General features: G+C 32.7%; 95 protein-coding genes (2 of these 95 only partly in view). 66 read left to right on the forward strand and 29 right to left on the reverse strand.

From position 1 onward, the window contains the following. The 5 genes from AC2DGP_RS10910 to AC2DGP_RS10930 form a co-directional block, all read left to right on the forward strand. Positions 1–73, forward strand: partial view of a formylglycine-generating enzyme family protein gene (locus AC2DGP_RS10910; RefSeq protein ID WP_484490092.1) — the 3' end only. 833 nt of this gene lie to the left of the window's left edge; the window shows 73 of its 906 coding nt (coding positions 834–906); its start codon lies beyond the left edge, outside the window; it ends in the stop codon at positions 71–73. Between the two features lie 33 nt (positions 74–106). Next, a complete protein-coding gene (locus tag AC2DGP_RS10915) occupies positions 107–2,374 on the forward strand; it encodes a tetratricopeptide repeat protein (RefSeq protein ID WP_484490093.1) in 2,268 nt (755 codons plus the stop codon). 136 nt (positions 2,375–2,510) lie between these two features. Then, the gene (locus tag AC2DGP_RS10920; protein WP_484490094.1) at positions 2,511–3,902 is read left to right on the forward strand and encodes a DUF1800 domain-containing protein; all 1,392 of its coding nucleotides are present in this window, start codon (positions 2,511–2,513) and stop codon (positions 3,900–3,902) included. A gap of 10 nt (positions 3,903–3,912) precedes the next feature. After that, a complete protein-coding gene (locus AC2DGP_RS10925) occupies positions 3,913–5,103 on the forward strand; it encodes a DUF1501 domain-containing protein (RefSeq protein WP_484490095.1) in 1,191 nt (396 codons plus the stop codon). Positions 5,104–5,333: 230 nt separating this feature from the next. After that, entirely contained in the window at positions 5,334–7,922 is a 2,589-nt protein-coding gene (locus AC2DGP_RS10930) for a T9SS type A sorting domain-containing protein (protein ID WP_484490096.1), read from the forward strand. Positions 7,923–8,013: 91 nt separating this feature from the next. On the opposite strand, the gene rpiB is transcribed toward AC2DGP_RS10930, so the two are convergent. Further along, positions 8,014–8,445, reverse strand: coding sequence for a ribose 5-phosphate isomerase B (gene rpiB / locus AC2DGP_RS10935; protein ID WP_484490097.1), 432 nt, complete (start codon positions 8,443–8,445; stop codon positions 8,014–8,016). Positions 8,446–9,381: 936 nt separating this feature from the next. Between rpiB and AC2DGP_RS10940 the strand changes: the two genes are divergently transcribed. The 8 genes from AC2DGP_RS10940 to AC2DGP_RS10975 all read left to right on the forward strand — a co-directional run bounded on the left by AC2DGP_RS10940 (position 9,382) and on the right by AC2DGP_RS10975 (position 19,888). Continuing rightward, a complete protein-coding gene (locus AC2DGP_RS10940) occupies positions 9,382–9,693 on the forward strand; it encodes a hypothetical protein (protein ID WP_484490098.1) in 312 nt (103 codons plus the stop codon). A 123-nt stretch (positions 9,694–9,816) separates the two neighbouring features. Beyond that, positions 9,817–11,004: a leucine-rich repeat domain-containing protein gene (locus tag AC2DGP_RS10945; protein ID WP_484490099.1), complete on the forward strand. Its 1,188-nt coding sequence runs from the start codon at positions 9,817–9,819 to the stop codon at positions 11,002–11,004. Positions 11,005–11,278: 274 nt separating this feature from the next. Beyond that, positions 11,279–13,492 (forward strand): ribonuclease R, encoded by a 2,214-nt coding sequence (rnr, locus tag AC2DGP_RS10950; protein WP_484490100.1) that lies wholly within the window; start codon positions 11,279–11,281, stop codon positions 13,490–13,492. Between the two features lie 50 nt (positions 13,493–13,542). Continuing rightward, the gene (locus AC2DGP_RS10955; RefSeq protein ID WP_484490101.1) at positions 13,543–14,274 is read left to right on the forward strand and encodes a head GIN domain-containing protein; all 732 of its coding nucleotides are present in this window, start codon (positions 13,543–13,545) and stop codon (positions 14,272–14,274) included. Positions 14,275–14,347: 73 nt separating this feature from the next. Continuing rightward, positions 14,348–14,542: a twin-arginine translocase TatA/TatE family subunit gene (tatA, locus tag AC2DGP_RS10960; protein ID WP_484490102.1), complete on the forward strand. Its 195-nt coding sequence runs from the start codon at positions 14,348–14,350 to the stop codon at positions 14,540–14,542. Between the two features lie 111 nt (positions 14,543–14,653). Then, on the forward strand, positions 14,654–15,478 hold the full coding sequence (locus AC2DGP_RS10965) for a helix-turn-helix domain-containing protein (RefSeq protein ID WP_484490103.1): 825 nt from the start codon (positions 14,654–14,656) through the stop codon (positions 15,476–15,478). A 300-nt stretch (positions 15,479–15,778) separates the two neighbouring features. Then, positions 15,779–18,382 (forward strand): TonB-dependent receptor, encoded by a 2,604-nt coding sequence (locus tag AC2DGP_RS10970; protein ID WP_484490104.1) that lies wholly within the window; start codon positions 15,779–15,781, stop codon positions 18,380–18,382. 141 nt (positions 18,383–18,523) lie between these two features. After that, entirely contained in the window at positions 18,524–19,888 is a 1,365-nt protein-coding gene (locus AC2DGP_RS10975) for a hypothetical protein (RefSeq protein WP_484490105.1), read from the forward strand. A gap of 20 nt (positions 19,889–19,908) precedes the next feature. Here AC2DGP_RS10975 and AC2DGP_RS10980 read toward each other — a convergent pair whose 3' ends face one another. Next, positions 19,909–21,021 carry a T9SS type A sorting domain-containing protein gene (locus AC2DGP_RS10980; protein WP_484490106.1) on the reverse strand — a complete coding sequence of 371 codons (1,113 nt, stop codon included), beginning with the start codon at positions 21,019–21,021 and terminating at the stop codon, positions 19,909–19,911. 159 nt (positions 21,022–21,180) lie between these two features. Next, positions 21,181–22,107, reverse strand: a complete 927-nt coding sequence (locus AC2DGP_RS10985; protein WP_484490107.1) for an SPFH domain-containing protein — start codon at positions 22,105–22,107, stop codon at positions 21,181–21,183. A 229-nt stretch (positions 22,108–22,336) separates the two neighbouring features. Between AC2DGP_RS10985 and AC2DGP_RS10990 the strand changes: the two genes are divergently transcribed. Further along, a complete protein-coding gene (locus AC2DGP_RS10990; protein WP_484490108.1) occupies positions 22,337–22,723 on the forward strand; it encodes a 6-phosphogluconate dehydrogenase in 387 nt (128 codons plus the stop codon). 76 nt (positions 22,724–22,799) lie between these two features. On the opposite strand, the gene gltX is transcribed toward AC2DGP_RS10990, so the two are convergent. Further along, positions 22,800–24,326 carry a glutamate--tRNA ligase gene (gene gltX, locus AC2DGP_RS10995; RefSeq protein ID WP_484490109.1) on the reverse strand — a complete coding sequence of 509 codons (1,527 nt, stop codon included), beginning with the start codon at positions 24,324–24,326 and terminating at the stop codon, positions 22,800–22,802. A gap of 188 nt (positions 24,327–24,514) precedes the next feature. Between gltX and ybeY the strand changes: the two genes are divergently transcribed. From ybeY to AC2DGP_RS11020, 5 genes are all read left to right on the forward strand, one after another. After that, positions 24,515–24,925, forward strand: a complete 411-nt coding sequence (gene ybeY / locus AC2DGP_RS11000; RefSeq protein WP_484490110.1) for an rRNA maturation RNase YbeY — start codon at positions 24,515–24,517, stop codon at positions 24,923–24,925. Between the two features lie 49 nt (positions 24,926–24,974). Beyond that, on the forward strand, positions 24,975–26,852 hold the full coding sequence (gene mnmG, locus AC2DGP_RS11005) for a tRNA uridine-5-carboxymethylaminomethyl(34) synthesis enzyme MnmG (protein WP_484490111.1): 1,878 nt from the start codon (positions 24,975–24,977) through the stop codon (positions 26,850–26,852). A gap of 128 nt (positions 26,853–26,980) precedes the next feature. Next, positions 26,981–27,622, forward strand: coding sequence for an HAD family hydrolase (locus tag AC2DGP_RS11010; RefSeq protein ID WP_484490112.1), 642 nt, complete (start codon positions 26,981–26,983; stop codon positions 27,620–27,622). Positions 27,623–27,776: 154 nt separating this feature from the next. Continuing rightward, positions 27,777–28,712, forward strand: coding sequence for a class I SAM-dependent methyltransferase (locus AC2DGP_RS11015; RefSeq protein ID WP_484490113.1), 936 nt, complete (start codon positions 27,777–27,779; stop codon positions 28,710–28,712). A gap of 110 nt (positions 28,713–28,822) precedes the next feature. After that, on the forward strand, positions 28,823–29,203 hold the full coding sequence (locus AC2DGP_RS11020) for a hypothetical protein (RefSeq protein WP_484490114.1): 381 nt from the start codon (positions 28,823–28,825) through the stop codon (positions 29,201–29,203). Positions 29,204–29,555: 352 nt separating this feature from the next. Here AC2DGP_RS11020 and AC2DGP_RS11025 read toward each other — a convergent pair whose 3' ends face one another. Genes AC2DGP_RS11025 through AC2DGP_RS11035 form a run of 3 tightly spaced genes read right to left on the reverse strand, consistent with a single transcriptional unit; the run spans position 29,556 to position 31,860 of the window. After that, positions 29,556–29,951, reverse strand: coding sequence for a DoxX family protein (locus AC2DGP_RS11025; RefSeq protein WP_484490115.1), 396 nt, complete (start codon positions 29,949–29,951; stop codon positions 29,556–29,558). Between the two features lie 11 nt (positions 29,952–29,962). Beyond that, on the reverse strand, positions 29,963–31,267 hold the full coding sequence (locus tag AC2DGP_RS11030; protein WP_484490116.1) for a carboxypeptidase-like regulatory domain-containing protein: 1,305 nt from the start codon (positions 31,265–31,267) through the stop codon (positions 29,963–29,965). An 8-nt stretch (positions 31,268–31,275) separates the two neighbouring features. Further along, positions 31,276–31,860, reverse strand: coding sequence for an RNA polymerase sigma factor (locus tag AC2DGP_RS11035; RefSeq protein ID WP_484490117.1), 585 nt, complete (start codon positions 31,858–31,860; stop codon positions 31,276–31,278). Between the two features lie 87 nt (positions 31,861–31,947). On the opposite strand from AC2DGP_RS11035, the gene AC2DGP_RS11040 reads away from it, so the two are divergent. From AC2DGP_RS11040 to AC2DGP_RS11050, 3 genes are all read left to right on the forward strand, one after another. Beyond that, a complete protein-coding gene (locus AC2DGP_RS11040; protein ID WP_484490118.1) occupies positions 31,948–33,780 on the forward strand; it encodes a vWA domain-containing protein in 1,833 nt (610 codons plus the stop codon). A 20-nt stretch (positions 33,781–33,800) separates the two neighbouring features. Continuing rightward, entirely contained in the window at positions 33,801–34,502 is a 702-nt protein-coding gene (locus AC2DGP_RS11045; RefSeq protein ID WP_484490119.1) for an SIMPL domain-containing protein, read from the forward strand. A gap of 207 nt (positions 34,503–34,709) precedes the next feature. Beyond that, complete coding sequence (locus tag AC2DGP_RS11050) at positions 34,710–35,909, forward strand: LamG domain-containing protein (RefSeq protein ID WP_484490120.1); 1,200 nt, start codon at positions 34,710–34,712, stop codon at positions 35,907–35,909. A gap of 236 nt (positions 35,910–36,145) precedes the next feature. Here AC2DGP_RS11050 and AC2DGP_RS11055 read toward each other — a convergent pair whose 3' ends face one another. Continuing rightward, entirely contained in the window at positions 36,146–37,156 is a 1,011-nt protein-coding gene (locus tag AC2DGP_RS11055; RefSeq protein WP_484490121.1) for a hypothetical protein, read from the reverse strand. 168 nt (positions 37,157–37,324) lie between these two features. Here AC2DGP_RS11055 and fbp point away from each other — a divergent pair, with 168 nt between their 5' ends. Next, the gene (gene fbp, locus AC2DGP_RS11060; RefSeq protein ID WP_484490122.1) at positions 37,325–38,350 is read left to right on the forward strand and encodes a class 1 fructose-bisphosphatase; all 1,026 of its coding nucleotides are present in this window, start codon (positions 37,325–37,327) and stop codon (positions 38,348–38,350) included. Here the strand turns inward: fbp and AC2DGP_RS11065 are convergent. Beyond that, positions 38,347–39,306: a substrate-binding periplasmic protein gene (locus AC2DGP_RS11065; protein ID WP_484490123.1), complete on the reverse strand. Its 960-nt coding sequence runs from the start codon at positions 39,304–39,306 to the stop codon at positions 38,347–38,349. The two genes, fbp and AC2DGP_RS11065, sit on opposite strands and share 4 nt — an antisense overlap. A 143-nt stretch (positions 39,307–39,449) precedes the next feature. Between AC2DGP_RS11065 and AC2DGP_RS11070 the strand changes: the two genes are divergently transcribed. The 3 genes from AC2DGP_RS11070 to AC2DGP_RS11080 all read left to right on the forward strand — a co-directional run bounded on the left by AC2DGP_RS11070 (position 39,450) and on the right by AC2DGP_RS11080 (position 43,607). Next, on the forward strand, positions 39,450–39,962 hold the full coding sequence (locus AC2DGP_RS11070) for an RNA polymerase sigma factor (RefSeq protein WP_484490124.1): 513 nt from the start codon (positions 39,450–39,452) through the stop codon (positions 39,960–39,962). Between the two features lie 125 nt (positions 39,963–40,087). Then, on the forward strand, positions 40,088–41,002 hold the full coding sequence (locus AC2DGP_RS11075; protein ID WP_484490125.1) for a FecR family protein: 915 nt from the start codon (positions 40,088–40,090) through the stop codon (positions 41,000–41,002). Beyond that, positions 40,992–43,607 carry a TonB-dependent receptor gene (locus tag AC2DGP_RS11080; RefSeq protein WP_484490126.1) on the forward strand — a complete coding sequence of 872 codons (2,616 nt, stop codon included), beginning with the start codon at positions 40,992–40,994 and terminating at the stop codon, positions 43,605–43,607. Before AC2DGP_RS11075 ends, AC2DGP_RS11080 begins: the two co-directional genes overlap by 11 nt. On the opposite strand, the gene AC2DGP_RS11085 is transcribed toward AC2DGP_RS11080, so the two are convergent. Further along, positions 43,604–44,746, reverse strand: a complete 1,143-nt coding sequence (locus tag AC2DGP_RS11085) for a DNA polymerase III subunit (protein ID WP_484490127.1) — start codon at positions 44,744–44,746, stop codon at positions 43,604–43,606. The genes AC2DGP_RS11080 and AC2DGP_RS11085 overlap by 4 nt on opposite strands. Before the next feature lie 177 nt (positions 44,747–44,923). On the opposite strand from AC2DGP_RS11085, the gene AC2DGP_RS11090 reads away from it, so the two are divergent. The 6 genes from AC2DGP_RS11090 (at position 44,924) to ccsA (ending at position 51,675) form a co-directional block, all read left to right on the forward strand. Next, positions 44,924–46,108, forward strand: coding sequence for a phosphoglycerate kinase (locus AC2DGP_RS11090; RefSeq protein WP_484490128.1), 1,185 nt, complete (start codon positions 44,924–44,926; stop codon positions 46,106–46,108). A gap of 194 nt (positions 46,109–46,302) precedes the next feature. Then, entirely contained in the window at positions 46,303–47,340 is a 1,038-nt protein-coding gene (locus AC2DGP_RS11095) for an aldo/keto reductase (protein WP_484490129.1), read from the forward strand. 150 nt (positions 47,341–47,490) lie between these two features. Beyond that, complete coding sequence (gene nrfH, locus AC2DGP_RS11100) at positions 47,491–48,099, forward strand: cytochrome c nitrite reductase small subunit (protein WP_484490130.1); 609 nt, start codon at positions 47,491–47,493, stop codon at positions 48,097–48,099. A gap of 2 nt (positions 48,100–48,101) precedes the next feature. Beyond that, positions 48,102–49,592 carry an ammonia-forming cytochrome c nitrite reductase gene (nrfA, locus tag AC2DGP_RS11105; RefSeq protein ID WP_484490131.1) on the forward strand — a complete coding sequence of 497 codons (1,491 nt, stop codon included), beginning with the start codon at positions 48,102–48,104 and terminating at the stop codon, positions 49,590–49,592. Positions 49,593–49,619: 27 nt separating this feature from the next. Next, complete coding sequence (locus tag AC2DGP_RS11110) at positions 49,620–50,870, forward strand: hypothetical protein (protein WP_484490132.1); 1,251 nt, start codon at positions 49,620–49,622, stop codon at positions 50,868–50,870. Between the two features lies 1 nt (position 50,871). After that, on the forward strand, positions 50,872–51,675 hold the full coding sequence (ccsA, locus tag AC2DGP_RS11115) for a cytochrome c biogenesis protein CcsA (RefSeq protein ID WP_484490133.1): 804 nt from the start codon (positions 50,872–50,874) through the stop codon (positions 51,673–51,675). 54 nt (positions 51,676–51,729) lie between these two features. Here the strand turns inward: ccsA and trpS are convergent, their stop codons facing one another. Then, on the reverse strand, positions 51,730–52,698 hold the full coding sequence (gene trpS / locus AC2DGP_RS11120; protein WP_484490134.1) for a tryptophan--tRNA ligase: 969 nt from the start codon (positions 52,696–52,698) through the stop codon (positions 51,730–51,732). Positions 52,699–52,830: 132 nt separating this feature from the next. Between trpS and AC2DGP_RS11125 the strand changes: the two genes are divergently transcribed. The 4 genes from AC2DGP_RS11125 to AC2DGP_RS11140 all read left to right on the forward strand — a co-directional run bounded on the left by AC2DGP_RS11125 (position 52,831) and on the right by AC2DGP_RS11140 (position 56,406). Beyond that, complete coding sequence (locus AC2DGP_RS11125; protein ID WP_484490135.1) at positions 52,831–53,580, forward strand: lysophospholipid acyltransferase family protein; 750 nt, start codon at positions 52,831–52,833, stop codon at positions 53,578–53,580. 48 nt (positions 53,581–53,628) lie between these two features. Beyond that, positions 53,629–54,270, forward strand: a complete 642-nt coding sequence (trhA, locus tag AC2DGP_RS11130) for a PAQR family membrane homeostasis protein TrhA (RefSeq protein WP_484490136.1) — start codon at positions 53,629–53,631, stop codon at positions 54,268–54,270. 77 nt (positions 54,271–54,347) lie between these two features. Next, the gene (locus AC2DGP_RS11135; RefSeq protein WP_484490137.1) at positions 54,348–55,088 is read left to right on the forward strand and encodes a LytR/AlgR family response regulator transcription factor; all 741 of its coding nucleotides are present in this window, start codon (positions 54,348–54,350) and stop codon (positions 55,086–55,088) included. Between the two features lie 127 nt (positions 55,089–55,215). Beyond that, complete coding sequence (locus tag AC2DGP_RS11140) at positions 55,216–56,406, forward strand: sensor histidine kinase (RefSeq protein ID WP_484490138.1); 1,191 nt, start codon at positions 55,216–55,218, stop codon at positions 56,404–56,406. A gap of 265 nt (positions 56,407–56,671) precedes the next feature. Here the strand turns inward: AC2DGP_RS11140 and AC2DGP_RS11145 are convergent, their stop codons facing one another. Next, complete coding sequence (locus AC2DGP_RS11145; RefSeq protein ID WP_484490139.1) at positions 56,672–57,142, reverse strand: CYTH domain-containing protein; 471 nt, start codon at positions 57,140–57,142, stop codon at positions 56,672–56,674. 136 nt (positions 57,143–57,278) lie between these two features. On the opposite strand from AC2DGP_RS11145, the gene porZ reads away from it, so the two are divergent. From porZ to AC2DGP_RS11180, 7 genes are all read left to right on the forward strand, one after another. Then, complete coding sequence (porZ, locus tag AC2DGP_RS11150) at positions 57,279–59,615, forward strand: type IX secretion system anionic LPS delivery protein PorZ (RefSeq protein WP_484490140.1); 2,337 nt, start codon at positions 57,279–57,281, stop codon at positions 59,613–59,615. After that, the gene (gene recO, locus AC2DGP_RS11155; RefSeq protein ID WP_484490141.1) at positions 59,615–60,334 is read left to right on the forward strand and encodes a DNA repair protein RecO; all 720 of its coding nucleotides are present in this window, start codon (positions 59,615–59,617) and stop codon (positions 60,332–60,334) included. The genes porZ and recO overlap by 1 nt, the downstream gene beginning before the upstream one ends. After that, positions 60,334–62,826, forward strand: a complete 2,493-nt coding sequence (locus tag AC2DGP_RS11160) for a TonB-dependent receptor plug domain-containing protein (protein ID WP_484490142.1) — start codon at positions 60,334–60,336, stop codon at positions 62,824–62,826. The genes recO and AC2DGP_RS11160 overlap by 1 nt, the downstream gene beginning before the upstream one ends. A gap of 80 nt (positions 62,827–62,906) precedes the next feature. Beyond that, positions 62,907–63,284 carry a ribonuclease P protein component gene (gene rnpA, locus AC2DGP_RS11165; protein ID WP_484490143.1) on the forward strand — a complete coding sequence of 126 codons (378 nt, stop codon included), beginning with the start codon at positions 62,907–62,909 and terminating at the stop codon, positions 63,282–63,284. A 21-nt stretch (positions 63,285–63,305) separates the two neighbouring features. Then, the gene (locus AC2DGP_RS11170) at positions 63,306–63,881 is read left to right on the forward strand and encodes a sugar transferase (RefSeq protein WP_484490144.1); all 576 of its coding nucleotides are present in this window, start codon (positions 63,306–63,308) and stop codon (positions 63,879–63,881) included. Positions 63,882–63,892: 11 nt separating this feature from the next. Then, positions 63,893–65,173, forward strand: coding sequence for a phosphoribosylamine--glycine ligase (gene purD / locus AC2DGP_RS11175; protein ID WP_484490145.1), 1,281 nt, complete (start codon positions 63,893–63,895; stop codon positions 65,171–65,173). Between the two features lie 42 nt (positions 65,174–65,215). Beyond that, complete coding sequence (locus AC2DGP_RS11180; protein WP_484490146.1) at positions 65,216–66,313, forward strand: glycosyltransferase; 1,098 nt, start codon at positions 65,216–65,218, stop codon at positions 66,311–66,313. Here AC2DGP_RS11180 and AC2DGP_RS11185 read toward each other — a convergent pair. Both AC2DGP_RS11185 and AC2DGP_RS11190 read right to left on the reverse strand, forming a co-directional pair. Then, positions 66,310–67,347, reverse strand: a complete 1,038-nt coding sequence (locus tag AC2DGP_RS11185) for a sensor histidine kinase (RefSeq protein ID WP_484490147.1) — start codon at positions 67,345–67,347, stop codon at positions 66,310–66,312. The two genes, AC2DGP_RS11180 and AC2DGP_RS11185, sit on opposite strands and share 4 nt — an antisense overlap. Then, the gene (locus AC2DGP_RS11190) at positions 67,337–68,029 is read right to left on the reverse strand and encodes a response regulator transcription factor (RefSeq protein WP_484490148.1); all 693 of its coding nucleotides are present in this window, start codon (positions 68,027–68,029) and stop codon (positions 67,337–67,339) included. The genes AC2DGP_RS11185 and AC2DGP_RS11190 overlap by 11 nt, the downstream gene beginning before the upstream one ends. A 180-nt stretch (positions 68,030–68,209) precedes the next feature. On the opposite strand from AC2DGP_RS11190, the gene AC2DGP_RS11195 reads away from it, so the two are divergent. From AC2DGP_RS11195 to pgi, 11 genes are all read left to right on the forward strand, one after another. After that, complete coding sequence (locus tag AC2DGP_RS11195; protein ID WP_484490149.1) at positions 68,210–71,023, forward strand: TonB-dependent receptor; 2,814 nt, start codon at positions 68,210–68,212, stop codon at positions 71,021–71,023. Positions 71,024–71,227: 204 nt separating this feature from the next. Further along, on the forward strand, positions 71,228–72,274 hold the full coding sequence (locus tag AC2DGP_RS11200; protein WP_484490150.1) for a hypothetical protein: 1,047 nt from the start codon (positions 71,228–71,230) through the stop codon (positions 72,272–72,274). A gap of 205 nt (positions 72,275–72,479) precedes the next feature. Beyond that, the gene (locus AC2DGP_RS11205) at positions 72,480–74,768 is read left to right on the forward strand and encodes an anion permease (RefSeq protein ID WP_484490151.1); all 2,289 of its coding nucleotides are present in this window, start codon (positions 72,480–72,482) and stop codon (positions 74,766–74,768) included. A gap of 200 nt (positions 74,769–74,968) precedes the next feature. Further along, positions 74,969–75,307 (forward strand): single-stranded DNA-binding protein, encoded by a 339-nt coding sequence (locus tag AC2DGP_RS11210; RefSeq protein ID WP_484490152.1) that lies wholly within the window; start codon positions 74,969–74,971, stop codon positions 75,305–75,307. Positions 75,308–75,376: 69 nt separating this feature from the next. After that, positions 75,377–76,114 carry a 3'-5' exonuclease gene (locus tag AC2DGP_RS11215; RefSeq protein WP_484490153.1) on the forward strand — a complete coding sequence of 246 codons (738 nt, stop codon included), beginning with the start codon at positions 75,377–75,379 and terminating at the stop codon, positions 76,112–76,114. Next, a complete protein-coding gene (locus AC2DGP_RS11220; RefSeq protein WP_484490154.1) occupies positions 76,115–76,459 on the forward strand; it encodes an MGMT family protein in 345 nt (114 codons plus the stop codon). It begins immediately after the preceding gene. 114 nt (positions 76,460–76,573) lie between these two features. Further along, positions 76,574–77,722, forward strand: a complete 1,149-nt coding sequence (locus tag AC2DGP_RS11225; protein ID WP_484490155.1) for an Mrp/NBP35 family ATP-binding protein — start codon at positions 76,574–76,576, stop codon at positions 77,720–77,722. A gap of 24 nt (positions 77,723–77,746) precedes the next feature. Beyond that, the gene (locus AC2DGP_RS11230) at positions 77,747–77,992 is read left to right on the forward strand and encodes a NifU family protein (protein ID WP_484490156.1); all 246 of its coding nucleotides are present in this window, start codon (positions 77,747–77,749) and stop codon (positions 77,990–77,992) included. A 115-nt stretch (positions 77,993–78,107) separates the two neighbouring features. After that, a complete protein-coding gene (locus tag AC2DGP_RS11235) occupies positions 78,108–78,860 on the forward strand; it encodes a DUF3108 domain-containing protein (protein WP_484490157.1) in 753 nt (250 codons plus the stop codon). A 42-nt stretch (positions 78,861–78,902) separates the two neighbouring features. Next, positions 78,903–80,132: a peptidoglycan DD-metalloendopeptidase family protein gene (locus tag AC2DGP_RS11240; RefSeq protein ID WP_484490158.1), complete on the forward strand. Its 1,230-nt coding sequence runs from the start codon at positions 78,903–78,905 to the stop codon at positions 80,130–80,132. A gap of 30 nt (positions 80,133–80,162) precedes the next feature. Next, on the forward strand, positions 80,163–81,725 hold the full coding sequence (gene pgi / locus AC2DGP_RS11245) for a glucose-6-phosphate isomerase (RefSeq protein WP_484490159.1): 1,563 nt from the start codon (positions 80,163–80,165) through the stop codon (positions 81,723–81,725). Between the two features lie 53 nt (positions 81,726–81,778). On the opposite strand, the gene AC2DGP_RS11250 is transcribed toward pgi, so the two are convergent. Beyond that, positions 81,779–82,504 (reverse strand): DUF4397 domain-containing protein, encoded by a 726-nt coding sequence (locus AC2DGP_RS11250; protein WP_484490160.1) that lies wholly within the window; start codon positions 82,502–82,504, stop codon positions 81,779–81,781. A 95-nt stretch (positions 82,505–82,599) separates the two neighbouring features. On the opposite strand from AC2DGP_RS11250, the gene AC2DGP_RS11255 reads away from it, so the two are divergent. The 4 genes from AC2DGP_RS11255 (at position 82,600) to AC2DGP_RS11270 (ending at position 85,407) form a co-directional block, all read left to right on the forward strand. Then, positions 82,600–83,124 carry a hypothetical protein gene (locus AC2DGP_RS11255; RefSeq protein WP_484490161.1) on the forward strand — a complete coding sequence of 175 codons (525 nt, stop codon included), beginning with the start codon at positions 82,600–82,602 and terminating at the stop codon, positions 83,122–83,124. Between the two features lie 78 nt (positions 83,125–83,202). Further along, complete coding sequence (locus AC2DGP_RS11260) at positions 83,203–83,628, forward strand: hypothetical protein (protein WP_484490162.1); 426 nt, start codon at positions 83,203–83,205, stop codon at positions 83,626–83,628. A gap of 25 nt (positions 83,629–83,653) precedes the next feature. Continuing rightward, complete coding sequence (locus AC2DGP_RS11265) at positions 83,654–84,388, forward strand: lysophospholipid acyltransferase family protein (RefSeq protein WP_484490163.1); 735 nt, start codon at positions 83,654–83,656, stop codon at positions 84,386–84,388. Positions 84,389–84,414: 26 nt separating this feature from the next. Beyond that, a complete protein-coding gene (locus tag AC2DGP_RS11270) occupies positions 84,415–85,407 on the forward strand; it encodes an acyl-ACP desaturase (protein ID WP_484490164.1) in 993 nt (330 codons plus the stop codon). A 43-nt stretch (positions 85,408–85,450) separates the two neighbouring features. On the opposite strand, the gene AC2DGP_RS11275 is transcribed toward AC2DGP_RS11270, so the two are convergent. The 8 genes from AC2DGP_RS11275 to AC2DGP_RS11310 form a co-directional block, all read right to left on the reverse strand. Next, positions 85,451–86,329, reverse strand: a complete 879-nt coding sequence (locus AC2DGP_RS11275) for an aldose 1-epimerase family protein (protein ID WP_484490165.1) — start codon at positions 86,327–86,329, stop codon at positions 85,451–85,453. Positions 86,330–86,332: 3 nt separating this feature from the next. Then, on the reverse strand, positions 86,333–87,115 hold the full coding sequence (locus AC2DGP_RS11280; protein WP_484490166.1) for an amidohydrolase: 783 nt from the start codon (positions 87,113–87,115) through the stop codon (positions 86,333–86,335). Continuing rightward, complete coding sequence (locus AC2DGP_RS11285) at positions 87,100–88,257, reverse strand: methionine aminotransferase (protein WP_484490167.1); 1,158 nt, start codon at positions 88,255–88,257, stop codon at positions 87,100–87,102. The genes AC2DGP_RS11280 and AC2DGP_RS11285 overlap by 16 nt, the downstream gene beginning before the upstream one ends. 71 nt (positions 88,258–88,328) lie before the next feature. Continuing rightward, positions 88,329–89,576 (reverse strand): glutamate-5-semialdehyde dehydrogenase, encoded by a 1,248-nt coding sequence (locus AC2DGP_RS11290; protein ID WP_484490168.1) that lies wholly within the window; start codon positions 89,574–89,576, stop codon positions 88,329–88,331. A 51-nt stretch (positions 89,577–89,627) separates the two neighbouring features. Continuing rightward, positions 89,628–90,698: a glutamate 5-kinase gene (gene proB / locus AC2DGP_RS11295; RefSeq protein ID WP_484490169.1), complete on the reverse strand. Its 1,071-nt coding sequence runs from the start codon at positions 90,696–90,698 to the stop codon at positions 89,628–89,630. Between the two features lie 136 nt (positions 90,699–90,834). After that, the gene (locus tag AC2DGP_RS11300) at positions 90,835–91,650 is read right to left on the reverse strand and encodes a hypothetical protein (protein WP_484490170.1); all 816 of its coding nucleotides are present in this window, start codon (positions 91,648–91,650) and stop codon (positions 90,835–90,837) included. 24 nt (positions 91,651–91,674) lie between these two features. Next, the gene (locus AC2DGP_RS11305) at positions 91,675–92,715 is read right to left on the reverse strand and encodes an endonuclease/exonuclease/phosphatase family protein (RefSeq protein ID WP_484490171.1); all 1,041 of its coding nucleotides are present in this window, start codon (positions 92,713–92,715) and stop codon (positions 91,675–91,677) included. Beyond that, positions 92,618–92,947 (reverse strand): hypothetical protein, encoded by a 330-nt coding sequence (locus AC2DGP_RS11310; RefSeq protein ID WP_484490172.1) that lies wholly within the window; start codon positions 92,945–92,947, stop codon positions 92,618–92,620. Before AC2DGP_RS11310 ends, AC2DGP_RS11305 begins: the two co-directional genes overlap by 98 nt. Between AC2DGP_RS11310 and AC2DGP_RS11315 the strand changes: the two genes are divergently transcribed. Together AC2DGP_RS11315 and AC2DGP_RS11320 are read left to right on the forward strand one after the other, a co-directional pair. Then, on the forward strand, positions 92,938–95,553 hold the full coding sequence (locus AC2DGP_RS11315; protein WP_484490173.1) for a TonB-dependent receptor: 2,616 nt from the start codon (positions 92,938–92,940) through the stop codon (positions 95,551–95,553). The two genes, AC2DGP_RS11310 and AC2DGP_RS11315, sit on opposite strands and share 10 nt — an antisense overlap. Positions 95,554–95,564: 11 nt before the next feature. Next, positions 95,565–97,592 (forward strand): DUF5689 domain-containing protein, encoded by a 2,028-nt coding sequence (locus AC2DGP_RS11320; protein WP_484490174.1) that lies wholly within the window; start codon positions 95,565–95,567, stop codon positions 97,590–97,592. Positions 97,593–97,595: 3 nt separating this feature from the next. On the opposite strand, the gene AC2DGP_RS11325 is transcribed toward AC2DGP_RS11320, so the two are convergent. Next, on the reverse strand, positions 97,596–99,254 hold the full coding sequence (locus tag AC2DGP_RS11325; RefSeq protein WP_484490175.1) for a phosphoethanolamine transferase: 1,659 nt from the start codon (positions 99,252–99,254) through the stop codon (positions 97,596–97,598). A 475-nt stretch (positions 99,255–99,729) separates the two neighbouring features. On the opposite strand from AC2DGP_RS11325, the gene AC2DGP_RS11330 reads away from it, so the two are divergent. Then, entirely contained in the window at positions 99,730–100,068 is a 339-nt protein-coding gene (locus AC2DGP_RS11330) for a hypothetical protein (protein ID WP_484490176.1), read from the forward strand. 51 nt (positions 100,069–100,119) lie between these two features. Here AC2DGP_RS11330 and AC2DGP_RS11335 read toward each other — a convergent pair whose 3' ends face one another. Further along, positions 100,120–101,067 (reverse strand): endonuclease/exonuclease/phosphatase family protein, encoded by a 948-nt coding sequence (locus AC2DGP_RS11335; RefSeq protein ID WP_484490177.1) that lies wholly within the window; start codon positions 101,065–101,067, stop codon positions 100,120–100,122. 134 nt (positions 101,068–101,201) lie between these two features. On the opposite strand from AC2DGP_RS11335, the gene hflX reads away from it, so the two are divergent. Next, complete coding sequence (hflX, locus tag AC2DGP_RS11340; protein WP_484490178.1) at positions 101,202–102,413, forward strand: GTPase HflX; 1,212 nt, start codon at positions 101,202–101,204, stop codon at positions 102,411–102,413. Positions 102,414–102,481: 68 nt separating this feature from the next. Here the strand turns inward: hflX and AC2DGP_RS11345 are convergent, their stop codons facing one another. From AC2DGP_RS11345 to AC2DGP_RS11360, 4 genes are all read right to left on the reverse strand, one after another. Beyond that, positions 102,482–103,375 carry a DUF3078 domain-containing protein gene (locus AC2DGP_RS11345; RefSeq protein ID WP_484490179.1) on the reverse strand — a complete coding sequence of 298 codons (894 nt, stop codon included), beginning with the start codon at positions 103,373–103,375 and terminating at the stop codon, positions 102,482–102,484. A gap of 31 nt (positions 103,376–103,406) precedes the next feature. After that, positions 103,407–103,913: a DUF2480 family protein gene (locus AC2DGP_RS11350; RefSeq protein WP_484490180.1), complete on the reverse strand. Its 507-nt coding sequence runs from the start codon at positions 103,911–103,913 to the stop codon at positions 103,407–103,409. 16 nt (positions 103,914–103,929) lie between these two features. Then, entirely contained in the window at positions 103,930–104,250 is a 321-nt protein-coding gene (locus AC2DGP_RS11355; RefSeq protein ID WP_484490181.1) for a DUF59 domain-containing protein, read from the reverse strand. 78 nt (positions 104,251–104,328) lie between these two features. Next, the gene (locus AC2DGP_RS11360; protein ID WP_484490182.1) at positions 104,329–104,754 is read right to left on the reverse strand and encodes a SufE family protein; all 426 of its coding nucleotides are present in this window, start codon (positions 104,752–104,754) and stop codon (positions 104,329–104,331) included. A 98-nt stretch (positions 104,755–104,852) separates the two neighbouring features. On the opposite strand from AC2DGP_RS11360, the gene AC2DGP_RS11365 reads away from it, so the two are divergent. The 4 genes from AC2DGP_RS11365 to AC2DGP_RS11380 all read left to right on the forward strand — a co-directional run. After that, positions 104,853–105,788 carry a PfkB family carbohydrate kinase gene (locus AC2DGP_RS11365; protein ID WP_484490183.1) on the forward strand — a complete coding sequence of 312 codons (936 nt, stop codon included), beginning with the start codon at positions 104,853–104,855 and terminating at the stop codon, positions 105,786–105,788. 51 nt (positions 105,789–105,839) lie between these two features. After that, positions 105,840–107,735, forward strand: a complete 1,896-nt coding sequence (locus tag AC2DGP_RS11370) for an amidophosphoribosyltransferase (protein ID WP_484490184.1) — start codon at positions 105,840–105,842, stop codon at positions 107,733–107,735. Positions 107,736–107,910: 175 nt separating this feature from the next. Further along, positions 107,911–111,450, forward strand: coding sequence for a DUF8202 domain-containing protein (locus tag AC2DGP_RS11375; RefSeq protein ID WP_484490185.1), 3,540 nt, complete (start codon positions 107,911–107,913; stop codon positions 111,448–111,450). A gap of 114 nt (positions 111,451–111,564) precedes the next feature. Continuing rightward, positions 111,565–115,343, forward strand: partial view of a LamG-like jellyroll fold domain-containing protein gene (locus tag AC2DGP_RS11380; protein ID WP_484490186.1) — the 5' portion only. Its footprint extends 358 nt past the window's final position; only the first 3,779 of its 4,137 coding nucleotides appear in the window; it begins with the start codon at positions 111,565–111,567; its stop codon lies beyond the right edge, outside the window.

The raw sequence follows: 115,343 nt of genomic DNA on the forward strand, positions 1-115,343 counted from the left end.
TACAACAACCTTTAGAGCTAAAAATTCTATCGATACCTCTATCTTTAACATGGGCTTTAGATGTGCTAAGTAATTAAAAATAATACTCTTTTTTAAGATCGTAAAAATGAACAAAATCAATAGCACATACACTTTACAAGTATCTTTATTAATGAGTATTGCGTTCTTCTTATTTTCTTGTGGTAAAGAAAAAAAAGAAGCTTATAAAAAAGTTACTACAGCAAAACATAAAACCATATATGCTTCAACAGATTCTATTCCTGATGCACATTTTTTAGGAGATAAAACCTGTAAAGAATGTCATCAAGATCAATTTGAAAAATGGCAAGGTTCTCATCATGATAAATCCATGGATGTAGCGACTAGAGAAACCATTTTAGCAAATTTTAAAGGAGAAGTATTTAAAAGTCAAGGTGTAACTTCTACATTTTTCAAAAAAAATGGAGAATTTTATGCCAATACAGAAGGACCTGATGGTAAAAACCATGACTATAAAATTGAATATGTTTTTGGTATTACCCCCTTACAACAATACATTGTAAAATTTCCTAATGGTCATTACCAATGTTTGAGACAAGCTTGGGATTCCAAAAAGAACAAATGGTTTGATTTATATCCAGATTTTAAAGTTGTACACTCTGAGTGGTTGCATTGGTCTAGGGGTGGTTTGAATTGGAACAATATGTGTGCGGATTGTCATTCTACAAATGTTCGAAAGCAATACAAACAAGCAGATCATAGTTATGACACCAAATTTGCCTTGATCAATGTAAGTTGTGAAGCATGTCATGGTCCGGGAAAGGAACACGTAGAAGATGTAAAAGAACAAGGTGAGAATTATAGAGATTCTGGAACCATGCAAATGACTTTAGAAACCTCTCCTAAGGAATTAGTAGATCAATGTGCTCGATGTCATATGCGTAGAGAAATGCTAACAAATCGATTCAACTTTGAGGGAACCATGTTAGATCATTACTATCCTCAACTGATTACAGAACCTACTTATCATGCTGATGGTCAAATTCTAGATGAAGATTATGTGTATGGTTCTTTTGTTCAAAGTAAAATGTATCATAACAATGTTACCTGCACAAACTGTCATGATCCGCATACCTTAAAAAGAAAATTTGAGGGGAATAAACTATGTGCTCAATGCCATGAACCTCAAAAATATGACACCGAAGAACATTCATTTCATAAACTAGGAACAGAGGGTGCCTTATGTATCAATTGTCATATGCCCGGTAAATTTTATATGGGTAACGATTTTAGACGAGACCATAGTTTTAGAATTCCAAGACCTGATTTATCTGTAAAACATGGAACACCTAATGCATGTGTAGGATGTCATAAAGACAAAACCGACCAATGGGCAGCAGACGAAATTTTAAAGAGAAAAGGAGCACCTAAAGAAAATCATTTTTCTGATTTATTAGTACCAGGTTTAAAAAGAGTACCTGATGCTCATACCAAATTATTGCAATTAGCAAAAGATACCGTTTATCCAGAAATTGCAAGAGCTTCGGCTATAGTAGAATTGCCAAACTATAGAGATCATGCAATTGTTAGAAAACAATTACTTGCTTTTTTAAATGATGAATCTCCTTTAGTAAGAGCTAGCACGGCAGATGCCTTGAATGAAATATCTGACCCTGCTAATGTAAATTACTTATTGCCTTTATTAAAAGACGAGAAAAGAGCGGTTAGAATAAAAGCTTTTGGTGCCTTAGCTATTATGGATGAAACCAAAGTTCCTACAAAATACAAAGCAGCTTTTGAAATTGTAAAAAAAGAATACTTTACTTATTTAGATGGAATTTCAGATTTTGTCGGAGGTAGAATCAATAGAGCCAATTATATCCTTAAAAAAGGAGACTTACAAGGAGCTATTAAAGGATATGAAAGTGCTTTGGAAATTGATGATATCAATAATTTAGCCAGAACCAACCTCGCCAATTTATATTACCAAAATGGCGAACTAGAAAAGGCAGAAAATGCTTTTAAAACTATTATCAAACAAGAACCAGAATATGGTGCAACCTATTACTCTTATGGCTTACTACTTGCAGAGTTAAAAAGAACGGAAGACGCCATAGAACAGCTTGAGTTAGCAACAATTCATATGTCTGATAATCCAAGGGCATACTACAATTTAAGTCTCTTATATGATGGTATTCAAAATAAAAAGAAAGCTGAATCCACTATCCTTAGAGGTTTAAAAGCCTTGCCGCAAAATGAAAGTTTATTATATTTATTAGCGTACCATTACGCAAATAATAATCAAAAAGAAAAAGCAAAAAATATTGCACTTCAGTTGGTAGAATTATTTCCTAATAATTCTCAATATTTTACTTTTTTACAGCAATTAAACTAGTTTTAGAGAAAGGAAAATTTGTTTTTATTCTAATAAGAAACAAGTATCTTTAGAGAATTCTACTTTTATTTTATTCAAAATTAAACCTTTGAATAAAATAAAAGTCTAAATATAAGAATTCGATAAAGCCCTTTTTATGAAACGATTACAATTACAACATTTATATTGGAGAGCTGGTTTTGGAGTGGGATATGATACAATTGTAGATCATAAAAATAAATCTACCAAAAAAGTTTTAAAAGCCTTATTCAAAGATTCTAAAAACTACACACCTTTAGAAGTTGACCTTAGTGAATTGGATGTTCTAAGGCAAAAAGATTACAGACAGCTTGTAAAAGAAATAGGGCCTGATGAACGCAAGAAATTACAACAAATTTCTAGAAAAAAAACGACTGAATTAAATGCTGCCTGGATCGATCGTCTGGCAATGGATCAAGAAATTTTAAGAGAAAAAATGACCCTCTTCTGGGCGAATGTTTTTGTGTGTAAAGACAATAATATCTACGATATTCAACATTACAACAATGTTTTAAGAAAAAATGCATTGGGTAATTTTGGAGATTTTACCAAGGCAATTGCTCATGAAGCATCCATGATTAAATACCTGAATAACAAACAAAATAAAAAGGGTAAACCCAATGAAAATTTTGCGCGTGAATTGATGGAATTATTCACTTTAGGAGCTGGCAATTATACGGAAAAAGATATCAAAGAATCTGCCAGAGCTTTTACAGGATGGAATACCAATAAAAGAGGAGAATTTATTTTTCAAAAAAAGAATCATGACTTTGGTCAAAAAACTTTTTTTGGAAAAACCGGTAATTTTGATGGGAATGACATCATAGATATCATTTTAGAACAGGAACAATGCGCCCGTTTTATTTGTGATAAAGTGTATCGATATTTTGTAAACCCTACCGTAAATCAAGAGCACCTTGAAGAAATCACAGCTATTTTTTATAAGGACTACAATATTGAAAACTTAATGTTCCATATTTTTTCATCAGATTGGTTTTATTCTGAAGAAAATATTGGGGTCAAAATAAAATCTCCCATTGAATTATTAGTTGGAATTAATAGAGTAGTACCGGTAAGTTTTCAAAAAGTGAGAACACAAATGTATTTCCAAAAAATGATGGGTCAAATATTATTAAATCCCGTAAATGTTGCCGGTTGGAAAGGAAATACCAATTGGATTGATTCTAATACTCTAATGTTTCGCTTAAAATTACCTTCTGTAATTTTAAACAATGCTAAAATTAGTTTGGAAGAAAAAGGAGATATAGAAGCTGACTTTAAAGACTTTTATAAGAAAAAGAAAAGACGACAAAATTATTTTAATACCAAGGTTTCTTGGGATGTTTTTGAAAAACAATATAACAATATCACCCCAGCAGAGCTAAGAGAAATTTTAATTTTAAGTACCATTAACCCCAAAACTAAAAAGATCATTGATGGTTTAAAAATTAATTCAAATAAGGAATATTGTGTGCAATTGATGTCTATTCCAGAATACCAACTTTGTTAAAACTAGAAAGATGAAAAGAAGAGAATTTATAAAAAATAGTGCCCTAGCAAGTAGCTTGTTTATGGTTCCTAGTTTCGTAAAAGCTTTTGAAGATGTTGCCAAAAATTCTTTAGGTTTTAAAAAATTAGTAATTGTTCAATTAGCGGGTGGTAACGATGGTTTGAATACAGTTGTTCCCTATAACAATGATATTTATTATCGAGAACGACCAAGGTTATCTATAAAAAAAGAAGCTGTTTTAAAAATTAATGAAGATTTAGGTTTTCATAAAAACATGGCACCTTTGAAAAATTTATACGATCAAGGATATGTATCGATCATCAATAATGTTGGATACCCAAACCCTAATAGATCTCACTTTAGATCTACAGATATTTGGCATACCGCAAGTGGATCGAATGAATATTTAGATACTGGTTGGTTGGGTCGATATATAGATACTTATGGTAAAAAACCTTATGCCGGAATTGAGGTAGATGATAGTTTATCCTTAATCATGAAAGGAGAAGATATCAATGGTATTGCTACCCAAGATCCTAAAATACTTTTTAACACCACTCAAACTCCCTACTTCAAAAAAATAGTAAAAGAACAGACAGATGCTCATTTGAGTGAACATAATTTAGGGTATTTATACAAAACAATGATTGAAGCAAATTCATCTGCTAAACATATTTATGATACTTCTAAGACGTTTAAAACAAAATTAGAATATCCTGGGAATCCTTTTGGAAAACAATTGAAAACTACAGCCGAATTGATAAATTCTGGTTTGGATTCTAAAGTGTACTATGTTTCTATGGGAGGGTTTGATACACATTTCAACCAAGAGCAAAGACAAAACCAATTACTTGATGTTTACAGTAAATCTATGGAAGTTTTTGTAAAGGATTTAGAGCAAAACAACACCTTTGAAGATACCTTGATTCTAACATTTTCTGAATTTGGTAGACGTGTAAAAGAAAACGGTTCTAAAGGTACTGATCATGGAACCGCAAATAATATTTTCTTAATTGGAAAAAATTTAAAGAAAGCTGGTTTTTATAATGAATTACCGGATTTAGCAGATTTAGACTCCAATGGAGATTTAAAATATTCAGTTGATTTTAGAGAAGTATATGCCACCATTTTAAATAATTGGATGCAAGTAGACGATAAAAAAATTCTGAATAAATCGTTTTCAAAATTAGATTTTATATAACATAATTAATTTTTGTTAGGTTTTAAATTAATTTAAAATCCGATCGAGCTATTTCGATCGGATTTTCCTTTTAGTCTAGTTTCAGTCATATACCTAAGTAATAGATTCACTTTGGTCAAGTTTATTTCTATGTAAAACAAGCAATATGGCCTTCAAAAAAAGCGCTGAGTATTCCTAAATAGGATGCTAATCTTTTATTTTTGAGTAACCTATAATGAGTAACTAAAACTATGACAAAGCTAAACCAACAATTATTTATTTTATTGCTATTACTATGTACCCAAATAGTAAGTGCAAAAGATATTTATGTTTCCACAACTGGGAACGACGCCAATGATGGATCTGAAAATAATCCATACAAAACATTTTCAAAAGCAGTTTCTGTAATGAGCGCAGGTGATGTTTGTATTATCAAAGGAGGTATTTATAAACAATCCTTGGTGATCAACAAAAATGGAAATGCATCCAATTATTTAATATTTAAAGCTGCTGAAGGTGAACATGTTGAAATAAAAGCAACCTCAACAATTACAGGATGGCAAAACCATAGTGGTAACATCTTTAAAGCGAGCGTTGCTATGAATATCAATAGCAGATTTAGAGCCGTGTATCATAATGCTGCTTATATGGACCTAGCAAGATGGCCAAATAACGCAGATCAGAATCGGTGGACGGTAGATTGTACTCCTGTTACTGGTGGAGATGGCTCTCATTTTCTTATCAATGCCATGCCAGATATTGATTGGACCGGCGGAATGGTGTATTATTTAGGAGCACATTCCGGAACAAGTTGGACAAGATCTATTACCTCAAATACGAGCACCAGAATCAATCATACAGGTGTTGATATTAACAAATGGCCATTTTCTAACCACAATCCAACCTGGTTAGAAGGGAGCCCAGATAATCGAAGAGGACAACTTTATTTATTCGGAAAATTAGAAGCTTTAGATTATGCTAATGAATGGTATTATGATGCTAGTTCTCAAACATTATACCTACAAACAGAAGATGGTAACATTCCCTTAGATAACTCTGTAGAGTACGCAACCCATCAATTTGCTGTTGAATTAAAAGGAGATTATATAAAATTAGAAGGCTTACATATTTTTGGAGGTAGTGTTAAAATCCATAATAAAGCAGATAATAACACGCTTGATAATTGTAGTATCATTCATGGTAGTGAAGGGCATGATTCCTTAACAAATACCTCTGCCCAAGTAGGAGAGGCTGCCTTAGAAATATTAGGAGATAATACCGTTATTACTGGATGTACCATCAATCATTCTTCTGTGAGTGGAATTGTTGTTTCTGGTTGGGCTGCAACAAATTGTACCATAGAAAAAAATACCATAAAAAATATTGATTATGTAGGGATTCATGCTTCTCCAATACGTTGCAGCGCAAATAATTCAAAAGTTTTAAAAAATACTATTGAAAATGCCGCTAGAGATGGAATGTACGTTACAGGAGTAAATTTTGAAGTGGCCTATAATGATGTCTCACACTCACAGCTTGTCAATAGCGATTCGGGTATCTACTATACCGTTGGAAATGACAATTTAAGAAATGCTGAAATTCACCACAATTGGTTTCATGATGCTACCGCTCCAGCGTATTCTCATCAACCAGGTAAACCCGGAAAAGCTGCAGGGATTTATTTAGATAATGATAGCAAAGGTTTTACCGTACATCATAATGTTGTTTGGAATGTATCTTGGACTGGATATCAAATAAACTGGAACAATACCGACTTAGATTTTTTTCATAATACTTTATGGAATCCATATGAAGCAATGGGGTCTTGGGTAAACGGTTATCCACAAGAAAATAATAAAGTTTACAATAATTATTCTAGTCACCCTGATTGGTTTGCGGGAACCAATGGGAATGAATTTGACATCAAAAATAATCTGATAGATCCTAATTCGCCTTTTGAGGATGCAGCTAATCAAAATTTTTACCCAACAGTAGGTAGCAAGATTGTTGATAAAGCTCCTGTTATTTCGGGATTTGACAAGCCCTTTAAGGGTGCCTCACCTGATATTGGTGCTTATGAGCTAGGAGGTACTCGATGGACTGCAGGAATCAATGCTATTGAGGATACTGGGGAGGGGGATCCATGGTCTATCTACGATACTACATTTACGATTTTCTCAAATTCAGAATCTTGCCCAGATCAAAACGATGGAAAAATATCAATAACAGCCAACTTTTACGAAAATTATAAAGTTGCCTTTAATGGTACTAACTATACTTTTAATGATGTTGTCAATATAGAAAATATAACACCAGGTTCTTATGATTTATGTATCTCTATTGATGGAAATAACGACCAGCAATGCTTTAGTTTAACCATTAATGAGGCATCTCAAATAGCAAGCAAAACACTATTAAAAAATAACCTAGCCTATTATAAAATAGAACAAGGAACGGCTCCTTATGAAATTTCCATAAATGATAGCTTTTATTTAAAAACAAGTAAATCTGAATTTGAGATTCCTGTAAAAAAAGGGGACAAAATTTCTTTAAAATCTAGCAAAGAATGTGAGGGAGAATTAGTAGATATAATTAACTTTTCAAAGATTATTGCTAGTTATCCCAATCCTACAAACACTCAATTTACAATTGAATTTCAAGGAAATGATGGCTCCATTCCGATTGCTATATACAACAGTAAAATGCAGTTAATTTCTGAAAAAAAATATGAAATTAAATCAGGTAAAATATCTCTTGACCTTAGCCATTTATCTTCTGGAATTTATATTGCTAAAATCCTAACAGATAATCAGAAAGTCATAAAAATTATCAAACAGTAATTTGATCTAATTGTCTTAAATCAGTTAAAAAAAATCACAAAAAAAGCGAAGGGAATTAACCTTCGCTTTTTTTATGAATGTAACTAGTTGTCTAGCTACAAGAAATTTTATCCACTCTATTTTGATGACGACCACCTTCAAATTCAGTATTTAAAAAAGTTTCAACCATTGCTAAAGCTTGCGGAATAGAAGTAAATCTTGCAGGAATACATAATACATTTGCGTTATTATGTTGTTTAATCAACTCAACTATTTCTTTAGTCCAGCATAATCCTGCTCTTACATTAGTATATTTATTTGCCGTCATAGCAACACCATTGGCACTACCACAAATTAAAATTCCTAAATCAACAGCTTTAGTATCCACTGCTCCCGCAACTTTATGTGCAAAATCAGGATAATCAACACTATCAAAACTATCTGTACCATAATTAGTTACAGTAATTCCTTTACTTTCTAATAATTCTACGATTGCTGCTTTGTAATCTGGTCCAGCATGATCATTCCCAATTGCTATTGTCATTTTTATTGTATAATAATTATTTCTGCAAAAATACATTAAATAAGAAAAGGAATCAAAAGCAACCTTAAAATTCTTAAGTATTGAAATTTAGCTTATCAACAAAGTTTATAACTACTGTTCATTAACTTATATATCTAATCTTTCAATACCTTCTTTTATGATTTAATTTTACGGTTTTTATTTCCTTTTTAGGATGTAACTAAAAAAGAATGTTCTTTTAAAATCGTGGGTAAAAAGTAATCTTTTTAAAAAAGGACAGGTTGTTAACAATTAACAAATGTTAACTGTTTTATTTCTAACTACTTAACATTAAAGTAACATTTAAAATGTTCTAAAAACTTTCATTTTTTGCCGCTATTAACAGGGTTTCTAACAACTTTTGTAAAACTATCTAATTTTAAACACTTTAGCTATGTTATTCAAATGTTAACAAATATCGCTTAAAAAAGAACAAGTAAATTTGGATTTTAAACTTAAAAAAACAATACAGTGAAGGGGGTCATATATGCAAATTTATTTTCAGAAAAATAATTTACAGTTATCAACATTAATTTTGGCAGTTATGAGCATCCAAAAACTAAAAACATATCCTCAATTGTACAAAATATTCTATCTGAGACAACTTGTTAATAACTACACTACTTTAACTGATAAACAAAAACTTAACATGTTTATAACGTATTAACAACCTAAAAAAAGAATCCATTTTTAAATAAAACAAGAAAAACTTAAAAAAGTTATTGGGTCTATTAACAGACAATAATAGATCATTATTCTTTTTTTAAAATTTCAAAATAAAATATATTAATATATATATATGTTTATAACAATTGTAAGTACGATTAAGTCTTTGTATCTATAAACTTAGTTTAATATTAAATGTAATAGATACTTTTATAAATGTTTTATTTTTGCGGAACTATTTAATAAAAGATTATGAAGAATAAAATTACTTTTTTGATAGTAGCTTTGGTTACTATTTATGTTGGGTACGGACAAACCGTTGCCGTTGGTGATTCTGCTTTAGAATCGTATTTAGAAACGCATGATGAATCTGGTAATTCAGTTGCAATGGGGCATGCTACTAGTATCGGAAATGGTTCTACAGATAATTTGGTAACGTTATCTAAGCTTGAAGGTATTACAGTATTAAATATTAATAATTTAGGTATAAGCAATCTAGACATCATTCAAGCCATGATTAACTTGGAAACGTTGGATTGTTCTGATAATAATATCCAATATTAAGATCTTTCAGATAATACAAAATTAGTTTCTTTAGATTGTTCTGATAACGACCTTCAAGTTAGTCTTGATGTTAGCAATAAAGATGGACAATTTAGTACGTTTGATGCTTCTGGAAATTCTGATTTGTCTTGTATTCAAGTAGATGCAGCGGATTTAGCTTATATGAATACTAACTTTTCTGCTTTAAAAGGATCTGCTGATTTTAGTGTAAATTGTACTAATATATGGGTAAGTGATGCTAATTTTGAAGCCTACTTAGAAACACATGATGCTGCTGGTTCTGTAGTAACTGTAGGTGATGCATTAAGTTTGGGAAATGGTATTGCAGCGGATCATATGATATTTAAAGAACGGGTAAATACCGTTACTAGTTTAGATATTTCAAATCAGTCTATTGCTAATCTTCAAGGAATTGAGCAATTTGAAGCATCGACCACTTTTGATTGCTCTTCAAATACTTCTATTTCAGAAATTAATTTATGGAATAATAAAAATTTAGAAACCATAGATTTTGCAGATAACGCGCTGTCTTACGTAGGGTTTCATAGTTGTCCAAATTTGACTAGTATTGATGGTTCTTCAAATGCATTGATCAATGCATCAACATTCAGTAATCCTAGTTTGGTAACTGTTGATTTTGCCAATAATTCATTAGTGAATTACAATATAAACTTCAGTCAAAATATCTTGTTAGAAACAATTGATGTTTCAAGCAATACAGGGCTAAGTATTTTAGATTTAAGTACGCAAACTGGGTTGGTTGATTTAAATGTTTCTGGTACCTCTTTTTCTAGTTTAACAGAGCCTGTGTCTAACTTAGGTACTTTAAATTTAGGAACAAATACAGGATTTACAACATTAAATTTTGCGAGTTGCAGTTTTACTAGTTTAGACTTAAGTAGCATGACAGCTTTGATTAATTTGGATGTATCCTCAAATTCATTAACAGAATTGGATATCAAAAACGCCAATAATGAAAACTTAAATTCTTTTGATGCAAAGTCTAATGCTGCATTATCGTGTATTGAAGTAGATTCTAAAACGTTTATGGATACTAATTTTTCAGGTTCTATTGATGGTTCAACTTCCTATAGTGAGGATTGCTCAACAGCTTCATTAGCAAATTATTATTTAGATAGTTTGATAATATCAACAGAAAATAATCAGATTAATGTCAATTCTAATTCTGTTAAAATTGTGGTGTTTAATTTCTTAGGAAATCAAGTAGTCAATCAAAATTTACATGGAATGTTTATTGTAAAAATAACAGATGCAAATAATAACATTAGAGTAGAAAAAGTTTATTTATAGATTTATAATAATTGAATATTTTAAGCGGACTGGTTTTATTACTAGTCCGCTTTTTTACGTTTGTTACAAACTATTATGAATTCCTTAACGTCATCTTATTTTCTTAGTTTAAATTAGCGTAGCTTTGCAGCAAATAATTAAATAACCTTACTACCTTGAAAAAGGACTCTTAGCAAGTAGGGTTGAGTTCCTGTAATATTTTCACTTTATTTAATCTACAGGAATAACAAATACGATAACTTAATTCGTATTTTTAAAAAAACAAAAAGATAGAATGTCAAGAGGAAAGAAAAAAATATATAAAAAAAAGGGAAGAGTTATTAAAGATTTGACCCGAAAAATATTAGGTGTTTTCAATAAAGATTCCAGTAAAATACTGAACTACAAACAAGTATGTGCTAAATTGAAAATTGAAGATGCTAACGGTAGAGACCAAGTAATAAAAAAGATTGCCGATCTAAAGGGGCAAGGAAAATTAGAAGAAGTTGATAGAGGAAAATATATCTTAAATCAGAATAAAAATTATCATATCGGAACCTTAGATTTAACTTCTAATGGAAACGCATATTTTATTTGCGACGATTTTGAAAATGATGTGTTTATTCCGTCCATCAATGTAAATAGAGGATTGGATAAAGACACCGTAAAAGTTTATGTTTATAACAAACGTAGAAGTTCTAAAAAAGAAGGAGATGTTGTTGAGGTTATAGAGCGTGCAAAAACTGAGTTTGTTGGGGTATTGCAGGTGAGTAAGAATTTCGGTTTTGTGGTACCTGATAATAACAAAATGTATGCTGATATTTTTATTCCAAAAGATGAATTGGGAGATGCCGTTAATGGAGAAAAAGTAATTGCTGAGCTAACAGATTGGCCAGATAACTCTAAAAATCCATTCGGAAAAATCACTCAAGTTCTTGGAATGCCTGGGGATCATAATACAGAAATCCATAGTATTTTGGCAGAATATGGTTTGCCATATGAATTTCCGGCGCATGTAGAAAGAGAAGCAGAAGAATTAGATACTACGATTACAGAAGAGGAAATTTCTAAGCGTAGAGATATGCGTAAAGATTTAACTTTTACAATTGACCCTAAAGATGCTAAAGATTTTGATGATGCTTTATCGTTTACAGTTTTAGAAAACGGAAACTTTGAAATCGGAATTCATATTGCAGATGTTTCGCATTATTTAGCGTTGGATTCTGAAATGGAAAAAGAAGCTTATGAGAGAGCAACTTCTGTATATTTAGTAGATAGGGTAGTACCTATGTTGCCAGAAAAATTATCCAATGGGGTTTGTTCTTTGCGTCCACATGAAGAAAAACTTACGTTTTCTGCTGTTTTTGAATTGAATGATAAAGCACAATTGGTAAATGAATGGTATGGTAGAACAGTTACTTATTCTGATGAACGTTTTGCTTATGAAGAAGCACAAGTAATTATTGAAGAAGGTAAAGAAGATACGAAAGCTGTTATACCAGAAGAAATTTCTATTAGAGAAGGTTCATATGAGGTTTCAGAGGATGTTGTGAATGCAGTCCTACAGTTAGATACTTTGGCAAGAATAATGCGTAAGAAACGCTTAAAAGAAGGCGCCATTACTTTTGATAAAGTAGAAGTAAAATTTAATTTGGATGAAAATGCCGTTCCATTAGGGGTATTTTTTAAGGAATCTAAAGATGCCAATAAACTGATTGAAGAATTTATGTTGTTGGCCAATAGAAAAGTATCTGAATTTGTAAGTCGTAAAAAAGGACGACCTACTAAAAATACCTTTGTGTATCGAGTACATGATGAACCAAATGTAGATAAGTTAACGGCATTGCAAGGAATCATTCATAAATTTGGATATAGTATTGATTTAAAATCGAGACAATCTACTTCGGATAGTTTGAATAAATTACTAGAAGATGTCCATGGAAAAGGGGAGTCTAATATGATTGAAACGCTAGCGATTCGTTCTATGAGTAAGGCGGAATATACTACTGATAATATCGGTCATTATGGATTGGCTTTTGAGCATTATTCGCATTTTACTTCACCGATTAGAAGATATCCAGATGTAATGGCACATCGCTTGTTACAAAATTATCTTGATGGAAAACCTTCTCCAAAGCAAGAAGAGTACGAAGAGAAATGCAAGCATTCTTCTGAAATGGAGTATTTAGCAACCAAAGCAGAAAGAGATTCTATAAAATACATGCAAATAAAATACATGCAAGATCATGAAGATCAAGAATTTTTAGGCGTTATTTCTGGGGTTACCGAATGGGGAATTTATGTTGAAATCATTGAAAATAAGTGTGAAGGTATGGTAAGAACTCGTGATATTAGAGACGATTATTACACCTTTGATGAAAAACAATATGCCCTGGTTGGTCAAGCAACCAATAATATGTATCAATTGGGAGATGAGGTAACTGTAAAGGTTAAAAACACTGACTTAGATAGAAAACATTTAGATTTTACTTTAATTCAGGATTCTTAAATCCTGTGGCATTAAATTTGTTTAGACAGAAAAGAATAAATTACAATAGAATGAAAAAAATAATAGTAGCGTTGTTGTTTTTTGTAGTAGCCTCAGTAGCTGCACAAGAAGTAATTGAAATTGATTTAGAAAATTTTGATAAATTAAAAGTGTATAATGGATTGAATGTTAATCTAATCAAATCAGATCAACAAAAAGTAGAAATTAGTGGTGATAGAGCTGATGAAATTATTGTAAAAAATAAAAAAGGTACGCTTAAAATTTCACTTGATTTATTGAATTCTTTCAATCATCAAAAAGTGGTTATTAATTTATTTTACAGTGAGAATATTGCTGAAATGGAAGCAAAACAAGGGGCTGTTATTAGATCTTCGGATGTTTTTAAACAAACACAATTATCAATTAGTTCGCAAGAAGGTGCTTATATCAAGTTAAATATGGATGTAGATTATTTAACTGCAAAAGGAATTACCGGAGGGCATTTTCAACTCAAAGGAATTACTGAAACTCAAAATGTGAGTGTTGTTTCGGGGTCTAGTTATGAAGCATTTTATCTAGAATCTAAGTTAGCAACAATGTATGTTTCTACTGGATCTTTTGCTCAGATACAAGTGAGTAAAGCGTTAGATGCCAAGGCAAAATTAGGAGGTACTATTGAATTTGCAGGTAGACCAGAGTCTGTTAGTACCACTGAATCTATGGGTGGGAAAATAAAAAAAGCGGAAGAAATTAAAGAAATAGATGTTGCAGAGAAGCAACAGGTAACTTCTGAGGAAGCTTAAAATTATCTGATTTGTAGAAAAATAGGCATATGTAATTCAAAGTTATTATATTTGTCACATAAAATTATTAGAAATGAATTTACAGAGTATTTTTTTAGGGATGATAGGTCCACCACAAGTAATATTAATTGTTGTTGTTGTATTATTACTTTTTGGAGGTCGTAAGATTCCAGAACTAATGAAAGGTCTTGGTGGAGGAATCAAAGAATTCAAAAAAGCCTCTAAAGAAGATGAACCAAAAGAAATAGAAAAAGACGAGAAAGCTTAGGCTTTTGAATTTTAAGTTATATAAATCGAAGTTGCACAAACAACTTCGATTTTTTTTTGGCATAACTATTGTTTCCTACAGAAGGAATAACCGTTATTACTACAATTAAATATGCCACCAATTAAAATTCAAAATAAAATTGAAACAGAAAACTTCTTTAAAATAGCAGAGTTTAAAAAAGATATTAGAAGAACAAAACCACACAAACATCATAAATATCTGGAAATAGTTTTTTTTACAGAAGGTAGTGGAACCCATACCATTGATAATAATGAAATTGAAATAACTCCTTTTATTGTAAATATTATAAGAAAAGAACAAGTGCATTTTTGGAATTTGAAATCGGAACCATCTGGTTATGTGATTTTATTGAAAAAAGAATTTATTGAAAATGCATTGGATAAAGAGTTGAAAAGATTGCTTTTTGATTTGAGTAAATACCCCTATTTTTTTCCAAAAGATAAAGAAACTGTATCTACTTTATTTACGATATTACTTAAAGAATTTAGGACGAAAGAAAAAGATAATGAAATAGTTTTAGAAGGATTGTTTAAAGTTTTACTAGCTAAATTATTACAATCGGAAACGAGAAAAGAAACTACAAGAGAAAGTTTATATCATAAATTTGTAGATTTATTAACATCACATCAAATAACTTCTTCCAAAGTTGAGGATTATGCACTTTTATTAAATACTACTCCTCAAAATTTGAATAATATTTGCAAAAAAGAAACCAATTTTTCCGCTTCTAATTTACTGTCGGAGTTTATCGTTAGTGAAGCCAAAAGACTGTTATGGTATTCAAATCTAAGCATTCAGGAGATTGCCTATTCTTTGCCCTTTAAAGATAATTCCCATTTTAGTAAATTTTTCAAACGTAGTGTTGGGGTTACGCCAAAAGTCTTTAGAAAGAATCAGCATGTCATACCACAATAATTTCAAAAAGACCATTTTATCATTTAATAATTATATAATTTTACCCTATTCATAAATAAAATAGTGATGTACATCACTATTTTCTAAGAGCATTGAAAATTCGAATACAATCGTTTCATTTTTTAGTTTCATCTATATATGTGAGTTTATCTATTCTTATAAATGGTACAAACGAGGTAACTATTGACACATTTGAACTAGAGTATTTTGAGTTTACAAAAAATAAAAACTATAATTTTACCAAAAAGAAAATGCAGTAGGTAAAAGTTTCTTACTGCAATTTATTATCAAAACAAAACCATGAAAAACATAGTAAAAACTGCCCTGACGATGCTAGTATTGTTCATTTTTGGAACTACAGCACTAGTTGCACAAGACGCAAATGTTAAAGGAAAGATTATTGACAAAGTATCAAATGAGTCTGTACCTTTTGCAACCGTAATTATCAAATCAGATGTAAAAAGAGATGGTACAAGTACCGATGATAATGGAAAATTTGATTTTGAAAATTTAGTTCCGGGTAAGTATACAGTAACGGTTTCGTATATAGGTTTTGAAGATACGGTGATTGAAAATGTTGAAATAGAAGATAAAAATCAAAACATCAATCTTGGTGAAATTTTCTTATCCGTAAATACGGAAGCTTTAAGTGAGGTAGAGGTTACTGGAGTAAATAAAACGCAAGTAACTAAAATTGATAGAAAAACCTATTCAGCCAAGGATTTTGAAACTGCAAAAGGTGGAAATGCAGCAGATGTTTTAGGAAAACTTCCTTCTGTAACAGTACAGCCTGATGGAAATGTTTCTGTGCGTGGAACTTCTGATTTTATGGTGTATTTAAATGGGAAACCTACAAATATTGATGCTTCAACTTTATTGAATCAAATTTCTAGTAATGATATTGATAAAATAGATATTATTTCAGTTCCAACGGCACGTTACGATGCACAGGGAAAGGGTGGAATTATCAACATTAAAACAAAATCTAGTGGATTGCAAGGTTTTGCAGCAACTGCAACCGGTACTGTAGGAGGTGCACCATGGGCAAATGATAGAGATGTGTATAGCAATCATAGCATGAGAGATGATCGTTATGTAGCAGGTGTTAATTTAATGTACAACACCGAAAAAATATCTTTGCATGGTTCTTTTAACTATAATGAAAAGAACGTAAACGGAATGCGTATTGGTCGTGCTAGAGTTTTAGTTGATGATACTACGGATCCATATACTTATTACCATATGAATGCACAGGGAGAGCGTCCAGAATGGTATAAATATTATTCTGCTAATGTTGGGGTAGATTTTCATATAGCAAAGAATAAAGAATTGTCTTTGTCTTATTTCTATGGTAACAGAAATAATGGTAGAGCTGCTTATTATATTTATAATACGTTTGATGCCGATGCCGATGGAAATGAAATTGTTGGAGTACCTTTAGATGAAAATTATATTTACAATCCAAATATTGATAATAGATATGGAGATTATAATACAGCGAGTATTGATTATACAGTAGATTTTGAAGAAGGGTCTAACTTAAAATTATCGGGTACTTATGAAAGTTCAGGATTAAGTAGAGAGTTATCGAATACCAATTATTTCTATGATTCTAAAGAGGCAATAGATAATGATATTGAGAATGGATACGAAAATGCAAATCCAGTAGATACTTATAGTTTATCGGACGATACTCCTTTAAAAGGATATAGAGGTTCTGTAGATTATGCCAAACCATTAGACAATGGTTCAGAAATAGGAGTTGGAGCACAAGTGCAATATGTAGGAATCAAAGGTGATTTCAAATTTGAAAACTCTTTAATAGATTCTGATGTACATAATTTAAATAATTCAATAGATTTTGACAGAACTGTGACTGCTGCCTATATCGATTATTCAGGTTCTGGTGATAAAATCAGCTATAATTTTGGGTTGCGTACGGAATACGGACAACAAAATACATTCATCTCAAATACATCTTATTTAGGAGATTTTGGTTTGTCTGAAGAGAATGATTACGAACAAAATAAATTAGATTTTTTCCCATCAGCTCATATTAGCTACCAAAAAAGCGATAATACTAAATATTTATTAGCAGCTAGTAGACGTATCAATAGACCTTCTTTAACTAAAATGGCTCCTTTTTTATACCGTCGTCATTTTGAAGTATATGTTATAGGAGATCCAACCTTAGAGTCAGAATACCTTAACAATGTAGAATTGTCTTATGAAACAAACATAGGAAAGCAAAATATCAATGTTACAGGATTTTATAGAGGTACTGAAAATGCGGTGTTTAGAGTAAATACAACTACTACAGCATTAGAAAACCCTGAAATGAATGCTATTTTAAAGGAAGATGTATTGATTCGTTCTTATACAAATGCGGGTAATTCTACAGCAATAGGAGGAGAGTTAACAGCTAATTTATTTATCAATTCTTGGGCAAAAATGTTAGTAGGAGGTTCTTTGTATAATTTTAAAATTACAGGAGATGTATTTGGTTATGCCGTGAATCAAGAAAGTACTAACTGGAGTTTGAAAGGAAATATGAATGTAGATTTATCGAAAGAATTGACAACAACCTTAGATTATAGTTTTAAATCTGCTACCGTTACTTCGCAAGGTTCTAATGATTATTTCCAAATGGCGAATATTGCTTTTAATTATGCTCCAGAAAAATTACCAGGATGGGATTTTAGTTTGAGAGGGTTGGATTTATTAAGTACTAACTTACAAGGATTAGATACCAATGCCTTTAACAATAAAAATCAACAAATATTTTACCAAGAAACAGAGTACCACAGAAATGGTCCTATTGTTGAATTAGGAGTTACGTATACTTTTAATAAATTAAAATCTAAGAAAGCTAAAAAAGCTTCTGCGGAAGAACATTTTAAATAACAGACGCCGTCTGGTCTGATTAAAACCTCTGTTGCTTTAGCAACAGAGGTTTTTTCGGTTAATAGAATCAAATTATTGGGATAAAATGACTTAGCCTTTCTTAGTAGTTTTTTAGAAATTTGATTTCTAAAGATATTTTACATGAAGAATATATGTTTGTCCTTGTTGATTTTTTCTTTTTTTGCTTGTGCAGCTTCCGAAAAATTTAATGAAATAGAAAAGGATTCTGAAACCGATAGTATAGAAGAAACTTTTGTAGATCCCATGATTCCAGTTGGTGATGTATCTGATATTTCTTTATATCCTTCGAAACCTTATTTACAAGACGGAGCTGGCTATCAAGGAAAAGAGTTTAATGCAGCTCAAGAGAGTACATGGATAACCTATCAAAAAGTTGGTGGGATAACAGATAGTGCGGTTTTAGAATCAATAATTGATCAGGTGAGTGCTAGTGGTGGTGGACATATACGTATTCCATCAGGGGAATATTTTTTTAAGAATATTGAATTAAAATCTAATGTCTTTATCACTTTTGAATCGGGTATTATCATTCATATGGATGTAAATCTAGGAGGGAAGGGGTTTTTGTTTAATGTAGGCGTTACTCCAAACCAACCTATGGTAGAAAACGTACAACTTATAGGTTTGGGGACTCCTGAAAACCGACCTAAATTATATTTGGAAAGGCAAGGAAATGCTTTTAGAAGAGCTGTAGCTTTTGGTTATGCAAAAAATGTAATTGTTGAAAATTTTTCTATTTATGATGAGTTTACAAAAGGAACTGCTATTGCCTTTAATCCTGTTCAAATAGATGAAGAAAATGCGCATATTCCAGAAAATGTTACCATTGCTAATATTAGTATGACGGGAGCTTCTATAGGATATGGATTGGCGCAAACAAATACAGGTAGAAATATACTCTTAAAAAATTTAGTTTGTGAGGGGGGAATGACCTGTAGAATAGAAGCGCATACTGGGAGGCATTTAGATATCGGAGTTTATAATATTATTATTAAAAATGTAGTGAGTAAAAATGGAAAGGCAGCAGTTTTGTTACAGCCACATTCTGTTATAAATGGCAGAGTAATGGTTGATGTAGCAAATTCAATTGGTAGTTCTTGGACTCTATTTTTGAAAGAAGGTTTTGTTGCGAAAGATTCTAAAAGAAGAGCCAAAGGTTCTTTTGATGCAAGTTCTACTTTTAAAAATATTAGTATGACATCAACAGATGATACTGCTTCTATGTCTTTTAAAAATTTTAAATATGTACCAGAAAGTATGAAATATTTATACCATCCACCTAATTTTGTTCGGAACGAGGCAGATGTAAATCATACTTTGGGAGCCGATGGTAAATTTTCTAATGAAAGTCCAATTCAAGGCCCGTCAGTAGCAGTAATATTTATAGATGCAAGTTATCCTTTAAATATTCCAAAAACGCTGGAAATAGCCTTAAATGGAGTTGTTTTGGATAGAAAAAAAATATACAGAATTGAAAAAATATAGTTTTTTGTTATTATCGATAATTATTGAATAATCACCTTTTTTGTTTCTGTTTTTCCTGAGGTTGTTGTTTTAAGAATATAAATTCCAACAGCTAATTCTGAAACATTTATTTTGTGTTTTAATTTTTCTTTCAAACTTGTGGCAACAGGAATTCCAGAAATGGTGTATAAGATGTAACTTGTATTTTTTTCAGATTCAATAAATAAATATTCTTTGGTTGGATTCGGATAAATTTTATTTCTGGTTAAGATGGTAGTATCTATTGATAATTCATCTTTTAACGAAAAATGAATGGCATCGATGTAAAATTTACCGGTTCCACCGCCATAATCAGGATCATTTAAAACTTGAATATTTAAATCTGCATTGACAACATTTGCTTTCAATTCAATTTCTTGAGTAATAGCAACCCAGCTATTTTTTTCAATAGTTGAAATATCCCATTTTGTTGAAAGCCAAGGATTGGAAATTTGGGTGTAAAAAGCTTCTATATCTGTTTCTTCTTCTACAAATACTTCTGCTGTGATGGTGTACAAACCTTGGTCTAAATTTAAGAGTCCTTCTTCATTTGTACAGATAGTACTGGTTCTTTTAGTTTCTGGTGCGGAGATTTGAAAGTCATCAATATATAAAAAACCATTTCCTATAGAATTTAATGGGATTGAAAAGAACATGTTTGAATTTATTACATCTGCATCAATAATTACCTCTTGGCTTAATAAAACCCAAGTATCGGTTTCAATAGATGCTATGTCCCAGTTGATAACTTGCCATGGCGATTTGATGGTGGTTTTTAAACTAGTACTCTCACAATTCGCATCCTTCCAGATATACATTGTGATTGTTTTAGTACCACTATTAAAATTAAGTTGCACATCACTTGTATGTATCTTTGGTTCTGCGGTTACCAAGGTTTTATCATCACAATTGAAGTGAAGTGAGTTATTACCTGTATTGGCTTTTGTGTCCGTTATACTCCAGAAAGATTCATCTGCAGGTTTCCACCAACCATCAAGTTCAAAACCAAAATATTCTGTATCTAAATGTGGTGTTAGTTGTGCATTAATATTGGACGCATTAAAAATTAATAAGGCAAAAAAGCAAGAATATAATATGGAGGAGAGGTGTTTCATTGTATAGTGAAATTAATCGAACTACAATGATAATTAAATAATTGATGAAAGCTTGCTAGTTGGTTTTATTCTCTCTTTTGTTTATTTGATATGGGTAAAATTGAGTTATAAAAAAACCTCTTTCAACTAAGAAAGAGGTTTTAAGTTGGTTGTATAGCATTATTCCTTTTTCAATTCGTCTTTTGATTTATTGGAACTTTCGTTTATTTTATTTGCTGCTACTAAACTGGTAACCATATCATTTAACATAGAACTTGCCGCATTTGGATTGTTAGGTAATAGGATCAAATTACTATTTGTGTCAGATCCAATAGATTGCAGTGTATCATAATGTTGCGTAATTACAATTAGGGCAGAGGCTTCTTGAGAATTAATTCCTGCTTTATTTAGCACATCAACAGACTCCTCTAAACCACGCGCAATTTCTCTACGTTGATCAGCAATACCCATTCCTTGTAAACGTTTGCTTTCTGCTTCTGCTTTGGCACGTTCAACGATTAAGATTCTTTGTGCATCACCCTCAAATTGAGCCGCTAATTTTTCACGTTCGGCTGCATTAATTCTGTTCATTGCTTCCTTAACCTGTGCATCTGGGTCGATATCAGTTACTAAAGCTTTTACAATATCATATCCATAATCTAACATGGCTTGTTTTAATTCTCTTTGAATGGCTAGTGCGATGTCATCCTTTTTTTCAAAAACGTCATCTAGTTTCATTTTCGGAACTTCGGCTCTAACTGTATCAAAAATATAGGCTGTAATTTGATCGTGCGGATTTTGTAATTTATAAAAAGCATCATAAACTTTTTCACGTAAAATTTGGAACTGAACGGAAATTTTTAATTGTACAAAAACATCATCTTTAGTTTTTGTTTCTACAATAACATCTAGTTGTTGGATTTTTAAACTTACTCTTCCTGCAATTTTATCTACTACGGGTATTTTAAATTGAAGTCCAGATTGTCTGATACCTACAAATTTTCCAAACCTTTCTACAATGGCTGTTGTTTGTTGTTTTACAACAAAAAATCCAAGAAATAAGATAATGACAATAGGTACAATATAAATTGATAAAGAGAGCTGCATAGTATTTTTTTTAAAGTTGCCTAAAGGTAGGAAAATTCAATTTAGGTTTAATCGTGTGAATAAAAATATATTTAGTTTAATTTTGATGTTTTACTTGGGGTTGTGCTATGTGCATTATAAAGAAGCTTGGTTTTTATCTGAAGTAGTTTTGGTATGTTGCTTGTAGAAAAAATACAGTAAGTCAATCCTATGGGATAATTAGTATATTTGTATTTAAAATTTTTAAAAAATGAAAAAGTTTCTTTTTGGATTCATAGGAATTCTTGTTGCTGCCATCGCATTATATTTTACGGTTGTGTATTATTTAACCTATAGTGAAGGTTATAGATCAGGGCAGTTGGTTAAAGTAAGTTATAAAGGTTTGGTTTTTAAAACTTGGGAAGGACAGTTAAGTCAGGGAGTTTCCGATGGCCAAGTTTTTAGATTCTCTATAGAGGATAAAGAGGAAAGAGTAATCAAACTATTGCAAGACTATCAAGGAAGCAATGTAAGACTTCGTTTTAAAGAGCGTTATAGTACTTTTGCTTGGTGGGGAGATACCAAGTATTTTGTGATAGATGTTGAAAAAGTGGATGAAATAAAACAGAATAAAAAAAGTCTCCACGACGATTTATAAAAAGCTAATTAAAAATAGAAAAGCACCTTTGAATGTTCAAAGGTGCTTTTTTTATGTGATATGAATAATAGAAATCCTATCCTAGTGTTTCAATAGCATATTCAATTCTCTCTAAGGTTGCTTCTTTTCCGATCATAGCAGCAATATCAAATAGGTGAGGTCCTTTTAAAGCACCTACCAAACTTAAACGTAAAGGTTGCATCACTTTTCCAAAACCGATTTCTTGAGAAGTAATCCATTCTTTTAAAATAGTTTCTACATTTTCAGAAGAGAAATTTTCAATTGAAGCTAAAACATTTTGTACTTCTTTCATTAATGGAGACGTTGTCTCCTTCCATTGTTTTTTAGAAGCTTTGGCATCAAATTCTGATGGGTTTGTAAAGAAATAGTCACTTAAATCCCATAGATCTTTTACAAAAACAGCACGTTCTTTTACCAATTCTATTACGGTTTCTACATATGAATTTTCATAAGAAATTCCTTTTTCTTCTAAAATTGGTGTAAAAAGAACAGCTACCTCTGCTGATGATTTTTGTTGTAAGTATTGTTGATTGAACCAATTAGTTTTTTCTGGACTGAATTTTGCTCCTGATTTACTTACACGATCCAAAGAAAATTCTTTCGCTAATTCTTCTAAAGAAAAAAGTTCTTGTTCCGTTCCTGGGTTCCATCCCAACATAGCTAACATGTTTACAAAAGCATCTGGTAAATAACCATCCTCTCTGTAACCTCTAGAAACCTCACCATCTTTTTCGTTGGTGTATTCTAATGGAAATACTGGGAATCCTAATTTATCGCCATCACGTTTGCTTAATTTTCCTTTTCCTACAGGTTTAAGAATTAAGGGTAGGTGTGCAAATTCAGGGGCGTCCCAACCTAAAGCATTGTAAAGTGCAATATGCAATGGTAAAGAAGGCAACCATTCTTCACCTCTAATAACATGAGAAATTTCCATCAAATGATCATCAACAATGTTTGCTAAATGATACGTTGGCATACCATCACTTTTATAAAGTACTTTATCATCTAATAAAAATAGTTTAAAAGATACGTCTTTACGAATAAGATCGGTTGCGGTTAAAATTTCATTTTCAAAATTTGGGTCATACATTTTAAAACGTACAACATATTTGTCTCCAGCTTCAATTTTTGCGGCAACTTCTTCTTTAGTTAAAGTGAAAGAGTTGTTTAAATTTTGACGGGAGGTATGGTTATAAATAAAAGGTTCTTTATTTGCTTCCGCTTTTTTTCTTTCTTCATCTAATGCTTCTGCCGTATCAAAAGCATAATATGCATGTCCACTTTCTATTAATTGATCTGCATACTGCTTGTATATATCTTTTCGTTCAGATTGACGGTAGGGACCAAATTTTTCATTCTTACCTGGGGCTTCATCAAAAGGTATTCCACACCATTCCATGGCATCCACGATATATTGTTCTGCATTAGCAACGTATCGAGTTTGATCTGTATCTTCTATTCTTAGAACAAAAGTTCCATTGTGTTTTTTTGCAAATAGATAATTGTACAATGCGGTTCTAACTCCTCCTATATGTAAAGGTCCGGTTGGACTTGGTGCGAATCTTACTCTTACGTTGTTCATTTTTTTTGAATTTTAAAGTGCAAAAATACAAAAAGTAGTGAGGAGTTATCTATTCTTGAGATTTAGTTTGTTGGATATTTTTTTCGGTTTAGAGCTGGGTCAGCGGTTTGTGTTAGTGTTTAGTTTTCCACTTTTTATGGAAAAGCTAGAACTCAAAAGTAATTGGTATCTTTGCAGAAATTTTCAAGATGATAGAATTTAATTACGAAATAGATTTTAAGCTTAGTGATGAACTTTTATATTCGAAATGGATAGAAGAAGTGATTCTAGGTTATGAATTTACTTTAGGAGAATTAAATTATATTTTTTGTGATGATGCATACCTCTTAAAATTGAACGTGGAGTTTTTAGAACATGATACCTTAACGGATATTATAAGTTTTGATTATACCATGGGGAAGTTGGTTGGAGGTGATATTTTTATTTCCTTAGAACGTGTTAAGGAAAACGCACTTGAATTTTCACATAATTTTGAAGAGGAATTGAAAAGAGTGATGATTCATGGGGTTTTACACTATATGGGTTATAAAGATAAGTCCGAACAGGAGAAGAAGGAGATGAGAAATGAAGAGGATAAATCAATATCTTTATTTAAATAATTGATAATCAGTATAATAAATATTTTATTCCACGTGGAACTTTGAAATTATGAGTTTATTTACAGAAACATACGATGTAATTGTTGTTGGTGGAGGTCATGCTGGATCTGAGGCTGCTGCGGCTGCTGCGAATATGGGAGCGAAAACCTTGTTGGTTACAATGAGTTTACAGAATATCGCTCAAATGAGTTGTAATCCGGCGATGGGTGGTATTGCAAAAGGACAAATTGTACGCGAAATAGATGCTTTAGGTGGTTATTCAGGTATTGTTACTGATGAAACCGCGATTCAATTTAAAATGTTGAATAAATCAAAAGGGCCTGCGATGTGGAGTCCTCGTGCTCAAAGTGATCGTATGCGATTTGCTGAGAAGTGGAGAAATATGCTTGAGAATACTGAAAACTTAGATTGTTATCAGGATATGATTTCTGGTTTGGTTATTGAGAACAAAAAGATAACAGGTGTTAAAACCGGGTTAGGTTTTGTGATCAAAGCTAAAACGGTAGTGATAACTGCTGGTACTTTTCTTAATGGTTTGATTCATATTGGTGAAAAAACTTTTGGTGGCGGTAGAGCAGGAGAAAGTGCTTCAACTGGGATTACTGAGGATTTGGTGAAAGAAGGTTTTGAAGCGGGTCGTATGAAAACAGGTACACCTCCTAGGGTGGATGCTAGATCTTTAGATTTTTCTAAAATGATTGAGCAACCAGGAGATGCGAAACCTGAAAAGTTTTCATATTCTAAAACTACATCTAAACTTACGGAGCAACGTTCTTGTTATATGTCTTATACTTCGCAAGAAGTGCATGATTTGTTGCGTGAGGGGTTTGATAGGTCTCCTATGTTTAATGGTAGAATTCAAAGTACAGGACCGAGATATTGTCCGTCTATTGAGGATAAAATTGATCGTTTTGCAACTAAAGATAAGCATCAAATTTTTGTGGAACCGGAGGGGTGGAATACCAATGAAATTTATGTAAATGGATTTTCTACGTCGTTACCTGAAGATGTTCAGGATAAAGCATTGCGTAAAGTGGCTGGATTTGAGAATGTAAAATTTTTGCGTTTTGGATATGCTATTGAATATGATTTTTTTCCACCTACTCAATTAAAGCATACTTTAGAAACAAAGTTGGTTGAAAATTTATTTTTTGCGGGTCAGATAAACGGAACTACAGGTTATGAAGAAGCAGCATCTCAAGGATTGATGGCTGGGATAAATGCGGCCTTAAAAATTCAAGAAAAAGAACCTTTTATTTTGAAACGTCATGAAGCTTATATTGGAGTTTTGATTGATGATTTGATAACTAAAGGTACGGAAGAACCTTATCGTATGTTTACGTCAAGGGCGGAATATAGAACTTTGTTGCGTCAAGATAATGCGGATTTGAGATTGACCCCTAAGGCATTTGAATTAGGAATGGTTTCTCAAGAACGTTTAGATCGTGTTAGAGAGAAACAAGAAAAAACGGATTTATTTGTAGCTTTTTTAAGAGACACGAGTGTGAGTCATAAAGATGTAAATCCTATTTTAGAAACTAATAATTCTGCGCCAGTGAATCAATCTATGAAGATGTTTAAGTTGGCAGCACGTCCACAATTGAATTTTGAGGATGTAAAAAAGTTTCCGAAAGTTCAAGACTTTATTGATGCGAATGGAATCGATGATGAGATCATTGAACAGACTGAAGTTCATGTTAAATATGCAGGTTATATAGATAAAGAAAAACGCAATGCGGATAAATTATCTCGTTTGGAAAATGTTTCTATTCCTGATAGTTTTGATTATCATAAGGTAAAATCCTTGTCTACTGAAGCGAGACAAAAATTATCAAAAATTAAACCAGTAACAATATCACAAGCGAGTCGAATAAGTGGTGTTTCACCAAGTGATATTTCGGTACTCTTGGTGTATATGGGAAGATAAAAAAAGAAAAGTTCCACGTGGAACTTTTTCTTTTTTAAGGGTGGTTTTAGTTTTGAGGTGTTGGAATTAGTTGCTGCTTTAAAAATGGTGAACTTATTTTTTTAATAGAGTATTATAAATAAAATGGTATGAAATACAAGTGTGTGATTTTTGATTGTGATGGTGTTTTGGTAGATACTGAGCATATATCAATAGGTACCTTTGTGGAGATGGGAAATAAATTGGGGGCTAATATCGACTTTGAATTTGCCATGGTTAATTTCCTTGGGAAGTCTTTGGAGTATTGTTTTGAATATATTGAAAAGCGATGTACAGAACCTTTTCCAGAAGATTTTGAAAAGCAATATAGAGCAATTAGTTTTGAGAAATTTCAAAAAGAATTGCAAGCAATTGAAGGAGTAAAAGCATTGATAAATAAACTTGAGGTTCCTTTTTGTGTTGCATCCAATGGTCCATTAAATAAGATGCAATTGAATTTAAAAACGGTTGGCTTAGATAGATTGTTTGGAAAGCATATGTTTAGTGCTTATCAAATAAATAAATTCAAACCAGATCCCACTTTGTTTATTCATGCTGCAACAACTTTAGGTTTTAAACCAGAAGAGTGTGTCGTTATTGAAGATAGTACGGTAGGAGTGCAGGCAGCTATTGCAGGTGGGTTTGATGTCTTTGGTTTTGCGAATAAAAGAAGTGAAGCTTTGTTGAAAGAAACAGGAGCAAAATTATTTTATAGCATGCATGAGTTGTATGATTTGTTAGAAAAGCAATAATCAGCTAAGTTTGGCTGAATATCTCAATAGAAATAGTTAAAAGTTATTTTTAAATAATTAGAAATGTCAGTTCTAATAATTTTCGAGGGAAAATTGTATCGAGAATTGTATTTCATTTTTAGAAATAAGTAATAAAAAAATATATAGAAACAATATGTCTGCAAGTGCTGTAAATACGCCTCCTAAAATTAATAGTTTTGAAACCTATGTTTCTTGTAAAGATCATTTGGTTTCGGGAGAAAAATTTGATCTATTATTAGATGATAGTTTAGATCTGTTAATGACGAATCCTAAACCTGAAGAAGATCAATTAGGAAAGTATTACGAAAGTGAAGAATATATTTCTCATACGGATGGGAAAAAATCTATGGTAGATGTAGTGTATCAGTTGGTGCGTAATTATACCCTGAAAAAGAAATTGAATTTGATCAATTCTTTTCAAACAGAAGGAAAAAAAATTTTAGATATTGGTGCTGGTACAGGAGATTTTTTAAAAATATGTTCAGATAATAATTGGAAGGTTACCGGAGTTGAGCCGAATGAAGGAGCAAGAGAAATTGCATATAAAAAATCAGAAAGTAACAACGGTGTTTTTTTTGATTCTGTAGATACTCTTAAAAAGGAGGAAGGTGTTTTTCTAGGATATGATGTGATTACGATGTGGCATGTTTTAGAACATGTACCTAATTTAGATGAAACCATTTTTAATCTTAAAAAATTACTAAAACCAGAAGGTGTTTTGATAATAGCAGTTCCAAATTTTAAAAGTTACGATGCTGATTATTATAAAGAGTTTTGGGCGGCCTATGATGTGCCACGACATTTGTGGCATTTTTCGCAAACAGCTATTAGACGGTTGTTCTTTTTTCAAGGAATGGAAGTTGTAAAAACCTTACCTATGAAATTTGATTCTTTTTATGTTTCGTTGTTAAGTGAAAAAAATAAAACAAAACAAATGAATTTCTTGAATGCTTTTAGAATTGGATTGAAATCTAATTTAAAGGCAAAAAAAACAAATGAGTATTCATCATTAATTTATGTGATTAAAAACACGAAAAACTGGCTTAAAGATGGTTTTAACGGTGTTTAATAGTGGTTTGATATAGAGTGTTGTTTTTTTTAAGAAAAGGGCTTAAACCGTGTTTATTTGAGACCTTTTTTTATGGGTTAATTTTTATAATATTGTAGATCGTTTGTAGTATGGAATTAGACTTTGTAGAAAATGTAAATGGCTTGGACGAACATATTGTGCGTCTTTTTAATTTCGATATGGCAGAGGCTATTTTGTTTCGAGATTTATTGCAGAAAACGATTGTAGAGAAAAGAGAAAAATTAGACTTGTCACAAGTAGATTTTATAACGAGGCATAGTTGTAATTTGATTTTTGGTTTGTTTAAATCCGATGAAGGAATTTTAACTAAAGACAAAGAAACTTTCTTTTGTATTTTAACAAGCGAAGGTTTTAAAGAAATGATTACTCTTCTAGAACCTTTTTGTAAAAAGGAATCGAAAAGTTTTACTTATTTGTATGATGTAGATACTCCCATTGATTTATTATTTGCTCCTTTTGCGAGTAGGTAATTTAAGAAGATGTATGTTTCTTAAAATTTAGAGAAATTTAATAGAGAGTATAAATCTTTCGTTTTTTATTAAATAATGCATTTTTAGAAAAAAAATCGTTCTTTTTATGCAAGACTGAATTTTTTTTATGCCAATCTATCTCTTAGGCTGAAAATTAGCGCCGAAATTCAAAAATAAGTTTGCTAAACCTCTCAAAACGCATTTAAAACCTTTTTAAGAGAGTTAATTGGTTTTAATTATATTTGGGTTAAGAATTTTTAAAAAGCGGTTTAAACCTATTTTAAGAGATTTGTTTTTAATAAATCTTGTTTATGAGGTTTATTTGTGTTGATAGATTTTAATTATAAGTAATTTAGTTCAATAGATAAACGCCAAACACACTTAAAATAAAATATACGGTTAAGGAAGTAGCACCAGGGTAATCTTTTGCAATTCGTTGTCCTATCAACATGTATAAAATTGAAATACACGAAAATGTTGAGCCCAATAAGGCAGTTTCTTTTTCTTGGTCTATAAATAGTTGGTATATCCCGATACTAATAAAATAGACCGTTAAAACTTCAAGTAAAACCAAAAATGCAATCAATGGTTTTATAAAGCTTTTAATAAAAGTGTTTTTAAAAGTTTCAGAGATATAGGAAATGGTCCCTTGCCAATCACTGAATTTTTCAATTACAGAAATGACGAATGTGATCAGTAAAAATAAAAGTATTAACAGTTGTGGTAAATAAGGATGATGCAAATTCATAAAGTAACAGTTTAGTAGACCTCAAATTTAATTAGAATTTTTTCGTCTATAGGTAAATTATCAAACTTAGAGGGTTCCCAATTTTTTGATGTTTTTAGGATGCGGGTAATTTCCTTTCTAATTTTTCTTCTGACTTTATTTCTAAATTTTATGTTAGAAATTTTTCCGTTTTCCTGAATTTTGAATTCCAAATAAACTCTGACGGTTTCATCATCAGAAACAAGACTTTCATCAAAAGAATCAATAATCCAATCCGTAAAGTCTTCTAAATCTCCTTGTGGAGGCAGAGATAAAATAGATCCAATAGAGTCTTTATGTATAGATACTCCCGCCACAATTCCAGAGAGGGCTGTTGCTAAATCTGGATGTATATTTTTTTCTAGGTCGTTAGATTTAATACTAGAAACAGAACCGGTTACTTCCTTTTTTTTCTGAGTACCATAACCTATTACCACAACCTCTTCAAGACTTTCTTGATCTTCTTGCATCACTACAAGCATAGAATCTGTGGCAGGTTTTACTGCTTGCTCAAAACCTAAATAATCAAAAACCAGGGTTGCGGTGCTATCTCCTTCTATTTTAAAGTTTCCATCAAAATCTGTAATACTTCCAGTATTACTTCCTTCAACGAGTACATTAACACCAGGTAAGGGGTTCCCATCTTCTCCTAAAACAGTACCGATGATACTGTTTGGAATTTCAGTTTCTTCTTCTTCTTCGGCGATGGATATGATGATAGTTTCATTCAAGTTGGGGTCCGGGACAACGTTTTTTTTAAGTCTTAAATTTTGATTCGATTGCCCTTTTTTTTGTGCTTTGTTTGTGACAAATTCTTCCATAATAATTTCCTCTTCTACAGATATCTCAGGAATATTTTTGACAGATTCTTCAGGTGTTATAGTGATTTCTCGCTCAAGGATAATTGGTTCTTTTTCTTCTAATTGAAGTTTATTTTCTTGCAGTTTTAATTCTTGAAATGGAGGTGGTTGAAAGATATTTTCTTTCGGTAGATCTGGTCTATTGGTAAGATAAAAATAACTCGCCATTCCGATAATTAAAACTAAGGAGGCTGCAGCGTTGTATTTTCTTAAAAGCACCACAATATTTTTCTTATTTTTTTTGTTAGAAATTTGTGTCTTTAATTTTTCAACATCTGCAAAATATTCATGTTCCTCTAGTATGTCTAATCCTTCTAAAGCCTCAGTTTCGAAATTACTTTTCGTAGCATTTTTTTCAAAGACATGCCTTTCCTTATTTGTTAATTTATCTAACAGATAATTTTTAAAAATTGAATATGTGTTTGTAGATTTTTTCATAATTCAATTTAATTTTCAATACAGATTTTTAAATTTCTTTTTCCGTTTTGAATATAACTTTTCACTTTTTTTTCTTCTAAGTTTAATGCTATGGCAATTTCTTTATAACATTTATCATGATAATAGAATAAAGAGATGCATTGTTTTTGTTCTTCCTTCAACTTTTGCAAGCATTTTTCTAAAGCACCATTTACCATAGAATTGTCTTCTCTATCTATAGGGTGCATTTCTTGAACAGTTTCCATAAAAAAATCGGAACTATATTTTTCTATATGTTTTTTCTGAGAAGATTTTTTGCGCAATTCCATCAAACAATAATTGCGAGTTACACCATGTAACCAACTTTTAAACTCTCGGATTTCATGTTTGGGAATTTCATGAACAAGTATTTCAAAAATTTGAATAACGGCATCTTGACTATCCTCTCGTTGCTTTAAATATTTCAAACAAACGCCATAAACAAGATGTGTATATCTATTAAATAACACACCTAAAATTTCTAAATCATGATTTTTTTGAAATTTTTTTACTAAGTCGGAATCGCCTAGTTTATCAGGCTTTTGAGAGGAAAATATCACAAGTCTAAAGTACATATTTTAAAAAAAACAAAAAACTTTTATGGAATATTAGTGACATCTGCATCTTATTAGAAAACAATGTTTCATTTAAATAAAAAAATCATGAAAAAATTAAACCTAATTACACTTTGTATTTTATTAGTATCAATGTTTGCATCAGCCAATACTATAACCGGAAAAGTAATTGATGAAAATGGTGATCCCTTGCCAGGCGCTTCAATCTTAGTGAAAGGAAGCCAAATAGGTTGTATTACCGATTTTGACGGAGCTTTTAATATTCAAGCAAAGTCTGGAGATATCTTGGTCACTACTTATATTGGTTATCTCACTTCTGAAAATAAAATTGGAAAATCCAATAGGATCACAATTCAATTAATTGCAAGTCAAGATTGTTTAGAAGAGGTTGTGGTAATAGGTTATGGTACCCAGAAAAAGAAAAATCTAACGGGTGCTATCCATTCTGTTACTGTAGAAGAAGCATTCTTGGGAAGAGTTTCAGGAATAGCTGTACAAGGCCAATATGAACTTATAAATGATGAAAGTTACGCCTCTGTACAAGAAAATGGTTTTAAAAACCCAACTCAGAATCCGTTATCTACTTTTTCAATTGATGTAGATGCTGCTTCATACAGTAATGTAAGAAGGTTTATCAACAATGGAACTTTGCCACCTGCAGATGCCGTTAGAGTAGAAGAGATGATCAATTATTTTGATTATGATTACCAACAACCAAAATCAAAAGATCCTTTTGCAATCAACTATGAACTTTCTGACTGTCCATGGAATTCTGAAAACCAATTATTGCATTTAGGCTTGCAAGGAAAACAGTTAGATATTAAAAATGCACCGTCTAGCAACCTAGTTTTTTTAATTGATGTTTCTGGTTCTATGTCGAGTTCAAATAAATTACCCCTTCTAAAAAAAGCCTATGCCTTGTTGGTAGAACAATTAAGAGAAACAGATAAAGTAGCAATTGTGGTGTATGCGGGAAGTTCAGGTGTGGTGTTACCTTCAACAACTGGAGATAGAAAAAAGGAAATAATAAATGCGATAGAAAAATTAAATTCAGGAGGAAGCACTGCGGGTGCACAAGGTTTAAAATTGGCTTATCAAATAGCTGAAGAAAATTTTATTAACGGAGGAAATAATAGAATAATTATGGCCACAGATGGAGATTTTAATGTAGGTCAATCTAGTGACAGTGATTTAGAAAAAATGATTATTCAAAATAGAGACAAAGGAATATTTATTTCAGTTACTGGTTTTGGAATGGGGAATTATAAAGACAAAAAAATGGAAATAATAGCCGATAAAGGGAATGGGAATTATAGTTACATAGATAATATTCTAGAAGCTAAAAAAGTATTTGTAAACGAGTTTGGAGGAACGCTATTTACCATTGCTAAGGATGTAAAGATTCAAGTAGAATTCAATCCAGCTCTTGTAAAAAGATATCGATTGGTTGGTTATGAAAATAGATTATTAAATGATGAGGATTTTCAAAATGATAAAAAAGATGCTGGTGAGTTAGGAGCAGGTCATACCGTAACAGCTTTGTATGAAATCATCCCAACATCAAGTACTAAAAAATTAGATACAGATTTAAAATATCAGAAGGTTTCAAAAGTTTCTAAAACAGCTTTTGATTTAGAAGTAGCGACAGTAAAGTTTAGGTATAAAAACCCAATGGGAATAAAAAGTAAGTTGATTGAAATGCCTATAAAAAATGAAGTTACGAGTTTTGGAAAAACTTCCGAAAATTTTCAGTTTTCTAGTGCTGTGGCTGGTTTTGGAATGTTGTTAAAAAATTCAGATTATTCTGAGGAGATAACATTTAAAGAAATTGAAAAAATAGCAAAAAAATCAAAAGGAATTGATGCCAATGGATACCGAGCAGAGTTTATCAGATTGGTAGAAATGGCATCATTATTATAATTAGAAATTAAAATTAGAACATGATGAAAAAACTTGGAATTATTATGATGATGCTTAGTGTATGGTTAGGAAATGCACAGACTAAAAATTTTATTGATCAACCTTATATTGATACTTCGGCAAAAGTGGATACGTTGGTGGTGCCAGATCGAATTTATCTAACGATTATTTTACAAGAAGAAGATTCAAAAGGGAAAATATCTTTAGAGAATTTGGAGCAAAAAATGCAAAAAGTACTAGAAAATTCTAATGTTAATTTAAAGGAATATTTAGAGTTAAGAGATATGTCTAGTAATTTTAAAAAATACTTTTTAAAGGATAAAGATATTCACAAAAGTAAATCTTATTCGTTATTGTTACATGATGCTTCAACTGCTCAAAATGTATTATTAGCATTAGAAAAGGTTGGCATTTCAAATGTTTATTTAGAGAAAACTGAATATTCAAAAATGGATGAATTAGAACTTGTTTTAAAAACAAAAGCTATTCAAAAAGCAAAAACACAAGCAAAATATTTAACACTACCATTGGGGCAAGAAATAGGAAAGGCTATTTATATAATGGATAGAAATCAACAGCATAATAGGTATAGAGCAAATAATCTAGATGAAGTTGTGCTGATAGGATATGGCGTAGCAAATAAGGAATCTAGTCCTGTAACTTTTGAATTTGAAAAGATTCTAATTGAAACTAACCTTACGGTAAAATTTTTACTCAATTAAAAAATATTACATAAAGCTCTAAAAAAGAATAATTTTTAGAGCTTTATTAAAATAGATTAAAACTTGATTTTTTGATGTTTTTATCAGTTTCTATAGGGGTTTATAGAGTGTTTTTATCCGTTTTTTTTTGTACAGTTTAAGTATAGTGCAAAAAATTTAACCGCTCTTTTCTATGTTTTATTTTTGTTAGAAATAAAATATAGATCGATGAAACAAGCAAAATATGTAGGTGTTATAGTGGCGGGAATTTTAGTTTCTTGTGGTACTGGTAATTTAAAAGAGAAACCACAAGAATCTGCAAAAGAAGAAAAAATTTCGGCATTAAAGTTGCCTGTAGAAAAAAGTGAAATCAATCATGATTTACCGTTAGCAATTAAGAATGTAAACGACTGGAAATTGCAAGAAAGTGTTTCTGATGAGTTTAATTATAACTTCGAAGCTCAAAATAAAAAAGCAAATTTTGGAAAAAGTGGGAAGTGGGTAAATTTTTATCATAGCAATTGGGACGGACCCGGTACCACCTATTGGAAATACAATCATGTAGCTGTAGATGGTTCTGATTTGGTAATTAAATCTTCAAGGTGGCAAGCAAAAGGAGAGTTCAATCCTGTTTCTTCCAAACCCAATAAAATGAATAAACCTAATGGAGGAATCAACGCTGGGTGTATTTCTTCAATAGATAAGGTTGTGTATCCCGTTTTTATTGAGTCTAAGTCGAATGTTGCAAATATAGTTTTGGCTTCTGATGTTTGGCTTTTAAGTCCAGATGCAACACAAGAAATTGATATCATGGAATGTTATGGAGGTAAAGAACCAGGAAATTCTTATTTCGCAAAATCTATTCATGTAAGTCATCATTCATTTATAAGAAAACCTTTTACCGATTATCAGCCAAGAGATAAAGGAGCATGGTACCAAAGAGAAGGGGTTACCGGATGGGGAGAATATTGCTATAATAACGGAGAAAGAAGAGATGTAAGAACTGGCGTTTATTGGAAAAGCCCATTTCATTTTGAGCATTATATTGATGGAGAGTTGATTCGTGTGTTACATGATAAAGCACTTGCCACAAAGGTGAAAGGTGTTTGGGAGTATGGTTATCCAACGATGACAAATGGAAAATTGGATGTTACCAAGGGAAAACAAAAAATTACAATAACAAATACCAGTACTGAATATTCGTTTGAAGAATTAGAAAAGGCAAATGCCATTTCTAAAGTAAGTATTATTGATCCGTATGAATATCAACATGGTAAGGGGTATACCAAACCGTTGAATATTATTATCAATTTAGAATCCCAAGACTGGCATGTAAAAGCAGGTAGAACTCCTTCTGATGAGGATCTAAAAAACCCAAATAAAAATAAAATGAAAGTAGATTGGATTCGTGTGTATAAGCCAATGTAGTTTTAAAGAATATATGATTAAAATTTTAGCAAACCCCACAATGAGAACATTGTGGGGTTTGTGTTTTAAATGAAACCTAAAAATTTATGTTATAAAATATAAAACCCCTGTCAGCACGATGCCTTCAGAGGTTTTAACCCTATTACTACTACTACTAATTTTAACCTTCGTAAAGTAAGGTATGTGTTACTAGCTCTATTTTAAAGATGCTATAGAGCTAGGTACTTAGGGGTAATTTATTTTTTTCTACCTTTTTTAGGCATTAAAGCTTTAAGTTCATCTTCATTATTTACTACAATTGTTTCTTCTTCAACAATTACAGAAACAGGGAATACCAATTCCGGACGAGTTCCTTCTTCTAAAGTTTCTTTATATGCTTTCATGGCATCAGCATCTGCAATTTCTAAATCACCATCCGCAGTTACTACAGAAACTGGAAATATCAATTGTGGTTTGCTTGGTCTTTCTGGTTTTAAGGCTTGTAACTCATCAGCATTGTTTACAACGATTGTTTCTTCGTCAATAATTACAGAAATTGGATATACAAATTCTGGACGAGTTCCTTCTTCTAAAGTTTCTTTATATGCTTTCATGGCATCAGCATCTGCAATTTCCAAATCACCATCTGCAGTTACCACAGAAACAGGGAATACCAATTCAGGTCTTGCAGGTCTTTCACCTCTTTCTGGTTTCAAAGCCTCTAATTCTTCTTCGCTATTCACAACAATTGTTTCCTCATCCATAATTACAGATATAGGATATACAAAAGCTGGTTTCACACCTTCTTCTAATGATTCTCTATAAGCTTTAAAAGCTTCTTTATCGTCTATAGCAAGTTCACCTTCCGAAGTGGCAACATTTACAGGAAATACTAATTCAAAAGGAGGTCTTCTGTGTTTTCCTTTCTTTTTACCAATCAAGGCTTTCATTTCTTCTTTGTTATTTACAGTAATGGTTTCTCCATCAACTGTAATATCTATTGGATAAACAATTTTAGCTCTTGCATTTTTGTTTCCATATTCAGTTAATTCTTCATCATTAGAAATAACTACTTCCGTATCGTCGTCGTTTACTGCAGTAATTGAATACTTAAATGAAAGTGTTTCAACGGCAGATTTGATGTCTTCATTTGATAATTCAGTTGAATTTTCAGATGCAATGATCTCTTCAGTTAGGCTTTGGTCACAGGAAGTAAATACTCCCATTGCGATAAATAATGCTGCAACCGTGTTGGTGAATTTTTTCATGATATAGAATTTTTAAGTTTAATATTTATGGTCTCTATATATAAAACAAGCACCTTTTAAATAACCCTACCTAAAAATTTAATTTTTTTCAAAAAAAAATATTTGCCTGTGTTTACATAGGTTTTTAGAAGAAATAAATATGTAATTTAGGCTTAAAAATTCTATATCATGGAAAATTTACAACATACTACCCTAGGAGAGTTTATTATTGAAAATCAAAAACAGTTTAAATATTCTTCTGGAGAGTTATCTAGGTTGATCAATTCCATTCGATTGGCTGCTAAAATTGTGAACCACGAAGTTAATAAAGCAGGCTTGGTGGATATCCTTGGCGAGGCTGGAGAAAGAAATATTCAAGGCGAAGATCAGCAAAAGTTAGATGTATATGCAAATGATGTTTTTAAATCGGCCTTGATTAACAGAGAAATTGTTTGTGGTATTGCCAGTGAAGAGGAAGATGATTTTGTGACTATTGAAGGAAAAGAAAATAGTCATTCAAATAAATATGTTGTTTTGATTGACCCCTTGGATGGGTCTTCTAATATAGATGTTAATGTATCTGTAGGAACCATTTTTTCAATTTATAGAAGGGTTACCCCAGAGGGAACACCAGTTCAGATTGAAGATTTTTTGCAAAAAGGAAATGAACAAGTTGCTGCAGGATATATTGTGTACGGTACTTCAACAATGTTAGTGTATACAACAGGACATGGGGTTAATGGTTTTACTTTAAATCCTGCTTTAGGAACATTTTATTTGTCACATCCCGATTTGAAATTTCCTGATTCAGGTAAAATATATTCTATAAACGAAGGAAATTATGTTCATTTCCCACAAGGAGTTAAAGATTATTTAAAATATTGTCAAGAAGAAAAAGAAGACAGACCATATACTTCTAGGTATATAGGTTCTTTGGTTTCTGATTTTCATAGAAATATGATTAAAGGAGGAATTTATCTATATCCTACAAGTTCAAAATCGCCACAAGGAAAATTAAGATTGCTGTATGAATGTAACCCCATTGCTTTTTTAGCAGAACAAGCCAATGGGAAAGCTACAGATGGGTATGTGAGAATCATGGATTTAAAGCCTACAGAGTTACATCAAAGAGTTCCTATTTTTTGTGGAACCACTAAAATGGTGGAGAAAGCAGAAGAGTTTATGGCTAAATATCCTGAAGATAAAAATTATTAAATTTTTATTTGTAATCCAATTGGTTTTGGCAGTTCATTTTTTTGAGCAGGAATATTATTTTTATAAACTTCTGGTACGCTTTCCCAATCTGGATAATGTTTGTTGTTGAAATAAAAACCTTCTGTTTTTGTTTCATCGTAAAAAAGTGAATAAGCCCGATTTGAGTTTTTTTCTACAACTAGATTTGAACTTAAAATAATTTCAGAAACTCCATCGTTATCAACATCAATTTTTATTCGATCTAATTGCATAATGTCATTATAACTACCATCCTTCATCATTTTTTTTATTTGCACATTGAAATCGGCCATTATTTTTTTAGCATTGGGAACATTTTTATGAATAGCAAAATGCAATGATTTTTTTGAATATGGCTTTTGAGAAATTTCTAAATATTTATTGACATCATTTACTTGGTATTCCAGCAGGTATTGAATTAATAAATTATCTACTAAAAAATAATCTATTTCTCCTGAAAGTAATTTTTCTAAATTTTCTTGATTGTTTTTACTGAAAACAAATTCAATTTTTTTGTTCTCCGTAATTTCATCTCCGTAAGCGTAGCCCTCTATCAATCCTAACTTTTTGCCATTTAAATTAGGGTTGTTTACGTTTTGGTTTTTATTTGAAACCAATACAAGTTGGTTTTGCAGATAGGGGTCCGAAAATAACATGGTCTCTTCTCTTTTTTTAGTTTTCCACAATGCAGCACTACCATCATAAGTATGTGTTTTTATTCCATCGATAACCTCTTTAAAATTTAAAATAGAGGTATTACTTTTTATATTGGATTGAGAAAGTGCTTGTTGTACAATTTCTAAAGCAATAGATTTTTCCTTTGCAGCGTTTGTAAAAGGAGGCCAAATATCAGAAGCCAATTTTAACTCCTGAGAAGAGGCATTAAAACTTGAGATAAAAAGAAAACTTAGTAAGGCTAGGAAGTAATAATTTTTCATAGTTTTATTGATGTTAGGTAAAATCAAAGATACATGATAATTTGTTGAAAATTAATTCTGTTTCATACTATTAATACATGTTTTTTTTGATGTGAGATACATAAAAAAAATGGTTATTTTTGAATTTAAAATGAGCACAAAATATGTCTGAAGAAAAATCGGTATGTGAGTCTAAGGTGTTTGAAAGCCTTTACTCTAGCCATTCCAAATCTCTATATAACTTTATTTATTATAAATGCGGTAACCAAGATCAAGCTGAAGATTTGGTGCAAGAAGCTTTTATAAAAATGTGGAACAATTGTGCTAAGGTTATTTTTGAAAAAGCAAAATCTTTTTTATACACGGTAGCAAACAATATGTTTCTAAACGAAGTAGCGCATAAAAAAGTAGTTCTAAAGTATAATCAGATTCCAACAACAGATGCTACTAATGAAGACCCTGAGTTTATTTTGGAAGAAAAAGAATTTATGGTGAAGCTTCAAAACGCGATTTCTGATTTAACTGACGGTCAAAGAGAGGTTTTTTTAATGAGTAGAATTGATAAAAAAAGTTACAAAGAAATAGCTGAATTGTTAAATATATCTGTCAAAGCAGTAGAAAAAAGAATGCACGGAGCACTTTTAAAAATGCGTGAAAAAATCAGCGGAAAATTTTAAGTCTGTGATATAGGTAATAAATTAAGAATCATGTTTATAACATTTTTTGTTATCAAATGTTAATAAAATAAAAAAGAGGTAGGGTAGTTTAAAATAAAACTGTTTTACTAATAAAGGATATAATTATGGAGCAAAAATACACAGACGATACTTTTTTAGCAAGATGGCTAAATAAAGACCTCAATGAAGAGGAACGCATTGCTTTTGAAAAAACCGAAGATTTTAAAGAGTACTCAAAAATTGTAAAAAAGATGGAGCTTTTTAAAGCCCCAGAGTTTAATCAAGAAACGACTTTAAAAGCAATACAGAATAAAATACAACATCCGAAGCAAAAAGTTAGAAAAATGGTGCCTAGTTGGTTTTATGCAGTAGCTGCATCCATAACTTTGTTGTTTGGTATCTTTTATTTTGTAGATAAAGAAACAGTTTACCAAACCTCTTATGGAGAACAACTTGCGATTGTATTACCTGATGGATCTGAAGTTCAATTAAATGCAAAGTCAAAGCTTACTTTGAATGAGAAAGATTGGGAAGAAGGAAAAAGAAACCTAAATTTAAATGGTGAAGGATATTTTAAAGTACAAAAGGGTTCAAAATTTACTGTAGCTACAGATTTAGGATCTGTGAGCGTTTTAGGGACGCAATTCAATGTAAAAAGAACACAGGATTTCTTTGATGTAAAATGTTTTGAAGGAAAAGTAAAAGTAGTAAGTAATGCTGATGAAGTTATTTTAACTCCCGGAAAAGGTTTTACAAAAATACAGGGACAAGCAGCACAGAATACCACTTTTGAGTTACAACAACCGGCTTGGGTTTCAGGAGAAAGTTCTTTTGTGAGTACTCCCTTAAAATACGTTTTAAAGGAATTAGAAAAACAGTATCATATTACGATCGATTCTGAAAAAGTGAATCAGAATCAGTTATACTCTGGAAGTTTTACAAATAAAAATAAAGAAATTGCTTTACAAACAGTTTTTATACCTTTACAAATCGCATATACGATTGGTGAATCAGGTAAAATAACGCTTAGTGAAAAGTAAAACATATTATTTTTTAATACTTTTTTTTGTACTCATAACTATTGGAAAAGCACAACAGCAAATTCCAGATAATAAGAATGAAACCAAAGCGCTAAAAGAAATTTTAGTTTCCTTGGAAACGGAATATAAAGTTCGTTTTTCTTATGATGCTAGTTTGATTGAGGAATTTACCATATTCCTAGAAAAAGGGAATCAAAACCTAAAAGAGGTACTATTATATCTCGAAGAAGAAACCAATTTAATTTTTGAAAACCTAGACGATAGGTATATCATTATAAAACAAAAAGAAATTACCACAGACAATGTTGTTTGTGGTTTTCTTGTTGATGAAAACTCTGGGATGCCTATTGCCAATGCCACAATTTGGGTGGAAGACAAAAATATAGGGGTTTCCTCAAATTCCGAAGGGTATTTCGAATTGAAAAAATTACAATCAGATTGGATTGTAAGAGTAGATTATTTGGGGTATTACAGTGTAGAAAGTCCCGTTTTTAAAATGCAGCATGATAACTGTAAAAAAATAAAGCTTTCTGAAACAAATGAAGAACTACAAGAGGTATTGATAAGTGATTACCTTACACAAGGAATGTCTAAAAAAAGAGACGGAGCGATTCGTGTTTCTCCAAATAATCTAGGAATCTTACCAGGATTAACAGAGCCAGATGTACTGCAAAGTTTACAAATGCTTCCAGGAGTACAAAGTCCAGGAGAAACAGCTTCTGATTTACATGTAAGAGGAGGTACACCAGATCAAAACTTGATATTATTTGATGGAATAAAAATGTATGAGAGCGGTCATTTTTTTGGGTTGATTTCTTCCTTTAATCCCTACATTACTAAAAAAATTGAGTTTTATAGAAGTGGAACGAGTGCTAGGTATGGAGAAAGAATAGGAGGAGTGTTGGATATTAGCTCAGGTGAGGCTGTACCGGAATTTAAGGCTGGTTTTGGATTGAATTTATTACATGCCGATGCTTATATAAAAGCTCCTTTGTTTAATAATAAAGTAGGTGTTATTTTGTCAGGAAGACGTTCTTTAACGGATTTTTGGAATACCATAACTTATCAAAAATTTTCAGAAAGTGTGTTCCAAAATACACGTATCGTTCAGGACGAAACAGATGGTGCAAACGATATAACTAACGTAAATAATAGTTTCTTTTTCCATGATTATAATTTAAAAGTTATAGCAGATATTTCTAAAAAAGATAAGTTAGTATTTAGTAATTTATATAATAAAAATAATTTAGAGTACTATTCAGAAAATGAACGTTTTAGTGAGACTAATACTGATAATCTACAAATTAAAAATAGAGGGTCAAATTTAAAATGGTCGCGGTATTGGAGTGATAAATTTTCTGGGAATATAGAATTCAACCAATCTGAGTATTTATTAGATTACCAAGGAATTCGTACCATTACAAGAAGAAACCCTGAGAATAATGTTACTGAAACCTTTGAAAAGCACAACAATGTTGATGATCTTGGATTAAAAGTAGAGATTAAAAATGATATAAATGATTTTGTTTCATGGTCGCATGGTTATCAACTATCCAAAAAAAATGTGAGTTATATTTTTGACAATAGCAATGACAATAGTGTAGATCAGGTTTTTGAATCAGATAATTCAGAAAATATGACCCACTCTTTTTTTTCTGAATATGCGGTACATACGGATGAGAAATGGAATATGAATTTTGGATTACGTGTAAATTATTTTACCGTGGTAGAGGAGTTTTATTTGGAACCTAGATTATTTTTGTCAAATCAAATAACGGAGGCTTTTCAGTTGAAGTTTTCTGCAGAAATAAAAAATCAAGTCATCAGTCAGTTAATTGAATTTAGAAATAATGGTTTCGGTTTAGAAAATGATATTTGGGCCTTGTCTGATGGTCAAAGAATTCCTGTTTTAAAAAATTATCAAATTTCCGCAGGGTTTTTAGTACAGCATAAGGGATGGAATTTAGATGTGGATTTTTATAACAGAAAAATAAATGGAATTACTTTACTTACAGAAGATGTAGCAAATCAAGTTCCGCAATATTTAGCAGGAATTAGCACAACAAATGGGGTTGATTTTTTATTAAAAAAACGTTTTGGAAATTATAGAACTTGGGTTAGCTATACCTTATCTAAAACAAAATTTCAGTACGATGAGTTAAATGAAGGTGAGAAATTTGATGGAGAATACGATATTCCACATTCTTTAGTTTGGTCACATACTTACGGCGTTAAAAGATTTGAATTTTCACTTGGTTTTAAATTGAGATCTGGTACACCTTATACCAAAGGATTGTCTATCGAGCAAACACCAAGAGGTAACTATAGAATTGTTTATGAAGATGAAGTAAATGCAAATAGATTACCGATTTATAAAAAAGTAGATCTGTCGGCAACCTATAAATTTAAATTCTCTAAGAAAGGAAAAGCACAGGGTAAATTTGGATTGTCATTCATGAATATTTTCAACACCAAAAATATTTTGGATAGAGGATATGAAATTAAATTAGATGGGCGTGGCCCAGCGGCAGAACGTACCTTGGTAGAAACAGATCAAATATCAATAGGATTTACTCCAAATTTGGTTTTTAGAGTAGATTTTTAAGCATTTTCTTTAGCATGCAGAAGTCGTGTTAATTTAATAGATAAATCTAAAAGAATAATTTTTGCATTACCGTTTCTTTCAATGTGGTATAATGCATCTCCTACTTCTTTTTCAATTTCCATAATATTGCCTCCGTGAATAAAAGGTGCAAACTTCGCCAGAGAAAACCCTTGAGTTTCTGTCTCTAAAAACACTAATTCTTGGGCACTATAGTTTTGTAGAAGTGCTTGTCTAAAAAACTGCAAACAATAGTGAAGAAAACTTTTTTGGGTTTCTCTACCAGATTTGGCAATGGTTTCACTCCATTCAATTAAATTCTGAATCACAGCTGCATTTCCTTTGGCTTTAAATGCAGTTCTTACCCAAGTAACAAACCATTGTTCAAAAATGATGTCATTGGAATCGTGTTTTAAAATATGAACTGCCTTGTTAAAATTACCTTCAGATTGGTGAGCTATTTTAGAAGCTTCCGCAGGAAAAGAATTGTTTCTACTAATTAAAGCGTCTGCAATATCAGCTTCGCTTAAAATTGGGAATGTTAATACTTGACATCGAGATAGAATAGTATTAATAATTTGTTCTTGATCCTCGGCGATTAAAATAAAAATGGTGTTTTCAGGCGGCTCTTCTATAAGTTTCAAAAGTTTATTTGCTGCAGAAATGTTCATTTTTTCAGCCATCCATATGATCATGATTTTGTAACCACCTTCGTAAGATTTTAATTGAAGGGATTTTACAACTTGCTCCGCTTCATCAACACCAATTTGCCCTTGTTTATTTTCAATACCAATTTGCTGAAACCAATTGAACAAACTACCATAAGGTTGTTCTTTGATAAAAGTTCTCCAATCATCTAAAAACAGATTGCTTACAGGATGTTTTTTCACCTTGTCATTTGTTGCTACAGGAAAAGCAAAATGAAGATCAGGGTGTGCTAAATTTTCACATTTTATATTACAAGAAGAGGCATCTTCATTTTTGCTACATAGCAAATATTGTGCATAGGCTATTGCTGTTGGTAAAGTACCAGAACCTTCTTTTCCAATAAACAACTGCGCATGCGGAATGCGTCCATTGTCGGCAGAGGTTTTTAAATGATTGATGATGTGTTCTTGACCTATTATATCTGAAAAAAGCATGGACAAATATAGGGATATCAAAAAAGAGAAACACAGGAAAATTTCTTAAAATTGAGAAATAGATGAAAAGGAACTTTTGTTGGCGCTTACAAAAACGTTGTAGTAGCTTTTTTTAGATTTTTAAAAACGAGTATTTAAATTAAGTATATTTGCTTACAAATTTTAATTAAACAAACAATGAAAACAATTAAAGACATCAATTTTGAAGGTAAAAAAGCCTTAGTTCGTGTTGATTTTAATGTGCCTTTAGATGCAGATTTTAATGTAACTGATATTACCAGAATTAAAGCAGCAAAACCAACGATTATCAAAATCTTAGAAGATGGTGGAGCAGCAGTTTTAATGTCGCATTTAGGTCGTCCAAAAGGAGTAGAGTCTAAGTTTTCATTAGGTCATATTGTTGAAAAAGTAAGTGAAGTATTAGGAGTACAAGCTAAATTTGTAGATTCTTGTGTTGGAGCAGATGCTGAAGCAGCAGTTGCAGATTTGAAACCAGGAGAAGTTTTGATTTTAGAAAATTTACGTTTTCATAAAGAAGAAACTGCAGGTGATCTTGAGTTCTCTAAGCAGTTGTCTAAATTAGGTGATGTTTATGTAAATGATGCATTTGGTACTGCGCATAGAGCACATGCTTCTACTACAATTGTAGCTCAATTTTTTGAAGAAAAAGTTGCTGGTTATGTGATTGAAGCAGAATTAGTAAATGCTGATAAAGTTTTAAAAGGTGGAGACAAGCCAGTTACTGCTATTATGGGTGGTGCAAAGGTTTCTGATAAAATTTTAATCATTGAGAAATTATTAGATGTTGCTGATAATATTATTATTGGTGGTGGTATGTCTTATACTTTTGCAAAAGCAGAAGGTGGAAATATCGGAAAATCTTTATGTCAAAATGATTTATTAGAGTACGTTCTTGAGTTAGAAGAAAAAGCAAAAGCGAAAGGAGTTAAGTTGATTTTCCCAATTGATAATTTATTAGGTGATGACTTTTCTAATACAGCAAATACACAAGTTGTTTTAAGAGGACAAATTCCTGACGAGTGGGAAGGATTTGATATTGGACCACAAACTATTGATTTATTTTCAGGAATCATTAAAGATTCTAAGACTGTAATTTGGAATGGACCAATGGGAGTTTCTGAAATTCCTTTGTATGCAACAGGAACTATTGAAGTTGCCAAAGCAGTAAAAGCAGCAACAGAAAATGGTGCTTTCTCTTTAATTGGAGGAGGAGATTCTGCCGCAGCAATCAACAATTTAGGTTTTGGTGATGATGTATCATATGTTTCAACAGGTGGAGGTGCTTTATTAGAATATATGGAAGGTAAAGAATTACCTGGTATTGCAGCTTTGAAAGCTTAATACTTATAAATAATATTTAAAAAGCCTTACTAATTTTAGTAAGGCTTTTTTGTTTTTCATGATAAATTTGAGCTGCCAAAATTGATATTCACACTAGATGATTCAATATTTGAATAAATCCTTTTTTTGACTGATTATTGAAATTATCGGAAAGCTTTTTTTTGTACTTTTATTTTCCAAAAAATTATAGAATAATGAAGTACACGAAGATACCTAATACAGACATTAAAGTTTCAAAACTTTGTCTAGGGAGCATGACATGGGGAGAGCAAAATACGGAAGCAGAAGGGCATGAACAACTCGATTATGCTGCTGAAAAAGGTGTTAATTTTATTGATACTGCAGAGATGTATTCTATTCCAGGAAGAAAAGAAACACAAGGTAATTCAGAGAGAATTATTGGTTCTTGGTTGCAAAATAAAAAGAGAGAAGATTTTGTAATTGCAAGTAAAATTGCAGGACCAAATCCTGGTTTATCTTATATTCGAGAGCCTCAACAATTCACTAAAAAATTGGTGTTAGAAACCGTTGAGAAAAACTTACAAAGGTTAAATACGGATTATATTGATGTGTATCAATTGCATTGGCCGGATAGGAATGTTAATTTTTTCGGTAAGTTAAATTATAAGCATAATAGCGAAGAAAAATGGGAGGATAAAATAGCTGAATTAGTGGAGGCTATGGATGAACTTGTAAAAGCTGGTAAAATTCGTCATTATGGATTGTCGAATGAAGTACCTTGGGGAACGATGAGGCATCTTAATGAAGCTGATAAAAATAATTTAACTCGCTGTAAAACTATTCAGAATCCTTATTCTTTATTGAACAGGTCATATGAGATTGGAATGGCTGAGGTTTCTATGAGAGAAAATGTAGGTTTATTAGCGTATTCACCGTTAGGTTTTGGGGTGTTAAGCGGAAAATATTTTGATGATAACTTACCTGAGAAATCAAGACTAAAGCTATTTCCAAATTACTCTAGATACAGTAATAAACAAGCGATGTTTTTAGCTGAGAAATATAATGAACTTGCAAAGAATAATAATTTAAGTCTGGTTGAGTTGTCTTTAGCTTTTATCGAAGCACAACCTTTTCTGACATCAACTATTATTGGCGCAACTACTATGGAGCAGTTAAAACAAAATATTGCAACAATTGACGTAAACTTAACAGAAGAATTGCTTTTAGAGATAGATCAAATACATAATTTGCAGCCCAACCCTGCGCCATAAAAGGACTTAGAACGACTTGGAGCCGTGTTTTTTAGCACGGCTTTTTTTATTAAATCTTAAAAAAATGACAACGGTCATATTTTTATTTGTGGAGAACCATAAATTTGTGTTAAATTTAACGAATAGGACAGAACTTAAAAATTGCGAATCATGAGTAAGTTGCTTAGATTAATTATTCCACCTAAAGAATGGCGCACGCCAGTAGTTATTTTGTTAGGTGCAATTTTTGGACTTACATTGTATGCAATGATTGAGTCCAAAGCGGTTTCTTACTTGTCTGATGATCCTAAAACCTGCGTGAATTGTCATGTGATGACTCCACAATATACAACTTGGTTGAATAGTTCCCATAGAGAGTGGGCTACTTGTAATGATTGTCATGTTCCGCAGGACAATGTTTTCAATAAATATTTTTTTAAGGCCAAAGACGGAATGTATCATGGATACGTATTTACTACCCGTGGTGAACCTGAAGTAATTAGAATGAAGGAAGCTGGAGTAGAAGTGGTTCATAATAATTGTATTCGTTGCCATCAAGATCAAGTAGTAGATGCTAAATTAGCTAGTACTGTTGATAATCATAAAGCAAATATGACCGATAGAAAATGTTGGGAATGCCATAAAGAAGTACCCCATGGTAAAATACACAGTTTATCATCTGTAAAATATTACGGGAAAGTCCCTCAGGAACATCAAGAAACCGTTCCGGGTTGGCTTAAAAAATATATGAAAGATTTAGATACAAAACCAAAAGAATAATTATGAGCACAAAAAGAGAACCTTGGAAAAATTGGGTGTTATTTTTAGCATCTATGGTACTTGTTTTTTTACTAGGACTTCTAGTTTCAACAATTACAGAAAGAAAAACAGAAGCTAAATACGCATACACACCTGTAAATAAAATAAAACCAGGTGAGCCTAGAAATGAAGTTTGGGGTGAAAATTTTCCGAGAGAATTTGAATCGTATTATAGAACTGCCGATTCTACTTTTAAATCTAAACATAATGGTAATGCCAATATAGATATGTTAGAGGTAGATCCTCGCTTGGTTGTTCTTTGGGCAGGATATGGTTTTTCTAAAGACTACAATCAAGGACGTGGTCATTATTATGCAGTAGAAGATTTAAGAAACTCTTTAAGAACAGGTGGCCCAACGGGTAAAGATGACGGACCGATGCCTTCTACGTGTTGGACTTGTAAATCACCAGATGTTCCAAGAATTATGAATGAACAAGGTGTAGAAGAGTTTTATAAAGGTAAATGGGGGAAATTAGGTGCTGAAATTGTGAATCCTATTGGTTGTGCAGATTGCCACGATTCTGAAACAATGAATTTAAAGGTTACAAGACCCGCTTTGATTGAAGCTTTTGAAAGACAAGGGAAAGACATCAAAAAAGCAACCCATAATGAAATGCGTTCTTTGGTATGCGCACAATGTCACGTTGAATATTATTTCAACAAAAATTTACCAGGCAAAGAAGGAACCCCTTATTTAGTTTTTCCTTGGGATGATGGACAAACTGTAGAAGATATGGAAGTGTATTACGACAGAGTGGGGCATGTTGACTGGGTGCATAAGTTAAGTAGAGCACCTATGTTGAAAGCACAACACCCAGGTTACGAAGTGTACAAAATGGGAATTCATGGTCAAAGAGGTGTTTCTTGTGCGGATTGCCATATGCCTTATAAAACAGAAGGAGGACAGAAATTTACAGATCACCATATTCAATCTCCATTAAATAATGTAGCAAATTCTTGTCAGGTATGTCACCGTGAGGAAAAAGATGTATTGGTAAAGAATGTATATGACAATCAAGATAGAATCCTTGAAAATAGAGATCAATTAGAAAGATTGTTGGTGAGAGCACATGTTGAGGCTAAAAAGTGTTGGGATTTAGGTGCTACTGAGGCGCAAATGAAAGATATTTTACATGGAATTAGATTAGGACAATGGAGATGGGATTATGCTGCGGCTTCTCATGGAGGTTCTTTCCATGCCCCTGTAGAATTAGGAAGAGTAATAGGGAAAGGAATTGATATTACGCAAGAAACACGTATCAAATTAGGAAAGTTGTTGATGAAGTTAGGTTTTGATGGAGAAGTAGCATATCCACCAATTGAAACGAAGGCTGCTGCTCAGAAATATATTGGATTGCCAATGGAAAAACTAGAGCAAGAAAAAGCTGAGTTTAGAAAGAATGTTTTACCTAAATGGGATGAAGAAGCTAAGCAAAGAGAAGCTAAATATTAGTATATTGGCTTTGCTTAGATCTTGTTTATGACACAACAATCTTTAAAGAAAAAAAGAAGAGACTTTTGGGAGCATCCTTGGAGCTATATGGAATCATTTTTCATTGGCATAGGGTTGCTCCTAACTGGTTTTATGATGGAGATTTTCTTTCCATCTAAAGAAGAGTTTCTTATATCTTATCCATATAATGTTATTTTTTTATTAGGATATGTAGGTATCCTGTTTATCGCGTATTTCAAGTTTTCCGATATTCAATTAATCCGTTGGTTGACAAAAGTTCCGGCGTCCATATCTTCTATAGTATTGGTTACTTTTATGGTAATGATAATGGGGATAGTTCCACAAATACCATCGGAGAATGCAACGATTTCTAAACTAGGGTTGAATCATATCACTACGCATTGGGCATTTTTATTGATTCTTTTACAGTTTTTAACTTGTTTGGGTTTGGTTACTGTAAAGCGAATCATGCAGTTTTCTTGGTCTAATTTTGGTTTCGTAGTAAGTCACCTAGGGCTGTTTATTGCAATCGTTGCTGGAGTACTTGGAAGTGGAGATTTAGAGCGTTTGTCTCTAAATGTATATGAAGGTAAGCCAAGTATTATGGCTTATAATGATAATGAGGAGGAGGTTGAGTTGCCTTTTGCTATTTATTTGAACGACTTTATTATTAAAGAATACAACCCTAAGTTGGCTTTGGTAGATAATAAAACTGGAAGCATCGCACATAATAATGGTAAGAATTTATATTTAGTAGAAAAAGAGGAAACCTACTATTTTAAAAATTATCAAGTACAGATTGATGATTATCTTGAAAATGCAGGAAAACATGGTGTTAATTATTTTTTCGTCAATGAAGTTGGCTCACCTCCGGCAGCTAAAGTAACCGTTACAAACAATGAAGATGGGAGCATTGTGAAAGGTTGGATTAGTAGTGGGAGTTTTAGATATCCATATCAGTCTTTAAAGATTAGTGATGATTTTTCAATTGTTATGACTATTCCAGAACCTAAGGAGTTTAGCTCTGATATAGATATTTTAACAAAAGAAGGAGAACGTATCAATACAACCTTACTAGTGAATGAGGCTTATTACTACAAAGGTTGGGATATTTATCAGTTAAGTTATGATGAAAAAATGGGTAAATGGTCTGATTTGAGTGTGGTGGAGTTGGTAAGAGATCCATGGCTACCAGTGATTTATTCAGGGATTTTTATGATGATCATAGGTGCTATGAATATGTTCTGGTTGGGGAATAAAATAAATAAAGAAGATTGAGATGACTTGGATAGATTTTCCTTTATATAGTGGAATTATTGGTTCTATTTGGTTGATAGGACTTGTGTTTCTATTTCTTGCATACACAAAACAATCCTACATTAAAGTTGCTTTGCCGATTTTGTTTTTAGGTTGGGGTGTGCTTTTGTTATTTGTAGCTAAGCTTTGGGTAGAGTTAGATAGACCCCCAATGAGAACCTTGGGAGAAACAAGACTTTGGTATGCTACATTTTTGCCTTTTGTTGGATTTGTAACCTATTTTAGATGGAGGTACAAATGGTTTTTAGCCTATAGTGTGATATTATCTTCGGTTTTTTTGATCATTAATTATTTAAACCCAGAAACTTATTCTAAAACATTAATGCCAGCGTTGCAAAGTCCTTGGTTTGTGCCTCATGTGTTGGTTTACTTATTTTCATATGCGGTATTAGCGGCTTCAAGTATAGTAGCAATGAAAGGAATTTATGATTATTCTAAAGGGGTTTTGTCGTCAGAAACTTTAAAATTAGCAGACAACTTAGTCTATATAGGTTTTGCTTTTTTAACACTTGGTTTGCTTTTTGGAGCCATGTGGGCTAAAGAGGCTTGGGGACATTATTGGACTTGGGATCCTAAGGAGATATGGGCGTTTTTAACCTGGATGGGATATTTGACTTATATTCATTATCGTTATTTCCATACACATAAAACCAAACAGTCTTTGAGTATTTTGGCTTTGGCCTTTGTGGTGTTGTTAGTGTGTTGGTTTGGTGTAAATTATTTACCTGTAGCTCAAACCAGTGTTCACACCTATACACAGCAATAAAAAAACCTCTTTAAATAAAATTTAAAGAGGTTGGATTTATCGTAATTTCTTTTTTTAGTAACCTAGTTTTGCTCGCGTTCTTTGTAAAACGGCTGTGGCCACTTTTTTAGCTTTTTCTGCTCCAATAGCTAGTGCTTTGTCTATTTCATCAAGATTATTGATGTAGTGATTGTAACGCTCTCTTTCAACCGCATACTTTTCTACTAACAATTCGTAGTAGGCTTGCTTGGCATGACCATAACCGTAATTACCACCTTTGTAATTTGCTCTCATTGTAGCAATTTGCTCGTCCGAAGCAATTAATTTGTAAAGTGCGAAAAGATTACATGTATCGGGATCTTTAGGATCTTCCATAGGAGTACTGTCCGTTTGGATTTTCATTACCTGTTTGCGTAGTTTTTTATCTGTTTGGAATAAATCAATAATATTCCCTTGAGACTTACTCATTTTACCACCGTTGGTTCCCGGAACATACATGGTTCCTTCTTGAATTTTTGCATCAGGCAAAATAAAAGTTTCGCCCATTTGATGGTTAAATCTACCTGCTACATCTCTTGTCATTTCAAGGTGCTGTAGTTGGTCTTTTCCAACCGGTACAATTTCGGCATCATATAATAATATATCTGCGGCCATCAACATTGGATAATCAAACAATCCGGCATTTACATCCTCTAAACGGTCTGCTTTGTCTTTAAAGGAATGTGCTAAGGTTAATCTTTGATAAGGATAAAAACAATTTAAATACCAAGTCAATTCAGTTGTTTCTGGGATATCACTTTGTCTATAAAAAACAGTTTTATTTACATCTAGACCAAAGGCCAACCAAGCAGCAGCTGTGCTATATGTGTTTTCTTTTAATGTTTTTCCGTCTTTTATTTGTGTAAGCGAATGCATATCAGCAATAAATAAAAAAGACTCATTTGCTGGGTCGTTTGCCATTTCAATAGCCGGTATTATAGCCCCAAGTAAATTCCCTAAATGTGGCGTTCCCGTACTTTGAACTCCTGTTAATATTCTTGACATTTTGTTTGTTTTGAAAAGCAAAAATAAGGAAAGCATAATGATTTTATTTCGGTTCTTGCTTTAAAAATTAGAAAGTTTTGTTAAGATACTGAATGCAACTGCTTTTGAATTTAATTTGGGTAAATTTGATGCATGATTGACTTTTTGAAAAATGTGCTCCGATTGCTTTGGAGAATTTGGTTTTATATTCTTTTTGCAGGAATGGTATTTTTGTTCGCTCCTATATTGTTGTTGGTTACTTCTAGAGAAGATTGGTATCCTATATTTTTTAAGCTCGCTAGGTTTTGGGCTAAAACAACGCTTTTTTTTACAGGATTTTGGGTGAGAAAAAATGAATTACAAAAAACAAAAAAGGAGGGTAGTTATATGTTTATTGCAAACCATACGTCTATTTTAGATGTTTTGTTGATGCTTTCTATTGTAAAGAACCCTTTTGTATTTGTAGGAAAGAAGGAATTAGCAAAAGTGCCTGTGTTTGGTTTTTTTTATAAGAGAACCTGTATACTTGTAGATAGAGGAGATTCTAAAAGCAAACAAAAGGTTTTTAAAGAAGCGCAAAGAAGAATAAATTTAGGCTTGAGTATTTGTATTTTTCCGGAGGGCTTGGTACCAGAGGACGAGTCTATAGTTTTGTCTGAATTTAAAAAAGGTGCTTTCCGGTTGGCTATTGAACATAAACTTCCCTTGGTGCCTATGAGCTTTTATGATTGTAAAAAAAGATTTTCTTATACTTTTTTTAGCGGATCTCCTGGGGTGTTACGTGTAAAAGTGCATTCCTTTGTTCCTGTTGTTGATTTGGATTTAGGAGCTGTTACACAATTAAAAGATCGTTGCTTTGATCTGATAGAAAAGGATCTAATTAATTATTCAAATCCTTCATAAATTGATGCTTCTTTTGTATTTTATATAGAATCGATAAATAAGATTCTTATGAAATATGAGGTGACATATTATCCAAAACTAGAGGAGCGCTTGAATATAATTTCTCATGGTCTTGGTGCTGCATTAAGCATCATTGCATTTCCTTTTTTAGTAATAAAAGCATCCTATTCACAGAATCCAATTGTTGTTTTAAGTGTTGTGATATATGGTTTGAGTTTGATTCTACTATATTCCGCTTCTACTTTATACCATGCTACAAATGAAAGGAAAATTAGATATTATTTAAATATTTTCGATCATTCCGCAATATATATATTAATAGCAGGAACTTATGCACCCATAGCTTTAGTGGTGCTGCAGGGTAGAATAGGTTGGATTATTTTTGGTTTGTCGTGGGTACTAGCACTTTTAGGGGTTTTATTTAAAGTGTATTTCATTGGTCGTTTTAAATTGATTTCTATCGGAACTTATATTGCTATGGGGTGGATGGTTGTCTTTGCAATTAAACCTTTAGTAGAAAAATTTGATTCACTTGGGTTAATGCTTTTTGTTTATGGAGGCGTGTCTTATTCTATCGGAGCTTTATTTTTCTCGTTTAAAAAAGTGCCCTATAATCATGCTGTTTTTCATGGGTTTGTCCTGTTCGGAAGTCTGTTCCATTTTCTCGGAATTTATTTTTATATTCTGTGAGAATATTAACATGGTTATATAGATGTGTTTTTTGATAGAGATATTTTGAAATATTCCGTATTTAAAAATTGAAAAAAATGTTAAAGATTTTAATTGTTGATGATGAGCCAGATGCGTTGGAAGTTTTAGAATGGAAGCTTAAAACGTATGTGTCTAATATATCAATTACTACTTGTTCCAGTGCAAAAAAAGCCGTTGGATTGATTTCAGAAATTAATCCGCATATTGTTTTTTTAGATATTCAGATGCCAGAAATGAATGGATTTAGTTTTCTTGAAAAATTACCTGCCAGAAATTTTGAGTTGATATTTACAACAGCTTTCGATGAGTTTGCTTTACAGGCAATAAAAGAAAATGCAATAGCATATTTATTGAAACCTATTGATAAAGCGGAGTTAATTGCTGCTGTTGAAAAGGCGAGGAATAATGTATACCGAGATAGTTTAGCAATGAAAGTTGATGCTATGCTGTATTCAATGAAACCCTCAACACCTAAAATTAATATATCTGCAGATGGGAAAATTTATTTTTTAGAAGCGCAAGATGTAGTAATGTTACAATCAGATAAAAGTTATACTACAATTTATCTAGTAACAAATAAAAAAATAGTGGTTTCAAAAACACTAAAAGAGGTAGAGAAAAAGTTTTATATGAATTCCTTTTATCGTGTTCATAATTCTTACTTGGTAAATTTAGATCATGTTAAAGAATATTTGAAAAGAGATGGAGGTGAATTGATTTTGACAAATGAACTTACCGCTAGTGTTAGTAGAAATAAAAAAAGCGAATTGATAGAAAAGCTTCAATTGAATGTTTAATGATTTAAATTCTGAGTTCTTTTCATGGATTAGAGGTGCGATTCTGTTGCTTTTTCTAATTAATTTTGGACTTTATTTTCAGAATAAGAAAAGACTTTTTTTAAATTATAGTCTTTATTTGTTTTGCATGTTCGTCTTTTTTCTCAAGCCAGTTGTGTCTGGAGCTTGGGATTCTTTTTACGAGTATTTTGAGTTTTCAGTATTCTTTATTGGCTTTGTTTTCTATGCCGAGTTCGAAAGAGTATTGTTGTCTAGTAGGTATACGATTCCTGATTGGGATCGTTATTTTATTATTAAAAAATACGCAGTTTTATTTTTTTCCATTAGTTTTCCCATTGTGTATTATTTCTTTGGGAAGGATGTTCTTTCTGTTGAGGTATTTTTCTTCTCAAGTTGCTTGAGTCTTTTTGTTGTTCGAACTTATTTTGTTATTTCCAAAATAAAAGAAAGAAGTGTTCATTTTTTTATTTTTGGGTCTGCCTCATTTTTGTTGTTAGCCAATATTGGATCTTATTTTAATATTGCTTTTAGAAATCGTCTGGATACAATTAATTTTGATCCTCTTTTATTTGTGTATATCGGTGTAATGATTGAAGCACTTGTGTTTACAAATATAATGGGTAAAATATTCAAACAAATCTTAGAAAAAAAGTCCAATTTAAAAGTGCAGTATGCATTGAAACAAAAGGAGGCAGCAGAGTTAAAAATGACGGCGTTGCAAAGTCAAATGAACCCGCATTTTTTATTTAATTCCCTGAACTCAATAAATAATTTTATTCTAAAAAACGAAAAAGAAGAAGCTTCTGATTATATTACTTCTTTTTCAAAGTTGGTTCGAAAAATTTTAAAAAATTCAGAAAGTATAGAGATTTCTTTGGCAGAAGAGTTGGAGGTGTTGGAAATGTATGTTTCCTTGGAGAAAACCAGATTGCAAGGAGGTTTCGAGTATATTAAAGAAATAGATGAAGAATTGAATTTACATGAAATTATGGTGCCTCCTCTTTTTTTACAGCCCTTTATAGAAAATTCAATTTGGCATGGTTTAGCAAGTAAAGTAGGCGAGAAGAAGATTGTTATAAAAATTAGAAAGGAAAGTCTAGATTTAGTAATACTTGTTGAGGATAATGGTATTGGTATTAATAGTGCTGTTAAGGAGCAAAACAGAGTTTCTTCAAAAAGAAAGTTTTTTGGTTCTTATGCAACTGAAAAACGAATAAAATTGATGCACCCGAAGAATTCGGTTCATATTTCAACATGTAATATTTTGTCAAACACAGATTCAGGGACAAGGGTTACGATTGTATTTCCTTTAAACTAATAATTAATCCCGTTTATTGTTAGTATGCTACAATTCGTTTTAATAACCCAAAAAAAAGTAAAATTTAAATGATAAAATGTAAGCTTTGTGTATATTTGCAGTCTAAAAGTTAGATAGTTACGTTTTTACTAGTGTTTTTTGGTGAAAATGTTTTGTCGATAAGAAAATAAAAAGTAAATTACAGTAAAATATTTATAATATAAATCTTAGGGGTAGGATTTATTTATTCCTTAGGCTCACATTAATTTGTGGGCCTAAGCTTTTTTTACCATTTATTGTAAGGGGTTTTGCTTAGCATAGAATTATAATATTTAGTTTCTCCGGTAACTTCTTTTCCTAGCCATTCAGGTTTGTTAAATTTATCTTTTTCAGAGGTTAATTCGATCTCTGCAATGATAAGGCCTTTGTTAGCACCTGAAAACACGTCAACTTCAAAGATGTAATCTTCATTTCTAATTAAATACCTGTGTTTTTCGATAGGGGATTCTTCACATAGCATTAATAATTTATTTGCCTCTTCTTTAGTGATTTGTTTTTCCCATTCAAAGCGGCTCATACCCGTGCTATTTGTGATTCCCTTAATTGTAATATAACCTTTGTCATCACTGATGCGAACTCGGACAGTTCTTTTCTTATCGGTATTTAAAAAACCTTGTTTGATATATTTTTTTTGAAATGAATCTGTTATAAAAGATTTGCTTTTTACCAAGAATTTACGTTCAATTTCAATGGGCATTTCGTCGAATTTTGTTAAGTCTAAGGGTAAATATATATAAAATCATTTAGTTAGTGTTATCTTTGACAAATCTTATGTAAATTAGGAAAAGAAAGAGATTTTAAATTATCATAATTATTTTTAATTATCTAGAAGTATGAGAGTTGTTTGTTGGCTAGTTGCATTGTTTTCTGTCGTTTTATCTAATGCTCAGGTGGATTTTTCTTCTGAGTGGAAAGATTTGTTTTCTTATAACCAGGTGTTGGCTTTGGATAAAAGTGCTACTTCTATTTATGCTTTGACTGAAAACGCTGTTTTTACCTATGAATTTGGTACCGATGAATTAGACAAAATATCCTCAGTAAATGGATTATCAGGTCAGAATACTTCTGCAATTAATTATGATGATGCCAATGATGTACTTGCAATAGGTTACGAGAGCGGACTGTTAGAGTTGATTTCTAGTGCTGGAGGGGTTAAAAAAATTGTTGACATTCAGATTTCCGATATCTCTTTAGAAAAACGAGTAAATGAAATTACTAGTTATAACAACACTTTGTTGTTAGCTTTGGAGTTCGGTATTGTAGTATACGATTTGTTGGGTTTAGAGTTTGGAGACACCTATTTTATTGGTGAAAATTCTAGTTCCGTTAATGTAACCGATGTTTTAGTAGTTGATACTAAGATTTATGCAACTTCACTAGATGGAATCTATATTGCCAATCTTGAGGATAATTTAAATGATTCTAAGAATTGGTTGAAATTTTCGGATGGAGCTTTTTCTAATCTAACTAATTTTAATGACAAGGTATTCGTTACAAAAGGAAAGATACTTTATGAAGTTTTAGTTGATAATTCGTTAGTTGCCAAAAATACTTTAGCTTCTGATATCATTGATGTCGCTCATACAGATGTAAACATAGCTCTTGCTACAAGTAAACAATCTTTTATTTATGATGTTGATTTAAATCTAGTGACATCTTCTGATGCGGCAACTTATAATTTTACCTCCTTGATTTTGCATAACAGTGATATCTATATTGGAAGTCAAGAAAAAGGGGTGCTTTCTAGCTCATTTTCTTTAGTTAATGATTATGAGGAAATTTCTCCTGATGGGCCTATTTCTAACAAGTTATTTTCAATAACGGTTGAGAATAATCAAGTTTGGGCGGTTTATGGTGGAATTGCTGGCTCTTTTGCTCCATTAAATAATAAAAAGGGAATAAGTCATTTTAATGGCAGTAATTGGGTTGAAATTTTATATGGGGACCCAGAAGGTGTTGGCAAAGCGCAAGATTTATTGCATGTGACTGTAGATCTTGAGAACCCTAATAAAGTTTATGTGAGTTCTTGGGCCCAAGTAATTGGAGATGTTGATGATACTGATGGTGGTGGCGTTTTGGTTATTGAGAATGATCAGTTTTATGACTTTTGGAATGCAGTAAACACAAATATAGGGGGCAATCAGGGGTTGATAAATTTTACGTTGCCCAATGTTGCTAATTATACCACAACTAGATTATATGGTTCTAGTTTTGATACTAATGGGGATTTTTGGATTGTAAATTCTCTGGTTTCTAATGGTTCAGGTGCATTAAAAAAACGATCAAAAGATGGAGTTTGGACCAGTCATGCACCAGAGTTCGGTGAAAAGGAGTATTCTGATTTAGAGATTGATTTGATAGGTAATATATGGATTGGATCTAGAAATACTGGGGTATATGTTCATAGTGAAGGTTTGTCAGAGACAATAAATATGGTCGGGGAAGCCCAAGGAATACCGAATAATAATGTCCGTTGTATTGCAGTTGGCCTTGATAATAATGTGTGGATAGGTACAGCTTCCGGTGTTGTTTTGTTTTCTGATGTGGATAATGTATTTGAGAATGAAGTTGTGTATCCGGAGCCCGTTATTATTGATGCGGCAGATGGTGCCTCTAAGTTATTGGATGGGCTTTTGATAAATGATATCAAAGTAGACGGAGCGGGAAATGTATGGTTTGCAACTGGATCCGGTGGAGTTCTACAAACGGATGCTACAGGAAAAAACACGTTAAGAGGTTTCAATACAGATAATTCGCCATTGCCTTCAAATAATGTATTGTCAATTGGAATAGATGATGAAGCTGGTGAGGTTTATTTTGGTACTGAAAATGGAATAGTTTCCTACACGGCTGGAGTTGTAGGGTATGGTTCTGAATTGACAGAGGTGTATGCTTATCCAAATCCTGTATTAAAAAACCATAGTAAAGTGACAATTGTTGGAAAAGGAAAGAATTTACCAGAAGGGACCAATATAAAAATATTAGATGTTGCTGGGAGTTTGGTTTTCGAAACAAACGCAGTATCGGAGCAATCTGAATATGGAGGAAAATTTGTATGGGATAAAAGAAATCTAGCAGGGTCTAAAGTGGCTTCAGGTGTTTATATAGTGTTGCTTTATAATGCAGAAGGACAGCAAACTTCTTCTACAAAAATTGCGATTGTAAATTAATGCAAGTACAAACAAAAGCTATCGTTTTGGCTTCCTTAAAATATGGGGATACAGGTTTGATCGTGCATTGTTTTACGCTTCAATCTGGGATGAAAAGCTATATGCTCAGAGGATTGTTGAAGTCAAAAAAAGGAAAATTAAGACCTGCTTACTTTCTGCCATTGACACAATTAGACCTAGTTGCAAGTCACTCTAACAAGGGGACGTTAAACTCTATCAAAGATGCAACAGTTTACCATAATTATTCAAGCCTTCATTCTGATTTTGTAAAGCAATCTATCGTATTCTTTATTTCTGAAATGCTGTATAATGTAGTAAAAGAAGAGGAACAGAATGCCGATCTATACACGTTTATAGAGACTTCGATAAATTGGTTGGATATTTATGATAAAGTATCTAATTTTCATTTGGTTTTCTTGATGAATCTTACTCGTTATTTAGGCTTTTATCCTGATGAAACATTTATCGATGCTACTTCTTTTAATTTAATGGATGGAGTTTTTACAAATCAGGCCTTTTTAGGACCTTCTTTGGTTGGAGAGGATTTAGACTTGTTCAGGCAAGTTTTAGGCACAAAATTTGATAAGGCACATATGTTATCCTTAAATGTAAGTTCTAGACAAGCCTTATTGGACGTTTTGTTGAAATATTACGAATTGCATTTAGTTAATTTTAGGAGACCTAAATCTATAGAAGTTTTGAAAAACTTGTTTGTGTAATGAATAGAATTTTTCTTCTTGTTCTTTTGTTTTTGAGTTCCGCTCAGTTAACTTCTCAAAGTTTGACTGTTTTGGGTAGTGACTCTGCATTGCCAATCAAAGGGGTTTCGGTTTCAAATAAGGATAAATCCATTGTTTTGTATTCTGATAAAAATGGGCAAGTTGATGTTTCTATTTTTCAAGAAGGGGTAGATTTGTTTTTTTATCATCATTTGTACCTAAAGGAAAAAGTATCAAAATCAAATTTTAAGAAAACCGATGAGATCATTTTAAATCGATTGACGGAGGCTTTAAAAGAGGTTGTTGTTTCTGTAACAAGAAGTAAACAAAAGAAAAATAGAATTGCCGAACAAATAGAAGTGGTTAGTTCTAGGGATATTAAAAATATTGCACCACAGTCTTCTGCAGATTTATTAGCTAAAATACCAAGTATTAAGGTGCAAAAATCCCAATTTGGTGGAGGTAGTCCGGTACTTAGAGGGATGGAAGCCAATCGAGTCTTATTGGTTGTAGATGGGGTTAGGATGAACAATGCTATTTATCGTAAGGGGCATTTACAGAACGGTATCACAGTTTCGCCTTCCATCTTAGACAGGGTTGAGGTATTGTTTGGGCCCTCAGCGGTTATGTATGGTTCTGATGCTTTGGGAGGTGTGATACATTATTATACAAAATCCTTAAAAACCTCTGAGTTTAACGATGTAGAATCTTCGATTTTTTCTAGATATAGTTCTGTGAATAATGAAATAACTACAAGTTTAGGTACTGAATTGAGTTTTCAAAAATGGGCATCTTATACCAGTGTTTCCTATAGCAAATTTGGAGATTTAAAAATGGGGAAGAATAGAAAACATGGCTATGAAGATTGGGGTAAGGTTTTTGAGTATTCAAATAATTCAAATACCATCGCAAATTCAAATTCGGTGATTAATGAGGATCCTACTTTGCAAAAAAACACGGGTTTTTCTCAGTTAGATGTACTTCAGAAAATATTTATTCCTATTTCTAATGATTTAGAATTGTTGTTTAACGTTCAGTATTCTGAGTCATCAAATATTCCAAGGTTTGATAGGCTTACGGAATATACGGATTCTGGGAGTTTAAAATTCGCAGAATGGTCATACGGACCTCAAAAGAGGTTTATGATTTCAAGTCAGGTTCTGTTGTCTGAAATCAATAGTTGGATTGATAGTGGAACTATTACGGCGGCTTATCAGGATATTTCAGAATCAAGAATTCAAAGAAAATTTAGTGAGATTGACCAAAGGTCTTATAGAAACGAAAATGTTGATGTATTCAGTGTTAATGGAGATTTTTCTGTGGGCCTTACGGCAAGAAAAGATAGGATATTTTCATATGGGTTTGAATTAGTGTACAATAAAGTTCATAGTAAATCGCAAGGAGATAATTTGATAATCGATCCAAATACGAGTCTAATTACAGGGGTTGCAAGTAATTATAACGTGCAATCAAGGTATCCAGATGGTGGTTCAGATTATTCTACCCAAGCGGTTTATGCAGAATATCGACAAGATTTAAATAATAAGAATACCTTAAATACAGGTTTGAGATTTACAGGTACACAGTTAAATGCAAAATGGATTGATGATTCATTTATTACGCTGCCAGACTCTGATATTTCTCTGAAAAATGCAGCATTAACCGCTACTTTAGGTCACGTGTATAAGCCGACAAGAAACACGAAGTTTAGTGCTGTTTTGTCTTCTGGGTTTAGGTCTCCAAATGTAGATGATGTAGGGAAGATTAGAGAAAAAGCAGGTAATGTTACTGTGCCAAATGTTGTTCTGAAGCCAGAGTTTGCCTATAATTCTGAAATAGGTGTTTTGCAATTTTTTAATAATAGGCTCTTTAGTGTTGGTGCAAATATTTATTATACTTTGCTGAATAACTATATCATAAGAGCTCCATACGATATCAATACTCAAGAAGAAGGGGATTCTGGAATTGAATACGATGGAGAAATGGCCAAAGTTTTTGCGAATGTAAATAGAGGGAAAGCCTACATTTATGGAGGGGCAGTTAATTTTAGAGGTGAGTTTAATGAGCATTGGCTGATAAGGGGAGGTGTAAATTATACCAAAGGAAAAACATACGACACAAGAGAAAATATGTCGTCAATTCCTCCGTTGTTTGGTAATTTGGGTGTTACTTACAAAATAAAGAAGTTTGATTTTGATGTTGAGTATGAATTCAATGGAGCTAAAAAGCCGGGTGATTATAATATTGATGAAGGGATAGATAACATAGATCAAACTCCTATAGTTGATGAAAATGCGGATTCTGAAATAAATAAATATGCAGGAACGCCAAGTTGGGAGTTGTTTAATTTTTCGGTTTTCTATGAGGTGTCTAGAGATTTAGAATTACAGTTTAGAACAACAAATATTTTTGATCGACATTATAAAGAGTTTGCTTCAGGAATTAGTGCTCCGGGAAGAAATTTTTCGGCATCAGTGCGATATTTATTTTAAAAAATTATTTGAAAAGCTATAAAAATTAGATTTTCAATTCCTTTCTTATCATTCCAACTATTATTTCTATTTTTGTCGGAATGAAATTTACCTACGGAAAACAAGACAAATTGAAAAGCAAAAAAGCAATTGAACAATTGTTTATTGAAGGAGTTTCTGTGTCTTCTTATCCGTTACGTATGGTGTTTTTGAAAAAGGAGCATCAAGGAGAGTTTCCTATTCAATTAGGAATTTCTATCCCTAAAAAACGTATTCATAGTGCGGTGGATAGGAACCGTGTAAAAAGGGTTCTTAGAGAGGTGTATAGGTTTAATAAGTTTGAGTTTTCTGAGGGGGTTGATGACAAATATATTGCGATGTTTTTATATTTAGATGGGAAAGAATGGACTCAAGAAAAGTTAGCTTCTAAAATGAAAAAACTAGCGGAAAAGTTTCATGAAAAAATTGCTGAAAATTAATTTTTTACAAAAAAGAAAAAGATGCTCAAAAGGGGAGGTGATATTATTTTTTCATTCATTGTAATTCTAACTATATTGATATGGATGGTTCCTGTTGTGGCAATAATTATTTTTGTAACCACAGGAGAAAGACCTTTTTATCGACAAGAAAGAGTGGGTATGAACGGAAAACTTTTTCAGATTTTTAAATTTAGAAGTATGAAAGGGGTTCCTCCAGTTAATGACCCTTTGCTATCAGATGAAGAAAGTTTTAGAATAACACATTTTGGACGATTTTTAAGGAAATATAGAATAGATGAGTTTCCTCAGTTTTTTAATGTGTTGATGGGTGAAATGAGTATTGTTGGCCCAAGACCTGAGAGACAATTTTTTTTAGATACTATTATATCACATATTCCTAGGTATAAAGAACTTCAAAAACTGAGACCAGGAATTACCTCGTTAGGTCAAATTAGATACGGCTATGCGGACAGTATTGATCAAATGAAATTAAGAGCAAGATATGATTTAGTTTATATAGATAACGTATCTTTGCTAACTGATATTAAAATTATTCTTTACACGATAATTGTCGTGATCAAAGGGAAAGGAAAATAAATAATTACACCATGAATATTCTTATTTTAGGCTCTGGTGGAAGAGAGCATGCGTTTGCATTGAAACTTTCACAAAGTGAAAAATTATCAAATCTTTTTGTTGCTCCAGGAAATGCTGGTACGGCGAATTGCGCAACAAACCTAGATATTGACCCTGTTGATTTTACCGCAGTAAAGGCAGCCGTGTTAAATAACAATATTGAAATGGTAATTGTTGGCCCAGAAGCTCCATTAGTTGCTGGTGTGCATGATTTTTTCTTGCAGGATGCTGATCTAAAATCTATACCAGTTGTAGGTCCAAAAAAGGATGGAGCAGAATTAGAGGGTAGTAAAGAGTTTTCGAAAAAATTTATGAAACGTCATAATGTTCCTACTGCAGGTTATGATGCTTTTACAAAAGAAACGTTAGCTGAGGGGCAAGCTTTTTTAGAGACCTTAAAAGCTCCTTATGTTTTGAAAGCTGATGGATTGGCTGCGGGAAAAGGTGTTTTGATTTTAGAAACATTGGAGGAAGCGAAAGCTGAACTTGCAGATATGTTAACAAACAATAAGTTTGGTGAAGCATCATCAAAAGTTGTTATTGAAGAGTTTTTAGATGGAATAGAGTTGTCTGTTTTTGTTTTAACTGATGGTAAGAGTTATAAAGTGTTGCCTTCGGCAAAAGATTATAAAAGAATTGGAGAAGGAGATACAGGTTTAAATACAGGGGGAATGGGAGCAATCTCTCCAGTGCCTTTTGCTGATCAAGATTTTCTTTCAAAAGTGGAAGAAAGAGTTGTAATTCCAACGGTTGAAGGGTTGCAAAAAGATGGTATTGATTATAGAGGATTTATCTTTATTGGTTTGATGAATATTGATGGGAATCCTTTTGTAATTGAATATAATGTTAGAATGGGCGATCCAGAAACAGAAGTTGTCATCCCGCGTATCGAATCTGATTTGTTAGATTTGTTTGAGGGTGTTGCAACACAAACTTTAGATCAAAAATCTTTTGAACTTACTTCTAAAACTGCGACAACGGTTATGACTGTTGCTGGAGGGTATCCAGAAGCTTATGAAAAAGGAAAGGTGATTACAGGATTGGATGCTGTTGAAGGAACTACTGTTTTTCATGCAGGTACAAAAATCAATGGTGATAAAATTGAGACCAATGGAGGGCGTGTAATGGCGTTTACTTCTTTAGGTGATTCAATGGAGGAAGCTCTTGAGAAATCTTATAAAAGTATCGCTAAAGTAAGTTTTGAAGACATGAATTACCGAAAAGATATCGGATTCGATTTAAAAAACTTATAAATTTCATTTTATAGATGTTAAGTTATATCTTACTCTATACTAATGACTACAATTAAATTACCTTTCCATGTCTCCGATAGCGAGACAGGTAAAAATAAAGTTCTAATAGCCCCATTAAATTGGGGCTTAGGACATGCTTCGCGCTGTATTCCAATCATTCATTTTTTACTTGAGCAGAATTGCACTCCCGTTATCGCAAGCGATGGCATGGCGCTTTCTTTGTTGAAAGAAGAGTTTCCCGAAGTAGAAACCATTGAGCTGCCTTCTTATAATATAAAGTATTCTAAATATGGTTTTTGGACCAAATGGAGCTTGTTGTTTTCCGTCTTTTCAATAATGAAAGCAGTAAAAGAAGAGAGGGCCGTAGTCGATAAAATATTAGATACTTCTTTCATCGGGGTTATCTCTGATAATAGATTTGGTGTCATCAGTAAACGAATACCTTCAGTGTATATCACCCATCAACTTCAGGTTTTTTCAGGTTTAACTACTTTCTTTACTTCTATAATTCATCAAAAAATTATATCAAAATTTGAAGCATGTTGGATCCCGGATACAGTTGGTTTGAACGCTTTGTCGGGAGGTTTGTCACATGCAAATGGGGTTGACATACCTTTAAAGTATTTGGGAAATTTAAGTAGGCTAAGCTATGAAAAAAAGGAAAAACAATATGATGTAGTATTGTTGATTTCTGGTCCGGAGCCGCAAAGAAGCATTTTAGAGTCTGTTTTTTTTAAAGAGTTTGCCGGTTTTGAAGGTAGGGTTCTTTTGGTGAGAGGAATTGTGCAAGATAAATTAATTAGAGAGGTGATTTCAGGGATTGATGTTGTAAATTTTTTGACGACCAGTCTGTTGCAGGATGCTATAAATGCATCGGATTTGATTGTTGCTAGATCAGGATATAGTACCATTATGGATGTAGCTAAATTGCGTAAAAAAGCATTTTTTATTCCTACTCCTGGGCAGTCAGAGCAGCAATATTTAGCTGAATATTTGAAGCAAAAAAAAATTGCTCCGTTTTGTCAACAAGAGCAATTTAGTATGGCTGATATTTTAAAAGTAAAAGATTATTCAGGATTTCAGGTGGACTATAAAATTGACTTGAAACCTGAATTGTTAGCGTTATTTAAACGTGTTTAAGCTCTTTCCAAGGTGAATTTAAATTCAGACCCTTCTCCATATTCACTTTCTAGGGTAATGGTTTGTTTGTGAGCTTCAATGATGTGTTTTACAATTGATAAACCTAAACCAGAACCTCCTTGATCTCTGGATCTACTTTTGTCAACTCTGTAAAAGCGTTCAAAAATTCGGTGAATATTTTCTTTTTTGATTCCTTCTCCGTTGTCTTTGACTTTAATGGCAATTTTGTTCTTTCCTGAGGACACGACACTCACCATAATAATTCCGCCTATTTTTCCATACTTTATGGAGTTTTCTATTAGGTTGATCAGTACTTGCTCAATTTTTGCGGCATCTCCCATAACAAATATTGGGAATTCATATAATTTGTCAAATCGCAACGTCATGTTTTTCTTTTTAACTTTCATGTCAAATAACTCAAATACGTTTTGAATCATTTCCAAGCAGTTAAAAGGTTGTATAGTAAGGTTTAAATCGTTGCTTTCTAGTTTAGAAATCATGTCTAAATCTTTCACGATCGCCGCAAGTCTTTCTACTCCAATATTGGCTCTTTCTAGATAGCGTTCTCTAATTTTTTTGTCGTCAGCAGCTCCTTCCATAAGGGTTAAAATATAGCCCTGAACTGTAAAAAGAGGGGTTTTTAACTCGTGAGAAACGTTCCCAAGAAACTCTCTTCTGTAGGTTTCACGTTCGTTTAAAGATTCTATTTCTAGCTGTTTGTCTTCTGCAAATTTTTGCATTTCTTTAGACAACGACTCGATATCTGGAGTGACACTGGTTCTATTAAAATTGTTGAGGTCTAGTAGTGAGACATCTTCATAAATTTTCAGAACTCTTTTATAGATAAACTGCTCCACTCTTTTTTGAAGAATAAAAAATAAAACTGCAAAAACAATTGCTGTTCCGTATAACGTAGATTGTATATCAATGATATTATATTTAAAATATAATAAAAAAGAAAAACCTCCGACTGTTAACAAAGTAAACAGAACGGAAGTTATAAATGCAAATGCGTATGTTTTTTTAATTTTCATTCAATACAAATTTGTAACCCACACCCTTAACGGTTTTGAATAGGTTATCTCCTAGCTTTTCTCTAAGTTTTCTAATATGTACGTCGATTGTTCTTCCTCCTACAACAACTTCATTACCCCAAACTCTATCTAATATAGTTTCTCTTTTGAATACCTTGTCTGGTTTAGAGGTTAAAAGTGAGAACAATTCAAATTCTTTTCTAGGCAAAACAATTTTTTCGCCATTTTTAATAACCAAATATGCTTCTCTATCAATAGTGATATCACCAAGTGTTGTTTGATCAGTTTCAGCAGAACTTTCTTTTACACGTCTTAATAAAGATTTTACTTTACTAACTAAAATTTTTGGTTTTACAGGTTTTGTGATGTAATCATCTGCACCGGCATCAAAACCAGCTACTTGAGAATAGTCTTCTCCACGAGCCGTTAAAAATGAAATAATAGTATTTTCTAAACCTTCTGTGTTTCTTATTTTTTCACAAGCTTCTATTCCATCCATCTCTGGCATCATGATATCTAATAGAATTAAATGCGGTTTATGCTTGATTGCTTTTTCAATAGCTTTTAAACCGTTATTTGCTGTGTGAATCGTGTAACCTTCGTTTTTTAAATTGTAACCTACAATTTCTAAAATGTCTGGCTCATCGTCTACTAGAAGTATTTTTATATCATTTGTTTTCATAAAGAATCAATTTTCTTGTGGAACAAAGCTAATCAATATAAAGGATGCTGTGATTTACTTTACAATCTTTTAACTTTTTTGTTTAATCTTAACATTAAGTTCACATAACAGTAAACTATTGGTAACTTCTTGCTCACTCTTTATATGGACTTTTGCAGCTCAAAACAAGATATAAATATAATGAGAAATTTATTAGTTTTATTCGTACTAGTGTTTAGTTTATCGGTTGGTGCTCAGGAGCGTGCAACGGTAACAGGAAAAGTGACAGACAAGGAGATGAATAATGAGTCGCTTCCCTTTGCAAATGTATTTGTAAAAGGAACAACAATTGGTACTACAACCGATTTTGATGGAAATTACACGTTGTCTTTAGAAGAAGGAGAGCATGTAATCGTTTTTAGTTTTGTTGGGTACTCTCCTGCAGAACAAACTATAACTGTAGAGGCAGGTATGAATTATACAGTAAACCAAGCAGTAGGAGCTAGTGAGGGAGTTTTAATGGATGAAGTTATTGTAAAGGCTTCTGCTTCAAAAGAATCTGCTACTGCTTTATTAGTTGAGCAAAAAAAGGCAGTAGTTATAAAAGAAAGTATTGGAGCTCAAACATTATCAAGGGTTGGGGTTTCTGACGCCGCTGGTGCTACTACAAAAATAGCTGGGGTTACTAAGAGTGAAAGTTCTTCAGGGATATATGTTAGAGGTTTGGGGGACAGGTATTTGTCAACAACATTAAACAGATTACCAATACCTTCTGATGATGTGGAAAATAAAAATATTGATTTGAATTTGTTTTCAACGAATATCATCGAAAATGTTAGTATAACGAAAGCTTATGCTGCAAGTCGTTATGCAGATCAGGCATCTGGAAGTGTGGATGTTTCATCAAAACGATATTCAAGAGATGAGATGGAATTAGAATTAGGTACTGGAATTTCTACAAATGTTATTGGAAGAGATTTTAGGGTTTCTGAGAATAATCAAGACATGACTCTTGGGTTTTATAATAAAAAGAGAAGTATAACAGAAAATTTAGTTACTGAAAATCAAGGTTGGGATTCTCATAATAAAAATGTTTTTGCAAATTTCGGTATTGAATTGTCTGGAGGTAAAAAGTACTATATTGGAGACAATAGTCTTTCATTGTTTGCATCAGCATCACACTCTTCTAAGTTTGATTATTTAACAGGAGAATTTATGAGTTTTAGAAACAATGCATTAAATAGTGCCTTTTCTGATACAGAAATCTATAGTGTAAATGTCAATACAACAGGATTGTTAAATTTAGAATACAAATATAATGATGTTAATAGTGTTACTTTGAATACATTATATATTAATAAAACAAAAGATGAGTTGTTTGAACAAGGAAGAAATGGTTTAGGTGAAGTAAGAGACCAAAGACCACCATCCAATATTACTCCTCCGGAATATGAAGATATGGGGGCTTTTGTGCGTGATCAGAATTTAAAACAAACCACAATTTTGGAAAATCAATTATTAGGTAAACATGAATTGACGAATGCTAATAAGTTGACATGGGGTGTTGGTTTTAATATCGTAGATGCCCAAGAACCGAATAGAATTCGTAATGAAGTAAACATTTTAACACCTGGAACGGATGTTGAAATTATAAATGTTGGTGGGTTTGATAACAGAAAAACAGAGCAATATATTTTAGATACAGAAATTAGTGGATATATCAATGATCAAATTAACATTAAAGATGGACTTGATGATGATATTTTACAACTGAATTATGGAATTAATGTAAGAAACAAAACTCGTGAGTTTAATTCTCAGTTCGTTGGTGCTGTTTTGAGGACTGCTCATAGAGGGTTTACTGTAAGCTCAGTTGATAATTTATCGGATGCTTTCGTACAACAAAATTTTGATGACAATGTTTTTAAAATAGATGAACAAAGACCTGATTTATATAATGGAGATTTGTCAGTGTTAGGAGGGTTTGCTGATGTTACTTTTTCAAAAAACAAATTAAGTGGTAATCTTGGTCTACGATATGAATTGGATAAAATAGATGTTGATTGGGATGTTAAAAATTACAGAAACCCTGAGACAAATGAACCAAGAATTGGAGAATTGTCAAATAGCTATAATAACTTGTTACCAAGTTTAAATTTAAAATATCAATTAGCAGAAGAACATGCTATACGACTCGCGGCAAGTAAAACGATTACTTTACCTGAGTTTAAGGAGTTGTCGCCATTTAATTATGTAGCTCCAACAGGAAGAGTGTCTTTGGGGAATCCTGAGCTACAAAAATCTGATAATTATAATTTAGACTTGAAATGGGAGTTTTTTCCTGACGCCGGAGAGTTGATATCTGTTACTACTTTTTACAAGCAAATTTTAAATCCTATTAACAGAACTCAACAAAGAGGTTCTACAGGATATTTTACGTATTCAAATTCAGGAAATCAAGCAAGTGTTTTAGGAGTAGAATTGGAAGGAAAGTTAAATGTATATGAAGTAGAAAAATCTAAATTGGACGCTACTTTTAATATAACTGGAATGAAAACGGATCAAGATTTATTACGAGAGTTTCAATATAAGGGTAAAACAAGTTCTGCTTTACAAGGTGCATCAGATTTAATTTTTAATACAGCAATAACTTTTAGTACTCTTGAAGAAAAAACATTTATGTCTACACTTTCTGCAAATTTTGCTTCAGATAAATTGGCTTATTTAGGGTCGGCAGAGGATTTTGACAATAGTTTAGAAAACTATAATGATGAAATTGTTGAGATTGGATTTTGGACTTTAGATCTAGTTTTAAGTAAAAATCTATCTGAAAAATTAAGTTTGAAACTTGTAGGTAGAAATTTACTAGATGCCCAAATTAAACAAACACAAAAAGTTGTTGAGAATGTTTTTAACGATGAAACGAGCGAAATAGAAAAAGTAGAGACAAATTATACCGTAAGTAGTTATAGAAAAGGAGCAAAGGTTAGCTTTTCTGTGAAGTATGTTTTTTAATAGGCTTATTTTCAAAAAAATAAATGAAAAAGAGAGTGACGAAAACGTGACTCTTTTTTTTGTTAAACTTATGTTATCCAGTTAACTGAATGCTTAATTTACTAATAATGATTGGTTAACATTATAGTAATGTTATAATGAAAATTTGTAGCTTTCTTTGCAGAAGAAAATTAAAGATTACTAAAACAATTAAATTAGAGTGAAATGAAAAAATCAATTTTAAAAGCAAGTTTTATCGCAGTATTAACAATGTTTGCTAGTTGTAGTGAAAGTGATACTATAGAAGATGGTAGCGGAGAAGCTACTGTTGAAAATGAAATTGTAGGTGTTGTTACTGCAGATGTAACATTAGATGGAGATTATACTTTAACAGGGTCTTATATTGTTCCTGCAGGAAAGACCTTAACGATTGAGGCAGGGACTAAAATTAATGCTATTCCTGGTGATGGTGTAGCTGCATTTGAAACTAATATTGTAATAGAAAAAGGAGGTATGATTGTTGTAAAAGGAACTGCTACTGCTCCTGTGGTTATATCATCTCCAGATGGTGAAGCTTCTGATTGGGGTGGTTTAATTATTTGTGGTAAAGGAGTAACTTCTGCTGGTACTGATGTTGCTTTTGAGGTAGGAGGCTACCTATACGGTGGAACTGATGCTGCTGACAATTCAGGTTCTATTAACTATTTAGTATTAAAAGGATCGGGTGCTCAAATTGATTCGGAGTCCCAAACAAATGGAATTTCCTTCTGTGCTGTTGGTTCTGGAACTACAGTTTCTAACGTTGCTTGTATTAATGGAGGAGATGATGGTGTTGAGTTTTATGGTGGGTCTGTAGCTGTAACAAATTTGTATTTAGAGAATAACTTAGATGATTCTATTGACTGGACTGAGTCTTGGAATGGTGCTATTACAAATGCGTATATTTATCACAATATTACCGGATTCTCAACTGCTTTAGAAGGAGATAAAGACAATGCAAATCCAATTTTCACAAACGTTGTAGCTATTTCTAAGTTCGGTGGAACAGCTTTACAGTTCAAAAAAGAATCAGGTGCTACTTTTAATAACCTATATTTAGAAGGATATTCTGTTGAAATTGATTTTAAAGATAATGGGGCTCGTGCAAATGTTCAAATTGATGGAAAAGATGCTGTTATTAAAGGAGATATTAGTTTAGATCAAGGAAAGTTAGACTACAATATTGGTCTTAAATTTGATATCTCAGGATGGGTTTGGGCAATGATTAATTAATAAATTAAACTTCATAAAAAAAGGCTTCCATTATGGTAGCCTTTTTTTTGTTATATCTGAATTTGTATCAATTTAAAAATCTATTTTTGACATCGGAAATGAAGATTCTAAAATTAGATATAACAATTCGGTAACGTTCGAACCTTCATTTATTAGGATATTTGTCGACCTTTAAAATGAGGTCTTTAGATTTTAAAATTAAATTATGGATAATATTTATATGCTAATGATTGTTGCACTTGCTCTTTTGGCAATTGCAGATTTAGTAGTAGGAGTTAGTAATGATGCGGTTAATTTTTTAAATTCTGCAATTGGCTCTAAGGCTATTAGTTTTAAAACAATTATGATTGTAGCCAGTGTTGGTGTTCTGGTTGGTGCAGTTTTCTCTAGCGGAATGATGGAGGTTGCTCGTAAAGGTATATTCAATCCGGGAGAGTTTTATTTTAATGAAATCATGATCATTTTTATGGCTGTGATGATTACTGACATTCTGTTGCTAGATTTTTTCAATACCATTGGTATGCCTACTTCCACCACGGTTTCCATTGTTTTTGAATTGCTTGGTGCCGCAGTTGCTATGGCTTTGTTGAAAATATTTAATACTGACGGGGGTACAGAGCAGATTTCAGATTTAATTACTTATATAAATACTGAAACAGCTACTAAAATTATATTCGGAATTATATTATCTGTACTAGTCGCCTTTTCAATTGGTGCTTTGGTACAATGGATTACTCGTTTGTTGTTATCATACAAGTTTGAAGCAAAAGCCAATTGGGTAGGTGCTTTGTTTGGAGGCTTTGCTTTAACAGCGATTACCTATTTTATTTTTATGAAGGGTTTGAAAGGAACTTCATATGCCAAGGAATCTTTTGAGATTCTTGGAGGTAGAACTATGAAAGAATTCTTAGAAAATGAAGTTTTAGGGATTATTTGGGTAAGCTTTATTGTTTGGTCTGCTATTTCGTTTGTATTGATCAATTTTGTAAAAACCAATATTTACAGATTAGTGATTGTGGTAGGTACTTTTGCTTTAGCATTGGCCTTTTCAGGAAATGATTTGGTGAATTTTATTGGAGTTCCAATTGCAGCTTGGAATTCTTATGAAGCTTGGTCTGAGTCGGGAATGGCGGCACAAGAATTTAGTATGAATATTTTAGCGAAGAAAGTACCAACAAATAATTTATTATTAGTGCTTGCTGGTTTGATCATGGTAATTACCTTATGGTTTTCAAGCAAAGCGAAGAATGTGGTACAAACGTCTTTAGATTTATCAAGTCAAGGTGCTACAAAGGAACGTTTTCAACCAAACTTCTTATCCAGAGGAATTGTAAGAGCAGCCATGGCTATTTCAGAAGGGTTTTCAATGGTAACTCCAAAATCTTGGTCAACAAAAATTGAAAAGCAGTTTACACCTCCTGTAATCGCATTATCAAAGGAAAAGGTGCATGAATTACCTGCTTTTGATATGGTGAGAGCTGCTGTGAATTTAATGGTTGCAGCTGTTTTAATTTCCATAGCAACCTCTTATAAATTACCGCTATCTACAACCTATGTAACTTTTATGGTGGCAATGGGTACTTCGTTGGCAGATAGAGCCTGGGGAGCGGAAAGCGCGGTATATAGAGTTGCTGGAGTAATCAATGTAATTGGAGGTTGGTTTTTTACTGCCTTTAGTGCGTTTACTGCTGCTGCTTTAGTAGCGTTTTTGTTGAACTTAAACCTCAAGGTAATGTTTCCTTTGTTGCTTGTTTTAGCTATAGGATTATTGTTGAGAAACTTTTTAATACATAGAAAAAAAGCTCAGGAAGAAAAAGTAGACGATGTATTGAATAAAGCAGAGAGTACTTCGGTTCAAGGGGTGATTCAAGAAAGTGCTGCTACAATTGCTTCTGTTGTAAAACGTGGTGGTAAAATTTATGGAGCTTCTGTAAAAGGATTAGCAAAGCAAGATTTACTATTGCTTAAAAAGAATAAGAAAACCATAGAAAAATTATCGAATGAGATTGATGAGCTAAGAGATAATATTTTTTATTTTATTAAAAATTTAGATGAGTCTAGTGTTACAGCAAGTAGTTTTTATATCAACTTGTTGTCTTATTTACAAGATATAACACAGTCTTTAGAATTTATAGTACGTGCAACAAATAAACACGTAAATAACAATCATAAAAAATTAAAATTAAGTCAGATAAAAGAATTGAAAGAAGTAGAGGCTGCCTTGTTAGTTGTGTTTAATGCAACACAAGATGCTTTTGAAGAGAGATCTTTCGATAAAATTGCTGATATTTTAAATGACAAAACGGCTTTTGATATTTTGTCCGATAAAATTCAAAGTCAAATTGAAAGAACGCGTACTGAAGAGTCAAGTCCAAAAAACACTACCTTATATTTCGGGCTATTGCTAGAAACAAAAGATTTGTTAACGGGTACGATGAACTTATTGCAGGAATATTATGAAGCGAATAAAGCGTCAGAAGACGCTGCCGAATAGCGCATAAATAACGTATAAATTAGCCTGGTACTTTTGAGTGTCAGGCTTTTTTTTGCGTTGTGTTTTAATTGAATGTAAACGACTACAATTGATTACATACGAAAGTAACCGTTTTCGAACCAATTAGGCAATTCAATGTGGGTTTACTTTGCAATGTCGAAAAGAACTAATGATTTTTGATGTAATTAAAACGAAACGTTATGAGTAATTTAAGAAACAAAGTACAGTTAATCGGACATGTAGGAAACGCACCAGAAGTAATCAATTTAGAATCTGGTAAAAAGTTGGTGAAGTTAACCATGGCAACAAATGAAAAATACACGAATGCTAATGGAGATAAGGTGGAAGATACACAGTGGCATAATTTAGTCGTTTGGAGTAAGCTTACCAATGTGGTAGAAAATTATGTTCAGAAAGGTGATGAAATAGCAATAGAAGGCAAGTTGACAAACAGGAGTTATGATGATAAAGAAGGGAATAAAAGATTTATTTCTGAGGTTGTTGTAAATGAACTTTTAATGTTAGGAGGGAAAAAATAAATTCTCTTTTGTAGCAAGAGGTGTTTTGTTTAAACAATGTAAATTTGTAGCTTTAATAGAAAACGTGCTATGAATCTTCCTGTATCCAAAGAAAATATACTTTTTTTAGACATCGAAACTGTTCCAGAGGTAGAGAAGTTCTCTGATTTGTCCGATATCAAAAAAGAATTATTTGCTCTTAAAACTAATTATCAAAGGAAGCCTAAAACTTCTTTAGAGACAGAAATTCCGGTGGAGGAATTTTATGAGAAAGCTGGAGTTTGGGCGGAGTTTGGTAAAATTGTATGTATTTCGGTTGGTTATTTCGTCAGTCAAAATTCTGAGCGTTCTTTTAGGATAAAGTCTTTTTACGGAAATGATGAGGAGGTACTACTCAAAGATTTTAAAGAGTTGTTAGAGCATCATTTCAATGGGCCAAAACATTTGTTATGTGGTCATAATGGTAAAGAATTTGATTTTCCTTTTATTGCAAGACGCATGATAATTAAGGGTATTGAACTTCCTGTTAAATTGAATTTATTTGGAAAAAAACCATGGGAAGTTCCTCATCTAGATACCTTGGAAATGTGGAAGTTTGGAGATTTTAAACATTATACCTCCCTGAAACTATTAACTACGATTTTAGAAATTCCATCACCTAAAGATGATATTGATGGCAGTCAGGTAGCAAATGTATATTATCAAGAGAAGAACCTTGAGAGGATTGCCAAATACTGTGAAAAAGATACGATTGCTGTAGCTCAATTATTTTTACGCTTTAACAATGAGCCTTTGTTGATTGATCATGAACTAGTATTTGCAGAATAGATGAAGGATTTAAATTTTTTTGAAAAATGTTACTTCGTTGCAAAGAAAGTGCCTTTTGGTAGGGTTACAAGTTATGGGGCTATAGCCAAATATTTGGGAACTGCAAGATCGGCTAGAATGGTTGGTTGGGCTATGAATGCTTCTCACGGGGATATTTCTATTCCAGCACACAGAGTTGTAAATAGAAAAGGAGTGCTTACAGGGAAACATCATTTTGAGGGGACGAACCTGATGCAACAACTATTGGAAAGTGAAGGAATAGAAGTGAAGGAATTGCAAATTCAAAACTTCAAAGAAGTATTTTGGGATCCGTCAGAAGAGTTACCTGATTTGTTTATTGAATAGCTGGTTATTTTTATTTCTATAACGACCAGGTTTTAGTAGGGTAAGAATAGTTGCATGTGAGTATTCATTTTTAAAGTTTTCAAGCTATCTTTGCACTCATAAATTTTCAGAAATATGAGCATTCTAAAAGAAGATATACAAAAGGTATTAGAAACAATCACTGCACCTGGTGAGGGGAAAAGTTTGATAGAGAATAATAATGTTAAGAACATTGTTATTTTTGGAGAAGAGGTAGTAGTGGATGTAGAGATTGGAAATCCTACCTTACAAGCAAAGAAGAAAATTGAGTCAGAAATTACGAAAGTAATTGTTGAAAATGTTTCAGAAAAGGCAGTTGTAAAAGTAAACGTTGCAACAAAAGCCGTTGAAAAAACAAAAGAGGAACAGGAAAATCCGAATTTAATTAAAGGTAAAAAATTACCAGGGATTCAAAATATCATCGCAATAGCATCAGGTAAAGGTGGAGTAGGTAAATCTACGATTACTGCAAATACAGCGATTTCTTTGGCAAAAATGGGATTCAAAGTAGGTGTTTTAGATGCCGATGTTTATGGACCATCTATGCACTTAATGTTTGATGTGGCCCAAGAGAAGCCGATTTCTGTTAACGTTGATGGTCGTTCTAAAATGAAACCTGTTGAAAACTACGGAGTAAAACTACTTTCTCTAGGTTTTTTTACAAATCCAAATGAAGCAGTGATTTGGAGAGGTCCCATGGCTTCCAAGGCGTTGAATCAAATGATTTTTGATGCTGCTTGGGGAGAATTAGATTTCTTGTTAATTGATTTGCCTCCAGGAACAGGGGATATCCATTTATCAATTGTTCAAGCATTACCAATTACAGGAGCTGTTGTAGTGAGTACACCTCAAAATATTGCGTTGGCAGATGCGAAAAAAGGGGTTGCAATGTTTCAACAAAAAAATATCAAAGTACCCGTTTTGGGAATTGTTGAGAATATGAGTTATTTTACTCCAGGAGAGCTTCCTGAAAATAAATATTATATCTTTGGACAAGATGGAGCTAAAAACTTAGCAGAGGATATTGATACTGCATTTATCGGTGAGGTACCTTTAGTGCAAAGCATTAGAGAGGCGGGAGATGTAGGACGTCCAGTTGCATTGCAAGAAAATACAGTTTTAGAAACAGCTTTCAATGAGATTACAAAGAATATGTTATCTCAGTTATTGATAAGAAATGAAGAGTTACCTGAAACAGAAGTTGTGAAAATTACAACAATGAGCGGGTGTTCTCCGAAAAAATAATTAGATATAAATCAAAATATAAAAATGGAAACACAAGAATTAACAGCAACGGTTGAAAAAGCATTGGAAGAAATTCGTCCTTTTTTAACTTCTGATGGAGGGAATATATCTCTAGTTTCTATAGAGGATAATATAGTAACTGTGAAGTTAGAAGGAGCATGTGTTGGATGTTCAATCAATCAAATGACACTTAGAAATGGAGTGGAGGCTTCTGTTAAAAAGCATGCACCTCAAATAGAAAAAGTAATTGATATTAGTAGCATAATGTAATTTTAAGATTTTCTTAAAAACAAAAATTATATATTTATAAGGCTTAGCGATAACTTCGTTAAGCCTTTTTAATTTTGGCATTGAAATTGCCATAGTTATGGAAAATGAAATCATTATGCAGAAATTTATAGTTACCATATTCTTGTTCTTGGCTGTTTTTGCTCATTCTCAAAACAAAGAAAAAGTTTTTCAGGATGGAGAAGAGTTAAAATATCGTGTACACTATGGTTTTGTAAATGCAGGCTATGCTACTTTGGCGGTTTCTGAGAAGGATGATGCTTATCATTTTGTAGGAAAAGGATGGACTGTTGGTGTCACAAACATGTTCTTTAAGGTAAGAGATCAGTACGAGTCTTTTGTGAACAAAAAGACACTTGCACCAGATCATTTTGTGCGAAGAGTAAAAGAGGGCGGGTATAAGTTAAGTAGAGATATCTATTTTGATTATGAAAAAGACAGTGCTAGGGTTGAGGATCATAAATACAATACCACAAAAAATTATCCTATTGCGGATGTTCAAGATATATTATCGGCATTTTATAAAATGAGGGCCACTAAAATTGATACGATGAAGGTGGGCGAATCCATCAAGTTGAAAATTTTTATTGATGGAGAGATGTTTGCTTTTAAATTAAAATTATTGGGCAATGAGGTTGTTTCTTCAAAATATGGAAAAATACCTTGTTATAAATTTAGACCTTATGTGCAGAAGGGAAGAATATTTAAAGAGAACGAAAGTTTAACTATTTGGATATCGGCAGATAAGAATAAAATTCCGATTAGAATGAAAGCCTCTTTAGCGGTTGGTTCAGCGAAAATGGATTTAACAAGTTACAAAGGATTGAGTCATTCTTTTCCTGAAAAATAAATAGAAAAAACGTAAATTTGCGCCTTACTAAAAAGTTACCTTTTGAGATTTTCGTATTTATTTTTAATCGCAGCAATTTTTTTTATTTCATGTTCTGATGAGACTTCTAGTTCCAAAGATGCTGAGGTTGCTCAAGAAGTTAAAAAACCAACGATTAAATTTGGGTACAATCTAGATAATTATAAGGTAATTCATGATACGATCAACCATGGTGAAAGCTTTGGAGAAATATTAGATCGTCATCATATTTGGTATCCCAAAATTCTAGAAATTTCTAAAAAAATTAAAAGCACTTTCGATGTACGTCGTTTGAGAGCAGGGAAACCTTATACAATTTTAGCAAAAAAAGACTCTACAGAAAAAGCGCAGGTGTTTATTTATCAAAATGATTTGATAAACTATACAGTAGTAGATTTTAAAGATTCTGTGATAACAGCCGAAAAAGGAAAAAGAAAAGTTACCACGATTATTAAAAAAGGACAAGGAGTCATCACAAGTTCTTTGTCACAATCTTTAGATTCTCAAGGTGTAAATCCTGTTCTTGCCAATGATTTGTCGGAGATTTATGCTTGGACGATTGACTTTTTTAGGTTGCAAAAGAATGATAAGTTTAAAGTAATTTATGAACAAAAATTTATAGATGATACAATTCCTGCTGGAATAGGGAATATCAAAGCAGCATATTTTGAACATGTAGGGAAACCTTTTTATGCATTTAGTTATGTGGCGGATTCTATCATGCAAATTGAAGAATATTACGATGAAGAGGCACATCACTTGAGACGTGCGTTTTTAAAGGCTCCTTTAAAATTTAGTAGAATATCTTCAAGGTATAATTTAAAAAGAAAAATAGCGCATTATGGAAGAGTTAAGGCGCATAAAGGGACTGATTTTGCTGCTCCAGTTGGAAGTCCAATTATGAGTACAGCAAATGGTAGGGTTATTGAATCTCGATACAAGGGTGCCAATGGTAATTATGTGAAAATAAGACATAATTCAACCTATTCAACCCAATATTTACATATGAAACAACGAAAAGTGAAGGTTGGGGATTATGTGAAACAAGGACAAGTTATTGGAACTGTAGGAATGACAGGAAGTACCTCAGGACCGCATGTGTGTTATCGTTTTTGGAAAAATGGTGTACAAGTTGATCCTTTGAAACAAAAATTACCGGCTGCAGAGCCAATGAAAAAATCAATAAAACCTCATTATTTAGAATTCATCGAGTCAATAAAAGAAGAATTGGATGATATGAAATTTGAGGAATAAAAAATCAAAACAAAGTAAACATTCGAAATTATGGCATTAAAAAATGTAAATCCATCGAAAACCCAAGCATGGGAAAAATTAGCAAAACACTATAATGACACCAAAGATGTTCATTTGAGAGAGCTGTTTGCTGCGAACAGTAACAGGAAAGAAGAATTTTCTATTGAGAACAATGATTTCAATGTTGATTTCTCAAAGAATAGAATTGACGCTACAACAATGAAATTGTTAGTAGAGTTGGCAGATGAGGTTGATTTAAAAGGAGCCATTTCTAGCTATTTTGGTGGTGCAAAAATCAATGCAACAGAAGGTAGAGAAGTATTGCATACGGCATTAAGATGCAAAGCAGATAAAGCAGTTGTTGTTGAAGGTGAGAATGTTGTTGAAGATGTACAGGAAACTTTGTCTAAAATAAAAGACTTTACAAATACTGTAGTCTCTGGTGACTGGAAAGGGTATACTGGAAAATCGATTACAGATGTTGTGAATATTGGTATCGGAGGATCTGATTTAGGACCTCAAATGGTTGTAGATGCTTTGAAATATTATAAAACTCCATTGGATGTACATTTTGTATCTAATGTAGATGGGGACCATGTTTCTGAAGTGATCAAAAACTTAAATCCAGAAACAACATTATTTTTAATAGTTTCTAAAACGTTTACAACGCAAGAAACAATAACGAACGCTCAAACAATCAAAAGCTGGTTCTTAGAGTCTGCAACCGAGGCAGATGTTGCAAAACATTTTGCTGCAGTTTCTACAAATGCGCAAGCAGTTGCTGATTTTGGTATTGATGCTGCTAATGTTTTCACAATGTGGAACTGGGTAGGAGGTCGTTTTTCTCTATGGAGTGCCGTAGGATTATCTATCAGTTTGGCGATCGGTTTTGATAACTTTAAATCGTTATTGGAAGGTGCTGAAGAGATGGATACTCATTTTGAAACTGCAGATTTTGAAGAAAATATACCAGTGGTCTTAGCTTTATTAAGCGTTTGGTATAATAACTTTTACGGAGCAGAGTCAGAAGCGATTTTACCATATTCTCAATATTTAGAAAAATTAACTCCATACTTGCAACAAGCGATCATGGAAAGTAATGGAAAAAGTGTTGATAGAAATGGAGACACCATAGATTACCAAACAGGAACTATTGTTTGGGGAAGTACAGGTACAAATATGCAACATGCCTTTATGCAATTGGTACACCAAGGGACTAAATTAATTCCTTGTGATTTTATTGGATATGAAGAGTCTTTATACGGTAAAACGGAACACCATAACAAATTAATGTCTAATTACTACGGACAGCAAGAAGCTTTGTGTAATGGTAAGACCAAAGAAGAAGTTGTAGCAGAAGGTAAAACAGCGGATGCAGTAGTACCATTTAAAGTATTTGCAGGAAACAAACCAAGTAATTCAATTTTGATCAAAAAATTGACTCCAGCATCTTTAGGGAAATTAATCTCTATGTATGAGCATAAAATATTTGTGCAAGGGATTGTTTGGAATATCTATAGCTACGATCAATGGGGAGTAGAGTTAGGTAAAGTTTTAGCAAATAAAATTTATGCTGAAAAATACAATTCTTAAAAAATTATAGAATTAAAAAAAAGGCTTTCATTTATTTGAAAGCCTTTTTGTTTTTAGTTTTGTGGTGTTTCAAAAAAACTGAGTTTTGAAGTGCTGTCAAAATTTATTCCTGCCAATACATCAATGTATATTTTATCAACTGTGTGGCCATCATTATTGACAATATTGATTAAATTGGTATCTGTGTTTGGTGCAACTCCTGTGTTTGTAACTATAATTCTAGCATCTATTGTGGCTTTCGTAAATTCAAAATAATCACTTTTACCACCATAGGTCAAATTGGTCACTACTTTGTGATTTGTAGTTTCTCCTCCAATATAAATATCTACACCACCTAAATTATGGTAAAGGTGCATGAATTGTACGCTAACACTTCCGGATTGTGGTTGTGTAGTGTTGTTTTCACTGAACAAAATAGATTCGTTTCCTGCCGTTCCATATGCAAAACAAGAATAGCTATTTCCTTCGGAAACTGTAGCTTGTACAGTTGCAACTACTGATTCGTCTGCGTTGTTATAAGCGGCAATGGAAAAACTATTTTTATTTTCTTCCCATTTTATGTCTGTTGTACCACCAAATGCGTAGGCTTGATTCTCGACCAAAAGTTTTGAGTCTTGATGCCAGTCAATATTTATATCTGAATTGATAAAGTTATGAGTATGCAATGTGGCGGTTTCATAAACTATTTCTGGAGGGTCAGTTTCAGTAGAGTCTTTTGAGCAGCCAAATGAAAGGATCAGTAGAGAAATGTAAAAAAAGTTTGTGTAGAATATTTTCATGGTAGCTTTTTTTTATGTCTTCTAAAGATACATTTTAAATTTGAAATCGTTTTTCTTTAAGGTTAATAATGTTGATATTGCGCAAAAAAAAAGAGATGTTTGTAAAAAAGAAATTTTTTCTAGGAGTTTTGTTTTTAATGGTATTTACTGTGAGTATGGCCCAAAATAAATCAAGTAATGATTTTTCATGGGATAATATGCGATATGGAGGAAGGTTAGGTTTAGAGTTTTCAAGCAATGCCACTAGTATTACGGTTGCGCCAGCTGCGATTTATCAATTCAATGAGAAATTTGCTGCAGGTGCCGCAATTAGTTTTGGATTTGTAGATTACAAAGAAGTGGATGTTAGTTTGATAAATTATGGAGGTTCACTGCTAGCGTTTTATACTCCGATTCGTCAGATTCAATTGTCAACAGAGTTGGAACAGGTTTTTGTAACTCAAACCAGAAACTTTGCTGGCAAGGAATTCAAAGATAATTATAATTATCAAGCTTTGTTCTTTGGTGCAGGTTATCGTATGGGAAATCTAATTTTAGGGGTGCGTTATGATGTTTTGTATAATGAAAATACAAACATTTATGCATCACCTTTTGAGCCTTTTTTACAAGTGTTTTTTTAAAAAAATGTTTCAGTTAAATTAAAAATATAGCAAACTACTTTTTAGTACATTTGTAATCAGAAAAATTTAAAAAAAATTATGAAACAAGTACATTCTTATTGGGCTTATTTAGTATTGTTAATTTTAGTTGTAGCAGTTGTAAATGCAATCATTGGTTACACTTCTAAAAAGGAATTTAAAGACAAAGATCTTCGTTTAGGTTTGTTTACATTAATCGTCTCACACATTCAATTATTAATTGGTTTAGGGTGGTATTTTATGTCTCCTGTATATAAAGCAATGAAAGTTACTGGTATGGGTACGATTATGAAAAATGCTGAAACTAGATTGTTAGCTGTAGAGCATCCAATTACAATGATTTTAGCGATTGCTTTGATAACAGTAGGTTGGTCTAAGCATAAGAAACAGACAGAAGACGCTTCTAAATTCAAAACCTTTGTAATATTTTATGGGGTGGCTTTAGTCTTGATTTTAACTAGAATTCCATGGGGCCAGTGGTTCTAATAGATGTGGAATAAATTAGATTAGAATGAAAAAAATAGTTGCATATCCCCTTTCAGTAATACATTATTTACTGTTCGGTTTTATTATCTGTATATTTCATCCCATTCAATGGTTTTGTTTGAATGTATTTGGATATACTGCACATAAAAAATCAGTAGATCTGTTAAATTATTTTTTATTGTGGACTTTATACGTCTTGGGTACAAGGATTACTTTTACTAAAAAGGCAGAAATTCCTGAAGGAGTTCCTTTGATCATTGTTTCTAATCATCAAAGTGCACATGAAATTTCACCAATATCATGGTACTTTAGAAAATACCACACAAAATTTGTTTCTAAAAAAGAATTAGGTGCAAAAATTCCGAGTGTGTCTTTTAATTTAAGACATGGTGGGTCTGTGTTGATTGATCGAGACGATCCTAAACAGGCGCTTACTGCATTAGCCAAATTCGGAAAAAAACTGGAAGAGAATAATTGGGCGGGTGTTATTTTTCCTGAAGGTACTAGGAGTAAAGACGGAACACCAAAGCCATTTTCGGTCAATGGTTTGAAAATAATTAGCAAGTATGCTCCCTCTGCATATGTAGTACCTTTAACCATAAATAATTCTTGGAAGTTGGTTAGAAACGGAGCATTTCCATTGGGTATTGGGGTTCATATGACCTTGGAAACTCATGAACCTATTGCAGTGAAATCTATGGAATTTAATGATTTATTTCAAAAAGTAGAGGAAACTATAAAAAACTCAGTAACTTTGTAAGCTATAAGCAGATTTAAAAGAATATTATGTCAATAAACAACGTTCGTAAAGAGGTTATGTTAACTCTGGAAAAAGATATCGAAACTACTTTTGGTAAGTTTTTGATTTCTCCGGAAGAGATATGGCAGCCTACAGATTTTTTACCAAACCCTCAATCAGATACTTTTATTGATGAAGTAAAGGAAATTAGAGAGTTGTCTAAGGATTTAGATGATGATTTTTGGGTGTCTTTGGTTGGAGATATGATTACGGAAGAGGCGTTACCAACGTACGAGTCATGGTTGTTAGATTTGGACGGTATTGATCAGCACGGAGAACAAAAAGGATGGTCTAGTTGGATTCGTAGATGGACTGCTGAAGAGAATCGACATGGAGATGTTTTGAATAAATACATTTATCTTTCAGGTCGTGTAAATATGCGTGAAGTTGAAATTACAACACAGCATTTAGTAGCAGATGGTTTTGATATTGGTACTGCAAGAGATCCTTATAAAACTTTTGTTTATACAAGTTTTCAAGAATTAGCAACATATGTTTCTCATAACAATGTGGCAAAAATTGCTCGTAAAGCGGGAATGAAAGGTTTGGCAAAAATGTCAAAAATTATCGCAGGAGATGAAATGAGACATCATTTGGCTTATGTTGAATTTATCCGCCAAATATTTGCAGTGGATCCATCAGAAATGATGATTGCATTTTGTGATATGATGAAACATAAGATTGAAATGCCGGCAATGTATTTAAGAGAGTCTTATGGTCAAAAAGCCTCTTTGTTTGATAAGTTTTCTGATGTAGCACAACGTTCAGGTGTTTATTCAGCATTTGATTATATTGATATTTTGGAGAAATTATTAAAAGCTTGGGAAATCGATAAGTTTACTGGCTTGACTCCAGAGGCTGATAAAGCTAGAACTTATTTAATGCGTTTGCCTGAGAGAATGATGAGAATAGCACAAAGAATAACGGTGCCTGATACGGATTACAAATTCAAGTGGATGAATCCATTGGTTGTAAAATAATACATAAAAACCCTTACTGATTTAGTAAGGGTTTTTTATTGCTTTAAATGTGAATTTCTATCGAGAATCGGGCAATATGTTCTTTTCCTGGTTCTAGCATAGTTATGGCTTCTTTATCTTCAATGTTTTGATTACTTTGAATAGAATCTGCATAACCTTGCCAAGGTTCAATACACACAAAAGGAGCATTGGGCTTAGACCAAATTCCAAGATAAGGGAAGTCATTAAATTCAACTGTAATTAATGCGCCTTCTGCATTATTCCCTAAAGTTACTTTGTTTGATCTTAAGTTTTTAAAAACGAGTGCATCCTTATCAAAAGTATTTTTATTAAGGTGTAATATCTTTGTGTCGTTTAAAAATTTCCTGGTAGTACCATCTAAAAGGCCATCTTCATTTATGTTCCATGTACTGTCTGTTTCAGGATGTTCAAATTCTAAAAAGCAGTTTTCATAACTTTCATCTGAATTTTGTAGAGAGCAGTTAAAAGCTGGGTGCTCTCCGATAGAAAAATACATGTTTTTGTTTCCAAGGTTTGTAACCGTATGCTGAATCTGGATTTTGTTTTCAACAAGTTGATAGCTTGTTTTAAATTCAAATTCATAGGGGTAAACCTCTAGGGTTTTTTCTGAATGTTTTAAAGAGAATGTTATTTTTGAATCTGTTTTGTCAATGAATTCTATAGCATCACTTCTTCTAAAAAATCCGTGTTGTTTTTGGTAGTATTTTCGGTTGTTTTCAATAAAAGTATCTTCTTTTAACCTTCCAACAAAAGGAAAAAGAATAGGTGCTTGTCCTCCCCAAAATTTTGCATCACCTCTCCAAAGGTATTCTTTGTTGTTTTTTAAAGATACAATACTGGATAATTCGGCTCCCGTTTTGTTGATCTTGATCTGAATATTATTATTGCTTAATTGGTACATATGCTATTCTTTTAATTGAAACTGATCTCTATCTTCCAAAAATTTGAAATCCTTTCTGCATTTTAAAATTTCAGCTTTATACAGAGTGGTACATATGATTTCCTCTACAGGAATGCTAGATTTTTTTATGTGGTTCCCTAGAGGGTTTATTATTTGGGAATGTCCAATATATTCAAGGTGATTTGCATCTGTACCAATTCTGTTTACGCCAATAGTGTAACAAATATTTTCAATGGCTCTTGCTTTTAATAATAGGTCCCAGGCATTAATTCTCGGTTTAGGCCAGTTTGCTACATAAATTGCAATATCATAATTTTCGGTATTTCTAGACCAAACTGGGAATCGTAAATCATAACAAATAAAAGGGGCAATTTTCCATCCTTTGTATTCAATTATTTTTCTTTCCGTTCCAGCGGTGTATATCTTGTTTTCTCCGGCATGAGAGAACAAGTGTTTTTTGTCGTAGTATTCAATTTTTTCTGAAGGGAAAACAAAAACGAAACGGTTGTAAAATTTGTTTTTTTCTTTGATGCTTAAACTTCCTGCAATTGCGCAATCTTTTGATTTTGCAGTATCAATCATCCAAGTAACGGCAATGCCATCCGTGGGTTCTGCAACTTCCGAAGGGTTCATAACGAACCCAGTGCTAAACATTTCAGGTAGTATAATAATATCAGTAGGTTCTGTAATCTGACTGATTTTTTGGCTAATGTTTTCTAGATTTTCTGTTATGTTTTTCCAGATTGTGTCAGACTGGATAAGATGTACTTTTAATTGATCTTGCATAATATTTCTGCCGCTTTTTCTAAAGTGTCATTTTTTTTAGCAAAGCAAAATCGTAACACTTTATGGTTTGATACTGTATTGAAAGGAGAAAATGGTATGGCTGCAATTTTATGCTCTTTTACAAGCCGCTGTGCGTATTCCATATCATTTTCATCTGTGATTTTAGAATAATTTAATAATTGAAAATAAGTTCCCTGTGTTGCCGTGAACTCAAAATTTGATCCTTGGATGAGATTTAAAAAGAAATCTCTTTTCTCTTGGTAAAACTCGTGAAGGTAAAGATAATCGTCAGATTTATTTAAAAAATTTGCCAAAGCTACTTGAGAGGGGTGATGCACACTAAAAACATTGTATTGGTGTACTTTCCTGAATTCTTGCATCAGTTCTTTGGGAGCCATGCAATATCCAATTTTCCAACCAGTGATATGGTAGGTTTTCCCAAATGAGGAGCATATAATCGCTCTTTTTTTTAGCTCTTGAAACATGCAAGCACTTTGATGTTGATTTCCGTCATAAATTATATGTTCGTAAACATCATCACACAGTAAAAGAATGGAGGTATTTTTTACGATTTTCTCTAAAGCTAACAGATCAGATTTTTCAAGAATAGTACCGCTGGGGTTGTTGGGACTATTTAGAATGATCATTTTTGTTTGTGCTGTTATTTTTTTTGAAAACTCTGTCCAGTTTACCTTGTAGTTCGGAGCTGAAAGTTGAACGTTTATGGTAGTACCATCATTTACTTGAATAGCTGGCTCATAACAGTCGTAAGACGGTTTTATGACAATTACCTCGTCCTTTGATTTTATAAAAGCAGAAATGGCAGTGTAGATTGCTTGAGTGGCACCTGCCGTAATGGTTATTTCAGAATCTGGGCAATAGGATTGCTGATAACAGGTTTCTGTTTTTTTTGAAATTTCTTCTCTTAAGGCCATAGATCCTGCCATCGGGGCATATTGATCGTGATTTGAAATGAGAGCCTTTTGTGTTTCTTCAAGAAGTAGTTTAGGGCAATCAAAATCAGGGAACCCTTGAGATAAGTTGATGGCATTATTTTCTTTAGCCAGCTGGCTCATGGTTGTAAAAATAGTTGTTTTTACATCAGGTAATTTTGATTCATGATGGTCTAAGAAAAAATGCATCTTTTTTAAGTAAAGTTAAACATCAAAAAAAATACCCGCAACAGAATTGCGGGTATTTTAAATTATACTTCTTAGCTTCTTATTTGGCCATCGCCTCTTACAATCCATTTGTAGGTTGTAATTTCCTCTAATGCCATTGGTCCACGTGCGTGTAATTTTTGTGTACTGATTCCAATTTCTGCACCGAGTCCAAACTGAGCACCATCAGTAAATGCGGTTGAACTATTTGCATACACTGCTGCCGCATCCACATTGTTTAAATAGGTTTCTATTACGGCTTCATCTTCAGCAACAATAGCTTCACTGTGCTTAGAGCTATAGTCAGCAATATGACTCACAGCTTCATTTAAATCCGATACTGTTTTGATGGACATTTTATTCGACAAAAATTCTGTACCAAAATGGGTTTCATCGGCAATATGTAATAAGTTTTCTGGGTATGATCCTTTGATGCTTTCGAAGGCTTTTGCATCAGCATAGATTTCTGTTTCCTTTTCAATCAGTGCATTGGTGATGGTAGATAGGTCTTCTAATCTGTTTTCATGAATCAAAAGACAATCTAAGGCGTTACAAACACTCACTCTTCTGGTTTTCGCGTTTACAACAATATTTTTACCTTTTTCAATATCTCCACTCGCGTCAAAATAAGTATGAACGATTCCTGCTCCCGTTTCAATAACCGGTACTTTTGCGTTATCTCTTACAAAGTTGATCAAACCTTGACTTCCTCTTGGAATAATCAAATCAACATATTCAGTAGCTTCAAGCATTTCTGCAGTAGCTTTTCTGTCTGTTGGTAACAACGTAACCACATCTGTGTTTATATTGTGTTTTTCTAAAACTTCTTTTATGATGCCAACAATTACTTTGTTAGAAAATTCTGCATCGCTACCTCCTTTTAAAATACATGCGTTTTGCGTTTTAAAGCAAAGTGAGAAAACATCAAAAGAAACATTAGGACGTGCTTCATAAATGATTCCGATAACTCCCATAGGAACTCTTACCTTTGAGATTTTCAGACCGTTTTCAAGCTCTTTTTTAGATAAAATCTCTCCTACAGAACTAGTCAAGTTAGAAACATTGATAATGTCTTGAGAGATTCCCTTTATTCTTTCTTCAGATAACAATAAACGATCGTATTTAGGATCATTTATATCCATTCTGTCTAAATCTTTTTTGTTTTCTGTTAAAATTTCTTCAGTTCTAGCAACCGCTAATTCGGCAAGTTCTTGTAGAACTGTATTGATAGTTTCCGTAGATAAGGAAACCAATTCTCTACTGGCTTTTTTTACGGCTTTAAATGTATCTTGTGTGTTCATTTTAATGTTTTTTTACTGCAATAAATTGCATTTGAGTTATAGAACTCGGTTTTAATTCAGGAAAAGATAATTGTAATGTACAAGTGCATTATGATCTCTTTGTCCAATGTATGCATTAGCTTCTTCGGAATCGTATGCTACTTTTCCTAGGCCAATATTATTTTTGTCCTCATCAACAATGTTGATAACGTCTCCTTTTTTAAAAGAGCCTTCAATTGCTACTACCCCAACGGGAAGAACACTACTTGCATTGGAAGATAACAAGGCTTCTTTGGCTCCTTTGTTAATGATAATTTTAGCTTCACTAAAGTCTCCGGCTTGGGCTACCCATTTTTTTATTGGAGAAGTGTTTGATTCTGAGGCTTTGAAAAAAGTACCTGTTTCTTTTTGTAATAAGGCGTTTACAATATTGTTTTTGTTTCCATTTCCAATATAAACATCGATACCAAGACTTGCTATTTGTTTAGCGGTATTTGCTTTGGTAAGCATTCCTCCACGTCCAAATTCCGATTTGATATCTGATACTGCATTTTCTAAATCAACGGTTTCATCTTTGTATTCTTTGATGAGTTCAGCTCCAGGTTCATTAGGGTGAGCAGTAAAAATTCCATCTACATTAGACAGCAATATCAAACTCTCAGCAGAAATCATAGAAGCTACCAGTCCAGATAACTCATCATTATCTGTAAACATTAATTCTGTAACAGAAACCACGTCGTTTTCATTGATAATTGGAGTGATGTTATTTTCTAACAAAGCATCCAAACAGTTTTTGATGTTCAGATAATGCTGGCGCGTTCTAAAAGATTCTTTAGTAACCAATACCTGAGAACATAGAAGGTTATGATGAATAAACTCTTTGTTGTAAATTCCCATTAATTCTATTTGGCCGATGGATGCTAAAACCTGACGTTGGCTAACGGCATTTGAGCTTTTTACATTTGCAATACTCCTCCCCGCGGCTACCGCTCCAGAAGAAACTAAAATAACCTGAAATCCCGCTTTTTTTAAATCAGCTACTTGTGTTACAATATGAGCAATACGTTCCTTGTCCGGCAAGCCAGAGGCAAGTGTAAGCACATTAGAGCCAATTTTAATTAATATTTTTTTTGCGGTATCCATGTTTTTTAGGTTCATTTAAAAAATGAAGTTACAAAAGTACAAATTTGCACGATAACAGTGGGCTTGAATAACAAAAAACAGAAAAGCCTCTTCTGTGTTTAGAAAAGGCTTTTTAATGATGGTTTCAGGAGTAAAACTATTCTACTAAATTTCCGTCTAAATCGTAAAGTCTGAAGTATTCTTTTTCAGTTTCAAAATCTGATACATAGGTGATAACTCCGATTTGAGTATTTGTTGTATCATATAAAGGGTAGTCCATTGTAAGCTCTAATTCTTCAGAAGTTTCAATTTCTAAAAAGTCTTGATAATTCACTATCATTTCAAAATGATAGGTAGTGTTGTTTGCTTCAAACTCAAAGATATAATTGATGTCTATTTGTGGTTCAAACATTTTAGAAAAAACAGTTGGATTATAAGATATTAATAGATTAAAATAGCTTCCTTCAAGGAGGTTAAAAATGTTCCCATCAAAATTTAAGGATCCAGTTATATTTTCATTGGATGTTGATTGGATCAGATTCACAGTGAATTTCTTTGTATATGTCCCTTTGCTGTTCACGATGTATTCAAAGTCAGGACCTATAGTAGTCTGATTTTCTTTTGTGTAATATTGTAGAAACGAACCTTCGTTATATTGGATGCAATTAGTTGCAGGGTTCATGTTTTCATCAAAATAAGAAATTGTGGAAGTGAACGCCACTCCATTATAATTCTCAGTGTATGTTTCTGTGTGCTGACAATCGATGGATGTTTTTTCTTGACTTTTTTTCTCTGTATATTTTTTTTTAGCGGCCGTCTGAGAATCGTTATTTTCTCCAATTACGGAAGGGTCTAAAGAATTTAACTTTTTACTAATTTCTAATAGGTTGTTTTCATTCCCAGAGTTTTCATTGTTGTTACAAGAAACAATAAGTAACGCGAAAAACGCGATTTTGTAAAGGTGTTTTATCATAGGTTTTTTGTAAAACTAGTGTTTTTATTCTAGTTCTTTGATTAAATAAATGTAAACAGGATAGTGATCACTATAACCCTCTGTAAAATTCCCATTGCCAAAACTTCGAAAAGGATATCCTTTGTATTTACCGGTTTGCTGTGTGAGGTAACTTGGATTGAAAATATGGGCCTGGTAGAAGTTTAGCGTTTTGAATTTTTTTGATAGGAATTTACCGTTTATGATAATTTGGTCAAATAGATGTATGTTGTCTCTGTATCCAAGAGTTCCGAATCCTTTTTTATAAAGAGTTTCATAAGGGTTGTAGAAAAGGGTATCATTAGGTGTATTGCTAATTTCTTTAGTTTTTAAAACTTCTTTTAAACTTGAGTTGGTTGGATTGTCGTTGAGATCTCCCATTAAAATAATTTTTGAGTTGGGGTGACTTGAGAAAATACTATCACATATTTTTTTGTTTAGCAAGGCCGCTTTTTCTCTTAAAATTCTGCTTTTTTTTTCACCACCTCTTCTGGAAGGCCAATGATTTACAATGATATGTGTAAGTTCGTTTTCAAGGTAGCCAGAAACTAATAACTGGTCTCTTGTGTAGATTCGATATCCGTTGTTCGACCATAATTTTAATTCATACGAATGATGATGTATGGGAATAAATTTTTCTTTGTTGTAAACTAAAGCAACGTCAATTCCCCTTTTGTCAGGGGAGTCATAGTGAATATAGTTGTATTGGTTTTTTAGGGTTTGGTTTGTGTTTATCAAATCATGCAAAACAGAATTTGTTTCTATTTCTGCAACACCTAAAAGAGTTGGCGGTGCTTTAGTGTTCTCATAACCTATTTCTAAAATTACTTTTTGTAGATTTTTTATTTTTTTGAAATAAATTTTTGACCGGTTTCTTTTGATTTCCATTATCGGGCTCGCTTCATCATTAGTTAAAGGATTATTAATGGTGTCAAATAAATTTTCTAGATTATAAAAAGAGATGGTGTGGACGGTGTATTTCTTTTTTTGACCAAAATTTATTTGAGTCGATAGTATAAAAATCAAGAATAAAATTTTTTTTCTCATTGGCTTTTCTATTAAAGTTAGGATTTTTTTTTCGTAACTTAAATAAGCTATGATTTAAAAAAATATATGAAAAAGATAAGGTCTTCATCTTGTTGTGAGGTGTTTTGTTATTGCTTTTTATTTTGTTTTGTGTCTGTTTTTCATGCTCAAAAAAAAATATTAATTGAAGGAGTTGTTGTAAAATCACGTTCCAATACGGCCGCAGATTCTGTTTTGATTCGCTTGGCTTCAAATCAAGGGATATATGTTTATTCTGATGTTTCAGGTAGGTTTTCTATGGAGCTTGAAGATCGGAGTGATTTGGTTTTAGAATTCATCCTAAAGGGTTTTGAAACTCAGTATTTTTCATTAAAAAACACGCAGACTTCCAAGCTGTATTTAGGGACTATTGCATTGATTCCTAAAGAGGAAGAATTTATCTATTCTAATACATTGGAGCTATCAGAAGATGATTTGTTAGATAATGATATTGGTGGGGCAAATATTATTACAGGTTTGTTGCAGTCTTCAAAAGACGTATTTGTTCGCACAGCCGCCTTTAATTTTGGACAAGCTCGTTTTAAAATTCGCGGATATGATAGTCGTGAGGGGACGGTTTTGATCAACGGAATAAAAATGAATAAAATTCAAACAGGTAGGCCTAACTGGAGTAATTGGGGTGGCTTGAATGATGTGCTAAGAAATTTTAGTTTCAGTTATGGTGTAGCGCCTTCAGCTGTTAGTTTTGGTTCTGTTTTAGGGGTCACGAATTTCAAAACAAATGCTTCTGAGTATAGACCAAGTAGTTCATTGTCTTATGCAACGAGTAATGGTAGTTATAAAAATAGGTTTATGGTTTCTCATGCTACAGGGGTTTTGAAAAATAATTGGTCTTTTGCTTTTTCTTTTTCCACACGCTCGGCCAATAGCGGGGCTATAGAGGGAACAAATTATACTGCGTATTCAGCCTTTGTTAGTATTGATAAAAAAATAAATGCAGCACATTGTGTTGGGCTTACCCTTATCAGTGCTTTTAATCAAAGGGGTAGATCTTCTGCAAATACACAAGAGGTAATAGATTTAAAGGGAGGAAGATATAATTCTTATTGGGGAGGACAACAAGGTAAAGTTAGGAACTCCAGAATTCAGAAAGTAAATGAGCCTCTTATAATAGGTACCCACCGTTATAAAGTGAATAATACCACACAATGGGATACAAGTATTTCTTATCAGTTTGGTTATGTAAGTGCTAGTAGGCTGGGGTATGCAAATGTCAACAGTCCAGATCCTTCTTATTATAAATATTTACCAAGTGCTGCGCTGAGCTTTGGTGATTTTGGTGAGGCATATCGGCTGTCAGAAACCTTTGTTGAAGATGGGCAAGTAAACTGGTCTGAATTGTATAGTGTAAACCAAACCGTACAAAATTCAAGTTATTATTTGTATGAGGATAGAACAGAGGACAAGCAATTTTCTTTTCGTTCTGTTTTTAAAAAAACGATTAGCGAGCAAGTTAAAATCGAAGGAGGGGGTGGTTATCGATCTTTGGTAAGTTTTAATTATGCGAAAGTAATTGATGATTTAGGGGGTGGTGGTTTTTTGGATGTAGATGCTTTTGAACAGGGAGATAAGGCACAAAATAATTTAAATAATAGCAATAGAAGAGTCGTGCTGGGAGATTCCTTTTCCTACAATTACAAAGTAAATTTTTCTGAGTTAGAGCTTTTTTTACAATCGTCTTATAAATTAGAGAAAATTGAATTCGTTGGGGCAGTTAATTATGCTAAGACTGGTTTTGAGAGAACGGGTTTTTTTAAAAATGGAAAGTATCCCAATTCGTCTTACGGAACAGGAGGTAAAATATTCTTTGATGATTTTAGTGTAAAATTAAACACACTTTATAAGTTTTCAGGCAGGCATTTGTTGTATTCCAATATTGCCTTTATTTCTAGAGCGCCAACTTTAAAAAATACATATGCGAATGTTAGGGTAAGCAACCAAATAACCAGTGATCTATCCAGTGAAAAAATTAATACGTTGGATTTTAATTATCAATATAGGGCTCCTAGAATTAAATCAAGGATAACAGCATATTATAGTTGTTTCTCACAAGGAACTGAAAATTCATTTCTGTTTGCTGAAGGCTTGAAGGGAGATAATTCTGATTTTGTTGGACAGTCTCTAACCAATATTTCTAAACGTCATGTTGGACTAGAATTAGGAATTGATTTAGAATTGTCAAGTGAGGTTTCTTTAAACATAGTTTCAGCGATAGGGAGTTTTACTTATGCTAATAATCCGAATTTAAAAATTGAAACGGATTTGTTTGATTCCCATGAAGGGGATCTAGGGAGTGCTTATTTGAAAGGATATCATATTGGAGGAACTCCAGAAAAGGCTTTTTCTTTAGGCGTCAATTATAGGAACCCAGATTATTGGTGGGTAGCGGTAAATGGAAATTTTTTACAAAATCATTACTTGTCCATTTCGCCTTTGTTAAGAACTTCTAATTTTTATTTAGATGGAGATGGAGTGCCGTTTACAGAGGGTGATAATGCTGAGCAAATCACAAAAGTCGAAATTTCTGAATTGTTAGAACAAGAGAGATTTGATGATTTATTCTTGTTGAATTTGGTGGGAGGGAAATCTTGGAAATTGAAAGACAAATATATTGGACTTTTTGTGAGTCTAACAAATGTTTTAGGGGAGTTATATAAAACGGGAGGTTATGAGCAGGCCAGAAAAGCCAATTATCAAGAGTTAAAGGAGGATAGTTTGTTGAAACAGTCTCAGTTTGGTTCTAAGTATTGGGTACAAAACGGAACAGGTTACTATATGATATTGAGTGTTAGGTTCTAAAATTATTAGTTATGATAAAATATGTGTTTATTTTTAGTTTGTTATTGATTAGTTGTGATGTTCATCACGAGGTTCCGGATATTATTTGCGAAAATCAAAATATAAAAGAAACACATACGATGACACAGATTTTAGAGATGGCCGGATATGGGATAACAACATTCGAATCCGAAATAATTGTGGCAGGTTATGTTGTGAGTAGTGATGCTTCTGGAAATATGTATAAAATATTATCTATTCAAGATGCGCCAAGAAATCCCATGGTCGGGATTCAATTCTCTATTGATAAAAGCAACCTATATGCTCATTACCCTGTTGGCAGAAAGGTGTTTGTGAAATTAAAAGGCCTTTCTATTGGATATGGAAGAGGTGTTTTGCAAATAGGAAAAGCAGTGGCTGGTGAAATAGAGAGAATACCGTCTTCTGAAATATTTAATCATTTTATAAGGAGTTGTGAGGTTGAAAGTGTAGAGCCTCAGCCGATTCAGATATCACAAATTAACGAAAGTCATCTTCAGAAATTGGTAATGTTGGAGAATGTACAATTCGGAGAGGAAGATATTGGGGAGTCCTTTGGAGATGTCACCTCAACAAAAAATACAGAGAGAGAATTATACCAAGTGAACGATGGTTGTGATGATGTAGGGAAAATAAAAATAAATATTAGTGGTTTTTCAGATTTTAAAAATTTTGAAATCCCAAATAGGAAAGGTAATGTACAGGGGGTGCTAACAAAATATTATTCTGAGTTTCAGTTGTCTTTGCGAGATGAAAATGATGTGAAATTAACCGATGAACGTTGCTCTATTATAAGATCAACAGACGCAACAATATCTTATCAAGAAATTATTTCAAAGTATACAGATGAGGTGGTAGAATTTGGTGTTGATGAAAATTATGTTTTTGAAGGATATGTTATATCGTCAGATCAAGAGGGTAATTTTGCAAATACACTTTACATACAGGATGAATTTGAAAGTCCTGAAGGAGGGTTTAAAATTTTGATAGACGAAGAGAATCTTTTTGAAAAATTTTCTGTTGGGGATAAGGTCTATTTGGAATTAAATTATTTGTATCTAGATAAGGTAAATGGACAATTTTCAATAGGAATTTTTGATGAGGGTACCGTTGGACCTATTAAAGAGGGGAATTTAGATAGGTATATACAAACGGTTGCTGAAAATTATGAAATAATTCCGATAGAAAGGAGGTTAGATGAATTGACTTTAGAAAAATATCAAAATACGTTGGTAACGGTTCAAGGGGTTCAGTTAAAAGAAAATGAAATAGGCAAAGCATTTGCCTATTTTTCAGGCACTGAAAGTGCCTCTAGGAAATTTTCAGCATGTGAAGAATTTCATTTTATTGAACTAGAAACTTTAGGGAGTGCTTCTTTTGCAAATAATAAAGTTCCGATTAAGAAAGGTGAAATTACTGGGGTATTGTATCGCAAAGGGGAGCAATTAAAAATGCAAATACGTTCTTTAGAAGATGTTGAGTTTGATCAGGATTATGAAACATGTGAAGAGGTTGAAAAAAATATACTAATAACCGAAGTGGCTGATCCTGAAAACAATATTGGGTCAAGGTTTGTGGAGCTTTATAATGCCGGAGATTCAGCAGTGTCTTTGAATGGATGGAAATTAAAGAAATATTTAAACGGTTCTAGTAATGCTAGTTCTGGAGGTGTGGATTTATCAGGGTACATAATGGAGGCGAAAGAATTCTTTATCATAGCTAATGAAGGTTTCGAAGTAGATTTTGATATGACTGCAGATTTTGTAACGAATTATATATCTGGCAATGGAGACGATGTATATGAATTAGAAGATTCAGATGGGCAAGTGCATGATGTTTATGGTGTAAGGGGAGAAGATGGTTCCGGCACCAATTGGGAGTATTTGGATGGGAAGGCAGTTAGGAAATTAGAAGTAGATTCAGCAAGTAATCATTTTGATTTATCTGAATGGGAAATATTTTCTAAAACTAGTGGTCATAAACAGCTTTCCCCACAAAATTTTTCTCCTTGGATAAGATGATTTTTATTTGTCGATTCTCATAACTGTACCATCTGGTTTGATAGCGGTTCTATTGCCAACTAATAGGCTGTCTGAAAATAAATCATGTTTTGGATTGTGGAGTTTTGTTCTGAATCCACCAAGAGTTGACATGGTGTGGAATATTATTTCAGAAGAAAGTTTTTCGTCTTTTTTTGAATTTAGAATTTCGACACGTTTTTTGTTGTAGTTGTCCGAATGCCAAATTAGCATAGGTATCTCTAATTCGTATTTGCTTGGAGTTGCTGTACCGTGGAGGAATAGCTCGCGATCATCATCGAAAAGATTTTCTCCATGGTCAGATACATATAGCATTAATGATTTCTCTTTTGTTTCTTTTAAGAGTGAGATTATATTATGTAGTAAATAGTCTGTTAATAAAATAGAGTTGTCGTAAGAGTTTAGGTACTCTTGTTTATGAGAAATGTTGTTTTCAGATACGGAAAGTGTGTTTTTTAGTTCTGGTTGGTAAACCGCAAACTTTTTAGGGTATCTTAAGTTGTACCTGTAATGACTACCTATACAATGAATAACAATGAGTTTTTTTGTGCTATTGTTTTTTTTAAGAATACCTTTTAAATAAGGTAATATTGCTAAGTCGTTGTTTTCCATGTCTAGGTTAGTCGAGGTGTCAAACCTGTAATCTGATTGCTTTGAGTATAAATTATATGTTGAGGAGATAGAATAGCGTTGGTTTGTAATCCAGTAGGTTTTATAGCTGTTTTCTTTAAAAGCATGTATGAGTCCTAGCTCATCATGAGCATTTTTATGTGTACTAGGACTAATGCTGGAAAGTATTTGTGTAAAGCTTGCAAGTGTAAAATTTGCACAAGAGGTAAATTGGGAGAATGGTATGAGGTTGGTTTCTTTTGCAAGAAAAGGTGTTGTTTGTCTTTCGTAACCGTAAATTTGGAAATTCTTTCTTCTTGCAGTTTCTCCTATCACAAGGATAATAGTCTGATCTTCGTTTTCGTTTAGAGTTTTGTTTTTGTAAGTGAAATACTGGTTTTTTTTGTCAAAACTATTTTTTTGATGAGTTTGTTTAATAGTTTCTTTTAGTTTGAGAAAAGAGCCTACAGGAAAAGTTTTTTTTAGTTTTACTGTAATGTGGTATAATGTTGCTTCAATTATCTGACCTTTTGAGAAAGTATAGGCAATCTTTATATCTCTTGCTAATATTAGTAATATAAAGGATAAAGAAAAAATTGCTATTACTTTTTTTCCGTTTTTTCCTATTGAGAAGTGAGAATTTAGTTTTTTGGAAAGATATATGTAGAGAGTAATGTATATTATTGCTATGCTAACATAGCAAACATTTCCTGAAATTAGTTCTAAAGCTTCATTTGTGTGTGTTTCATAGAGTGCAAGGAGATGCATTGTTGTGGATTGCGTTTTGCTTAACGTAAGTACAAATAAATCAGTAATTGCAAACGGAATCGTAATTGTTAAAAATAGGAAATATGATTTAGGTTTTAAAAAAGATAAGGGTAGTAGTAGTAATGCCGTTGTGTAGTTGAAAAAAACTATTTTTTTTAGGATTGTCACGACTGCAGAGTCTTCACCATAATAAATAAATAATATATTAGGTAGCATGAGCAGGAAGATTAGTGTGACTAATATAATTATGTTTTTTTTTCGGTTCAATGATTTTTGTATACTAGATTCCACTTATTATGGGTAATAATTATTTAACGTAATGCATTATCATTTTTAATGATGATGGCTCGAATGATTTGAATTTTGTTGATGTAAAAGTAATGACTAAAAATAGAAATTATTGAGAATTGGAATTCTTTTTTATGCTGTAAGATCTCTTAGAGTTTAGAGGACAGGTCTGTTATTTTTCCAATAAATTTACATTTAGGTAACATTTAAAAAGCTTCTGATTTATGGTATTGATGATTAATCTTTATGACTCTTTTAAACTGTCAAAAAAAGGAGTTTATTTATAGATAATAGTGAAAAGAGAGTTTGATTTTTATAAAATTCTCAATGTGAATATTTGGTTAATAGAATCCTTGTTTGATGTTGTGTTAACCAAAAGAAGAGGTTTTGTTGAAGTGTTTTTTTCAATTTTATTTTTGCATTGAAAGTATCTTTGTAATAGAAATTAGAAATTATGAAAAAAATCATTTTAGTAATGTTCGCCCTAGTTTTAGGAACCGTTGCAACGATTGCAGCAAATCCAGAAACAATGACAATCAATGAAAAATTAAGAAGTGAAATCGAAAGATTATTAGATCATCCTGATTTTTTAGAAAATGAAAGAATTATTTCAGCGAAAGTTGAATTTTTAGTAAATAAGCGAGGGGAAATAGTGGTCCTTATGGTTGATTCACAAGATGAGAAAATTATAAATTTTATCAAATCAAGGTTGAATTACCAGTCAGTAGTAAAAGCTTCTGATGAGTTGAAAAATAAGAAGTTTTCTATACCGGTTAAGGTAATAAAAAAGTAAAAAAAGTTAATAACGCATAAAACCCGAACTAAAAATAAAGTTCGGGTTTTTTTATGCATTTTTAGTTTTTGCGAGTAATACAAACACAGGGAAATGGTCGCTATAACCACCTTGATAGTATTTTCCTGAATAGGTTCTAAAAGGTTCTGATTTGTGTCTGCCTCTTGGGTTTGTCAGAAAAGGAGCACTAAAAATATGGGCTGCTTGATAGGAGTAATTGTTTGGTGTATTTTCGAAAAAATTTTCAGAAAGAATTATTTGATCAAACAGCATCCATTTACCGTAAAATTTAGAAGCTCCTTGATTGTTTTGATATAATTTTAAACTTGGGTTTCTAAAGTTAGACGTCACCAAATGTTTTTGAATACTATCATCATCCGGGTTGTCGTTGAAATCACCCATAATAACAATTTTAGGATCTGTTTCGTCAATATTTGCCATCTCTTGATGCAATATGGAGGCTATCTCTATTCTTTTTTTACGGGTTTCATCAAAACCAGATCTTTTAGAAGGCCAGTGATTTACATAGATATGAATAATTTCATTGTCCAGTTTTCCTTTAACATATAAGATGTCTCTTGTGTAGTCTCTAACGTTGTTGGAGTCATAAACAATGATCGGAATTGCTTTGGAGTCTAATAGTTGAAATTGTTCTTTATTGAATAACAAAGCCGTATCTATGCCTCTTTCATCAGGAGAATCATAATGCACGTAATCATATGGTAAATACTGTAAGGCATCAGATTTTAGTAGGTCGTCAAGCACCATGCTGTTCTCTACTTCGGCAAGCCCAATAAAAATTGGCGGAAGTTGGGAGTAATCCTCTCCAATTCGCGTAATAGCTTTTCCTAACTTTTCTATTTTTAATTGATAGCGATAAGGTCCCCATTTCTTTTTACCCTTGGGTGTAAATTCTCTATCTAGGGTGTGAGGACTGTCTTCTGTATCAAATAAATTTTCAACATTATAAAAGGCTATTGAAAGGGGAGATATGGTCATTAAGTAGTATTGTGAGTAAAAATCTAAAGTACATAATTAAATCAAGCAGGGGTGTTTAATTGTGAATTAAATCAATAGAAAGGAAGTCGTTGTTATTTGGTTATGCTCTTTAACAAAAATCGTACATTTGTAGCATGATTGATAAGAAAAAAGTTACATCTGAAAAAACGGTTCTTATAGGGGTTGTTACGCAACATCAAAATGATGCTAAAGCGAAAGAATTTTTAGATGAGCTAGAATTTTTGGTAAAAACTGCTGGAGGAGTTTCTGTTAAGAGATTCGTGCAGAATGTAGAAAAACCACACCCTAAAACCTTTATTGGTAGTGGTAAGTTAGAAGAAGTAAAAAGATATATAGATACACATCATATAGGAACAGCAGTTTTTGATGATGAGTTGTCGCCAGCACAATTGCGTAATATTGAGAAAGTGTTGGATTGTAAGATTTTGGATCGAACCAATTTAATTCTTGATATTTTCGCCCAGCGTGCACAAACAAGTTATGCAAGAACACAAGTGGCTTTGGCCCAATGTCAATATTTACTGCCAAGGTTAACTAAGTTGTGGACCCACCTTGATAAACAAAAAGGAGGTATTGGACTTCGTGGACCTGGGGAAACTGAAATTGAAACGGATAGACGTATCGTACGAGATCAAATCAATGTATTAAAGAAAAGACTCGTAACGATTGATAAGCAGATGGCGATTCAAAGAAAAAACAGAGGGCAATTAGTTCGTGTTGCTTTAGTTGGTTATACCAATGTAGGGAAATCTACTTTGATGAATGTTGTCAGTAAGTCTGATGTTTTCGCAGAAAATAAATTGTTCGCAACTTTAGATACTACCGTAAGAAAAGTGGTTATTAAGAATTTACCTTTTTTGATGACTGATACTGTTGGGTTTATTAGAAAATTACCAACTCAGTTGGTAGAGTCGTTTAAATCTACTTTAGATGAGGTTCGTGAGGCGGATTTGTTATTGCATGTAGTGGATATTTCACATAAAAATTTTGAGGATCATATAGATTCTGTAAATAATATTTTAGCTGAAATTGAAAGTTCAGACAAGCCTGTAATGATGGTTTTTAATATGATTGATGCTTATGAACACGAGACCATAGACGATGATGATTTGGTGACTGAAAAAACCAAAGCGCATTATACGCTGGAGGAGTTAAAGAAATCATGGATGTCTAAGATGGAAAATAACTGTGTGTTTATTTCTGCTCTTCACAAACAAAATTTAGAGGACTTTAAATCTAAAGTATATGAAGAGGTAAAGAAAATTCATATCAAACGTTTTCCTTACAACAGTTTTTTATACGAGGAGTATACGGAAGAAAGCTAAGAAAGAATAAATACTAAAAAAGCCCTTTGAGAATCTCAAAGGGCTTTTTTAATATTTAGTGTGTTGTATTAGAAGTTGTAGCTAATTCCGACACCAAAAGTTTGTCTTACTTGTAATGCGCTATATGCGTTGTCATCATAAACAGTTTGTACTGTTAGGTTTGTAGAGAATACATCATTAATTTTCATTACTAAGTTCATGGTGTAGTCAAAATCTACGTTTTGAGGTTTTTCAATATAGTCAGAGAAAATAGTAAGGATGTTCTCCATATTGATGTTTTTCATTAAGTCTACTCTATAGTAACCACGCATATTCAAACCAAATTCATAACGTACAGATTCTCCTGGCTTTACACCGTATGTTTCAATGTCGTTACTAGATTCGTATTGCGTTTTGTCATCATTTAAAGTAAATACTTCTCCTGTTAAGAATGTGAATTTAGAAGTAATTGGAGCGATATTCACAGATAGATTGTCGCTCTTTTTCCAGAAGAAACCGGGACCAAAACTTAAGTAACCAGGTTTCATGAAACCAGAAGTAGGAAAGGCTAAGTTGTCACCTAAAAAGTCATCATCATAATCATAACCATTAACGAACTGCGTTTTGAAGTTTGCGAAGAATGAGAAATTCCATGTTTTAGTAAACTGTTTACCTAAAATGGAGTTAAACTCAAATCTATCATCGGTTTTCTTAGTGTCTTCTCCTTCAATTGCGTTGATACCTAAACTTGCAATTAATTTGTTGTCAAATACCCATCCGTTTTTAGAGTAGTTAAAGTCGTAGTTCAAACTAACATTTCCTGAGAAGGCGTTGTCACCTCCTGGTTGCCAGTTAGAAAATGAAGATTGATTCATTAAGAAACTGATTTTTCCAGTTGTTTTCCAGTTTCCTTCTTTTTCTTTTTCTTGAGCAAATAAAATTGTGCTTGTTAGGAAAGCAGCAAAGAGTAATACTTTTTTCATAATTAGGTTTTTAAAAGTGTCAAAGATAATGTTATTTAGGTTTTTTGTATAATGGAACTGTAGAACAGGCTTCACCATACATCACTGAGTTTGCAATTGGTAGTATTTTTTCAATCAATTGCGTATATGCACTTGCGGGTATCGGTTTATTAGCACAGCCTTTTATTATAACTGGTCTATTTTCAATACTGCTTGTGTCTATGTTTTTAATGATGTCTTGATAAAGAGTTGTCTCTAAAAGAGTCAAATCTCCAACTACTATTTTTTTAGCAAAAGGAGCTGCTTTTGTGGTGATTAATAAATAGGCCCATGAGGGAATAATAGCATCTACAGAGCAAGTCAAGGCAACATAACTACCTTGCAATGTTGACCAATCAAAAGATTCAATAGAAGCTCGAAAGTCTTTTTCTTTTAAAATAAGTTCTTGAAAAAGCCACTTTTTTATGTCAAATAAAACACGTTCTCCAGCAGGATAGTAGTCTTCTAGGTCAATAGTAACCAACTTGCTATTGGCAACTTTATTTACAATTTCTCCCATTTTTTTAGTTAATGAATTATAGAAAACCTAGTTCTAGTTTGGCTTCTTCACTCATCATGTCTTGAGTCCATGTTGGGTCAAAGGTAATCTCAACCTCTGCACTATCAATTTCTTCAAGCTGTTCTATTTTATTTTCAACTTCTTTAGGAAGTGTTTCTGCAACCGGACAGTTTGGTGAAGTTAAGGTCATTAAAATTTTAGCCTCTTTATGGTCGTTAACCATTACGTCATAGATCAAACCTAATTCGTAAATATCTACTGGGATTTCAGGATCAAATATTGTTTTCAATACCTGAACAATTTTTTCTCCTATATCTGTAATTTGAGATTCTTCCATTTTATTATGTTTTATTTTTCTGATGACAAAGATACTAATTATACTTCTCAGTGCTTTGTTCGTAATTAATTCTGAACCTTACGAGTTTGATTTGCTTTGAAAAGCTAAGGCGTATAGTTTGATTTGTTTGATCATTGATACTAAACCATTAGCTCTTGTTGGAGATAGATGTTCTTTTAATTCAATTTGATCAATAAAAGACATATCTGCATTGATAATATCTTCAGGTTTTTGATTGTTAAAAACTCGTAAAAGAAGTCCTACAATACCAGCAGTTAAAATGGCATCACTCTCTGCAGTAAAAAATAAAGTGTCATTTTTCAATTCAGAATGTAACCAAACTTTAGATTGACAGCCTTTAATTAAATTCTCATCTTTTTTAAATGCTTCATCTATAATAGGTAATGATTTTCCAAGATCAATTATGTGCTCATAGCGCTCCATCCAATCTTCAAACATAGAAAACTCATCAATAATTTCTTCTTGTATTTCTTTGATAGTCATATTTTAAACTTATTTTTGCAAAGTTATTGAATCACGCTGAGGTTTAAAGAATTTTATACAAAAGATTCTAACTTTTTAAATGACTAAAAATTAAGTAAATGAGTAAATTATTGATCGTTGGTACCGTTGCATTTGATGCAATACAAACACCTTTTGGGAAAACTGATAAAATTTTAGGAGGAGCAGCAACATATATTGGTTTGTCTGCTGCTAACTTTAATGTAGATTCAGGGATCGTATCTGTTGTAGGGGGAGATTTTCCTCAAGAGTACTTAGATATGTTGAATGACAGAAAAGTAGATACTGCTGGTGTTGAAATCGTTAAAGAAGGAAAAACATTCTTTTGGTCAGGAAAGTACCACAACGATATGAATACTAGAGATACTTTGGCTACAGAGTTGAATGTTTTAGAAAACTTTAATCCTGTAGTGCCAGCTGAATATAAGGATGCAGGAATAGTGATGTTAGGAAATTTACATCCTTTAGTTCAAAATGCAGTATTAGAGCAAATGACAGAAAAACCGAAATTAGTAGTTCTAGATACTATGAATTTTTGGATGGATATTGCAATGCCAGAATTGAAAGCAGTGATTAAAAAAGTAGATGTAATTACTATTAATGACGAAGAGGCGCGCCAATTAAGTGGAGAGTATTCTTTATTAATTGCAGCAGAAAAAATCCAAGCAATGGGGCCTAAATATGTTGTGATTAAAAAAGGAGAGCATGGAGCTTTATTGTTTCATAAAGACCAGGTATTCTTTGCACCAGCATTACCATTAGAAGAAGTTTTTGATCCAACAGGAGCGGGAGATACGTTTGCGGGTGGATTCTCTGGGTACTTAGCAAAAACCGATGATGTGTCTTTTGAAAACATGAAAAATGCTTTGATTCACGGTTCAAACTTAGCTTCTTTCTGTGTAGAGAAATTTGGTACAGAGCGCATGCAAAATGTAACAGAAACTGAGATTAATGAACGTTTGTTAAGTTTTAGAAATTTAACAAAATATGAAATGGAAATTCCTTCAAAAAAATAAATCATTAGTACAAACGGTAGTTAGTTAATAACACCAAAAGAGAATTATATTATGAGTGATGCTATTAAACATGAATGTGGAATCGCAATGGTTCGTTTGTTAAAACCTCTTGAGTTTTACAAAGAAAAATATGGATCTGCATTTTACGGAATTAACAAGATGTACTTGTTAATGGAGAAGCAACACAACCGTGGACAAGATGGTGCTGGTTTTGCAAGTTTAAAATTTAATGCGAGTCCGGGTACTCGTTATATCAGTAGGGTGAGATCTAATCAATCACAACCTATTCAAGATATTTTTGGTCAAATTAATGATCGTTTGAATCAAGGTTTAGTTGAAAACCCAGATAAGGTAGATGATGTTGCTTGGCAAGAAGAAAATTTACCATATATCGGTAACTTGTTTTTAGGACATGTACGTTATGGTACTTCTGGTGGAAATAGTATTGAAAATGTGCATCCATTTTTACGTCAAAGTAACTGGAGACATAAAAATTTAATTGTTGCGGGTAACTTCAACATGACTAATTCTTCTCAGTTGTTAGAAGAATTGATAGAATTAGGACAGCATCCAAAAGAAAATACTGATACGGTTACCGTAATGGAAAAGATTGGACACTTCCTAGATAACGAAGTGGAAAGCTTATACCAAGACATGAAAGGTGGGGTAAGTAAAAAAGATGCTTCTCCTTTAATTGCAGAAAGAGTTGATATTCAAAGAATATTAAAAAGAGCAACTAAAAGTTTTGATGGTGGTTATGCAATGGCCGGTTTATTAGGACATGGAGATGCTTTTGTAATGAGAGATCCTGCAGGAATTAGACCTACATTTTATTATCAAGATGATGAAGTTTTAGTTGTCGCATCTGAGCGTCCAGTGATTCAAACGGTATTTAATGTGCCATTAGAGTCAGTAAAGGAATTGGATAGAGGGCATGCGATTATTGCTAAGAAATCAGGTAAAATTACAGTAGCTCCTATATTAGAGCAATTACCAAAAAAATCATGTTCTTTTGAGCGCATTTATTTCTCTAGAGGAAGTGATGCTGATATTTATACTGAGCGTAAAAATTTAGGGAAAATTGTTTTTCCAGAGATCTTGAAAAAGATTGATAATAATATTTCGAATACTGTTTTTTCTTACATTCCAAATACAGCGGAAACTTCTTTTTATGGGATGAGAGAGGCTGCAGAAGATTTTTTAAACCAACAGAAGTTGTCTAAAATTTTAAAGGGGAAAAGAGAAATTTCACCTGAAAAATTGAATGAAATTTTATCAGAAAGACCTCGTGTTGAAAAAATAGCTGTAAAAGATGTAAAGCTTAGAACATTTATTGCAGATGATAATAGTCGTGATGATCTTGTTGAGCATGTTTATGACATTACTTATGGTGTGGTTAAGAAGAATGATAACCTTGTTATTATTGATGATAGTATCGTAAGAGGAACAACGTTAAAAAAGAGTATTATTAAAATTTTAGATAGGTTAAACCCTAAGAAAATTGTGATAGTTTCTTCAGCTCCACAAATTAGATATCCTGATTGTTATGGAATTGATATGGCAAAAATTGGTGACTTTATTGCTTTTAGAGCGGCGTTAGAGTTATTAAAAGATACAGATCAATATCATATCGTAACGGACGTATATAAAAAATGTATGAAGCAACGCGTTAAGGAGGATGCAGGTATAGAAAATTTTGTAAAAGAAATTTATGCTCCTTTTACTGCAGTGCAAATTTCTGATAAGATTGCTGAAATGTTAAAAACATCTTCTGTAAAAGCAGATGTAGAGGTGATTTTCCAAACAATTGAAGGTCTGCATGAAGCTTGTCCTGATCATACAGGAGATTGGTATTTTAGTGGTGATTATCCAACCAATGGTGGAAAAAGAGTTGTAAATGAGGCTTTTATTAATTTCTATGAAGGAAAAAATAAAAGAGCATATTAAAAAAAACAAATAGTAAATAACAAACCTCTTATGATTTCATAAGAGGTTTTTTTGTAAATATATGTTAATTACTTAACGTACTGTTGCTTAATGTGTTAACTATTGTTTAGGGATGAGGTGTATTTTGTAAGTTTTGTGTTCTGATTACTACTTTTATAATTGCTAAGTAGTTGTGATGAAGAAATTTACATACATATCGGTGATTTTTTGTTTGGTTTTTATAAACCAACAATATGGGCAAACAATTCTTATTAATGAGGATTTTTCAGGAGGGTTACCTTCAGGATGGTCCAATATTGATAATGGTAGTAGTCCCGCGGGTGATGTATGGAGTTTTGATGATCCAGGGAATAGAAATATTTCCGCTGGAAATTTTAATGGAAATTATGCTATTCTAGATAGTGATCATTACGGTAGAAATAATTCTCAAAATGCTACCTTAGAAACTTCTAGTTTTAATACTTCAAATTTTGATGCAGTTACCTTAGTGTATGATTATCAGTATCGTGATTATAGATCACCGGAATCTTGTACTGTTGAGGTGTATAATGGTTCTGTATGGACAACTGTAGCAAATTATACAACAAATTCTGGTGACAATTTTAATGGGGCTTCAAATGTAGTTATAGATATCACAACGGAGGTCGGAAATAGTTCAAACGCAAAGATTAGATTTACTTATACAGGAGATTGGGACTGGTGGTGGGCTTTGGATAATATTCAAGTAACTGGAACTTCAGCACCAAATACTACGTCAGGATATTTAGGACCTGGGGGGGTAGGGAATACTGATGGTGTCTCAAATTTGTCAGCTTGGTATTTACCAACGATGCTTAGAGCGAGTGGTGATATTTCTCCTAATGATGGGAATACAATTGCTACGTGGTTGGATAATTCAGGGAATGGTAAAACAATATCAAATTCAGGTTCAGCTACCTATGAAGCAGATGCTTCCAGTTTGGTGAATGGAAACCCAGTTTTAAATGCTGTGGCATTAGATCGGGATTTTGTGACTTCTAGCGCTGTAGAGGCTCAAACGCTAATTGCAGTAAATATACCTAGTCAAAGAACTAATTTTAGTGGTTTGATTGGGTTTGAGGGGGATAAAGGTATTAGAAGACCAAGTGCAACTGATAATGTATGGCAATATGCTGGAGGAGGCGATGGTGTAAATAATGATACATGGTCTGGTACTTCAGGAGGTTCTTATGTAAATGGATCCACAAACAATGCGGGAACTCATAATAATTCTCTTCATATTATTCAGCAAGACAGACCAACTTCTTACTCAAGTAATTTGTATGTGGGTGGATATTATGCTGGAAGAAGTTTTACGGGTGAAATAGCTGAGATAATTGCTTTTGACGAAACTTTAAATTTGGCGGAAAGAATTATTGTTCAAAATTATTTGGCTGCAAAATATGGAATTTCACTTGTAGCAAACGATTTTTATACACAAGATGATAGTGGGAATGGTGATTTTGATTATCATGTTGCTGGAATAGGAAAAGCTTCAGATAACAGTCAGCACACGGATTCTCAGGGAACAGGTATCGTGAGGATTAATACCCCGTCATCACTTAGTTCCAATAGTTTTTTGTTTTGGGGAGAAGATCAGATAAATGCTACTTATGAGTTTTTAGAAGCTTCAGTTGCAACCAATTATTTGTCCCGTTTGAATACAAATTGGCGTGTTTCTAAAAGTGGATCCGTTGGTACGGTTTCTTTTTCTGTCAATGCTTCGGATATAGTCTTTAACGCATCAGAAGGATGTAATAATCCTAAATTAATAGTGAGTAATTCTTCTGATTTTTCAAATAAAACCAGCTATGATTTATCTTTGATGGGGGGTGTTTATACGGCTTCTGATGTGGTTTTTAACGATGGAGATTATTTTACACTAGAATATCATGATTTAATTGTAGTTGATGGGGTGCAATTTTACAATGGGTCAGGTGCTAGTGGTGTTCCTGATATAACAGATGATTGTTACAAGTTATTAGTGAAAAGCTCAGCAACTGGGGATTTAACAATTAGTGAAAATGCAGATGTAAGAGAGGTTGAAATTGAGTCTGGAGGGAAATTAGTAGTTTCAACAGGAACAAGATTGCAGGTAGCAGAGGGGATTGACAATAGTGGAGAAATCAGATTGATGGGTACTTCTCAGTTGCTACAAATTCATTCAGGAACAACTAAAAACTCAGGTAATTCGGGGGTTTTATATATAGATCAACAAGGGACAAACGCGAGTAAATATAGATATAATTACTGGTCGTCTCCTGTAGTTCCAGTTGGAAATTCTAAATATAGTGTGGGTGCTGTTTTAAAAGATGGGTCAACTCCGACCTCTAAGGGTACACAGCCGTCTTCAGTTAATTTTACTAATGGATACGATGGAGATGCAACTACAAGTCCAATTACGATATCTAGCTATTGGATTTATCAGTTTAATGCAAGTTGGGCTCAATTAGGGGTCAATGGAGAAATTGATCCAGGTCTAGGGTATTCCATGAAAGGCCCTGGGGCAATTCAGAGGTACACCTTTGTTGGGGTGCCAAATGATGGAGAATACAAAATTAATGTTACTAAAGATAATTCTACTTTAGTTGGAAATCCTTACCCATCTGCCATAGATGCAGATGCTTTTCTTGCGCTAAATAATGAGACTAATGGAGTTATTGATGGTAGTATTTATTTCTGGGAGCATAATGGAGAGGTTTCCACTAATGGGAATGAAGGACATTATAAGTCTAATTACCAAGGTGGCTATGCGATTCGGAATAAAGGAGGTGGTGTTGCTGCGGTTGCCCCACCAGGAGTCAACGGAATAGGGAATGGTTCTGGAGTTGAACCAGGTCAATATATAGCAGTCGGTCAAGGTTTCTTTGTAAATGCCTTGAAGGATGGAGAGGTTGTTTTTAATAATTCCATGCGTGCATTTAAAGAAGAGGGTTCTGAGTCTGTATTCTTTAAAAATGGAAAAAAGAAAAAAAATCAAACGGATGAGAAGGATCATAGATTGCCATCAGTGAGATTAGGTTTTGATCAAGAGAATGAAGATGGGGTTTTGTTAAGACGTCAGTTGTTGGCTGTTTTTAAAGAAGGACTTACAGAAGATTATGATAATGGTTATGATAGTAGTTTGTATGATACGCAGAAAAATGACGCCTATTGGGTAACGAATGGCACAGATAAATATGTGATTACTGGTAGAAGTGAATTTTCTGTAGATAAAGAACTAGCAATAGAAGTGTCAATGGATAAACAGGCTGTTGTATCGTTTGAGGTGCTAGAAAAGTATGCGATCAATCATAAAGTTTATTTACATGATAAGGTGAACGATATATATTATGGTTTGAATGGAAACAAAATTTCTTTGTTGCTAGAGAAAGGGGTGCACTCTAATAGATTTTATTTGACTTTTAAAGAAGATACTACGCTTGATGTTGATGATGAAATAACTTTAAAAGATAGATTACTAGTATATGTTAATAATTCCGAAGAACAATTGGTAATCAACAGTAATAGTTCTGTTGAATTGTTACAGATGAAAATATTTGATGTTTATGGAAATCTACATTATTCAGTGGTTGAATTTGAAAATGGAACTACAGAACACAATATTAATATACAAAGTTTACAACCAGGTGTGCATATTGTGCAGTTAGAGACTAGTGTTGGCTTGGTTTCTAAAAAAATATTGATAATTAGATAAAAGACTTCTGTTCTTAGTCTTATATATACTTCTTTTTTAACATTCGTTTATAATTTTATCTCTTTTTGTAAGAATTCTGGTAAAATTGCTACATTTAAATTATCCACATAAATAATGAAAAATATTTTTTACAAAATAGCATGTATGGTTGTTTTCTCAATAACAACTGTTTTTTCGCAAGGTTCAGAGAGTTCTTTGGATTTTGATGGGGCTGTTAATTATGTGGATTTAGGAAGTACTGGAATTGCATTAGGGGCTAATTTTACTTTAGAAACTTGGATTTATCCTGTAGATCAAGGAAATTCTTCTTGGAACGGTTTTATAGGAAATCAAGCAGGTGCTACATCAAATAGGGCTCCTGGAATGTGGGTTCTTAATAATACAAGGGTACATTTCGGGTTCGGTAATGGTTCCTCTTGGCAATCAGGAAATACAGATTCTAATACCCTTACTCTTGATCAATGGAATCATGTTGCAATGACTTATCAAGGTTCTGAGATAAAAATCTATGTTAATGGAGTATTAGTAACAACCAAAACGGGTGCTTCAGGTTCCCCTATTGATCCTGTACGTTGGATTGGTCGTGTAGATAATTATTTTAAAGGGAAAATTGATGAGGTTCGGATTTGGTCTACAACAAGGTCAGAGACAGAATTGAAAACCTATATGTGTCAAAAATTAACGGGTTCTGAAACAGGCTTAGAAGGATATTGGAAATTTAATGATAATTCAGGTACCACCGCAACGGATGAAACTTCTAATAATGTTGATGGAACTTTAACGAATATGGATTCGGCTTCTGATTGGGTTACTTCTGGAGCACCAATAGGTGACGCCTCTAGTTTTTTGTATACAGGGAGTTGGTCTGGTGAACAGTTAGTTTTAAGTTCGGTAAATAAAGGAGATATTGAAATTAATACAATATCTGGTACACCTGATGGAGTGCATATTTATAGAGTAGATGAAACTCCCAATTCTGTTTCGGGGATTTCCAATAGTTTAGGGGGCAATGATATCTACTATGGAGTGTTTCTTGCGGGGGATGCTTCAGCAACCTATACTACGGTTTATGATTATGGTCTATATGCTATTGCAGCGGCAGCTGAACCGAATGTTGAAATGTATAATAGAACTGATAATACATCAACTTCATGGAGTTTATTGTCATCAACGCTTAATGTTAGTAATAATACCCTAACTGAAACTGGAAATACCGGAGTCAATCAAGAATTTTTACTTGGAGGAACCGAATCATCTGATGTTATTGGATATTTGGGGCCAGGAGGTGTTGGAAATACAGATGGTAGTACAGCACTTGAGTTATGGTTACGCGGAGATTCTAACGTAACAAGTGATGGAAGTGATGTAGTGACTGCATGGTTGGATGAAAGTGGAAACGGAAATGACGTTTCTTTGATCGGCGGAGATCCTACTTATACGGCTGCGATTAATGGTAATGGGGTAATTTCTTTAGATGGAAATGATTATTTTCAAAGTGCTGTAACTAGTAATACAGGAACAACGGCATCCGCTTTTTTTACGGGTAAGATTACGGGGTATAGTGCTACATGGGCAGGTATATTATCTGGTTCAAAGAGTGGGCTATTAGATTGGAATACTACCGATCATGTGGTGTTCTTAAATAGAAATGATGGAACTGATGATATTGAATCTCATAGGAATGGAGTGATGTCTGTTGTAACTAATGGATTAGCTGGAGATGATGTTAAAATTATGAATTCTGAATATGATGGTGTGGAAAATACGATTCGATTGGATGGTGTTGCAGGAACGAGTGTTTCCTCTACAGAATCTTTTGATTTTGATCTCATAGGTATAGGGAAAAGAATTACAGAAAATAAATATACGATAGGGGATTACGGTGAGGTTATTTATTTTTCAAAAAACATCAATTTGGCACAAAAAATTATTATTGAAAATTATCTACAAGCAAAATTCGATGGAACGTTATCTTCAAATGATTTTTATGATGAAGATAATTCAGCAAATGGAGATTTCGATTATGATGTGGCAGGTATCGGTCAGGCGACAGATGGTTCTAAACATACCGATTCGCAGGGAACAGGAATTGTAAGGATCAATAATCCACGAGGCTTAGGCAATGATGAGTTTTTATTTTGGGGTAGAAATAATCAATTAGATATCGCTTTTGAAACTGATGAAAGTGTTTATTTAGAGCGTTTAAATACGACGTTTAGAGCTAGTAGAAGAAATAATCCAGGAAGAATAGATGTAACATTTGATCTTTCAGGAGTGGATCTTTCAAGGTTGCCATCATGTGAGAATATCGAATTAATAATTGATGATAATAGTGATTTCTCAAGTCCTTGGAGAACATATTCTCTTACTGGTATTGGAGCAGGGCTTTATAGAATAGAAAATATCAATATTAGAAATAACTATTATTTTACACTACAATACAAAGAGAAAATTGTGGTTGATGCAACGCAGTTTTATAATGGAACCGGATTTGATAATGTTCCTAGTGAAAGTGATGATTGCTATAAGTTGTTAGTTAAAAATACAGCAACTGGAAGTTTACCGCTGTCTGAAAATGCTCATGTAAGGGAAGTAGAGGTAGAAAGTGGTGGTAAGCTGGTAGTGAATTCTGGCATTAGATTACAAGTAACTGATGGAATTGAAAACAATGGAGATATTCGAATGATTGGTACTTCTCAGTTGGTTCAAACCCATACAGGTCTTGGTGCTAATTCGGGGGTAGGAAGTTTGTACATGGATCAGCAAGGAACAAATCCGAGTAAGTATCGATATAATTATTGGTCGTCACCTGTTTCTTCTGGAAGTGGAACATATACCGTTGAGGCAGTTATGAAAGATGGTACTACAGTAACTTCGGCTAGTTCAACTCCACCTTCAATTAATTTTTCTTCTGGTTATGATGGTGATCATACTACAAGTCCTATTACGGTTCCTAATTATTGGTTGTATAAGTTTAATAATAGTTGGAGCCATGCCGGCAGTAGTGGAACTTTAAATGTAGGAGAAGGTTATACGATGAAAGGTCCTGGAGCGATTCAAAATTATACTTTTGTAGGTTCACCTAATGATGGTGAGTATAGTTTTGCAGTGTCAAATGGTGATGTTTTTCTCTTAGGAAACCCGTATCCATCGGCATTAGATGCAGATGCCTTTATTACTTATAATAGCATTACAAATCCAAATATTGATGGTAGTATCTATTTCTGGGAACATAATGGAGAGGTCTCCGCTGAGGGAAATGAAGGTCACTATAAATCCAATTATCAAGGAGGGTATGCAGTTAGGAATATTGGAGGCGGTGTTGCAGCAGTTGCTCCATCAGGTATAGGTGGTTTGGGCAGTAGTTCGGGTGATGTACCGGGGCAATACATTGCAGTGGGGCAAGGTTTTTTCGTAAACGCAAATGAATCTGGTGTACCCGGTTCGGCGACAGTGGTAATGAATAATTCGATGAGAGCTTTTCAGGTAGAGGATGGGAGTAACTCAGTGTTTTTTAAAGGAAATGCATCTAAGAAATCTTCAGAAGCAAACATTTTATCATCTTTTAGGTTAGGTTTTGAGCAAACCAACGATATCGGAACTCCACTTACCCGTCAATTATTGGCTGTGTTTAAAGAAGGCTTATCTACTGAGTATGATAATGGTTATGATAGTGGTATCTACGATATTCACTCAAAAGATGCTTATTGGAAATTTTCTGAACCAGAAGAGACCAAAGGGGCTTACGTGATTGCTGGATTAGATACATATAATGTTGCTGTAGAGATACCTTTAGAGGTTATTATGAATGCTCAAGGTATTGTGTCTTTTGTTGAATTGGAGAAAACGGGAGTTTCGGATAGAGCGTACCTGTATGATAAGTTATTGGATAT

The sequence above is a fragment of the Flavicella sp. IMCC45537 genome, assembly GCF_057197705.1.

What these genes read in the sequence shown, in the direction of transcription:
- nrfH (WP_484490130.1), top strand. Translation starts at nt 47,491, where the DNA reads ATGAGTAAGTTGCTTAGATTAATTATTCCACCTAAAGAATGGCGCACG.
- AC2DGP_RS11180 (WP_484490146.1), top strand. Translation starts at nt 65,216, where the DNA reads ATGACTACAATTAAATTACCTTTCCATGTCTCCGATAGCGAGACAGGT.
- AC2DGP_RS11355 (WP_484490181.1), bottom strand. Translation starts at nt 104,250, where the DNA reads ATGGAAGAATCTCAAATTACAGATATAGGAGAAAAAATTGTTCAGGTA.
- AC2DGP_RS11250 (WP_484490160.1), bottom strand. Translation starts at nt 82,504, where the DNA reads ATGAAAATATTCTACACAAACTTTTTTTACATTTCTCTACTGATCCTT.
- nrfA (WP_484490131.1), top strand. Translation starts at nt 48,102, where the DNA reads ATGAGCACAAAAAGAGAACCTTGGAAAAATTGGGTGTTATTTTTAGCA.
- proB (WP_484490169.1), bottom strand. Translation starts at nt 90,698, where the DNA reads ATGGATACCGCAAAAAAAATATTAATTAAAATTGGCTCTAATGTGCTT.
- AC2DGP_RS11320 (WP_484490174.1), top strand. Translation starts at nt 95,565, where the DNA reads ATGATAAAATATGTGTTTATTTTTAGTTTGTTATTGATTAGTTGTGAT.
- hflX (WP_484490178.1), top strand. Translation starts at nt 101,202, where the DNA reads ATGATTGATAAGAAAAAAGTTACATCTGAAAAAACGGTTCTTATAGGG.
- AC2DGP_RS10985 (WP_484490107.1), bottom strand. Translation starts at nt 22,107, where the DNA reads ATGCAGCTCTCTTTATCAATTTATATTGTACCTATTGTCATTATCTTA.
- rnpA (WP_484490143.1), top strand. Translation starts at nt 62,907, where the DNA reads ATGAAATTTACCTACGGAAAACAAGACAAATTGAAAAGCAAAAAAGCA.
- AC2DGP_RS11010 (WP_484490112.1), top strand. Translation starts at nt 26,981, where the DNA reads ATGAAATACAAGTGTGTGATTTTTGATTGTGATGGTGTTTTGGTAGAT.
- AC2DGP_RS11350 (WP_484490180.1), bottom strand. Translation starts at nt 103,913, where the DNA reads ATGGGAGAAATTGTAAATAAAGTTGCCAATAGCAAGTTGGTTACTATT.
- AC2DGP_RS11030 (WP_484490116.1), bottom strand. Translation starts at nt 31,267, where the DNA reads ATGAAAAAATCTACAAACACATATTCAATTTTTAAAAATTATCTGTTA.
- AC2DGP_RS11280 (WP_484490166.1), bottom strand. Translation starts at nt 87,115, where the DNA reads ATGCAAGATCAATTAAAAGTACATCTTATCCAGTCTGACACAATCTGG.
- AC2DGP_RS11275 (WP_484490165.1), bottom strand. Translation starts at nt 86,329, where the DNA reads ATGTACCAATTAAGCAATAATAATATTCAGATCAAGATCAACAAAACG.
- AC2DGP_RS11365 (WP_484490183.1), top strand. Translation starts at nt 104,853, where the DNA reads ATGAGTAAATTATTGATCGTTGGTACCGTTGCATTTGATGCAATACAA.
- AC2DGP_RS11290 (WP_484490168.1), bottom strand. Translation starts at nt 89,576, where the DNA reads ATGAACACACAAGATACATTTAAAGCCGTAAAAAAAGCCAGTAGAGAA.
- AC2DGP_RS11255 (WP_484490161.1), top strand. Translation starts at nt 82,600, where the DNA reads ATGTTTGTAAAAAAGAAATTTTTTCTAGGAGTTTTGTTTTTAATGGTA.
- trhA (WP_484490136.1), top strand. Translation starts at nt 53,629, where the DNA reads ATGAAATATGAGGTGACATATTATCCAAAACTAGAGGAGCGCTTGAAT.
- AC2DGP_RS11190 (WP_484490148.1), bottom strand. Translation starts at nt 68,029, where the DNA reads ATGAAAACAAATGATATAAAAATACTTCTAGTAGACGATGAGCCAGAC.
- AC2DGP_RS11230 (WP_484490156.1), top strand. Translation starts at nt 77,747, where the DNA reads ATGGAAACACAAGAATTAACAGCAACGGTTGAAAAAGCATTGGAAGAA.
- AC2DGP_RS11140 (WP_484490138.1), top strand. Translation starts at nt 55,216, where the DNA reads ATGTTCGTCTTTTTTCTCAAGCCAGTTGTGTCTGGAGCTTGGGATTCT.
- AC2DGP_RS11035 (WP_484490117.1), bottom strand. Translation starts at nt 31,860, where the DNA reads ATGTACTTTAGACTTGTGATATTTTCCTCTCAAAAGCCTGATAAACTA.
- ccsA (WP_484490133.1), top strand. Translation starts at nt 50,872, where the DNA reads ATGACTTGGATAGATTTTCCTTTATATAGTGGAATTATTGGTTCTATT.
- AC2DGP_RS11135 (WP_484490137.1), top strand. Translation starts at nt 54,348, where the DNA reads ATGTTAAAGATTTTAATTGTTGATGATGAGCCAGATGCGTTGGAAGTT.
- AC2DGP_RS10925 (WP_484490095.1), top strand. Translation starts at nt 3,913, where the DNA reads ATGAAAAGAAGAGAATTTATAAAAAATAGTGCCCTAGCAAGTAGCTTG.
- AC2DGP_RS11070 (WP_484490124.1), top strand. Translation starts at nt 39,450, where the DNA reads ATGTCTGAAGAAAAATCGGTATGTGAGTCTAAGGTGTTTGAAAGCCTT.
- AC2DGP_RS11235 (WP_484490157.1), top strand. Translation starts at nt 78,108, where the DNA reads ATGCAGAAATTTATAGTTACCATATTCTTGTTCTTGGCTGTTTTTGCT.
- AC2DGP_RS10930 (WP_484490096.1), top strand. Translation starts at nt 5,334, where the DNA reads ATGACAAAGCTAAACCAACAATTATTTATTTTATTGCTATTACTATGT.
- AC2DGP_RS10965 (WP_484490103.1), top strand. Translation starts at nt 14,654, where the DNA reads ATGCCACCAATTAAAATTCAAAATAAAATTGAAACAGAAAACTTCTTT.
- AC2DGP_RS11110 (WP_484490132.1), top strand. Translation starts at nt 49,620, where the DNA reads ATGACACAACAATCTTTAAAGAAAAAAAGAAGAGACTTTTGGGAGCAT.
- AC2DGP_RS11335 (WP_484490177.1), bottom strand. Translation starts at nt 101,067, where the DNA reads ATGACCATATCTCCCCTTTCAATAGCCTTTTATAATGTTGAAAATTTA.
- AC2DGP_RS11345 (WP_484490179.1), bottom strand. Translation starts at nt 103,375, where the DNA reads ATGAAAAAAGTATTACTCTTTGCTGCTTTCCTAACAAGCACAATTTTA.
- recO (WP_484490141.1), top strand. Translation starts at nt 59,615, where the DNA reads ATGCAAGTACAAACAAAAGCTATCGTTTTGGCTTCCTTAAAATATGGG.
- AC2DGP_RS11015 (WP_484490113.1), top strand. Translation starts at nt 27,777, where the DNA reads ATGTCTGCAAGTGCTGTAAATACGCCTCCTAAAATTAATAGTTTTGAA.
- AC2DGP_RS11305 (WP_484490171.1), bottom strand. Translation starts at nt 92,715, where the DNA reads ATGAGAAAAAAAATTTTATTCTTGATTTTTATACTATCGACTCAAATA.
- gltX (WP_484490109.1), bottom strand. Translation starts at nt 24,326, where the DNA reads ATGAACAACGTAAGAGTAAGATTCGCACCAAGTCCAACCGGACCTTTA.
- AC2DGP_RS10940 (WP_484490098.1), top strand. Translation starts at nt 9,382, where the DNA reads ATGAAGAATAAAATTACTTTTTTGATAGTAGCTTTGGTTACTATTTAT.
- AC2DGP_RS11145 (WP_484490139.1), bottom strand. Translation starts at nt 57,142, where the DNA reads ATGCCCATTGAAATTGAACGTAAATTCTTGGTAAAAAGCAAATCTTTT.
- AC2DGP_RS11090 (WP_484490128.1), top strand. Translation starts at nt 44,924, where the DNA reads ATGAAAACAATTAAAGACATCAATTTTGAAGGTAAAAAAGCCTTAGTT.
- AC2DGP_RS11220 (WP_484490154.1), top strand. Translation starts at nt 76,115, where the DNA reads ATGAAGGATTTAAATTTTTTTGAAAAATGTTACTTCGTTGCAAAGAAA.
- AC2DGP_RS11040 (WP_484490118.1), top strand. Translation starts at nt 31,948, where the DNA reads ATGAAAAAATTAAACCTAATTACACTTTGTATTTTATTAGTATCAATG.
- rnr (WP_484490100.1), top strand. Translation starts at nt 11,279, where the DNA reads ATGTCAAGAGGAAAGAAAAAAATATATAAAAAAAAGGGAAGAGTTATT.
- AC2DGP_RS11260 (WP_484490162.1), top strand. Translation starts at nt 83,203, where the DNA reads ATGAAACAAGTACATTCTTATTGGGCTTATTTAGTATTGTTAATTTTA.
- AC2DGP_RS11300 (WP_484490170.1), bottom strand. Translation starts at nt 91,650, where the DNA reads ATGATAAAACACCTTTACAAAATCGCGTTTTTCGCGTTACTTATTGTT.
- AC2DGP_RS11225 (WP_484490155.1), top strand. Translation starts at nt 76,574, where the DNA reads ATGAGCATTCTAAAAGAAGATATACAAAAGGTATTAGAAACAATCACT.
- AC2DGP_RS11205 (WP_484490151.1), top strand. Translation starts at nt 72,480, where the DNA reads ATGGATAATATTTATATGCTAATGATTGTTGCACTTGCTCTTTTGGCA.
- AC2DGP_RS11160 (WP_484490142.1), top strand. Translation starts at nt 60,334, where the DNA reads ATGAATAGAATTTTTCTTCTTGTTCTTTTGTTTTTGAGTTCCGCTCAG.
- AC2DGP_RS11375 (WP_484490185.1), top strand. Translation starts at nt 107,911, where the DNA reads ATGAAGAAATTTACATACATATCGGTGATTTTTTGTTTGGTTTTTATA.
- AC2DGP_RS11025 (WP_484490115.1), bottom strand. Translation starts at nt 29,951, where the DNA reads ATGAATTTGCATCATCCTTATTTACCACAACTGTTAATACTTTTATTT.
- AC2DGP_RS11330 (WP_484490176.1), top strand. Translation starts at nt 99,730, where the DNA reads ATGAAAAAAATCATTTTAGTAATGTTCGCCCTAGTTTTAGGAACCGTT.
- AC2DGP_RS10980 (WP_484490106.1), bottom strand. Translation starts at nt 21,021, where the DNA reads ATGAAACACCTCTCCTCCATATTATATTCTTGCTTTTTTGCCTTATTA.
- AC2DGP_RS11215 (WP_484490153.1), top strand. Translation starts at nt 75,377, where the DNA reads ATGAATCTTCCTGTATCCAAAGAAAATATACTTTTTTTAGACATCGAA.
- AC2DGP_RS10920 (WP_484490094.1), top strand. Translation starts at nt 2,511, where the DNA reads ATGAAACGATTACAATTACAACATTTATATTGGAGAGCTGGTTTTGGA.
- AC2DGP_RS11020 (WP_484490114.1), top strand. Translation starts at nt 28,823, where the DNA reads ATGGAATTAGACTTTGTAGAAAATGTAAATGGCTTGGACGAACATATT.
- AC2DGP_RS11285 (WP_484490167.1), bottom strand. Translation starts at nt 88,257, where the DNA reads ATGCATTTTTTCTTAGACCATCATGAATCAAAATTACCTGATGTAAAA.
- trpS (WP_484490134.1), bottom strand. Translation starts at nt 52,698, where the DNA reads ATGTCAAGAATATTAACAGGAGTTCAAAGTACGGGAACGCCACATTTA.
- AC2DGP_RS10915 (WP_484490093.1), top strand. Translation starts at nt 107, where the DNA reads ATGAACAAAATCAATAGCACATACACTTTACAAGTATCTTTATTAATG.
- rpiB (WP_484490097.1), bottom strand. Translation starts at nt 8,445, where the DNA reads ATGACAATAGCAATTGGGAATGATCATGCTGGACCAGATTACAAAGCA.
- AC2DGP_RS11360 (WP_484490182.1), bottom strand. Translation starts at nt 104,754, where the DNA reads ATGACTATCAAAGAAATACAAGAAGAAATTATTGATGAGTTTTCTATG.
- AC2DGP_RS10975 (WP_484490105.1), top strand. Translation starts at nt 18,524, where the DNA reads ATGAAGAATATATGTTTGTCCTTGTTGATTTTTTCTTTTTTTGCTTGT.
- pgi (WP_484490159.1), top strand. Translation starts at nt 80,163, where the DNA reads ATGGCATTAAAAAATGTAAATCCATCGAAAACCCAAGCATGGGAAAAA.
- AC2DGP_RS11370 (WP_484490184.1), top strand. Translation starts at nt 105,840, where the DNA reads ATGAGTGATGCTATTAAACATGAATGTGGAATCGCAATGGTTCGTTTG.
- AC2DGP_RS11210 (WP_484490152.1), top strand. Translation starts at nt 74,969, where the DNA reads ATGAGTAATTTAAGAAACAAAGTACAGTTAATCGGACATGTAGGAAAC.
- porZ (WP_484490140.1), top strand. Translation starts at nt 57,279, where the DNA reads ATGAGAGTTGTTTGTTGGCTAGTTGCATTGTTTTCTGTCGTTTTATCT.
- AC2DGP_RS11270 (WP_484490164.1), top strand. Translation starts at nt 84,415, where the DNA reads ATGTCAATAAACAACGTTCGTAAAGAGGTTATGTTAACTCTGGAAAAA.
- purD (WP_484490145.1), top strand. Translation starts at nt 63,893, where the DNA reads ATGAATATTCTTATTTTAGGCTCTGGTGGAAGAGAGCATGCGTTTGCA.
- AC2DGP_RS11095 (WP_484490129.1), top strand. Translation starts at nt 46,303, where the DNA reads ATGAAGTACACGAAGATACCTAATACAGACATTAAAGTTTCAAAACTT.
- fbp (WP_484490122.1), top strand. Translation starts at nt 37,325, where the DNA reads ATGGAAAATTTACAACATACTACCCTAGGAGAGTTTATTATTGAAAAT.
- AC2DGP_RS11055 (WP_484490121.1), bottom strand. Translation starts at nt 37,156, where the DNA reads ATGAAAAAATTCACCAACACGGTTGCAGCATTATTTATCGCAATGGGA.
- mnmG (WP_484490111.1), top strand. Translation starts at nt 24,975, where the DNA reads ATGAGTTTATTTACAGAAACATACGATGTAATTGTTGTTGGTGGAGGT.
- AC2DGP_RS11200 (WP_484490150.1), top strand. Translation starts at nt 71,228, where the DNA reads ATGAAAAAATCAATTTTAAAAGCAAGTTTTATCGCAGTATTAACAATG.
- tatA (WP_484490102.1), top strand. Translation starts at nt 14,348, where the DNA reads ATGAATTTACAGAGTATTTTTTTAGGGATGATAGGTCCACCACAAGTA.
- AC2DGP_RS11085 (WP_484490127.1), bottom strand. Translation starts at nt 44,746, where the DNA reads ATGCTTTTTTCAGATATAATAGGTCAAGAACACATCATCAATCATTTA.
- AC2DGP_RS11170 (WP_484490144.1), top strand. Translation starts at nt 63,306, where the DNA reads ATGCTCAAAAGGGGAGGTGATATTATTTTTTCATTCATTGTAATTCTA.
- AC2DGP_RS11265 (WP_484490163.1), top strand. Translation starts at nt 83,654, where the DNA reads ATGAAAAAAATAGTTGCATATCCCCTTTCAGTAATACATTATTTACTG.
- AC2DGP_RS11045 (WP_484490119.1), top strand. Translation starts at nt 33,801, where the DNA reads ATGATGAAAAAACTTGGAATTATTATGATGATGCTTAGTGTATGGTTA.
- AC2DGP_RS11185 (WP_484490147.1), bottom strand. Translation starts at nt 67,347, where the DNA reads ATGAAAATTAAAAAAACATACGCATTTGCATTTATAACTTCCGTTCTG.
- AC2DGP_RS11075 (WP_484490125.1), top strand. Translation starts at nt 40,088, where the DNA reads ATGGAGCAAAAATACACAGACGATACTTTTTTAGCAAGATGGCTAAAT.
- AC2DGP_RS11065 (WP_484490123.1), bottom strand. Translation starts at nt 39,306, where the DNA reads ATGAAAAATTATTACTTCCTAGCCTTACTAAGTTTTCTTTTTATCTCA.
- AC2DGP_RS11125 (WP_484490135.1), top strand. Translation starts at nt 52,831, where the DNA reads ATGATTGACTTTTTGAAAAATGTGCTCCGATTGCTTTGGAGAATTTGG.
- AC2DGP_RS11195 (WP_484490149.1), top strand. Translation starts at nt 68,210, where the DNA reads ATGAGAAATTTATTAGTTTTATTCGTACTAGTGTTTAGTTTATCGGTT.
- AC2DGP_RS10970 (WP_484490104.1), top strand. Translation starts at nt 15,779, where the DNA reads ATGAAAAACATAGTAAAAACTGCCCTGACGATGCTAGTATTGTTCATT.
- AC2DGP_RS10955 (WP_484490101.1), top strand. Translation starts at nt 13,543, where the DNA reads ATGAAAAAAATAATAGTAGCGTTGTTGTTTTTTGTAGTAGCCTCAGTA.
- ybeY (WP_484490110.1), top strand. Translation starts at nt 24,515, where the DNA reads ATGATAGAATTTAATTACGAAATAGATTTTAAGCTTAGTGATGAACTT.
- AC2DGP_RS10990 (WP_484490108.1), top strand. Translation starts at nt 22,337, where the DNA reads ATGAAAAAGTTTCTTTTTGGATTCATAGGAATTCTTGTTGCTGCCATC.
- AC2DGP_RS11050 (WP_484490120.1), top strand. Translation starts at nt 34,710, where the DNA reads ATGAAACAAGCAAAATATGTAGGTGTTATAGTGGCGGGAATTTTAGTT.